Consider the following 110,719-nt stretch of genomic DNA (forward strand, 5'->3'; position numbering starts at 1 on the left):
ACAATGGAAGGGTCGGGATCAAAGGGCCGCAGGCCCGGCTTGAGCTCCCGGGTGAAGCAATCGTGCAGGCTCTTGAAGTGGGTCTTGCGCGCCTCCGACAGATCGAGGTCGGAGAACAGCTTCCACAGCGCGATCGAGAAGTCCCTGACGAGCGGGTTCTCGATCTTGGAGAACCAGCCCATGAAGCGGGTCAGGGCCGCCCGGGGGATGCGGTTGGTCAACAGGAAGTTGAGGTCTTCCTGCTGGGTGAAAGAGGCGATGAAGGCTTTGACTGTCATGAATCTGTCAGCTCACAGTATTAGCGCTTGTTGTCATGGAAACGACACTCCCGATTCTCTCATTTTCCGTGGCCGCCGCAGCGTCCGCTGCCGCCGTCTTCCCGAAGCTCAAGGCGCGGGTCGAACTCTCCCGCGCCAAGCACCGCTCGCTCGCCGGGCACTCCAAGATGTCGCGCCGGGTGGCAAAGCTGCTCCCGTTCTACGAGTTCGAAGGCGACACATATTTCGGCTGCGACGGCGCACCTGATAACGTGGTGAAGCAGCGCAAGGACGCCTTCTTCCGCCTCGCCAGCCTTTACGCCGAGCGCTACCCCAAGGGCCGCGCGATGACGAAGGAAGCGGCGGAAAAGATCTCCGACCTGCACTTCACCGAAACCTACCGCGTGCCGTTCCAGTTCTCGCGTCTCGTCCGCGAGCACCTGGGCACCTCGACCTTCATGGAATCGTCCAGCGGCGTCACCGTCACGGATGTCGACGGCAACACGTCCTACGACCTCACCGGGTCCTACGGCGTCAACATCTTCGGCAACGACTTCTACAAGGAGTGCATCGAGGGCTCGGAGAAGCGCGCGCACGCGCTTGGCCCCGTGCTCGGCCCCTACCATCCCGTTATTCTCGAGAACGTACAACGGCTCTGCCAGATCTCGGGCCTCGACGAGGTCTCGTTCCACATGTCCGGCACCGAAGCCGTCATGCAGGCGGTGCGGCTGGCGCGCTACCACACCAAGCGCACGCATCTGGTTCGTTTCGCCGGCGCTTATCACGGCTGGTGGGGCGACGTGCAGCCCGGCGTCGGCAATCCGATTCCCGCGCATGAGACCTACACCCTCGCCGAGATGTCCGAGAAGACGCTGCACGTGCTGCGCACGCGCAAGGACATCGCCTGCGTGCTGGTCAATCCGTTGCAGGGCCTGCATCCGAACGGCAACGCGCCCGGCGATTCCTCGCTGGTCGATTCCTCCCGCGGCGGCAACTTTGACCGCGCGGCGTACACCGAGTGGCTCAAGAAGCTGCGCGAAGTCTGCACCGAGCGCGGCATCGCGCTGATCTTCGACGAGGTCTTCGTCGGCTTCCGTCTCGCCGCCGGTGGCGCCCAAGAGTACTTTGGCGTCAAGGCCGACATGGTGACCTACGGCAAGAGCCTCGCCGGCGGCCTGCCGGTCGGCGTGGTCTGCGGCAAGAAGGAATTGATGCGCCGCTTCCGGGACGATCGTCCCGCCGACATCTGCTTCGCCCGCGGCACCTTCAACTCGCATCCCTACGTCATGACGGCGATGGACGAGTTCTTGAGCCGGCTCGCCAGCCCGAACTTCCGCGCCATCTATGACGGACTGGACGCGACCTGGAACGGCCGCGCGCAAAAGCTCAACCAGATGATGACCGATGCCGGCCTGCCGGTGCGGTTCGCCAACTTCTCGTCGATCTGGACGGTGAAGTACACCACCCCGTCCCGCTACAACTGGATGCTGCAATATTACCTGCGCGCCGAAGGCCTGTCGCTGAGCTGGGTCGGCACCGGACGGCTGATCTTCAGCCTGAACTACACCGACGCCGATTTCACCGAAGTCGCCGACCGCTTCGTCCGCGCGGCCGAGAAGATGAAAGCCGACGGCTTCTGGTGGCACGACGGTGTGCTCACCAACAAGAATATCAAGCGGCAGATCTTGAAAGAGATGCTGGCCAAGCGTTTCGGGCGCTGAGGCGTTTCGACCCTTCACCACGAACAGCGCCCGCGCCTCCCCCTCTCCCCGCCCTTGTCCGTCGAAGCCTTGGCGAAGGCGGATGCGGGGCCGCGACGAGCTACGCTCGCGCTGAGAGGGTTGGGGTGAGGGGGACTCTCCGCGTGCGCGGAGAGCGTTGGCGGACGACCATCCAGCAGCCTCCCCGCGGAGAGCCCCCCTCACCCGGCTTTGCGCTACGCGCAAATCCGACCTCTCCCCGCAAGCGGGGCGAGGTGAAGAGAGCGCTGGGCTCGCCTGAGTCACTTTAAAGGTATCCCCAACACGTGGATGCCCGGCACGAGGCCGGGCATGACGTAGCAAACTGACATCGGAGTGCTTTGTGTGCGCTGCGCGCTCAGGCGTGCTGCTCTTCGAGCGTGGGCTCGGAGATGAGGCCCAGCGTGTGCTCGGGGTTGAGATGCAGGCCGGGGTCCATCAGCTCGCCGCGCATCAAGGCGAGCGGCGCGCTGCGATAGAGCATCAGGTCGTGGAAAGGGTCGGTCAGGATCTTGGTCATCCAGACGAGGCCGGTCTCGACGTCGCGGATGAAGAACAGATGCACCGTGCGGAACAGAAGACCGCCACCGCCGATCACCAGCCAGATTTTCGCAACCTGCCGCATGAAATCGGTCGCGCTCGCCCAGGGCGTGAACAGGCCGAACAACGTCGGATCGACGACCAGCACCAGCGGCGACAGCGCCCAGATCGCCATCAGCACCACCTTGCGCTGAAGGTTGTAGCCGACCTTGATGTCTTCCTTGTACTCATGCGTCGCCTGGTTGATGTGGTCGTAATCGTGCGGCTCGAAGAAGAAGTGACCGGCCTGGCGCGAGGTCATCGAGACCAGCCAGCCAACCAGCGCGGAGATCATAGGATCGACGAACAGCCAGACATAGGCGAAGAGAAAGCTCAGCGCGCTGACGAAGTGCAGGCTCTGATTGATGCGGCTGTGGTGATAGTAGCGATGGTCGTCCCAGCGCTGGATCCGCAGCTGCTCGAGATAATTCTTGATCATGCTCTCCCCCAAAATGCTTTCGGGTTCAGGATTTACAGGGATTCGATGTACGCCATGTGACATCATCATTTTGTCATGTGACGATGTGCAGCGGCGCGATGACGCACGTGAACGCGTGAGCGGCGGATTGCGCCGCCGCTCTTACGCAGCCTTGCTCAGGCCGCCTTGGCGACGTCGACCTTGCGGAAGCGCACCAGCGAGAAATGGCCAAGCGGCGGAATCAGGCGGCGCTCGGCGAGTTCGATGCCGTGGGCGCCGGCGAGCCACTTCGTATAACGCGACCAGGCGAACTCGGCGGTGCGGAAGCCGAGCGGGCGCACCACCGGCTGGAGCCTCTGCTCGATGAAGCGGCGCATGCCGGTGTCGGCGCTGACGCGGGTCAGGATGATCAGCTCGCCGCCGGGGCGCAGCACGCGGGCGAATTCGTCCAGCGCCTTCTCCGGGTTCGGCACGGCGGTGACGACATATTGCGCCATCACCACGTCGAAGGAATTGTCGGGGAATTCGAGCTTCTCGGCGTCCATCACCGCGAGGCCCTCGACGTTCTTCAGATTGCCTTCGCTGACGCGCTGGCGCGCCTTGTCGAGCATCGCTTCCGAAATGTCGGTGCCGAAGATGCGCAGATGCGGCGCGTAGAGCGGCAGCGAGATGCCGGTGCCGACGCCGACTTCGAGCACACGGCCGCCGATCTTGTTGGTGGCCGCGATCGCGGCCTGCCGGCCCTTGGCGAATACGCCGCCGAACACGAGATCGTAGACGGGCGCCCAGCGGTCATAGGCCTGCTCGACCGTGCCACGCGTGAGGTCGAGCTGCTGGGTGCCGTCAAGGTTCATGATCTTAGCCATCGATGAGGTTCTCGCTGTGGGTCAAACGTTGCAGATCAGCCGCGCACCGGCCGCCGCGCCATGACCGGCGAGGCGCGCAGGATGCGGCTGGGCTGAAGTGAGGTGAGGTTGCCGACGAATTGGCGCGCGCTGTTCTCCCAGGAACGCTCCAGCGCGAAGTTGCGGCAGGTCTCGCGCGACATGGTGAGTGCGCGCAGGCACGCGGTACGCAGATCATGGTCGATCGCGCCGATCGGATGATCGGCGATGACGTCCTTGGGACCCGTCACCGGAAACGCCGCCACCGGCGTGCCGCAGGCGAGCGCCTCGAGTTGCACCACACCGAACGTGTCGGTCAGGCTGGGGAATACGAAGACATCGGCCGCGGCGAGATGGGCGGTCAGATCCGCGCCCTTCTTCTCGCCGAGGAAGACGGCATTCGGATATTTCTTTTCGAGCGCCGCCTTCTGCGGGCCGTCGCCGACGACGACCTTGGTGCCGGGCAGGTCGAGCGAGAGGAACGCTTCGAGGTTCTTCTCCACCGCGACGCGGCCCATGGTCATGAAGATCGGGCCCGGCAAATCGAGCTTCGCAGGAGCGTCGGGATGAAACAGCTCGGTGTTGACGCCGCGCGTCCAGAAGCCGAGTCGCTTGAAGCCGCGCTCGGAGAGCTCCTGCCGCAGCGAAGGCGTCGCGACCATGGTCATCGCGGCGGCATCGTGGAAGTGGCGCAGCACGGCATAGCCGACGGCATCAGGGATGCCGGTCCGCACCGAGACGTATTCGGGAAAGCGCGTCGTGTAGGAGGTGGTGAAGGCAAGGCGGTTGCGGCGGCAATAGGCGCGCGCGGCCCAGCCGATCGGCCCCTCGGTCGCGATGTGCAACGCTTCCGGCGCCGCCTTCTCGATCCGCCGCGCGATCTCCTTTCCGCTCGGCAGCGCGATGCGCAGGCCCGGATAGGTCGGCAGCGGCCAGGACCGAAAGCCGTCCGGGGTGAGGAAGTCGATCTCGACGTCGAGCGCCTTGGCCGCGTTCGCCAGCGAGGTCAGCGTCCGGACCACACCGTTAACCTGCGGATGCCAGGCGTCAGTCGCGATTAATACCCGCATGGGGAAATCCCGAGAGTTTGATGATTCTCGGCTTAGGACCATCAACCACGGATATTTCAGGCGTGTGACGTCACAGAAGTGTCGGCCCGCTGTTTTGTTGGTTAACGGGTCCGCGCCGCCACGAAACCGTCATGAAACAAATCCTTTCCGCCATGAAACCGTTTTCGGTTTTCCGCGCAAAGCTCCCGAAACGTTTTGTCGTTAGTCATTTGGGCAACGGAGCACCGAAACGGTGCCGCGGTGGTCAAGAAACACCGATCAAACAGGGGCGATCAATGATCAATCTGGACACGTTCAAGACGTATTCGCGCGCCGTTGCGCTCAGCGCCGTCGCGATTTCCGCAATCGCATTTGCCGGTCCGGCCAAGGCTGCGCCGGTGCAGTTCTTCTCGTTCTTCCAGCCGCTGCCGCCGGTGGCCGCGCCGCAGCCTTACCAGCCCTATCAGGCGACGCCTTACCAGGCCGCGCCGTCCCAGGATCAGGACGCGGTCGAGATGCCGGCCCGCTTCCGCCGCCAGACCGTTTCCTACACGACGCGTGAGGCGCCCGGCACCATCATCGTCGATACGCCCAACACCTATCTCTATTACGTGCTCGGCAACGGCCAGGCGGTTCGCTACGGCATCGGCGTCGGCCGCGACGGCTTCACCTGGTCCGGCGTGCAGTCGGTGACCAAGAAGGCCGAGTGGCCGGATTGGACCCCGCCGCCGGAAATGATCGCCCGCCAGCCCTATCTGCCGCGCCACATGGCCGGCGGCCCCGGCAATCCGCTCGGCGCGCGTGCCATGTATCTCGGCGGCACCATCTACCGCATCCACGGCACCAACGCCCCCGACACGATCGGCAAGCACGTCTCGTCCGGCTGCATCCGCCTGACCAACGGCGACGTCACCGACCTCTACTCCCGCGTCAACGTCGGCACCAAGGTGATCGTGCTGCCGATGACGGAACGCCGCGCGGATCTCGGCGCCGCGACGCGCTGAGCGACAGGACATTGTGACGCAAACGGCCCCGGAACCCACCGGGGCCGTTTTCGTTTGCATCATGCTCTCCGGGCGGCCGCGCTTGGAAAAGCACTCTTCGGAGGCGCAGATGCGATCACGCCTGCAGATGTCGCCAGATACATGGCTGCGCTCGATCGCAGCTGCCGGCGCATTGACGCTGCTTCTGTCTGCGCCCTCCTCGCTCGCCCAGCAGCCGGCGAGCGACGAGGCGGCTCAGCAGGCCTTCAACAATTCCTGTCGCACCTGCCACTCCGTGAAGGGCGGCGACAATCGCCTCGGTCCCAATCTCAACAAGATCGTGGGACGCAAGGCCGGCTCGCTGCCGGACTACAACTACTCTCCGTCGATGAAGGACGCCGGCTTCGTCTGGGACCAGGACAAGCTAACCCGTTTCATGGTCAAGCCGGATGAAGTCGTGTCCGGCAACAAGATGCAGCCATATGGCGGCGTCTCCGCGGATGAGGCGGGCAAGATCGTTGCTTATCTTCAGGCGGTAGGCGGGCAGTAGCAGGACAGAGATTTAACGTAAGCCTCATCCTGAGGAGCGCGCCCTTGCGCGCGTCTCGAAGGACGAGGCGTTCCCACCGGCGGAAACCGTTTACCGCCGCCGCTCCGCGATCAGCCTCAGCCACGCCGCTGAATGAATAGCGCTCATCAGCAAATACATCGGCACCATCCCACTCAGCACAGAGCCGTACCCGGCGGCACACAGCGTGTCCGCCGGGCCGCTACCGATCACGGCCGTCAACACGGCCATGATCGCGAAGGTCGGCGTCGCCGCCAGAGCCAGCCATCTGGCGAGGTGGCGTGCGGCCACCACGCCATCGCGGCTCGCGCCGGTGGCCACGTTGGCGGGACTAGTCACGGCCTTCCGCGGCCTCCTCGCGAAAAGCCTTCTCGCCGGCCGTCGAGATCTCGACCCATTTCTTGTCGGGCGCAGCGCCTTCCGTGTAGCTGTCGTGCCAGTTCCACCATTTGTAGGTCGGCGTCTGCGGATAGCCCTTTGGCGAGTCCTCCCAGACCTCCTGCCGGCCGAGCGGGGTGATATCGAGATAGTTCCAGGTGCCGCCCATCTGCTCGTCGCCCCGGCTCTTGACGAAATAGGTGCGGAAGATGCGGTCGCCGTCGCGGTAGAACACGTTGGTGCCGTGCCATTCGTCGACGCCGAAATCGGCGTCGAAACTGTCGGTGACGGTGACCCAGGGCATGGTCCAGCCCATCCGCTGCTTCAGCCTGATGATGTCGGCCTGCGGCGCGCGCGAGGCGAACACGAGCGTGGTGTCCCGGGCGTTGAGGTGCGAGACATGGGCGACCTGGTCGGCGACCATCGAGCACCCACGGCAGGCATGATCGGGCCAGCCGAACACGCCCGGCTCGAAGAAGGCCCGGTAGACGATCAGCTGCCGCCGGCCCTGGAACAGATCGACCAGACTGATCTTGCCGCCGGGCCCCTCGAACGCATAGGTTTTGGTGACTTCCATCCACGGCATGCGCCGGCGCTCGGCGGCAAGGGCGTCGCGGGCACGGGTATGCGTCTTTTCCTTCACGAGCAGTTGCTGACGGGCGACCTCCCAGTCCTGCGGCGACACCACCGGCGGTGTTTGCATGGCGGCCTGTCCGTTAGTTCCTGCGTTGTCTGCTGATGTCATCATGGCTCTCCATTCCTCTTGTCCGGGCGGTCATTCCGCGTCGCGCTACGACGGACGCGGAACCGCTCGCCCCTCACCGCACATTGTCGGTCGTCAACGATTTCTGGCACCAAGCAGTTGCGCGGTGGGAGTAACAAGTGTGGCGGGATTTGAATGGAGTCGCTGATCACGGCCGCCGCGCGCGCGTTAGAGGCCGGCGATCCGCTCGGCGCGCTGAACCGCGTTGCGCTGCGCAACGATGCGCCGTCGCTGGCCCTACGCGGCATCGCGATGGCGCAGCTCGGCGATCTCGCGAAAGCGAAGACGCTGCTGCGGAGCGCCGCACGCGCGTTCGGCCCAAGAGAGGCGGTGGCGCGCGCAAGATGCGTGGTGGCCGAAGCCGAGATCGCGCTCGTCTCGCGCGACCTGAGCTGGCCGGTGAAAACGCTCGCGGCGGCCCGCGCGACACTCGAACAGCACGGCGATCTCGCCAATGCTGCCCATGCGGGCCACATCGAGGCGCGCCGCCTCCTCCTCGTCGGGCAGCTCGACGAAGCCGAGCGCACGCTGGCCGAGCTCAGCCCCTCCCCGCTCCCGCCTGCATCGCAAGTCGTCCGCGAGCTCGTGGTCGCCGGCATCGCCATCAGACGATTGAGAGCGAAAGATGCGCGCGCGGCGCTCAACCGCGCGGCTCACGCAGCGCGGCAGGCGAAGATCCCGGCGCTCGTGGCCGAGGTCGACAGCGCGAACCTGATCCTCGACACGCCGGCGGCGCGCCTGATCGCACGCGGCAGCGAACACCCATTGTTGCTCGGGGAGGTCGAAAGACTGGCGACCTCGACGGCGCTCGTCGTGGACACCTTTCATCATGCCCTGCGCAGGCAAGGCCGTGTCGTATCGCTCGGAACGCGGCCGGTGCTGTTCGCGCTCGCCCGCCTCCTGGCGCAGGCATGGCCGGCGGATGTCTCGCGAGAGACGCTGATATCAGGCGCGTTCCTGGCGAAGCACGCCGATGAATCGCATCGCGCCCGGTTGCGCGTGGAGATCGGGCGGCTCCGCACCCAGCTCAAGCCGCTGGCAGACATCAGTGCGACGAAGCAGGGCTTTGTGCTGGCGCCGCGCAAGACGCGCGACGTCCTCGTGCTGGCACGTCCCGTCGAGGAGAAGCACGCCGCGGTGCTCGCCGTCCTCTCCGATGGCGAGCCCTGGTCGAGCTCGGCGCTCGCGCTGGCGCTGGGAACGAGCGCGCGCACGGTGCAGCGGGCCCTCGAAGAGCTGGCGCGGTCGAACAAGGTGCAATCGTTCGGACACGGCCGGGCACGGCGCTGGATGACCCCGCCCGTCCCGGGTTTCCCGACAGGCTTGTTACTCCCCGGACCGCTCCTGAAGGCCTAAGTTGGGTCACATCACAGGGATCAAGCACATGAAGCGTTCAGCCGCCGAGATCGTCAGGGAGTATGGACCTTTTGCGGGAGTCGAGGCCGTGCATGGCGTCACCTACGACGGCACCCATGTCTGGTTCGCGTCCGGCGACAAGCTGAATGCGGTCGATCCGGCCAACGGCAAGGTCGCACGCTCCATCGATGTCGCCGCGCATGCGGGGACGGCATTCGACGGCCGGCACCTGTTCCAGATCGCCGAGGATCGCATCCAGAAAATCGACGCCGCCACCGGCAAGGTGATCAGCACGATTCCGGCTCCGGGCGGCGGCGGCGATTCCGGATTGGCCTGGGCGGAGGGCTCGCTGTGGGTCGGTCAGTATCGCGAGCGCAAGATCCATCAGGTCGATCCGGAAACGGGAAAGATCCTCCGCACCATCGAAAGCAAGCGCTTCGTGACCGGCGTCACCTGGGTCGACGGCGAGCTCTGGCATGGCACCTGGGAGGGCGAGGAAAGCGATTTGCGCCGGATCGATCCTGAGACCGGCAAGGTGCTGGAGCAGCTCGACCTGCCCGCCGGGACGATGGTTTCAGGATTGGAGTCCGACGGCGGTGAGCGCTTCTTCTGCGGCGGTGGCGATCGCGGCAATGTGAGGGCGGTTCGCCGCCCGAGGCGCAGCTAGGTGCGCGATGACGGATACGCGGCACCGATGCTGCCGCAACCGTTAATCTGTTCGCCCCAATTCCACCCTATCGGTGCGCTCTAGCGCCCCCCTCGCCTGCCCTGTAGACTTCCGGCCCTGGGCGGCTTGGGGGATTGATGCGACTGACGCTGAACTTGAAGACTGTCCTGATCGCCGTGGCGGTGCTCGCGGCGTCGTTTTTCGTCAGCCTGAAGGCGATGGACTGGCTGTCGCCGCGCGCGGCGACGACTGCGCCGCCGGTCGCGCAATTGCCACCGCTGCCGCCGGTCGCGAAGAGCTCGATCGTGGTGGCGCCGGTTGCGATCGCGATATCGGCGATCCGCGAACAGGCCGAGAAAGCCGCGCCGCGCAATTTCGCCGGCAAGGCCGACAATCCAATCTCGCAGATCCTGGAGAATGCCGACATCGGCTGGTCCGCGGCGCGCGGGCCGATGGCGGCTGCCGGCGACAAGGACGTGCTGACGATCTCGACGCCGCTCAACGGCAAGCTGAACGTGACGGGCTCGCTGTCGTCGAAAGCCACCGGCGCGCTCGGCGACGCGCTTGGCAGCGTGCTCGGCGGTGACGCAGCGAAACGGATCGGCGCGGTCAACATCAAGAATTTGAACGCCAGTGCCGAGATCAAGGGCAACGTGGTCGTCACCTCGCGCCCGAAGCTCGCGGCCAATTGGCATCTTGAGCCAAATCTCGGCGCCCAGGTCAATCTCGGCGACACCAACCTCAACGTCTCCGGCGCCAAGGTCAATGTACCGGCGCAGGTGAAGCCGCTGATCGACAAGAATGTCGGCGAGCAGATCAACATCGTCTCCGAGCGCATCCGCAACGATCCGTCGCTGCGCGAGAATGCGAAGCAGCAATGGACCAAGGCCTGCCGCTCGATCCCGCTGCAGGGCTCGGGCTCCTCGGCCGCGCTGCCGCCGCTCTGGCTCGAGATGAAACCGACCCGTGCCATCGCGGCGCAGCCGCGCGTCGACGCGCAGAACGTGACGCTGCTGCTCGGCCTCGAGCTGGAGACGCGCGTGACCTCGACGTCGACCAAGCCGGACTGTCCCTTCCCCGACAAGATCTCGATCGTGCCGCCGACCGGCACCGGCGTGAACATCGGCGTGCCGATCGACGTGCCCTTCACCGAGATCAACAAGCTGATCGCGGCACAGATGGTCGGCCACACCTATCCCGAGGACGGCTCCGGCCCGGTTGACGTCACCGTGAAAAGCGTCAACGTGGTGCCGTCGGGCGATCGTCTCCTGATCTCTCTGCTGGTGCGTGCCAAGGAGAAGAAGAGCTGGCTCGGTCTCGGCGCCGAAGCGACCGTGCACATCTGGGGCCGGCCGATGCTCGACCAGGCGCAGCAGACGCTGCGGCTCGCCGACATCCAGCTCGCGGTGGAGTCCGAGGCCGCCTTCGGCCTGCTCGGCGCGGCCGCACGCGCGGTGGTGCCGCAGATGCAGCAGGCATTGGTGCAGAAAGCGACGCTCGACCTGAAGCCGATCGCCGCCAATGCGCGCGAGAAGATCGCGGCCGCGATCGCCGACTACCAGAAGAGCGAGGACGGCCTCAAGGTCGACGCCAAGATCGACAGCCTGACCCTCGCCGACATCGCCTTCGATTCCAAGACGCTGCGCATCGTCGCCGAAGCCGGCGGCTCGCTGAACGTCTACGTGACGAAGCTGTCGGGGATGTAGCGCGTCTTCATTCGCCGGACCCGCTTGCGCCGCTGGCGTTCTCGTCGGAGGATGCTAAGCTGTTTCCCGCAACCTCGAACGAGGTGCTGACAGCACTGCAGGGGACAACGCGAGGACAACATGGAAGCCGGCATGGTCACGCCTGCGCCGGCGCTGGTGCGCTTTTCCGGCATTCAGAAGACCTACGATGGCGAGCACCTCGTGGTGAAGAACCTCGATCTCGAAATCAGGAAGGGCGAGTTCATCACCCTGCTCGGCCCGTCCGGCTCGGGCAAGACGACCACGCTGATGATGCTGGCCGGCTTCGAGGTTCCGACCCATGGCGAAATCTACCTCGCGGAACGGCCGATCAAGAACGTGCCGCCGCACAAGCGCGACATCGGAATGGTGTTCCAGAACTATGCCTTGTTCCCGCACCTGACGATCGCGGAGAATATTGCCTTCCCGCTATCCGTTCGCAACACGGCCAAGGCCGAGGCGCAGGAGCGCGTCAACGCGGCGTTGCGCATGATCAAGATGGAAACCCTGGCGCACCGGCGGCCCGGGCAGCTGTCCGGCGGTCAGCAGCAGCGCGTGGCGCTGGCCCGCGCGCTGGTTTTCAATCCGCAGCTCGTGCTGATGGACGAGCCCCTGGGCGCCCTCGACAAGCGCCTGCGGGAGCAGATGCAACTGGAGATCAAGCAGCTGCACGAGACGATGGGCATCACCGTCGTCTACGTCACCCACGATCAGAGCGAAGCGCTCACCATGTCGGATCGCATCGCCGTGTTCAACGACGGCATCGTGCAGCAGATCGACAGGCCCGACGCGCTGTATGAGCATCCGGTAAACAGCTTCGTCGCTCACTTCATCGGTGAGAACAACGTGCTGGCCGGCACCGTCGAGACGGTCGAGAAGGACTATTGCCGCGTCACGCTGGCTGGCGGCGGCGCCGTGACCGCGCGGGCGGTCAATGTATCCGGCGCGGGCGCATCGACCTCCCTGTCGGTGCGGCCGGAGCGGATCGCCATCATCCCGGACGGCCCCTCCAGCGAGGGACCGAACCGGCTGGCGGCCAAGGTGCAGAACACCATCTATCTCGGCGACCACGCACTGGCCGTGCTCGATGTCGCCGGCAACGGGGAGTTCATGGTCAAGCTTCAGCCGGAGACGCATGACGGAATCAGACATGGCAGCCCAAGACCTGGCAACCTCAAACCTGGTGAAAGCGTATTCATCACCTTCCGTCCCGAGGACTGCCTGGCCCTCGATCCCGTCTGATCCGGACCGGCATCGATCAAACTCAACGCAACGCACATGAAGAAGGAACAAGGACCATGATGAAGCGCAAGACTGGCAAGATTGCTCTGGGGTTCGCCGTGGCGTTCAGCGCCAGCGCCGCGCTGGCCACGGTCGCGCAGGCGCGTGACCTCACCGTCGTGTCGTGGGGCGGCGCCTATCAGGATGCCCAGAAGAAGGTCTATTTCGAGCCGTTCAAGAAAGCAGCCGGCGTTGCGATGAACGACGAGTCCTGGGACGGCGGCGTCGGCGTGTTGCGCGCCAAGGTGCAGGGTGGTGCCGCCACCTGGGACCTCGTCCAGGTCGAGAGCGACGAGCTCGCGGTCGGCTGCGAGGAAGGCCTGTTCGAGAAGATGGATTATTCCAAAATCGGCGGCGAGGCCGCCTATATACCGCCCTCGGTCAACCCTTGCGGCGTCGGTGCCATCCTCTACGATTTCGTTCTCGGCTACGACAAGGACAAGCTGAAGCAGGCCCCCAACGGCTGGGCCGACTTCTTCGATACCAGGAAGATTCCGGGCAAGCGCGCCTTGCGTCAGGGCCCGAAGACCACGCTGGAGATCGCCCTCATGGCCGACGGGGTCGCACCGAAGGACGTCTACAAGGTGCTGGCGACCGACGAGGGCGTCGAGCGCGCGTTCAAGAAGCTGGACACCATCAAGGGCGACATCGTCTGGTGGAAGGCCGGCGCCCAGCCGCCGCAATTGCTCGCCTCCGGCGAAGTGGCGATGACCTCGGTCTACAATGGCCGCATCGACACCGCGAACAAGAACGACAAGAAGAATTTTGGCATCGTATGGGACGGCGCACTCTTCACCCTCGACAGTTGGGTCATCCTGAAGGGTAGCCCGAACAAGGACGCCGCCTACAAGTTCCTGGACTTCGCAGGTAAAGCGGAGAACCAGTCAAAGCTGTCGCAGAACATTGCCTATGGCACCTCGAACAAGGACGCAGCCGGCCTGCTCGCGCCCGCCGTTCTGAAGGACCTGCCGACAGCGCCTGACAACATCAAGAACGCGGTCGAGATCAACGTTGGCTTCTGGCTCGAGAACATCGACCGCCTGACCGAACGCTTCAACAAATGGGCCGCGAAATAGCGCGGCCCGCAAGGCTCGATCCAAGGCTCGACCAATGACGGATGCGCTCTTGACCGGCGCCAATGCGTCGACCGAGGTGCCGCTCAAGCGCCGATTGAGGCGTGCGGAGCGGACACGTCAGGTCAAGGCATTGGCGCTGGTGCTGCCGCTTCTCGTCTTCCTGCTCTTCACTTTCGCGGGCCCGATCGCCGGCATGCTGTGGCGCGCGGTCGATGACCGCGAGGTGCGTCAGGTCCTGCCGCAAACGATCGCTGCTCTCGCCGACTGGGACGGCAAGGACCTGCCCGATGAAAAGGCCTTTGCAGCGCTGGCAAGCGACATCCTGGCGGCGCGCGCCTCCGGCACCATCGCCATCGCGGCCAAGCGGCTCAATTACGCCCTGAACGGTTTTCGTACGATCCTGACCAGCACTTCACGCAATCTGAAGGCACAGCCAGAGCCCGGCACCGCCAGGGAGACACTGGGCAAGATCAATCCGGCCTGGCGCGAACGGACCACCTGGACGACGATCAAGGATGCCAGTGGCCCGGTGACCGGCTTCTATCTGCTGGCGGCGCTCGACCTGACGCGGAACGTCGATGGTGCGATCGTCGCGGCCGCACCAGATCAGGCGATCTACCGCAACGTATTTACCCGAACCTTCCTCATCAGCTTCAGCGTCACGGTACTCTGCCTGATCCTCGGCTTCCCGGTCGCGTACCTGCTGGCGACACTGCCGCCGGGCCGGTCGAACCTGCTGATGATCTTCGTCCTGCTGCCGTTCTGGACGTCGCTTCTGGTCCGCACCTGCGCCTGGATCGTCTTGTTGCAGAGCAAGGGCGTCGTGAACGACAGCCTGCACTGGCTTGGCATCATCGACGAGCCGTTGCGCCTGATCTACAACCGTTTCGGGGTCTGCGTGGCCATGACCCACGTCCTCCTGCCGTTCATGATCCTGCCGCTGTACAGCAGCATGAAGGCGATCTCGCCTGCTTACATGCGTGCCGCCGCCTCGCTCGGCGCGCCACCGGCCACTGCCTTCCTGCGGATCTACCTGCCTCAGACCCTGCCCGGCATCGGCGCGGGAAGCCTGCTCGTCTTCATCCTGGCGCTCGGTTACTACATCACGCCGGCCCTCGTCGGGGGCGCCGCCGATCAGATGATCAGCTACTTCATCGCGCTCTACACGACCGAGACGGCCAATTGGGGCCTTGCTTCGGCGTTGGGTGCGGTGCTGCTGCTGGCCACTGTTCTGCTCGCGCTCGTCTACGGCAAGCTGGTGCAGGGACAGCAAGTCACGGGAGGGATGAAGAATTGAGCGATCATTCTTCCCTCCGCACGCCCAGCCAGCGCATCGCGTGGACCGCGACCATCGTCATCTCCACGCTGGTGTTCATCTTCCTGATTGCGCCGATCCTTGCGATCATGCCGCTGTCCTTCAGCTCGGGCTCGTACCTCACCTATCCGCTGCCGGGCCTCTCCTTGCGCTGGTACGACGACTTCATCAATTCACCGCGCTGGATGAATTCACTGAAGAACAGCATGATCATCGGCGTCGCCTCGACCCTGCTGTCGATGGTGCTTGGCACGTTGGCCGCGCTCGGGCTGGCGCAGTGGAGGAGCCGGTTCAAACCGCTCGTGTTGGCTTTCGTACTGTCGCCGGTCGTCGTGCCCGGCGTCATCACCGCGGTCGGCCTGTATTTCTTCTTCGCGCCGATCGGGCTGACCGGCAGTTATCTCGGCTTGATCCTGGCCCACACCGCGCTGGCGACGCCTTTTGTGGTGATCACCGTCGGCGCGACGCTGCAAAGCTTCGACACCAATCTGGCACGCGCCGCCGCCTCACTCGGTGCCTCACCGCTTTATGCGTTCCGCCGCGTGATCCTGCCGCTGATCCTGCCCGGCCTGGCGTCGGGTGCGCTCTTCGCCTTCGCGACCAGCTTCGATGAGGTGGTGATCGTGCTGTTCATGGCGGGTCCGGAGCAGCGCACCCTGCCGCGCGAGATGTTCAGCGGCATCCGCGAGAACATCAGCCCGACCATCACGGCAGCGGCGGTGATCTTGACGACGGTATCGGTCATCCTCCTCGCCACCCTGGAAGGCTTGCGCCGACGCAACGAACGGCTCAAGGGCAACAGCGCCTGACCCGCCCCCACTGTCATTCCGGGGCGCGCGCAGCGCGAACCGGGAATCCATCATGCCGCAGCGATGGTGGATGAATGGATTCTCTGATGCGCAACTGCTGATGCGCAACCGCGCATCAAAGCTCGCGCCCAAGAGGGCGAGCCCCGGAATGACGACAGACCCCCCTACTTATTTCTCACTCCACCTCACACATCCCCGGCTTTGCCCCCGCGACCGATTGTCGCTACAACCGTCCCTGCAACAAAACCCAAACAACAAGACAGGGAGAAACATATGCAAAAACTCATCGCCGCCGTCGCGGCCGGATTTGCTCTCGCGGCCACATCCGGCGTCGCGCAGGCGCAGATCTCCGACGATGTCGTCAAGATCGGCGTGCTCACGGACATGTCGAGCCTCTATGCGGACGCGACCGGCAAGGGCTCGCTCGCCGCCGTCGAGATGGCGGTTGCCGATTACGGCGCCAAGGTCGCCGGCAAGCCGGTGCAGGTGGTCGCCGCCGATCACCAGAACAAGCCCGACGTCGGCGTCAACATCGCCCGCAACTGGTACGACAACGACAAGGTCGACGCTATCTTCGACGTGCCGACATCCTCGGTGGCGCTGCCGATCTCGGCGCTGACGCGCGAGAAGAACAAGATCAACATCAACTCCGGCGGCGGCTCGTCCGACATCACCGGCGTCGCCTGCTCGCCCAACACGGTGCACTGGACCTACGACACCTATGCGTTGTCGAACGTTGCCGGCAAGGCGATGGTGAAGCGCGGCGAAGACACCTGGTTCTTCGTCACCGCCGACTACGCCTTCGGCATGGCGCTGCAGCGCGACGCCGCCAACGTGGTCAAGGAGAGCGGCGGCAAGGTGCTCGGCGAGGTCCGCCATCCGCTCAACTCCTCGGACTTCTCGTCCTTCCTGCTGCAGGCCCAGGCCTCCAAGGCCAAGGTGGTCGCGCTGGCGAATGCCGGCGGCGACACCACCAACGCGCTGAAGCAGGCGGCCGAATTCGGACTCGTTCAGGGCGGCCAGAAGATGATCGCGCTGCTCCAGGAGATCACCGACACCCATTCGCTCGGCATCAAGGCAACGCAAGGCCTGATCGTCACCGACGCGTTCTACTGGGACATGAACGAGGAGACGCGCGCCTTCTCGAAGCGGTTCAACGAGAAGGTCGGTCATATGCCGACCATGATCCAGGCCGGTCTCTACTCGGCAACCATGCACTATCTGAAGGCGATCGAGGTCATCAAGACCGACGAGGCGCCGAAGGTGATGGAGCAGATGCGCAAAACGCCGGTCAACGATTTCTTCGCCAGGAACGGCAAGATCCGCATCGACGGCCGCATGGTGCACGACATGTATCTGTTCGAGGTGAAGAAGCCGGAGGAGTCCAAGGGCGAGTGGGACCTCTACAAGCTGATCGCCACCGTCCCCGGCGACGAAGCCTTCCGCCCCCTCGACAAGGGCGGCTGCCCACTGGTGACGCACTGAACGCTGCACGCTTCCCGTGAAGCGACCAGGCCGTCGATCCCTCATCCTGAGGGGCTTGCGAAGCAAGCGTCTCGAGGGACGGAGGCCCGGCTGGTGGCCTCGCCCTTCGAGACGCTCCAAGTGCGGCCCCTCAGGGTAAGGGGCAATCGCTCACGATGACGAAAAGAAAGACACGACAGCGCGCCCGGTCAAAACCGGGCGCGCTTCGTTTCGGCCGTCACGTGAGCAGCATTACTCCGAGTACTTGAACTCGGGCATGTTCTTCAGCTCGTCCTTGCTGGCATTGAACACGGCGTGGTCCGGATACCATTTCGACGTGGACGAGGCGGTCGTAGCCGTCGTCGTCGTGGTCTTCTCGGTGCCGGTCGCAGCGCCAGTGGTCGTGGTCGCCGCAGGCTTCGCGCCGGTGCCGGTATAGGCGACGGCCTCGTTGACGAACTTCAGCTTCTCGTAGGGGACGGCAACCAGATGCTCGCCCATGCCGAGGAAGCCGCCGACGCCGATCACGGCAATCTTGATGTTGCCGCTCTTGTCCATCAGCAGGTCGTTGATCGATCCAATGTTCTCGTTGGCGTCGTTGTAGATCTTCAGGCCCGACATCTTCGAGGCACGCCACTCGCCCGACGCGGTCATCGTCGTCGTGGTGGTGGCTGCGGGCGCTGCCTTGTCGCCGGTGGCGGTCGGTGATTGCGCGAACGAAACGGTCGCAAGCAGTGCGGTGCCGGCAAGGCCGGCGGCGATCGATTTCATCAACATTGTTGTCCTCTCCTTCAGCAGAAAACCTATGCGGAGAGAACAGCGGCGATCATCCGCAGTTCCTTTTCTGCGGCAATTTCGTTGCGCGATGATGGCGCTGCGCTGCGATGAAAGTTCCTGCGTCACTCAGGAACGTTCGACGGAACGTTCCTGATGCACAGTTCCCCGCCGCCAATCATGCGCCCTGGGTGAAGCACGATCGCGGCGAGGAACGCGCCGACCTGCGTCGCTCAGGTCAGCTCTTGAAGTCGATCAGAAGTGCGGAGAAATCCGAACCGCCGAATGAGCTGCCGTTGGCGCCGTAGGACGCGCTCGATGATTGCGACTGCTGGAGCGCCTGGAGGAATTGCTGGAGAATGTCCGCCGTGGTCGAGTCGGTCGACGTGCTGCTGGTCGAGCCCGTCGAGGACGAATCCGACGAGCTGTCATCCGGCGGCGGACCGGGCGGCGGTCCGCCCGCACCACCGGGACCGCCGGGACCACCGGCGCCGCCGGGCCCCTTGGCGAAAGCGGACTGAAACACGTTCTTCAGTTCGTCGGCCTGGTCCGAGGTCAGCGTCCCGTTCGACACTTCGTTGGCGATGAGATCGTCGATCTTCGACTTCATCTCGTCCTTGGAGGGACGCGTGCCGCTCGACTGGTCGCTGGATCGGCTCGACTGCAAGGCGGTGTCGATGTCGGTCAGCGCGGTCGAGAGCGCCGACTGGTCCGACGACGAGATCGTGCCGTCGGAAACGTCCGATTGCAATTGCTGCTGAAGCCGCTGCAGGGGCGACTGGTAGTTACCGGCGGAGGCCGCCGAAATCGAGGTCATAATGGCTCCGTGGCTTTTGCGGGGTTTCGTAAGCGACACCGCCACGGTATGGTTAGCGGCCTTAACGAGACCTTGCCGCTTCCCTGCCCGGGTATTGCCTGCTGTTGCGCCCGGACAGGCAGAAACAATCCGAAACAAAAATCTTCGCCATTTGGCCCGAATCTTGGACAAACAAAGCGCATGGCCAATCCCAACATCCTGGTCGTCGAGGACGACCGCGAAACCCGGACGTTGATTGCAAAGTACCTGCGCAACAACGCCTGCAACGTCACCACCGTGAGCGATGGCCGGGAGATGTCGCGTGCCTTGGCCGATCACAGGGTCGACCTCATCATCCTCGACGTCATGCTGCCCGGCGAGGACGGCCTAAGCCTGTGCCGCAAGGTACGCTCGGAGGCGCAGACGCCGATCATCATGCTGACCGCGCGCGGCGAGGACGTCGATCGCATCGTCGGCCTCGAGATGGGCGCGGACGACTATCTGCCAAAACCGTTCAACCCGCGCGAGCTGCTCGCGCGCATCAACGCGGTGCTGCGCCGCCAGGCCGCAGCCCAGGCGGCAAGCTCGATCGAGGGCGCCTCCACGCTCGTCTTCGAGGGCTGGCGCATCGATCTGCGCCTGCGCGAATTGCGCAATCCGGAAGGCGCGCGCGTGGCGGTGACCAGCGCCGAGTTCGATCTCCTGCGGACGTTCTGCGAACGGCCCGGCCGCGTGCTGTCGCGCGACAGCCTGCTCGACCTCACGCAAGGGCGCAACACCGGCTCGTTCGAGCGCTCAATCGACGTGCTGGTCAGCCGCATCCGCCGCAAGATCGAGCCCAATCCGGCCGATCCCACCATCATCAAGACCGTGCGCTCCGGCGGTTATCTGTTCACGCCCCGGACTGAAGCGGCTGGGACTGAAGCAGCTGGCAATGAAGCGGTCGCGGCGACGCTGAGCAGTTAGTGGAGCGGTCGTCATGACGCCGTTCCGCTTCTTCCACCTCAAAAGCATCGGCGGACAGATCGCCGCGCTGGTGGTGGCGTCGATCGTCGCGCTGCATCTGATCCTCACCGCCAGCTTCCTGATCAGCCGGCCGGACCGAGCCGAGCCGCCGCCCGACGCCGCCCATCAGCTCGCGGACGCGGCCCTGCTGCTCAACGGCACGGATGCGAGCGAGCGGCCGCGCATCCTCGCCAATATCGTGCGTGCGTTTCCGAAGGCCGGCATCGAGCTCCTCGCGCCAGGGACCTTCTCCGTCGCCGACGACAGGGACGGCCCGCATCTGCGCAACGTGCGCCGGCATCTCGGCCATCAGTACAAGGTGGTCGCGCTGGCCCCGAACTTCGGCGTGCACCGCGTCGCGGTCGAGCTTCCCGACGGCAGTGTGATCGCAGGTCGCGTCGAGCAGGGCCCGCATCCGCCGCGGTTCTGGGGCGGCCCCTGGATGATGACGCTGCTGTTCGCGCTGATCAGCGTCACGATGCTCGGCCTGTGGGCGGCCTACGCGCTGGCCGCGCCGCTGTCCTCGTTTGCCAGGGCAGCCGAGAATTTCAGCCTGGACGGGACGGCCGATCCGCTGCCCGAGCGCGGCCCGGAGGAGATCCGCTCGGTCGCGCGCGCGCTCAACCGCATGCATGAGCGGATCGCGCGGCTGATGTCGGATCGCACCCGGATGCTGGCGGCGATCAGCCACGACCTGCGAACGCCGATCACCCGGCTGCGCCTGCGCGCCGAGTTCATCGAGGACGAGGGCAACCGCAGGCGCATGCTGATCGATCTCGACCAGATGCGCTCGATGCTGGAGTCCGTGTTGTCGCTGCTGCGCAACGACCGCAAGATCGAGGCGATGACGCTGGTCGACATCGCGAGCACGCTCCAGGTCATCGCCGACCAGTTCGGCGACATGGGTCATGTCGTGCACTATGACGGCCCCGCTTCCGCGACGGCCGCCGCGCGGCCCGACGATCTGCACCGCGGCATCACCAACCTCGTCGAGAACGCGGTGCGCTTCGGCGCCGAAGTGTCGATCCGCCTCGACGTATCAGGCACAAGGCTCGTCATCGACGTCGAGGACGACGGCCCCGGCATCTCGGATGCGCGCAAGCAGGAGATGCTGGAGCCGTTCGCGCGCGGCGACGACGCACGCACCATGGACGAGCACACCGGCTTCGGGCTCGGCCTGTCGATCGCGCGCGCGATCGCGATCGCTCATGGCGGCGAATTGTCGTTGCACGACCGCGCGCCGCACGGGCTGATCGTGCGGATGCAATTGCCGGTGTGGCAACAGCCGCGGCAGGCGGCGTAAGGCATGATCCAGACCCGAAGGGCCGCGTTAGCGCAAACCGTACAGCGGTTTTCCCTCGCGACAAACGCGGAACGCGTGTGCGCGGAGATCATGCCCTAACGGCACGCCTCAGGCGGCGAGCGGCGGATGCTCGATCGGGTGCTCATCGAAGATCGCCACCGCCTCGAAGCGGTAGCCGCAGGCGTGGCATTTCCAGAGATAGGAAACGCGGCCTTCGCCCGGCTCGATCCAGTCCGGAGACGGGATCGGTGCCCCACATTGCGCGCAGGGGTTCTGCTTGGGGATGTCGCCGATGTTTGCTCGGGTCATGGACGTCCTCCCGAATGCTGGTTTTGAATAGCGATTTTTTGGGCGAACGCACGAATGGACAGACCTGCTGTCGCGTAACGCACACCGCCAATCGCAATCCTAACCTGGGTTTGAGTCGTAAAAACGACGGCCCCGCGAAAATCGCCGCTGGCGGCGTTTCGCCACATCATCGCCGTGTTCCCACGGCCTAACGCGCACGGTGCAGGTTCGTTCTGCCGAGGAATAATTCAATGAAAATTTTGCGTATTGCCGTGCTCGCTGCGTCCGGGCTGATGTTGCCGCAGGCCGCATTCGCGGGCGAAGCCGAGTATGCCGAGATGGTCGCGGCCCATGCCCGCGCCAACGGCGTGCCCGAAGCGCTGGTGCATCGCGTCATCATACGCGAGAGCCGCTATCAGCCCGGCCTTATCGGCCGCGGCGGCACCATCGGCCTGATGCAGATCAAGCTCGCGACCGCCCGCGGGGTCGGCTACACCGGCGACGCCGCCGGCCTGCGCGATCCCAACACCAACCTCACCTACGCCGTCAAATACCTCGCCGGCGCCTATCGCGCGGCCAATGGCGACCACGCCCGAGCCGTGCGTTATTTCGCGGGCGGCTATTACTACGTTGCAAAGCGGCAGCGGCAGGAGGCCGTGCAGGTCGCCAATATGGGCGGCACCAATATGGGCGACACCTGGCTCGAGCCGAACGGCAATCCGCAGCCGATGTTCGGGACGGCGCCGCATAAGAAGCTGGCCCAGCGCGTCCGCAATGCGCGGGCGCAGGTTCCCAACCACTAGCCACCGTCATTCCGGGGCGATGCGTCAGCATCGAGCCCGGAATGACAGCCCTGTGGCCAAGCGCGTTGACCACCCCGTCCCGCTGGCATACATTAGAGGCGTTCCGAGGGGTGCTCCGAGGAGGAGCTGAGATACCGCTAAATGGGTCAGAAGGCCCAGGACCGCGGTGACCCTTTGAACCTGATCCGGGTCATGCCGGCGAAGGGACAGGGATGTTGCAGACCACCAAGCGACCGGATTCCCCGGTATCCATCATCGGCGCAGGCATTGCAGGTGCGTGGCAGGCGCTGTTGTTCGCGCAGGCCGGCCATGCCGTCACCCTACACGAGCGCGGTGACGCCGCGATGACCGATTCCACCAGCCATTGGGCCGGCGGGATGCTCGCGCCCTGGTGCGAGGCGGAGGTCGCCGAACCCATCATCTCCAGGCTCGGCCAGCGCTCCCTGGACATCTGGCGGCGCGAGCTGCCGGACACCCCCTTCAACGGCTCGCTGGTCGTCGCCCACCCGCGCGAGCGCAACGATTTCGAGCGCTTTGCGCGGATGACCGAAGGCCACCGCCGGCTCGATGCGACCGGCCTTGCCGAGCTCGAGCCGTCGCTGGAGGGCCGCTTCCGCGACGCGCTGTTCTTCCCGACCGAGGGCCATGTCGAGCCGCGCCGCGTGCTGCCGAAGCTGCACGAGCGCATCCGGGCCGCCGGTGGCACCATCAAGTTTGATAGCGACGTCTCCGCCAAAGACCTCGACGGCATCGTGATCGACTGCCGCGGCCTTGGCGCGCGCGACGAGCAGGGCGAGCTGCGCGGCGTCAAGGGCGAGATGATCCTGATCGAGACCGGCGAGGTGCGGCTGGCGCGCCCGGTGCGGCTGATCCATCCGCGCTGGCCGCTCTACGTGATCCCGCGCGAGGACAATCTGTTCATGCTCGGCGCGACCTCGATCGAGGCCGAGGACACCGGCGTCAGCGTGCGCTCGGCGCTGGAGCTGCTGGGTGCGGCCTATGCCGTGCATCCGGCTTTCGGCGAGGCGCGGATCGTCGAATTCGGCTCGGGCTTGCGCCCTGCTTTCCCCGACAATCTGCCGCGCATCGGCATTCGTGGCGAGAGGATCGCCGTCAACGGCCTCTACCGCCACGGCTTCCTGATCGCGCCGGCGCTCGCCGAGCTGACGCTGCAATACGTCCAGCGCGGCCAGATCGACAATGAGGTGATGCAATGCGCGTGATCGTGAATGGCGAGCAGCGCGAGATCAATGCGGCCAGCGTCGACGCGCTGCTCACCGAGCTAGACTACGAGGGCACCCATTTCGCCATCGCGCTCAATTACGACGTCGTGCCGAAGAGCCGCTGGGCCGAGACCCACCTCAAGGCCGGCGACGAGATCGAGATCATCACGCCGCGGCAGGGAGGGTGAGGTGATGCTTGCCACCACGAACTCCGCCGTCATCCTGAGGTGCGAGCCGCCTCCGGCTCGCCTCGAAGGATGGCCGCAAGCGGCGCAGTCATCCTTCGAGGCGCGCAAGTGCGCGCACCTTCAGCGACGAGCGCTTCGCGCTCGCGCGGAGATGACGGTCTGTGCAAGTCGCCTGCAAGGAAATTAAAACCATGGTGACCTTCTACGGCAAAACCTTCGCCTCCCGCCTGCTGATCGGCAGCGCGCTGTATCCCTCGCCCGCGATCATGCAGGCGGCGATCCGTGCCTCCGGCTCGAACATCGTCACGGTGTCGCTGCGCCGTGAAGCCGCCGGCGGCAAGACCGGCGATGCGTTCTGGAATCTGATCCGTGAGCTCGACGTCAGCGTGCTGCCGAACACCGCCGGCTGCCGCAGCGTGCGCGAAGCCGTGACCACCGCAAAACTCGCGCGCGAGCTGTTCGGCACGTCCTGGATCAAGCTGGAAGTGATCGCCGACAACGACACGCTGCAGCCCGATGTCGTCGGACTGGTCGAAGCCGCCACCATCCTGATCAAGGACGGCTTTGAGGTGTTCCCCTATTGCACCGAGGATCTCTCGGTCGCGAACCGCCTGGTCGATGCCGGCTGCAAGGTCGTCATGCCCTGGGCCGCGCCGATCGGCTCGGCCCGCGGTATCACCAACCGCGACGCGCTGAAACTGCTGCGCGAGCGGCTGCCTGATATCACGCTGGTGGTCGATGCCGGCATCGGCGCGCCGTCGCATGCGGCCGAGGCGCTCGAGCTCGGCTACGACGCTGTGCTGCTCAACACGGCCATCGCAAAGGCCGCCGATCCCGTCGCGATGGCCAATGCCTTCCGTCTCGGCTGTGATGCCGGCCGGACCGCCTACGAAGCCGGGCTGATGAACGCCCGCGACTTCGCCTCCCCCTCCACCCCTGTCGTTGGGACCCCGTTCTGGCATGCCGTATCCTGATCGCTTCTATCCCGTCGTCGACAGCCTCAAATGGGTCGAACGCCTGACCAAGCTCGGCGTCGGCACCATCCAGCTGCGCGCGAAAGACCTCAACGACGCCGACGCGCTCCAGATCGTCACCGACGCGCTGGCGATCACGAAGGACACGCAGGCCAAGCTGGTCGTGAACGACTATTGGCGCGCGGCCGTCGTCGCCGGCGCAAAATATCTGCATCTCGGCCAGGAGGACCTGGCGGACGCGGACCTCAACGCCATCCGCGAGGCCGGCCTGTCGCTCGGCATCTCCACCCATGACGATTCGGAGCTCGAGACCGCGCTTGCCGCAGAGCCCGACTACGTCGCGCTCGGTCCGATCTTCTTCACCACGCTGAAGTCGATGCGCTTCGAACCGCAGGGCATTCCGAAGATCACAGAATGGAAGAAACGGATCGGCAGCATCCCGCTGGTCGCGATCGGCGGCATCAAGTTCGAGCACGCCGCGGAGATCTTTGCCGCCGGCGCCGATTCCATCGCCGTCGTCAGCGACGTCACCCAAAACGCCGACCCGGACGCGCGGGTGCGCCAGTGGCTCGGCCAGTCCGCGGAGGCTGCGTGATGCACGCTCCGCTCTCACCCCACACTCCACTGTCATCGCCCGGCTCGACCGGGCGATCCAGTACGCCGCAGCCTCTCGGCTCCAGCCGCACCGCCTCGGAGTACTGGATCCCCGCTTTCGCGGGGATGACAGCGGTAATTGTCTCTCGCACAGCGACACACACGAATTAACCGGAGGATCCCATGAACATCCGCTCCAATCCCGACAAGACCGTTCCCGCCGTCACCACCGGCCCGCTGCCCTCGTCGCGAAAAATCTTCGCGTCTCCGGACGCTGCGCCCGACATCCGCGTGCCCTTGCGTGAGATCATCCTCTCCGAGGGCGCCGGCGAGCCGAACCTGCCGGTCTATGACACCTCGGGCCCCTACACCGACCCGACCGTCACCATCGACGTCAACGCCGGCCTGTCGCGCAACCGTCTCGCCTGGGTCAAGGAGCGAGGCGGCGTCGAGGAGTATCAGGGCCGCGATATCAAGCCGGAGGACAATGGCAACGTCGGCGCCTCGCATGCCGCAAAGGCCTTCACCGCGCACCACAAGCCGCTACGCGGCCTCGACGGCCACAAGATCACCCAGCTCGAATTCGCCCGCGCCGGCATCATCACGAAGGAGATGATCTACGTCGCTGAGCGCGAAAATCTCGGCCGCAAGAAACAGCTCGAACGCGCGGAGGCAGCGCTCGCCGATGGCGAAAGCTTTGGTGCCGCGGTGCCCGCCTTCATCACGCCGGAGTTCGTCCGCAGCGAGATTGCGCGCGGCCGCGCCATCATCCCCTGCAACATCAACCACGCTGAGTTGGAGCCGATGATCATCGGCCGCAACTTCCTCACCAAGATCAACGCCAATATTGGCAACTCCGCCGTGACGTCGTCGGTGGAAGAGGAAGTCGACAAGATGGTGTGGGCGATCCGCTGGGGCGCCGACACCGTGATGGACCTCTCCACCGGCCGCAACATCCACACCACCCGGGAATGGATTCTGCGCAACGCGCCGATCCCGATCGGCACCGTGCCGATTTACCAGGCGCTGGAGAAGTGCGAAGGCGATCCCGTCAAACTGACCTGGGAGCTCTACAAGGACACGCTGATCGAGCAGTGCGAGCAGGGCGTCGACTATTTCACGATCCACGCCGGCGTGCGCCTGTCCTACATCCACCTCACCGCCAACCGTGTCACCGGCATCGTGTCGCGCGGCGGCTCGATCATGGCGAAGTGGTGCCTCGCGCATCACAAGGAGAGCTTCCTCTATACGCATTTCGACGAGATCTGCGACCTCATGCGCAAGTATGACGTCTCGTTCTCGCTCGGCGACGGCCTGCGTCCCGGCTCGATCGCAGACGCCAACGACCGCGCGCAGTTCGCGGAGCTGGAGACGCTCGGCGAGCTGACCAAGATCGCGTGGGACAAGGGCTGCCAGGTCATGATCGAGGGCCCCGGCCACGTGCCGATGCACAAGATCAAGATCAACATGGACAAGCAGCTCAAGGAGTGTGGCGAAGCGCCGTTCTACACGCTTGGACCGCTGACCACCGACATCGCGCCGGGCTACGACCACATCACCTCGGGCATCGGCGCCGCCATGATCGGCTGGTTCGGCTGCGCCATGCTCTGCTACGTCACGCCGAAAGAGCATCTCGGCCTGCCCGATCGTAACGACGTCAAGGTGGGCGTCATCACCTACAAGATCGCCGCTCACGCGTCCGATCTCGCCAAGGGTCACCCCGCCGCGCAACTGCGCGACGACGCCCTCTCCCGCGCCCGCTTCGACTTCCGCTGGAGCGACCAGTTCAACCTCGGCCTCGACCCCGACACTGCCAAGAACTTCCACGACGAGACCCTGCCGAAGGAAGCCCACAAGGTCGCGCACTTCTGCTCGATGTGCGGCCCGAAATTCTGCTCGATGAAGATCACGCAGGACGTGCGGGATTATGCGGCGACGCTCAATGATCCGAACAGCGTCGGCATGTCGCTGAGCGGGACCGCCGAGGACGGCATGAAGCAGATGAGCGCGAAGTTCAAGGAGATGGGGAGCAGCGTGTATCTGGATGCGGAGAAGGTGAAGGAGAGCAATCGGGTGCTGTGAGAGACCTCAGGATGCCTCCAAGGTTATCTTGATACCTAATGAGGGTGAAAAGCCGGGCAACTGCCCGGCTTTTTTTGCGTTTTGGTTTTTGACCAACTTACCCTTGGTAGATAAGATACCCATCGGCAACTCAGCAATTTTCGAAGACCCATTCTCCCCGAAGAGTACTAGACGTTTGAGGCCGAGTTATTCCAGGTGCAAAAATTAAAAGCTCCATAGAGCTGTAGTTGGAGTGTTAGAATGATGAAAAGTATTTTGCTCAGTGTTTCATTACTGGATGGGCCACAACTCGACCTGAAGACCACCGACCAATACGATAGGATGGCGAGGTTTTTTCTCCGCCAGCGATTGGTGGACCAAACGGCTCGCGCGCTAGCTCTATTTGATATTCCAACGTTGGTTCGACCTGCAACGTCAGAAACCGGACCGATCTATCCTTATGTAATTTCCCAGGACGACGCTTCGCTAGACGACCTCTTATCGAAGCAGGACAGCTATTTTAGGGAAGTCGGGATAACTTCTGGCGACAACTTTCTAGCCATTCCGTTTCTGGGCGGAAAGATTCAGTTCAATATCGAGAATCTGGACCAAGCCGTCACCGGGTCCTATTTTTCAAAGTTTCGGGCGTCGATAACAATTGAGAGCGCAAAACATTTCAGCAGGGATCTCTTCATAGCGGTAGTTGCTCATCTGTTGGTCTCAACAGCGTTTGGTCATGTCCCACGCCACGTTGAACTACCACCGCCTCCACCCGTGCATTACGTCTGTACGGTTGATGGCAGCATTCCAGGAGATCCTGAAAGCCTAATCAGTGAGGCCACGAATGATCTGGGCTTGAGCCAGCAGTCGGCACCAACTCGAATTAAAGAGGTGTGGAAGTCTCGCCAGCTGTGCCTGAAGGCAGCCGGCTTTGATCCTGGAGCCATTGACGGCGTTAGAGGCGTTGCCACGATAAGGGCAGAACAACGCTTTGAGCATTTTTATAGCGTCAAGGTGAACTGGAACTCGAAGGTATTCCAGAGATACATCGTCAAATTGGCGCAGGATCATTCCGCTGATGTCTGCCGCGGTCATCAAGAAAACCACGGATTGCGATAGCATTTGCTCACCTCTTCACCCCACCGCCTCCCCGACCAGATCCGCCCCGACCTCCGCCTCGTCTTCGTCGGCACCGCGGCCAGCACGCGCTCGGCCGAGCTCGGGCACTACTACGCCCATCCCGGCAACCGCTTCTGGCGCGCGATCCATGAGGCCGGCATCGTGCCGCGGCGCTATCAGCCGAGCGAATTCGCCATGCTGCTCGATCTCGGGATCGGCTTCACCGATCTCTCCAAGTCGGGCGCCGGGATGGATCACCAGATCGCGGCCGCATCGATCGACGTGCCGGGGTTCAGGGCGAAGATCGAGAAATATCGGCCGCGGACGATTGCGTTCACGAGCAAGAAGGCGGCGAGCTTGTTTTATGGGAAGCCGTCGAGCGGGATCGCGCTGGGGCGGCAAAAGCGCGATGCGCGCCTGCCGGAGATTTTCGTGCTGCCGTCGCCATCAGGGGCTGCGTCGGGGCATTGGACGCTGGAGCCTTGGCGGGAGCTCGCGGCGTGGATCGCTTCGTAGGGTGGGTTAGCGTAGCGTAACCCACCAAGGTCTGCCCCCGCAGAAACCGAAGCGGTGGATTACGCTTCGCTAATCCACCCTACGAACTGCGGCGCCGCTAAAGATCGAAATTGGTCGGCAGCATGACCACGTCGCGAATGGTCATGCCGCGCGGCCGTGTCAGCATGAACATCACCACGGAAGCCACCTCGCTCGCCTCCAGCAGGCTGCCCGTTTCCCTGGCTTCCTGCAGCTTCTCGGGCGGCCAGTCCGCGAGCAGCGAGGTGACGACCGGGCCGGGCGAGATCGAACCCACGCGAATGCCGTGCTTGAAGACCTGGCGCCGCACCGTCTGGACGAAGCAGTTGATCGCCCATTTGGACGACGCATAGACCGGCTCCCAGGGCGTCGGAAAATGCGCCGCCAGCGAACTCGTGACGATGATGTCGCCGCTCCGGCGCGCGATCATGTGCGGCAGCACATCGTGCACGTTCTTCATCACGACGTTGATGTTCAGGTTCAGCATCCGGTCGATCGCCATAGTGTCGGCATCGACCAGATCGCCACCGACATAGGTGCCCGCATTGGCATGCAGGATGTCGAGCTGGCCTGCCTGCTCCAGGACGCGCGGCAGCAACGATGCGCAATCCCCGGGATCCAGGAGGTCGACGACCAGCGGGATCACGGCGTCGCCATGCTTGTTGCCGAGCGCCTCCAGCGCAGCCTCGTCGCGGTCGACCATCACCACGCGCGCGCCCGCGGCCAGCATGGCCTCGGCACTCGCCAACCCGATGCCCGACGCGGCCCCGGTCACGGCAGCAACCTTGCCTTCCAATTCGTTTCCCATGGGGTCACCATCCTGCTGATGGTCGGCAGTATAGCGATGCAAGGCGAATTGGCGATTCGGATCACTGGCTTCGCAGGGTGGGCAAAGACGCTCTTGCGCCGTGCACGGCGCGCGAAGAGCGCGCCTTTACCCACCCAACGACACCGTCAGCCCCTCACCCCGCGTACGCCCTGTCGAGGTCCGCGATGACGATCTTCCGCATCTCCATCATCGCCTGCATGACGCGGTTCGCCTTGGTGCGGTCGGGATCGCCGAGGTAGCGGCCGAGCGCTGACGGGATCACCTGCCAGGACAGTCCGAATTTGTCCTTGAGCCAGCCGCAACGTGATTCCTCGCCGCCGTCGGCAGTGAGGCGGCTCCAGAAGTAGTCGACCTCGGCTTGCGTCTCCACGCTGATGAAGAACGAGACCGCCTCGGTGAAGCGGTATTGCGGCCCGCCGTTGAGCGCGTGGAAGCGCTGGCCTTCGAGTTCGAACACCGCCATGAAGTCGCTGACGGTCTCGACTTTTGCGTTGGGGAACACCTCCTTGTAGAAGGCGACGGCTTCCGGGACGTTGTTGGCGAACCAGAGGAACGGCGTGATTGACGTCATGAAATTGTATCCTTTCGTCTTGGACCGGACGCGCGACCATCGTTCCAAGGACGAGCGGCGGAACACTGTACCGACATGGGCGCAGGACTTTTTGCGGCACCCTGTCGGAACCCGAGCCGACCATTCGTCCTTTGAATGCAACGCCGATCACCCCGGAGCCGCCAGATGCCCACCATCACAGCCTTTGAAAACTCGCCCGACCGTGGCAAGGGGCAGGCGCGCGACATGCGGGTCCGCTGGGCGCTGGAGGAAGTGGGCCAGCCCTACGACGTCCGCCTCGTGTCGTTCGCGGCGATGAAGACCCCCGCGCATCTTGCGCTGCATCCGTTCGGGCAGATTCCGACCTATGAGGACGGCGATCTCGCTCTGTTCGAGTCCGGCGCGATCGTGCTCCGTATCGCTGAACGCCATGATGGATTGTTGCCAAAGGATGCGAATGCGCGGAGCCGCGCGATCGCGTGGATGTTTGCTGCGCTCAACACGCTGGAGCCGCCGATCGTCGAGTTCGGGATGGCGATGTTGTTCGAGCGCGACAAGAGCTGGTACGAGGAGCGGCTGCCTCTCCTGAAGGATCGCGTCCGTGTCAGGCTCGGCGAATTGTCCCGTCGCCTCGGCGGGACCGAGTGGCTCGACGGCGCGTTCAGCGCCGGCGATCTCATGATGGTGACGGTGCTGCGCCGGTTGAATGCATCTCGCCTGCTGGAGGAATATCCAGACCTCTCCGCCTATGTCGCCCGCGGCGAAGCGCGGCCTGCGTTCCGGCGGGCGTTCGATGCGCAGCTGGCGGTGTTCACCGCTGCATCGACCGGCAGATAGAGGCCGCGCCTCTCACCGAAGCCGGTACATCGGTCCGAATTCATACGTCGTACGGGTGACGCCAGGCGTCCTCCGATCGAATGACGCTGCGCACAATGCGCAAGGACTGTTGCCAGCCCGGCGCTCCGGCGATACGACTTGAGGTGGAAGAGCCTGATATCAACCGGCCCGCATCATCTCAGGAAGGCACCGCCATGAGCGACGATCTCTCCGGCGTCTGGGATGGCAGCTACATTCAACCGGGCACCGGAATGGTCACCTTCACCGCAACTCTGGTCGAAGGCGGTGGCGCGCTCAACGGAAGCGTGACCGAGCCCTGCTCGAACCCGCGATGCCCGCTGCGAACCCACAACGCCTCGATCGCGGGCCACCGCGCCGGCAACGCGGTCTCGTTCGTCAAACACTACGAGCCGCCCGGCCACGGCTACGACACGGTCCATTACGAAGGCACGGTGAATGCCGAGGCGACCGAGATCGACGGGCGCTGGCGGCTTCCTGGCTCTTCCGGCGCATTCCTGATGATCCGCGCCAGCAAGGCCGCGCAAGCGGCCACGACGGAGCAACACGCCAAGGTGCCATCGCGCTGAAGGGAGCAACCATGCTGACGCTCTATTCTTATCCGGAACTGTTCGGCGTCGCCGACAACAACGGCTACGGCCTCAAGGTCTACGCGTTCCTGAAGCTCGCAGGCGTGCCGTTCGTGCACGAGCATGTCTTCGATGCCTCTGCCGCACCGCGCGGGCAGCTGCCTTACATCGTCGACGACGGCGAGACCATCGGCGACAGCGAGACCATCATTGCGCATGCGATCGCCAAATATCGCCTGACCATCGATGCCGCGCTGTCGCAGGACGCACGGCGGACCAATCATTTCGTCACCCGCATGCTGGACGATCTCTACTGGGTGATGTCGTATTCGCGCTGGAAGGACGATCGCTTCTATCCGGCATTCCGCGACGCCTTCATCGCGCAGCATCCGCAACTCAATGCCGAGGGATTGGAGAAGGCGAAGGCGTATAATTCGCAGCGCTATCATTTCCAGGGCATCGGCCGCTACACGCCCGAGCAGGCCTACGCGCGGGGCCTGGCCGATCTGGAAGTGCTGGCGGAGATCGTTCCCGCCGCGGGCTTCGTCCTTGGCGCGGCGCCGACCAGCTGTGATGCCGGCATCTACGGCTTCATCGCCAACATCTATTATTTTCCGATCCCGACGCCGCTGAAGGCCTTCGTCGATGCGCACGCCAATCTCGTCGCGCATTGCGAGCGGATTCACGCGACGGTGAATTCGTAGGGTGGGTTAGCCCTGCGGCTGCGCGGAGCGCAGTCCGCTGGCGTAACCCACCTCGTTGGTCTCCGCGGTGACAGAAGTGGTGGGTTACGCTTCGCTAACCCACCCTACGTACTGCACACCGCGCCCTACCGCATCGTGATCGCGAGCCCGCTCAGATCCGCATTCGCCATCAGGCCGGTCTGGTAGCCCGACAGCTCCAGCACCGCGCCCTTCTGGTTGGTCAGCACGATGGCGCGGGCGCCACGGCCGACGGCGAGGCCGGCACCGGCCGCGCCATAGACGCCGGCGACGTCGGAGGGGCGGTTGATGTTGGAGACGCGGCCACGCAGCACGGTCTTGGAGCCGCCGAAGACGAGGCCGTAATCGAGCCCGCCGGTCGAGAGCCCATAGGAGCGGCCGCGGAAGTTCAGCACGCCACTCCCGCCCGAACCGCCGATGATCCAGCCCGCCTTGTAGATCGTCAGCACCACGGTGCCGCCGTCGGCCATCGCCGAGGTCGAGAGGCCGGCCAGAGCGGCAATGGCGACCAGCGCGGCGCGGAAGGTGGTAGCGAGCTTCATGGGGCGTCTCCGGGGGCTATTTCTCAAGGGAGGATTCGAATCAGATGCAGCGAATGTATCCGATGGATCGCGGCGGCAACATGATGGGGTGGACGTGTGGCGTGAGATGCAGCCGCACACTCAACTGTCATCGCCCGGCTCGACCGGGCGATCCAGTATTCCAGAGGCGCCGGAGATCGAACCGAGAGGCCGCGGCGTACTGGATGCCCCGGTCAAGCCGGGGCATGACAGCGGAGTTTGGCTCAACAAGACACAATCACCATCATGCCATTCTGCCCCTGTTTTGCCCGACGCAGCAATCGATTATTTCGCCATTACCGAATTCGAAAAAGATCAATGATTTCCACACGGTTTCTACTGTGCATGGGGTTGTTTTCGCATTTTTTGTTTTGCCCCCTCTTCCAACGCGGATTGCAACTCCCCCGCATCCCGCTACGCTCGTGCGTCTCAGCCCATCCGAGGTGACCCCATGTCGATCCAGCATTTCGCACCCCCGCCGCACGTCAAGGCGCCGCCGCTGTCCTTTGCCACGCGTGTCGGCGATCTCCTGTTCGTCTCCGGCATTCCCGGCTTCGACGGCAATGGCGCGCTGCCGGACGGTTTCGAGGCGCAGTTCGCCAACGTCGCCGTCAACATCAAGCGCGTGCTGGACGAAGCCGGCGCGACGGTCCGCGATCTCGTCAAGGTCAACGTGCTGCTCACGCGCGCCTCGGACGTCGCCGCGATGAACGCACTCTATGCCGGTGCGTTCGGCCCGCCGCCCTACCCCGCGCGCACCACCTGCGTGGTGCACGCCCTGCCCGACCCGAAAATGCTGATCGAGATCGAGGCCGTTGCATCGCTGGCGAAGTGAGCCACGCTTAGCGTATGTGTCTTGGCGCATGTGTCTTGCCGGGCACTCGGCCGAACCAAGTGCACGGCTCCCTCTGACATATCCGTGAAACGGCCGCCCCTCGGCTTGCCAAGGACCTGCTTTTACCGCACGAATTTTCGGGTCACACTTCCCCACAAGGAGATTTTTCATGCGTCGCGTTCTCGCCCTCTGTGCCGTTGCCGGCATCGCCACCTCCGTGTTTGCCGTGCCGGCCTCGGCGGCGGTCGGCTATTACGTGATCCGCTGGGACAATACCGGCATCTGCCAGGTCTGGAACGAGGACCTGAAGTACAAGCCGTTCCAGTGGGGCGCGTCGACCTACAAGGTCGTCAGCAAGCCGCTCCCGACCTTCACCGCGGCGTCAGATCTCCAGATCAAGCTGCGCTCTGAGCGCCGCTGCACGCTCTGAGCGTCACGCGACGAATTTGATTTTGAGGGCGGGCCGCGCGAGCGACCCGCCCTTTTCCTTTGCGGGCGCGCGCTGGTTTTCCGGCTCAAATGACGCATTTCCTGCGCGCATGCTTTGAACCTGATCAGCCGACGGACCTACTCACATCTTGTCCGGGGCGCATCCCCAAAAGCGCTCCACACCATCCCTCCCGTCATTGTCGGGAGGCGCATCACATCTTTCATTTGAGGAGCTGATCATGCGTCGTATTTCCGTGCTGTGCGCTGCTGCCGGTCTTGCCGTCACTGCCTTCGTCGCCGCGAGCCCTGCCGAAGCCAGCTATCACCTGATCCGCTGGCAGGACACCGGCTTCTGCCAGATCTGGGACGACAGCATCCCGACCACGCCGTGGTTCTCCGACTACACTCGCGTCAGCGCGACGGTGCCGACCTTCGTCGACGCACTCGTGCTGAAGGATCACGCGTTGAAGAGCGGTCACTGCACCTGGTAAGATTTCGATCGGCGGATCGACGAGCGGGCAAGGGCGCGATGCGTCCTTGCCCGCTCTTTTTTTGGCCTGCACATGGCGGACCGCCGAGCCGCAGCGACAGCGCGCGCTCACGCGTCCTTGTGCGCGCCGGGATGGATCAGGATGTCGCGCGCGGCAGCGAGGTCGATGAAGGCTTGCGCGCTGCCGCCCTGATCGGGATGCTTGCCCTTGGCGGCGCGGCGGTAGGCCTGGTTGATGTCGTCGCAGGTGAGCTGCACGGCAAGCGGCAGGCCGAGCATCCTGCGGGCACGATCTTCGCTGGAGAGCTGCTTCGGCATGGCGTTGCGGCGCCCGAAGCGCGGCGCCGTGAGATCATGGACGACCTCGAGGATCACGCCGACGCGGCGCTGGGCCGCCAGCGTGATGCCGTGATCGTCATTGTCCACGGCCTGGCGCAGCACCGGAAGCGCCTGCTCGGCCGCCTGGCGCAGCGTGGCATCCGTGCTCATGCGCACGATCTCGGCCACGAGCCGGCCCGCCTCGGCCCAGTCGGCCGGCTGCGCCGACCGCAGGCGTTCGAGAGCGAGTTTCCAGGATTCAAGCCGTCCCATCATGCGCGCAACGTTTAACAATGAAGATCAGTATGCCAAGGCGGCCGTTTCCGACCCCTTAATTTCGAGTTAGCCTTTCATGAAACTTCGAAATGAATCCGGGAGGAAATTGTCATGGCATTGCTCACAAACCACGTCGCCGTCGTCACGGGCGCCGGATCCGGCATCGGCCGGGCGATCGCGGCCGGCTACGCCCGCGAGGGCGCGCAAGTGGTGCTGCTCGACGTCAACGCCGACACGGTCGCGGAGGGCGCGCAGGAGATCCGCAAAGCCGGCGGCAAGGCCGAGAGCTTTGCGCTCGATGTGACGAAGCGTGACGACTGCTTTGCGCTCGCCAGGCAGGTCGCCGACAAGATCGGGCAGGTCTCGATCCTCGTCAACAATGCCGGCATCACCCGCCGCAACGCCTTCACCGCGGACACCGAGACGGTGGCGAAGGACTGGAACGACATCATCTCGCTCAACCTCAACGGCGTCTTCAACGTGACGCAGGCGTTCCTCGCGCCATTGCGGGCCGCCAAGGGCCGCATCGTCAATATCGGCTCGATCCAGTCCTTCGTGCATCTGCGCACGCCGAGCTCGGCGGCGTATACGACCTCGAAGCACGGCGTGCTCGGCTTCACCAAGGCGCTCGCCGCCGAGCTCGGCAAGGAAGGCGTGCGCGTCAACGCGATCGGGCCCGGCTTCATCGAGACCAACATCAACGCCAACGTGCGCGCGACCAATCCGGCCCTGGTGCAGGCCTTCGTCGATCACACCCCGCTGGCGCGCACCGGCAAGCCCGAGGACATCGTCGGCCCCGCGATCTTCCTGGCGTCGGATCTGTCGGCCTATGTCACGGGGACGATCGTGATGGTGGACGGCGGGTACCGGACGGTGTGAGCGGGCGCGCAAGATCGGCCCGCATCGCTATGCATCCCGTGCCAATCGCGGCACCTTCGCGGCAATCCCAAGGTCAATTGGTGCGATCGCCCGCGATTAACCTTTGGTTAACCAAACCCGCCCACCGTAGATCTACGGCTAGGGGGCCGTTGGTTCTCGATCGCTTCCAAAGATGGAAGCGGGCGTTGATCGGGAGGTGTTTTGATGACCACTGTTCATGTCGCTGCGTCCGATCCGGGCGCGCAATTTCTTGCCCCTAACGAAATCGTTCCGCTGTTGATCGGCGCGACCGTCGACGAGGTCGAGCGTGAGCTCGTGCTCCAGACGCTCGCACGCTGCGACGGCAACCGCACGCGCGCATCGCGCGTGCTCGGCCTGTCGGTGCGCACGCTGCGCAACAAGATCAGGATCTATGCGGCGTCCGGCATCGACGTGCCCGCGTATCACGACTAGCACGCGACGTGGGCACGATTGGTGTTGATCAAGCCCGGCACAAGGCGCCGGCGGAATTGCTGCTGTCGTCAAACGCCGCTAAGTAGCTTGCTTCCGGTCAAGGGAGCAGTGGCGTGGCAGACGAACAGAAACGGCAGGGACCGCAAGGTCCGCGCGGACGGCAGGGCGAACCGGGACGGCCGGGGCCGCAGGGGCATCCCGGCAAGCGGGGGCCGGACGGCGCGCGCGGCAAGCCGGGACCGCAAGGCAAGCCCGGGGCGGCCGGAAAGGCCGGAGCGCAGGGCAAGGCCGGCCTGCCGGGCAAGCCCGGCGAAGCCGGTGCTCGGGGCGCGGCCGGGCCGCAGGGGCCGGCAGGGCCGCAAGGCCCACGCGGCGAGCCCGGACCGCCCGGCCAGCTGCCGTCGATCGAGCAGGTGCTGCCGTGGCTCGATCAACTCTTCGACGCCTGGGACGAGCGCCGCCGCCAGCGCGAGCGTGAAGCCGCCGAGCGCGAGGCGCTGGAAGCCGCCGTGCATGAGGTTGAAGAGGCGATCGTCGATGACGAGGCCGACGACGGCGAAGGCGACGATCACAGGAAGAAGAAGAAAAAGAAGAAGCACGGTCACAAGGACGACTAGGCGCGTCTACTTCGTCTGATCCTCGCGTCGCGGCAACATGCCCATGCGCTCGAACTGCCAGCGCATGGCGCGGTACCAGAGATAGCCGACCGCTGCGCCGCACAGCGCCAAGATCACGACATTCGCGCTACTGAACGAGCCGCTCCACCACATCATCCATGCAGTCCACAGCACGGTGAAGGTGACGGCACCTGCTCTGAGAGGAATAAGGGGGCGGCTCATGGTCGTGCTCCGGGCTGTCAAAACCCCGGCGGACATCATTGCAATTTGAGGCCGCCCTCACCGTGAGCCAGGTCACGGAATGGACGCAGGTGACCGGCTAACCGAACCGCAGCCGCGAACGCTCCTTGGCCTTCTCCGCCTCGATCTCACGGTCCCGCGCCGGCGCATGGGTGTGCAGCGAAGTCAGGAGCTTTCGCGCGGCCTCCGAGACCTCCGCCACTGCGCGGTCGAACGCCTCTTCATTGGCCTGAGACGGCTTGTTGAAACCGGAAAGCTTGCGCACGAACTGGAGCGCGCTGGCGTGGATCTCGTCCTCCGTCGCGGGCGGCTCGAAGTTGAACAGCGTCTTGATGTTGCGGCACATGCAGGCTCTCCCGTAGCTATTTCCTGGCGGTGTTCCCCTGAGGACGATCGGCGGGGCCGAAATCCTACATCCCGGGAGCAGCCGCGTCATAGGCAGGACCAGCCATATCTGATCCGCAATTATTCCCCTTGCGCGCCGCACCATCGGGGAATGTTTTTCGGGGGCGATGATAGGTCCGGTCTCGATCCTCCGTGACCAGCTGATAAGATCGCGTCCAACGCGGCCGCCGACCATGAGCCGCATGGGGAGAGAAACATGAAAATGTCTTGCGCGGCGCTAGCGGCCATCCTGCTGTCCATTGCAACGCCGGCTATGGCCGCCGATTATCCAGCGCCGAAGCAAGGCGATTGGATCGCCAAGGACTTCAAGTTCCACACCGGCGAGACCATGCCGGAGCTGAAGCTGCATTACACCACCGTCGGTGAGCCCTCAGGCCAGCCCGTGCTGGTACTGCACGGCACCGGCGGCTCGGGCGCGAGCATGCTGTCGCTCGCCTTCGCCGGCGAGCTGTTCGGCGCGGGACAGCCGCTCGACGCGTCCAAACATTACATCATCATTCCCGACGCGATCGGTCACGGCAAATCGTCAAAGCCGTCCGACGGCATGAAGACGGTCTTCCCGAAATACAATTACGACGACATGGTCGAGGCGCAGCATCGCCTCGTGAAGGAAGGCCTCGGCGTCAAGCATCTGCGGCTCGTGATCGGCAATTCGATGGGCGGCATGCAAACCTGGCTGTGGGGCGAGAAATATCCGCAGGAGATGGACGCGCTGGTGCCGATGGCCTCGCAGCCGACCGAGATGGCCTCGCGCAACTGGATGATGCGGCGGATCATGCTCGACACCATCAGCAACGATCCCGACTACAACGGCGGCAACTACACCAGCCAGCCGCGCATGATGAAATACGCCATCACCGCCTACGGCATCGCCAGCATCGGCGGTACGCTCGCCTATCAGCAACAGGCGCCGACGGCGGCCAAGGCCGACAAGATCGTCGACGAGCGGCTGGCGACACCGATCACTTCCGATGCCAACGACTTCCTCTACCAGTGGGGCTCCTCGCAAGACTACAATGCCGGCGACAAGCTCGAGCAGATCGAGGCGACGCTGCTGCTGATCAACTCCGCCGACGACGAGCGCAACCCGCCGGAGACCGGCATCACGGACGCCGCGATGAAGCGGGTCAAGAACGGCAAGCTGTATCTGATCCCCGCGAGCACCGAGACGCGCGGCCACGGCACCACCGGCAACGCGAAATTCTACGTCGAGCAGATCAGGCAATTGCTGCAAACCGCACCGCAGCGGACGATGTGAGCCGAGCAGCGAGACAGCATGTCGAATGCTCGCTTTCGCAAGGCTGCGCTGGCGCTCCCCGGCGTCATCGAGGGCGCACATCACGGCCATGCCGACTTTCGTGTCGGCAAGCGCGTGTTCGCGACGCTGGGCTATCCCGATGAAAAATGGGGCATGGTGAAGCTCACTCCCGACCAGCAGGCCGTGCTCATCGACGCGGAACCGGAGATGTTTCGTCCGGTCCCCGGCGCCTGGGGCAGGAGCGGCAGCACGAATGTGAAGCTGGCGAACATCGATCAGGTAACGTTGCGGAGCGCACTCGAGATGGCATGGCGCAATGTCGCGCCGAAATCGCTGCTTGCATCGCCCGAGACGCAATAGGAAGGATCGTACGCGCAGGTTCGCGCTGTACGTTTGGCTGGCCGCTCATACCGCAACGCATCATATGCGGCATCTCTCGCGCCGCATATTATTTGAGCATGCATTGCGCTGACAGCTCGGGCTTAATCGCGTCAACGATACGAATCGAACGCGACGGAGGATCGCATGCACAGGCTCGCGCTGTGCGTTTGGCTAGCCGCGACGATGGCGCAGACGAGCGCCGCGTTCGCGTTCGACAACGGCCAATACGACCATGTGCCGCCCGACATCCGCGCCTGGTTCAAGAGCGTGATCGCACCGAACGGCGTGCCCTGCTGCGACATCTCCGACGGCCATCGCACCGACTACGATGTGCGAGGCGGCACCTACTGGGTACCGATCGAGGGACAGTGGATGGAGGTGCCCGAGCGCGCGATCATCCGCGATCGCGGCAATCCGGTCGGCCAAGCCGTTGTGTGGTACGTCCACCATCGCGGCGCGATCATCATCAGTTGCTTCGTGCCGGCCGATGCGGTGTAGGCCACTCAGGCCTTGAGGTCTCGCCTGGGTGCGGCCTCGACATATTCGATGTCATCGCCGAAATCGTCGAGCGCGGCACGAACGGATTTGGCGTCGGCCTCGGCGACGGTGAAGATCGCGGCCAGGCTTTGCCGCTTCTGTCCCGGAAACAGGCTCTCGGCGGCATAGCCGGCATCGCCGAGCGTCTTGATGATCTTGCGCCGTCGGCGCTGATCGACATGGTCGTGGAATTTGAATTGCACGGACATGCTGAGAAGCTAGCCGCTCGCGGCGCCCGATCAAGGTCGCAGAATCTATTTTTGACTCTTTCGCGCCGGCTTCGCCTCTGCAGTTTTCTTGGCAGTCTTCTTGGCAGTTTTCCTGCCCGATTTCTTGGCCGCTTTCGCGCGGCCGAGCGCAGCGGCAACGTCCAGGAGGCCGGCACCGTATTCCGGCGTAAAATCCCGTCCCCGCATCGCCGGCAGTTTGGTCGCAGTCGCGATCAGGCGCCTGGCGACCGCAAGCCCGGCCGCCCTGGATTTCAGCTTGTTGATGTAGACGAGCGCGGCGGCGCCCGTCACATGCGGTGTTGCCATCGACGTCCCGGGCCAGGAATCGTAGCTGGCATGGTCGGCGAAGCTTGCCTTCACCCGAGGCACCGTCGACAGGATGTTGACACCCGGCGCGACCAGCTTGATGTGCTTCCCGGTATTGGAGAACGAGGCGCGGCGATGGGACTCGTCGACGGCGCCAACTCCGATCGTGTCGACGTAGCCCGCCGGGTATTCCTTCGGATTGCCGTCCTCGAACTCGTTGCCCATCGCGGTGGAGATGACGACGCCGGCATCGATCAGTTCGGCGAAGGCCGTCGCTTCCGTCTTTGAATGGTCCTCGCCGCCGATGCTGAGGTTGATGACCTTGATGTTGGAATCGAGCGCGGCCGCGAGCGCCTTGCTGTAGAAATCGAAGTTGAAATTCTCGTCGTCGCCTGCACCCTTGGGATCGTCGAACACCTTCCAGCAGTGCAACCGGCAATTGGCCAGGCCTGCGATACCGACCGAATTATTGACCACGGCCGCGATCGTGCCGCTGACATGGGTGCCATGACCGAGAAAATCGCGCGCTCCGTTGCCGTCGTGCCGATAGTCCTCGATCGCGTCTACGAGATCGGGATGTCCGGCATCGACACCGCTATCGAGCACGGCGACATGAACCCGCCCCGCACCTGGCCGCGGTCGATCGAACCATCTGATGGCGCGAAGGCCCCACTGCCGGATCTTCATGGGATCGGCGGCGGCACTGAGCCACCGGTTGGGAACGGGTTCGACCAGATCCACCGCCCTGGAAGCACGCAGGCGCTTCAGAACTCCCGCATCTACCTTCCCGTCCTTCAACTGCACGATCTGAAATCCGGCCAGCGCCTCCCGCGGCGGCGCCGTTGCGGAGCGTGCTATCGAGCGATGGACCGCGGCCAAAGCCATCGCCTGGGGCTGCGCGGGTGCCTCATCGTCGCCGACCACGAACAGCGGCTTCATCGACTGAAGCCCGAAATTGTCGCGCAGGAAATCGATCGGACCTCTGACGTCGTCGGGCATCGCAGCCATCAGCGCGCGTGACGTTGTCGCCTGAAGCGAGGCTGCCGCGATCTGCCGGACAGCGGCCGGCTTCAACCGAACGATCAATTGTCCCGGGACATGCTTGCGACGGCGCGGCCGATCGCCCGCCACCCGCATTGCCTGCGTTGGGGCCATGACGAATTCCTTCCGTGAAAAGCAACAAAATACGACACCCGTTATAAGCGAAATTTCTGGTCTACGCCACCTGCGCCATGCCGTGGCTACGCCGGGCCGCACATGCTATTTCGGGGATAGCGGTCGAGCCGAGGAATGCTATCCTGTGCCCCTCAATCAGGGAGACCTTCGTGACCGATCTTTGCGCCGAAGACCTCGCCACCATCTATGCCAAGCCGAGCCCACGCGTGATCGCAAAGGCGCGTCCCGCGATCGATGCGCATGCGAAGAAATTCATCGAGATGTCGCCGTTCTGCGTGCTCGCTACGTCAGGCGTCGACGGCAGCGTCGATGCATCGCCGCGCGGCGGAGGGGTTGGCTTCGTCCATGTCGCCGGCCCCAACCAGGTGCTGATGCCCGACCGTGCCGGCAACAACCGGATCGACAGCTTTCGCAACGTCGTCGAAGGCTCGGGCTTCGTGCATCTGTTGTTCTTCGTCCCCGGCATCGACGAGACGCTGCGCGTCGGCGGACGCGGCACGCTCTCGGCCGATCCGGATCTGCTCGCATCGATGGTGGAATTCGGCAAGCCTCCTCGCGCGGTGCTGAACGTCGCGGTCAGCGAAGTCTATTTCCACTGCGGCAAGGCGCTGATGCGCTCGAAGCTGTGGTCACCGGAGAAGGTGCAGCGCTCGGTGATGCCCAGCATCGGCCAGGTCATTCACGACCAGACGGGCCTGGGGGAGCCGGAGAGCCAGGAGATCGTGGAGGAGCGCTACAAGGCGCAGTTGTAGCTGTTCGCGTTCGCTGCTCGAACGGACCGTCATGCCCGGGCTTGACCCGGGCATCTACGTCTTCATCGTGCGGCAACGCGTGGATGGCCGGGTCAAGCCCGGCCATGACGAAGGGAAGGCGAAGCCTAGTGCCCCTCGCCCTCGAGCCCGCCGACGTGCTTCTGCGTGTACAGTTCGAGGCCGATGCGGCCGATCAGGTCGAGCTGGGTTTCGAGGAAGTCGATGTGGTGCTCCTCGTCGCTCATCAGCTTCTCGAACAGGTCACGGGTGACGTAGTCCTTGGCGCCGTTGCAATAGCCGGCGGCCTCCTGGTAGAGCGCCCGCGCGCTCATCTCGGCGGCGAGATCGCACTCGATGATCTCCTTGACGTTCTGGCCGATGCGCAAGGGGTCGAGCACCTGCATGTTCGGGAAGCCGTCGAAGAACAGGATCCGCTCGGTGAGCTTGTCGGCGTGCTCCATCTCCTCGATGGACTCCTTGCGCCAGACCTTGGCCATGTCCCGCAGGCCCCAATTGTCGAGGAAGCGGTAGTGCAGCCAATATTGGTTGATTGCAGTCAGCTCGTGGCGCAGCGCCTTGTTGAGATAGTCGATGACTTTTGCGTCGCCCTGCATGATGCACTCCAAATCTTGCGTCCAAATCGGCCCTAACCGACTTTAGAACGCTTCTAAATCAGTTTAAGGACGAGAGCAACCGGCCACGGGGACGCAGCCGGGGAAAAGCTCAGTCGAAATTGCGGAAGTTTTCAGCAGGCCGCGAGGGCGAACCGGGTGAGCTCGGCCGTCTCGTCATTGGCGGCCACGGTGTGGCTGTGCGGGCAGCCCGAGCAGCAGGACTTGGCGCAGGGGCCAAGCGTTTCGTCGATGATGGTCTTGATGGTACGGGCGCAACGGCCGCATTCGGCGCTACAGCCGAGGCATCCATAGACCTGCTTGGCATGACGTACGGCGTCGTCGGACTCGGCGACCGCGGCTCGGATGTCGTCATCGCTCAGCACGTTACAGGAACAAACGATCATGGAAGCGGCAGGCCCTTCGGTGATGCGTCATCATCGATATTTAAGGGGCCGTCCGGATGCAAAGGGAAAAACCGGTATTTGAAGCTATTCCAAACTGGCCCCGGAAACAGCCTAGAACGGCTCTAAAATAGGGAGTTGCGCTGGATCAAGATCTTGGCGGACCTAGTCACCGCCACCGCCTCCACCACCATCGCCGCCACCTCCGCAATCCCCGCCACTGCTACCGCTATCGCTGCTGGAACAGCTGTCGCTCGAGCTCCCAGAGCTGTCGCTGGAAAACCAACTCCCCAGCGAGAAACCGTCGCTGGCCCCTGAATAGCCGTCGCCGCCGCTCCCTCCGTCATTGCCGGCACCCGCGCGCGAGCGCCGGCCGCGGTTCTGGAGATGGGTGAACCAGCCATAGCCAATCGCGAAAATGACCCCGGCAGCGATCAAAGTATCCATCATCGCGTTGCCCATCGTCGTCTCCCTCGCAGACCTGCGGTCCATTAATTGGTCGCCCCCGGCGAAGGTGCCGTTCATTGATCATTCAAACGAAGTATGGAACTTTACCCCCCAAAGAGTTCCCGCCTGTTCGTGCGAAAGGTCAAGCCAATGAAGAAGTTCTTACTGACGGTCGCCACCCTGGCCCTCACGGCCGGAACACCGGCCCACGCTCAGCGCGGTGTCGCCGCCGGCGTGGCCGCCGGGATCATCGGTGGCGCCATTGTCGGCGGCGCGCTCGCTTCTCCGTATTATTACGGACCTGGTCCGGGCTACTCCTATGGCCCCGGCTATTACCCGCCCCGCTACTACGCGCCGGGTCCCGGCTATGTCGCCGACGACTATTACGGTGACGGCTGCGTCTGGCAGCGGCAGCGCTTCTGGGATGGCTACGCCTGGCGCACCCGCCGCGTCAGAGTCTGTGGCTGAGGCGCGTTGAACCGATTCACTTCGGACGCGCCGTTCATCTCCGGGCCCGAAAAAGACCGCTTTTTCTCGTCACAGCTCCGTGCGCGTTTACCGTGGATTGACCAATTGCGCGCTTCCTAGCTGCACGGTCGATTTCATCAGAGTGTGCGTGAACCTTTGAAACCCGGATGCTCCTAACAAGGGACGTCCATCTCCCAGGAGAGCCAAGAGCATGAAGAAGACTTTTGTTGCCGCCCTCACGGTTGCGACGATCGCCGGTTCGCTGGTGACCGCCACTCCGTCCGCGAAGGCCCATGACGGCGTCGGCGCCGGCATCGCAGCCGGCCTGATCGGTGGCGCCATCGTCGGCGGCGCCATCGCGTCGAGCCGTCCCGCCTATGGCGGACCGGTCTACGTGGCCGAGCCCCCGCCGCCCGCGCCCTGCTACTGGCAGCGCCAGCGTTATTGGGACGGTTACGGCTGGGTCGTCCGCCCGGTTCGCGTTTGCTACTGAGCTGATCGCAAGATCCGATCGCATGGCGCATCCGCGCCGCGATCGAAGCCCGGCCGAGCACCTCGGCCGGGCTTTTTTCTTTGACGAAGAGTTGAGTCCGCTACCGCGCGGCCTGGATCGAGCGCAGCACCTCTTCGCTCGGCCAGCAATCGACCTTGAGGCCTGCTGACTTCTGGTAGGCGCCGAGCGCCGCGCGCGTCTGCATCCCGGCCTTGCCGTCGATCTTGTCCTTGTAGAGCCCGACGCGCGTGAGCCCGCGCTGCATGGTCTCGACGTCCTTGGTGCGCAACTGCTTGGAGGCCGCCCATTGTGTCGCGAATGGCAGCGGGCTCGTCATGCGGTCGGCGAGATGGCCCACGAACAGCACGTAGAGGTCGGAGAAATTGTACTCCTTGATGACGAAGTAGTTCTTCGTCGTCAGGAACGACGGGCCGTAAATGCCTTCCGGCTGCAACAGCGAGGCCGGCTGCGCCTGCTCGGCAGCGCTCAGCTTCTCGCCACGCACCGGCACAAAACCTTCGCGCAGCCACTGGCCGATCGGCTTCGTCACCTCGGGCACGCCGCTGGTGCAATCGACCTTGGCCGGCGCCTGCACCTCGTAAGCCCAGCGCACGCCGCTCTGCCAGCCCTTGTTGACGAGCTGCTGCGCGGCCGAGGCCAGCGCATCCGGCACCGAATGCCAGATGTCGATGCGGCCGTCGCCGTCGAAGTCGACACCGTGCTTGTAATATTCGGACGGCAGGAACTGCGTGAGCCCGGTGGCGCCCGCCCAGGACGAGCGCATGTCCTTGCGCGTCACCACGCCCTCGCCGAGGATCTTCAGCGAGAGGATGAACTCGTTGCGATAGGTGTCCTTGCGGCGCCCCACATAGGCCTGCGTCGCCAGCACGCGCACGAGATCGTAAGGCAGCGTGTAGCGGCCGTAATCGGTCTCGCGGCCCCAGATCGCCAGCATCACAGTGGCCGGCACACCGGATTTCTTCTCGATCTCGCTCAGCGCCGGACGATATTTTTGCAGCAGCCGCTGCCCCTCGCCCGCAAGCCGCGCGATCGAGGCTTCCTTGACGTAGTCGGCAGGCACCTGCACGAACTCGGCCTGCGACGGCGCACCGGTGGCCGGCCGCCCGGGCAAGATGAGATCGGGGAGCTTGTAATCAGGCTCGAGCCCGCGCGTCTGCTCATCGAATGTCGCGCGCGACACACCGGCGGCCTGCGCCTCCGGCCAGAGCGAGGCGATGAACTGCGTGAAGGCGGCGTCGGCAGCGCGGGCGGAGGACAGGCCGCAGATGATAGCGATCACCGCAGCTATGAGCGCCCGCCGCATCATGCCGAAATCACCGCGTCAGCTTCTTGTACTTCACGCGGTGCGGAATGATGCTGTCCTGGCCGAGGCGGCGCATCTTGTCCTTCTCGTAGTCCTGGAAGTTGCCTTCGAACCATTCGACGTGGCTGTCTCCTTCGAAGGCCAGAATGTGGGTCGCGATGCGGTCGAGGAACCAGCGGTCATGGCTGATGATGACGGCGCAGCCGGCAAAATCTTCCAGCGCCTCTTCGAGCGCGCGCAGCGTATCGACATCGAGATCGTTGGTCGGTTCGTCGAGCAGCAGCACGTTGGCGCCGGACTTCAGCATCTTTGCAAGATGCACGCGGTTGCGCTCACCGCCGGAGAGCGCACCGACCTTCTTCTGCTGGTCGGCGCCCTTGAAGTTGAACGACGAGCAATAGCCGCGCGAGTTCACTTCCTTCTTGCCGAGCAGGATCAGCTCGTTGCCGCCGGAAATCTCCTCCCACACGTTCTTGTTGCCGTCGAGCGCGTCGCGCGACTGGTCGACATAACCGAGATGCACGGTCTCGCCGACCGTGATGGTGCCCTTGTCCGGTGTTTCCTGCTTGGTGATCATCTTGAACAGCGTGGTCTTGCCGGCGCCGTTGGCACCGATCACGCCGACGATGCCGCCGGGCGGCAGCTTGAAGGTGAGATCGTCGATCAGCAGGCGATCGCCATAGCCTTTGCTGAGCGTTTCGAAATCGACGACGTTGGCGCCGAGCCGCTCCGCGACGGGAATGATGATCTGCGCGGTCTGGGTCTGCTTCTCGCTCGCCTGCTTGAGCAGCTCCTCGTAGCGCTGATAGCGCGCCTTGGATTTGGCTTGGCGCGCCTTCGGCGAGGACGCGACCCATTCCTGCTCGCGGGCGATCGTCTTCTGATGCGCGGCGTCTTCACGGCCTTCCTGCTCGAGCCGCTTCTGCTTCTGCACCAGCCATGACGAGTAGTTGCCCTCGTACGGAATGCCCTTGCCGCGATCGAGCTCGAGAATCCAGCTCGTGACGTTGTCGAGGAAGTAGCGGTCGTGGGTGACGATCAGGATCGCGCCGGGATAGTTGCGCAGATGGCCTTCGAGCCACGACACGGACTCGGCGTCGAGGTGGTTGGTCGGTTCGTCGAGCAGCAACAGTTCGGGCTGGTCGAGCAGCAGCTTGCACAGCGCGACGCGGCGGCGCTCACCGCCCGAGAGTTTCGTCACATCGGCATCGTCGGGCGGGCAGCGTAGCGCGTCCATCGCCTGGTCGACCTTGCTGTCGAGATCCCAGAGGCCCTGGGCCTCGATCTCGTCCTGCAGCTTGGTCATCTCGTCGGCGGTTTCTTCCGAATAGTTCATCGCCAGCTCGTTGTAGCGATCGAGGATGGCCTTCTGCTTGGCGACACCCAGCATGACGTTCTCGCGCACGGAGAGCGCCGGATCGAGATGCGGTTCCTGCTCGAGATAGCCGACGCGGGCGCCCTGGGCGACCCAGGCCTCGCCGTTATACTCCTTGTCGAGGCCGGCCATGATCTTGAGCAGCGTCGACTTGCCCGAGCCGTTGACGCCGAGCACGCCGATCTTGGCGTCCGGGTAGAACGACAGATGAATGTTATCGAGCACCTTCCGGGTCGGGTAGCTCTTGGTCAGGCCCTGCATGAAATAGATGAACTGGCGCGCCATCGGTCCCGTGAAACCTTCGATTTGAGGAAATTTGCTTGCCGCCGATGTAACGATCCCGCCCCCAAAGGGCAATGTTTTCCCTCCGTTCACCACGGATCAATACGGAATGGACACCATCCGGCCGCCGATCCGGACAATTGAAACCATTTTTTAATAAAGTGGGCCAAAGCTCGTCATGGCGCCGAAAAAGACGCCACCTGCGGCAGAAGCGGCGGGGAGAACAGCGAGGCCGCATCATGGCTCTGATCGAGACCACTTCCATAGCCGTTCCGGCACGAGCCGGTAGCGCTTCCGGACTCGTCACGGAGATCAAGGGCTTCTGGAAGCGCTTCTTCGCCACCGCTTTCAACCCTTACCGCCCCGAGCTGCACTACATGCGTGGTCCCGGCCCCGCCTGGCGCGCCAAGCACGGCATGGACACGCCGTTCCGCCTCAAGCCCCGCGACCTCTGACCCCTTCTCTCCTATCGAATTTTTGAACACGTCAGCTGCTTGCGCGCGGGCGTGATTGCGCGCAACCATGGCCGGATTCCGACGATGGCGCCGCTCGCCTGGCGCCGCTACCTCTCGCCATGGATGAACGCTGATGACGCGGCTGCGCTGTGCAATTCTCGACGACTATTTCAATCTCGCCCTCGACGTCGCCGACTGGCAAAAACTGTCCGACCGCGTCGACGTCACCGTGTTCAGCCATCCCTTTGCCTCGGAGCAGGCCGCGGCGAGCGCGCTGGCCAATTTCGAGATCATCTGCGCGATGCGCGAGCGCACGGCGTTCCCCAAGAGCCTGTTCGCGTCGCTGCCGAAGCTGAAGCTGCTTTTGACCTCCGGCATGCGCAACGCCTCGATCGACATGGAGGCCGCGAAGGCGCAAGGCGTTGCCATCGGCGGCACGCAATACTCCCGCGATCCGACCGCGCCGCTGACCATGGGCCTGATCCTCGAACTGACCCGCGGCATCGGCCGCGAGAATGCGCGCATGCATGCCGGCGAGCCCTGGCAGACCTTTGCCGGTGTCGAGATCGAAGGCCTGACGCTCGGCGTCGTCGGGCTCGGCAAGCTCGGCAGCAAGATGGCGGGCATCGCGAAAGCATTCGGCATGAACGTGATCGCCTGGAGCCCGAACCTCACGCCGGAGAAGTGCGCGGCGGCCGGCGTCGGCTACGCCACCAAGGAGGAGCTGTTCGCCAAGGCCGACATCATCACCATCCATGTGGTGCTGAGCGATCGTTCGCGCGGACTGGTCGGAGCTGCAGATCTCGCGCGGATGAAGCCGACGGCCTTCCTCGTCAACACCGCGCGCGGTCCGATCGTGGACGAGCAGGCGCTGCTGGAGGCCTTGCAGCAGCGGAAGATCGCGGGCGCCGGCATCGACGTGTTCTCGGTCGAGCCGCTGCCGGTCGACCATCCCTTCCGCAAGCTCGACAATCTCGTGCTGACGCCGCATCTCGGCTACGCCACCGAGGACGGCTTGCGCATCCATTACGGGCAGATGGTCGAGGCGATCGACGCCTTCACCGGGGGTCGCGAGCTGCCGCGCAAGCTGGCCTGAAACGAAAAGGGCGTGCCGACGGCACGCCCTCGCGATTTGAGCTGTTTCGAAGCGCCTAGCGCACGGTGACCGGCGCGGGCAACGGCGGCACCACCGTCGGCTGGGTGCCCGGGACGGGGCCAGCCTGGGCAGCCATCGGAGCCGGACCCGCAGCGCCCGGCGTCGGCGCAGCGGAGGCGGTCGCCGTTCCCGGCGGCGGGCCACCCGGCATCACCACCACGCGGGTGCCGACCTTGACGCGGTCGAACAGGTCGGAGACGTCCTCGTTCAGCATGCCGATGCAGCCCGACGAGACGAACTTGCCGATCGTCGAAGGCTGGTTGGTGCCGTGGATGCGGTAGACGGTCGAGCCGAGATACATCGCGCGCGCGCCGAGCGGATTGCCGGGGCCGCCGGCCATGAAGCGCGGCAGATAGGGCTGGCGCTCGATCATTTCGGTCGGCGGATGCCAATCCGGCCACTCGGCCTTGCGGGTGATCTTCTGCACGCCGGTCCAGGTGAAGCCGTCGCGGCCGACGCGGACGCCGTAGCGGATCGCACGGCCGCCTCCGAGCACGTAATAGAGATAGGTGTTCGGGGTATCGACGATGAGCGTTCCGGCCGGCTCCTTGGTCGCCAGCGAGACTTCCTGGCGGCGCAGGTTCGGCGACAACTGCGCCGGGGCAGCGTCGGGCTGCTCCTCAGGCGGCAGCGAAGCGATCGCCATCGGCCGGCCATCGTTGCCCACGGGCGGCTGGCCGGACTGAACCGTTCCGGTCGCGGCGGGACCACCGACGGCCTCCGGCGGACGCAGGCCGTCCCTGCCGGGTGCCTGACCCGGACGATCGGCATAGATCACCGCGGGCGGGCCGGCGGGGCGGCCGTAGCGGGGATCGTCGGGCGACATCACGGGACCCTGCGGCGGCGCCGCCGAATAGACCGGCGGAGCGCCAGCCGGACGGCCATAGCGCGGATCATCGGGCGACATCACCGGCCCCTGCGGCGGGGCGGCGGAATAGACCGGCGGAGGGCCAGCCGGGCGGCCGTAGCGCGGATCGTCGGCCGGACCGGGCGGCGGCAGCGACGCCTGCGGCATCGCGTCGTCTTCATCGTCCAGCGAGTCGAAATTCGGCGTGCGGTCGCCGGGGCGATATTCGGCCGGAGCGCCATAGCTCGGCGCCTGCTGGACCGGATAGCTCTGAGCCTGTGCGAGCGAGGTTCCCGCCGCAGCGACTGTTGCGGCAGCGCATATCGTCAGAAAATGTTTGATCATCATCGCTCTTGTATAGTCCCCGAGCCCATCCGGACCGTTAACGGCCAGATGACCGAAGATAGCGGCACATTCAAGACATTACAGGCCGATTTGTGCCTGAGTTAGCGATTTGTGATGCAGGTACACACAGTTGCCCCGTTGCATCACGGGGCGGAAATCGCATCCGGCCGTAGATTGCCGGAGTCTCCGGCCCCGAATTTAGGGGAACGGCGCGGAGGCGTTGCGATATGTTCGAATCAGCCTGATTCGCCTCCGCTTTGAGCTTCCATCCCGGCGTGGCGAACGCGGCAATCAGTACCGTCACCGCGTTCAGATGGCTCTTGGGTCCCGGCCGCCACCCGCCGGGGCGGAAATTCGTAACCCGTCCGATGCTTCCCGGCTTTCGCTTCCTGTTTGCCGCGATCCTGCTGTCAACCTCCATCCTGGTGTTCGGCCTAGGTGCCGCCGCGCTGCTGCGGGCCACCCACGAGCAGTATGTCAGCAACCCCTCCTGGCGGAATGGCCCGCAGGAGAAGGTGTTTGCGCCGACTTCCGAGCCGGCCCAGCCGGTGCTCGCGGTGCTCCGCGCCGAGCCGGAGGCGGCCGCCGAGCCCACGCCATCGCTGCGCGACCGGGTGCCGACCATTGGCTTGCCGGCGAACGAGCCCGAACAGGTTGCCGCCCTGACGACCGAGGCCGACGTGCCGCCGCAGGTCACCGAGGCCACGCCTCCCGCTGCAGAACCGGTGCAGGCCGAGGCCACGACGGAAGCCACCGCGCCGGCTCCTGCCGACACACTCACCCCGGCCGACACCACGGCATCGATCCCCGAGGCCACGCCTGCCGTGACCGCCAGCGAACCGGCGCCGGCTGATCCCGGTGCGGGCCTCGCCTCTCCGGCGCCCGACATTGCCTCTGCCAAGGTGGCCGCGCTGAACGATCCGGCGGCAACGGCCTTGAAGGATGCGCCGGCGAAGGCCAAGGGGGACGCGAAGGCGGACAGCAGCGCCCCGGACAGCAAGGCGGCCAAGCGCCAGGCGAAGGCGAAGAAGCGGCACCGCGTGGTGCGGCGTCCTCCGCCTCAGCAGTTGCGGCAGAGCTATGATCCGTTCGGCCAGCAGCAGATGCTGGCGACAACGGCCACGCGCACGCGCCAGTAAGGTTACGCCGGCCCGGTCGCGATCGGCGGGCCTTTTTCCTGGCCCCATTCCGACCACGAGCCATCGTAGAGCGCGGTGTCGGTGATGCCGAGGCGATAGAGTGCGAGCGTCAACACGCCGGCGGACACGCCCGAGCCGCAGCTCGTCACGATCGGCGCATCGAGCTTGACGCCGGCGTTCGCGAAGGCGGCGCGCAGATCCTCGAGCGGCTTCATGGTGCCGGTCGCGGCATCGAACAGCAGATTGTAGGGCACGTTGCGCGCGCCCGGGATGTGGCCGGAGCGAATACCCGCGCGCGGCTCGGGCGCGCGGCCCTCGAAGCGGTCGGCAGCGCGTGCGTCGATCACCTGCTCTGCGCGGCTTTCGACGTTGGCGATCAGCTGCTGCATGCTGCGCACGCGTTTTGAATCGTAGCTCGCGCTAAACGTCGCGGGCTTCGGCTTCACCTCGCCACTGTCGACCGGACGCCCCTCGGCGCGCCACTTCTTCAGCCCGCCATTGAGAATGCGCACATTGCTGTGGCCGAAGGCCAGGAACATCCACCACGCGCGCGGTGCTGCGACCCAGCCGCCGGCATCGTAGAGCACGACGGTGTCAGCATTGGAGATGCCGAGCTGGCCTGCGTCACGGCCGAACTGCTCGGCGCTCGGATACATGTGCGGCAGCGGGTTGGAATGATCCGACACCGCATCGACGTCGAAGAACACCGCGCCCGGCAGATGCGCGGCGAGATAATCGTCCTTCGGCAGCGGCAGTACGCCCGGCAGCTTGAAGCTGGCGTCGAGGATCTCGACGTTGGCGTCGTTGATATGGGCGGCGAGCCATTCGGTGGAGACGAGGGGGTCGGTGGGGGCGGTCATTGGCGTGCTTTCTGATCGTCATTCCGGGGCGTGCGCAGCACGAACCCGGAATCCATCGTGCGGCAGAGTCGGTGGATGAATGGATTCCGGGTTCACGCTTCGCGTGCCCCGGAATGACGGCTGAGAGACGTTAGCCCTTCTTCTTCGGCTCCCACTGCTCCGTCGGGCCGCCGGCATCGCGCCAGGCGGCGTAGCCGCCGGCGATGTGGGCGACGGGCTTCAAGCCCATGTCCTTGGCGGTCTTCGCCGCGAGCGCGGAGCGCAAGCCGCCGGCGCAATGGAACACGAATTTCTTGTCTTCCTGGAAGATCGGTTTTGCGTAGGGGCTCTGCGGATCGATCCAGAATTCGAGCATGCCGCGGGTGCAGGCGAACGCGCCGGGGATGCGGCCGTCGCGCTCGATCTCGCGGGGATCGCGGATGTCGACGATGACGACATCGCCGTTCTTGGAGATCTCGATGGCCTCCTTGGCGTTGAGCGTCTCGATCTCGGCATTGGCCTCGTCGATCAGCGCCTTGATGCCGCGGGTGATGGTCTGGGGCATGTGTCTTCCCTTCTCTTTCGTCATTCCGGGGCGATGCGCAGCATCGAGCCCGGAATCCATTTCTCCACCGACATTGCCGCCCGATGGATTCCGGGCTCGCCCTTCGGGCGCCCCGGAATGACAACAGCTAGTGCGTCAATTCCTTCATCGCACCCTCAAGCCCCTCGATCGTGATCGGGTACATGCGGTTGGCGAAGATGCGTTTGATGATGGTGGTCGATTCCGAATAGTCCCAGTGCTTCTGCTGCACCGGATTGAGCCACACCGTATGCGGATAGGTGCGGATGATGCGATCGAGCCAGACCGAGCCGGGCTCCTCGTTGACATGCTCGACCGAGCCGCCGGGCACCATGATCTCGTAAGGCGACATCGAGGCGTCGCCGACGAACACGACCTTGTAGTCGTGCGGGTATTTGTGCAGCACGTCCCAGGTCGGCGTGCGGTCGGTGAAGCGGCGCTTGTTCTGCTTCCACACGCCTTCATAGAGGCAGTTGTGGAAGTAGAAATACTCCATGTGCTTGAACTCGCTCTTCGCCGCCGAGAACAGCTCCTCGACCTGCTCGATATGCGAATCCATCGAGCCGCCGATGTCGAAGAACACCAGCAGCTTCACCGCGTTGCGCCGCTCGGGGCGCATGTGGACATCGAGATAGCCGTGATTGGCGGTCTCGCGGATCGTGGTGTCGAGATCGAGCTCGTCCGGCGCGCCGGTGCGCGCGAATTTGCGCAGGCGCCGCAGCGCCACCTTGATGTTGCGGATGCCGAGCTCGACATTGCCGTCGAGATCCTTGAACTCGCGCTTGTCCCACACCTTCACGGCACGGTTGTTGCGGTTCTTCTCTTGGCCGATGCGCACGCCTTCGGGATTGTAGCCGTGGGCGCCGAACGGCGAGGTGCCGGCGGTGCCGATCCACTTCGAGCCGCCCTGGTGCCGGCCCTTCTGCTCCTCGAGGCGCTTCTTCAGCGTCTCCATGAGCTTGTCCCAGCCCATGGCCTCGATCTGCTTCTTCTCTTCCTCGCTGAGGTATTTCTCGGCGAGCTTCTTCAGCCATTCCTCGGGGATCTCCGCCTTCTCCATGGCGTCGAGCAGGCTTTCCAGCCCCTTGAAAACCGTGCCGAAGACGCGGTCGAACTTGTCGAGGTTGCGCTCGTCCTTCACCAGCGAGGTGCGCGACAGATAGTAGAAATTCTCGACCGAGTAGTCCGACAGATCAGCGTCGAGCGCCTCCATCAGCGTGAGGTATTCGCGCAGCGTCACGGGGACCTGCGCATCGCGCAGAGAAGTGAAGAATTGCAGGAACATGGGTGACAGATTGCCCGTCGGGGGGCGAACGTCAAGGGGCCGAGCCCGCCGCGGGACGCTGGACCGGTCGGCTTTTTGCTCTAGAATTGACCGTCTCACGGGGTTGTTTTGGGGACGTTTGCAATGGGAATTCTCGCAGCGCTCATCATTGGCGCGATCGCCGGCTGGCTTGCCGGCAAGATTGTCCATGGGGCGGGATTTGGGCTGATCGGCAACATGGTCGTCGGCATCATCGGCGCGCTGGTGGCGAGCTGGGTGCTGCCGCAACTGCATATTGCGCTGGCCACCGGCACGGTCGGCGCCATCGTGGATGCCACCATCGGCGCGGTGATTGTGCTCGTCATCCTTTCGCTGATAAAACGGGTCTGAAAGCCTGACCGAACCAGGAACGGCCGCCACGTGCGGCCGTTCCCATGTCGCGACAGGGGCTAGCTAGCGCCCCGCGCCGACGATTACCTAAGGACACGCAATGAAATTTACCGGCACCAAGGACTATGTTGCGACCGACGATCTCAAGGTTGCCGTCAATGCCTCGATCGTGCTTGAGCGCCCGCTGCTCATCAAGGGCGAGCCCGGCACCGGCAAGACCGTGCTGGCGGAGGAAGTGGCGAAGGCGCTGAACGCGCCGCTTTTGACCTGGCACATCAAGTCCACCACCAAGGCGCAGCAGGGCCTCTACGAATACGACGCGGTGTCGCGCCTGCGCGACAGCCAGCTCGGCGATGCCCGCGTGTCCGACATCAGGAACTACATCAAGCGCGGCAAGCTGTGGGACGCCTTCACCGCCGAGCAGCGCCCGGTGCTCTTGATCGACGAGATCGACAAGGCCGACATCGAGTTTCCGAACGACCTCTTGCTCGAGCTCGACCGCATGGAATTCCATGTCTACGAGACCGGCGAGACGATCAAGGCCAAGCAGCGCCCGATCATGATGATCACCTCCAACAACGAGAAGGAGCTGCCGGACGCCTTCCTGCGCCGCTGCTTCTTCCACTACATCAAGTTCCCCGACGCCGACACGATGGGCCGCATCGTCGACGTCCACTTCCCCGGCATCAAGAAGCGCCTGGTGGAAGAGGCATTGCGCATCTTCTTCGAAGTGCGCGAAGTCCCCGGCCTGAAGAAGAAGCCCTCGACCTCCGAGCTACTCGACTGGCTCAAGCTGCTGCTCAACGAGGACATGAGCGTCGAGCAACTGCGCGAGCGCGACCCGCGCAAACTGATCCCGCCGCTGCACGGCGCGCTGCTCAAGAACGAGCAGGACGTGCACCTGTTCGAGCGGCTGGCGTTCTTGAGCAGAAGGGAAGTGTGAGGCACGCAGTCGCGCGATAGCGCTCCGCTGCAGCCCCACCACTGGTGTCATGCCCCGGCTTGACCGGGGCATCCAGTACGCCGCAGCCTCTCAGTTCAATCACAATTGCCTCTGGAATACTGGATCGCCCGGTCAAGCCGGGCGATGACAGAGAGGGTGTAGCGCGAGCCTGCCTTCCCACCGTCATTGCGAGAGCAGCGAAGCAGCTCGTAGGGTGGGTTAGCGTCAGCGTAACCCACCTCTTTTGTTTCCGCGTCAAGAGAAGCGGTGGGTTACGCTTCGCTAACCCACCCTACGCGGCCGTGTGCTCTCACGCCACCGCCGCATCCGGAATACGCGCGGCTTCGATCGGCGCCTTGCCGCGGATGAGGTCCGAGGCGCGGTCGGCGATCATCATGGTGGATGCGTTCAGGTTCGCCGAGATCATGCGCGGCATCACCGACGCATCGATCACGCGGAGGCCCTCCAGGCCGTGGACGCGGAGCTGGTCGTCGACCACCGCCCAGGTGGAATCCGCCGGGCCCATGCGGCAGGTGCAGCCGGGGTGGAAGGTGGTGGTGCCACGCTCCGTGGCGGCGGCCAAAAACTCGTCGTCGGTGTTGATATTCGGGCCCGGGAAATCCTCGTAGGCGTAATAGGGCGACAGCGGCGCGCTCTTCAAAAGCCTGCGTGCGAGCTTCATGCCGCCGACGATGACGCGGCGGTCGAGCTCGGCGTCGAGATAGTTGGTCTGGATGATCGGCGGCGCGAACGGATCGCTGGAGCGGATGCGGACGTAGCCGCGGCTCTCCGGGCGTTGCTGCCAGGAGGCCACCGTCATGCCGGGCTCGTCCTCGAGCTGGCCCTGCACGCCTTCCTTGTAGCTCGCCGGCGTGAAGGTGAGTTGCAAGTCGGACGAGTCCGCGCTCTCGCCGGAATGCCAGAAGCAATAGACCATGGTCGGCGACAGCGAGAGCAGGCCGCGGCGCGCGGTCGCCCATTTCAGCGCTTCGATCCACAGCGAGAAGCCGCGGCGAAGCTCGTTGATGGTCTTGATGTCCTTCACGCGCGCCACGGTGCGCGGGGCATAGTGGTCCTGCAGGCCCTCGCCGACGGGCAGCGCGTGGCGCACTGCGATGCCGTGCGCGCCGAGCAGATCGGGTGAGCCGATGCCCGAGAGCTGGAGCAGCTGCGGCGAATTATAGGTGCCGCCGGAGAGGATCACTTCCTTGTTGGCGCGCACCTCGACCGGCGTGCCGCCGCGGCCGCCCTTGGTGTAGCGCACGCCGACGGCACGCTTGCCCTCGAAAATGATCTCGGTCGCATGCGCATGGGTGTGCACATGCACGTTGGGTCGCTTCATCGCGGGCTTGAGGAACGCGGTCGAGCCGGACACGCGCAGGCCCTTGTCGATGGTGCGCTGGCAGTAGGAAACGCCCTCCTGCTTAGCGCCGTTGTAATCGGGGTTGCGGGGAATGCCGAGCGAGACCGCGCCTTCCATGAAGGCTTCGCAGAGCGGATCGCGCCAGTCCATGGTGGTGACGGTGAGGTTGCCGTCGCGGCCGCGATAGGTGTCCTCGCCCTCGCCGACCCGCTTCTCCAGCCGCTTGAAGTAAGGCAGCACGTCGGCATAGCCCCAGCCGCGATTGCCCATCTGCGCCCAGGTGTCGAAATCCATCCGCTGGCCGCGATTGTAGATGTGGCCGTTGATCGAGGACGAACCGCCGAGCGTCTTGCCGCGCGGCGCATAGATGCTGCGCCCGCCGGTGTAGGGCCCCGGCTCCTGCTGGTAAGCCCAGTTGATGCTCTTCATGTGGAAGGTCTTGATGAAGCCCGCCGGCAGATGGATGTAGGGATGCCAGTCGCTCGGGCCCGCCTCGAGCACGCAGACGCTCACGTTCGGATCTTCGCTGAGCCGGCTGGTGAGCACACAACCCGCCGATCCCGCGCCGACGATCACATAATCAAATCTATCCATGGTGCCTCGGCCGCTCCTAGCGCGGCTTGTCGTTGAGCTGAAATTCGAGATGCGTCTGCACCGTCGGCCATTCGGCGGCGGTGATGCTGTAAACCACGGTGTCGCGCAGCGTGCCGTTCGGCGTGACCTGGTGGCTGCGCAGAATGCCGTCCTGCTTGGCCCCGAGGCGCTCGATGGCGCGGCGGCTCTGATGGTTGAAGAAATGCGTGCGGAATTCGACCGCGATGCAGTTCAGCGTCTCGAAGGCGTGCCGGAGCAGCAACAGCTTGCACTGCGTGTTGAGCGGCCCGCGCTGCGCTCCCTTGCCGTACCAGGTCGAACCAATCTCGACGCGGCGATTCGTGGCGTCGATGTTCATGTAGGTCGTCATGCCCACGATGTTGCCGCCGGCATCGAATACGGTGAACGGCAGCATCGAGCCCGCAGTCTGCAAGGCCAGCCGGCGGTCGATCTCCTTGCCCATGTTCTCCGGCAGCGGGATCGCCGTGTACCAGAGTTTTGACAGCTCGCCGTCCTTGACGGCCTCCGTCAGCCCCTCGCGGTGCTGATGCGAGAGCGGCTCGATACGGGCGTGCTGTCCACGCAGGGTGACGGGATCAGGCCAGGGCATTTGGGACTCTCTCCTTTGTCATTGCGAGGAGCCACCCGGTCCCGCCTTCGGCGGGCCGGATGACAGGCTCCTCGACGAACCGATCCAGACTGGCACCGCGGACGCATTCCTGGATTGCTTCGCTTCGCTCGCAATGACGGTCACTAGCACCGTTTACTTGTTTAGGAAATTGAGCGGCAAACCGCCGCGCGGCCAGTCCATGGCGATCAGTTCGCCCTTGCCCGACAGCGTGATGTAGGCGGTCTTAAGCTCGGGGCCGCCGAAAGCGATGTTGGTGGTGACGCGATCGCCGGTCGGGACCTGCTCGACCAAGGTACCGTCAGGCGCGATCACCGAGATGCAGCCGGAGACGAGGGTGGCGACGCAGACATTGCCGTTCGCCTCCACCGCGAGCGAGTCGAACATCTGGTAGCCGCCGAGGCCGCAGATCGGCTTGCCGCGCTCGCCGCGGTAGATCACCTCGCGCGGCTTGAGCGTGCCGGGCGCGGAGAGCTCATAGGCCCAGAGCCGCCCCGTCGGCGTCTCCGCGATGTAGACGGTGTTCTCGTCCGGCGATAGGCCGATGCCGTTGGCCGGCAGCACGCCGTGCACGACCTCGACGATCTCGGTCATGCCGGGCTTGAGATAATACATGCCGCCGACATCCATCTCGCGGGCGCGGCGCTTGCCGAGATCGGAGAACCAGAGGCCGCCGTGCTTGTCGAAGACGAGGTCGTTCGGCCCGCGCAGATCGTGCTCGCCGCATTTGGTCACGACGGTCTCGACCTTGCCCGATTGCAGATCGACGCGCTGGATCGAGCCGCCGAAATAGCCGTCCGGCTGCGGGCCGGGCATGATCATCTTGCCGGTCGGAATCCAGGAGAAGCCGCCATTGTTGCAGATGTAGATCTTGCCATCGGGGCCGAGGGCTGCGCCATTCGGGCCGCCTGTCACCTTGGCGACGACCTCCTTGCGGCCGTCGGGATAGATTCGGGTCAGGCGCTGGCCGCGAATTTCCACCAGCACGACCGAGCCGTCCGGCATCACCACCGGCCCTTCGGGAAATTCGAGGTCGGTGGCGAGAACGCGAACGTTGGGCGTTGCAGTGGACATTTGGGGACCCTCCCGGCTGCTTGTTATGGCTTGCACGGGATGTCCGGCACGGGCCCCACACGCAAGATTTGCCTGCGGTTATGACAAAGTCGCCGGGGCTTGCCAAGCAAGCGGGATGGTATGCCAGCGTTGCAACGTAAAGCGCGATGACATATCGCGCCTTAGGTCTTGTTTGAGCATGATCTCTTCGGAAAACCGCTGCGCACTTTGCGCGAACGCGGCCCTTCGGGTCCCGATCGTGCTTACTCCCGCACTGGTATCCAAATCTCGAAGCCGCCATTGCCGGTCGCGGGATCGAATTTCTCGTCATAGCGCTCGAAGTTCGGCGCATCCGCGGCCTTCAGGCCGGACGCCGGCAGCCACTGATTCCAGATCGTGTTGACGGTGCGGCGGATCGAGGCGACGTGCTCGGTGTGGATGAACACCGCGTAGCGCTGCTCGGGAATGCGGATGCGACCGAAGCCGCGCGGCAGGTCGGAGAAATCAGCGACCTCGACGCCGGCGATGTAGTCGAAATTGCCGGAATCATCGCCGTTGCAGCAGACGCCATAGGCGACTTGAGATTTTCCCTGGCCGATGCGCGCGGGAATGTCGGCGACTTCCTGATGGAAGCGGTGCCACAGTCCCGGAATGGCAGCACCGTTGTCGCAGGAGATGCGCTCGGCGGGGCCGGCGACGAGGAAGGCCTTCGCGGTTTCGAAACGCGGCGGGACGAGATGGTCGAGCATGGTGGAGTCCATGAGGATCGGCTCCTGAAGCTTGAGTTTGTCGAGGCACGTTGCCGCCCGCACCGCTTCGGGTGTGGTGTCAAACTGGTCGCGGAACGCGCGGGTGAACGCTTCGTGCGAGCTGTAATCCGCCTCCAGCGCCAGCGACAGGATGTCCGGCGCGCCGTTCGCAAGACTGCGCGCCGCTTCCGTCAACCGCCGCGCGCGCACGTAGCGCATCACCGGGAGTCCAGTGGCTGCGGCAAACGCGCGCACGATGTGGAACCGCGACACGCCAGATATCGCAGCAATCTCGTCGAGCGTCATCGGCTCGGCCAGATGGCTCTCGATATACCAGAGCGCGCGCTGGGCTGGGTTCATGCGTCAAAGGCCCTCGTTCGAAGCCTGGCGATGATGCGCTGACGACCACCGCCTTGCTTGATCGGCATTGCTGTCCTCGCATGAGAATAGTCCCGGAATAGCCACTGGCAACGCCCTGGCATTCGCAGCTACACTCGTTGCAACCGCTCACCAGAAAGAGGAACCGCGTCATGGAAATCACCGATGTGCGGGCGCACCATATCCGCATCCCCTATGACGCCGGTGTCGCGAGCTTTCGCCAGGGCGCGTCCGCAATCTCCGCGCTCGACATGGTGCTGGTCGAGGTCACGACCGACGCCGAACTGACCGGCTGGGGCGATGCCTTTGCCTATGTCTCCCCGCGCACCACGCGAAGCGCCGTCGAGGAGATGATCGCGCCGCAGGCCCGCGGGCTGAAGGTTCCCGATGCCGCCGGCATTCCCGCGGTGATGGAACAGATCCAGCGCAACCTGCATCTGTTCGGCCGCTACGGCATCACCATGTTCGCGATCTCCGGGCTCGACATCGCGCTGTGGGACCTGGCCGCGAAGATCGAGGGCGCGCCGCTGCATCGCCTGCTCGGAGCAAGCAAGCGCTCGAACATCCCCGCTTACGCAAGCCTGCTGCGGATCGGCTCGCCTGAGAACATCATCGGCGAATGCAAGAAGGCGCTCGCGCTCGGCTATGGCGCCATCAAGCTGCACGAGACCACGACGCCGGCGGTGTTTGCCGCGCGCGAGGCGATCGGGCCCGGCATCCCGCTGATGGTCGACATGAACTGCCCGCTCACAGGCGAGCAGGCGATCGCATTCGCGAAGGCGTGCGAGGACGCGCAGCCGATGTTTCTGGAAGAGCCGGTCTGGCCCCCGGAGGATTTTGCCGCGCTCGCCGACGTCCGCCGCAAGGGCGGGCTCGGCGTCGCCGCCGGCGAGAACGCCTGCACGGAGTATCAATTCCGCCAGATGATGAATGCAGGCGCGGTGAGCCATGCCCAGCCGTCGGTGACCAAGGTCGGCGGCATCACGGAATTCCTGAAGGTCGCCGCACTCGCCGATCAGCTCGGCGTCAAGATCGTCCCGCACTCCCCGTATTTCGGTCCGGGCCTGCTGGCGACATTGCACCTGCTGGCGACGCGCGATGACGGGTTGGTCGAGATGTTCTATCTGAAGCGCGAAGCGTGTCTGTGGGGCGGCCGCGCCGATGTCGATGCCACCGGCCACGTCGCGGTGCCCTCGGGGCCCGGGCTCGGCTATGAGCCCGATCGCGGCGTGATGGAGCGCTACCGCGTGGCGTGACCGCGCCGGCTATTTCGCCGCGTCCTTCGGTGGCGGCGCGTCCTGCTTCTTCTTCAGATCTTCGGCGATCTTCACCTGCACAGCCTGGAGATCGCCCAGCGTCTTCTGCAGGCCGGCCACAGTCGTCTTCAGCGCGTCGATCTGGCGGTTGGCGGCATCGAGCTTCTGCTGATGATCGAGCGTCAGCTTGGTGATCGTCTTCTGCAGGAAGTCGATGTTGCTCTGGAGGCAGCTCGTGCGCCGCTCCATGGTCTTCTCGACGGTGCAGATCTCGATGCCGGGCACGTCTTGCGCGCGGACCGGCGCAATCGCCAGCGTGGCGAGCAACAACATCGCGAAACAAACGCCGGCGCCTCGAAGCAGCATACAGGTTCCTCGTCCAAATCAATCACGGCAATGTGCGCTTTTTGCGCGCCGACGCCGGAGGCTACCACACTCGTACCGCATTCTCGCGTTGAGCTTGGCTTGTTCCCTTGGACGGGGAGCGGTGAACCGTGCGCGGAAGAAGTGGGCGCTCTTTCCGCGACTTTGATTAGGGGAGATTTTTGGAATGGCAACGCGCGATAGACGTCTGGCGGAATTCGATGGCGCCGGAGAACCGCCCCCGGGCCTGCCGGTCGAAGTGCTGTGCGAGGACCATAGCGGAACGTATCAGCTGCCGTTCGCCTGCCGCTATGTCGAGGGCCGCTGGCAGAACGACGCGGCTGGCGTCCCGGTGGAAGCCACCGTCATCGGCTGGCGCGTGCCGCGCGCCAAGCACTCGGGCTTCGCCTGACGAGCGGCGTCTGTCTCAAAATGCAACGGGGCCGCGCTCTGCCTTAACTAACGGAACGCGGCCCGAACGAATCACGTCCGAATCAGCCGAAACGCCGTGTACGCGGCTGTTCACGGCTAGATGTCGCAACAAGCCCGCACGCGTATACAATATCTGCGCAGCATGTGGGCCGGCCCGAGCCGGCCGCGGGTGCTAAAAGTTAACGGCTTCAATGACATGGCGGTCGGATGCAGCGACCTGGGCCTCGCTCCCAAAACAGGCAGGCGGGCGCCAGGCCTGCCTAATATTCGACCTCGAGCTCCTCGATCTCGGCCGGCTCATCCTTGGCCGCCGCGATCCATTCCTTCATCTCGGGCATGGCCATGATGGTATCGGCATAGGCCTTCAGCAGCGGCTCGAGCTTGACATCATAGGTCACGAAGCGCGTCACCACGGGGGCATACATCGCATCCGCCATGGTGCGCCTCGCGCCGAACAGAAAGGGACCGCCGGACTTCTCCAGGCAGTCGCGCCAGATGGACCAGACGCGGTCGATATCGGCCTGCGCGCGCGACCAGATCTTGAAGCCGGGGAAGTGCCCCTTCAGATTGACCGGCAGCGAAGCGCGTAGCGTTGTGAAGCCGGAATGGATTTCGCCGCAGATCGAGCGGCAATGCGCCCGCTGGACGCGGTCATCGGGCAACAGACCGGCATCCGGCATCGCCTCGTTGAGATATTCGGCGATCGCCAGCGTATCCCAGACCACGGCGCCCTCGTGGCGCAGGCAAGGCACCAGGATCGACGACGACAGCAGCAGGATTTCAGCGCGCGCCGACGCGTCGTCCGGCGCGGTGACGATCTCCTCGAAATCGAGCCCGGAAAATTTCGTCAGCAGCCAGCCGCGCAGCGACCAGGACGAATAGTTCTTGCTGCTGATGGTCAGTGTCGCCTTCGCCATATGGCCCATTCCCTACGCCTGTGACTTGCACCCCGCCCGGCCCACGGGAGTGCTCATGACCTGTGCTTCCCGCCAAAAGAGGAGCAAGCGATGTGCCAGTTTCGAGGGCGGTGTGGCTCCCGTTTGGCTTCGATATTGCATGACAGCCCAGGAAGGTGGGCGTTTCAGTATGATGTCGATGTATTATCAGGCCTTTCAGAACCATATGGACCTCACCGCGCCGTGGCGGGCGGGAGCTTCGTCCGCGCTCAGATTCCTCAATCTGGTGCCGCAGGGCCTATCGGATCAGGTCGTCGGCCGGCTCTCGGCCGCGCTGGAGCTGATCTCGCGCTCCACCCTCACCTATCACCGTCCGGCCTACGGCATCGACAGCGTGATGGTGGGCAACCGTGAGGTCGGCGTCACCGAGGAGGTCGCCTACGCGACGCCGTTCGGCTCGCTGCTGCACTTCAGGAAGGACGGCGCGCCGGAGCAGCCGCGCATGCTGCTGGTGGCGCCGATGTCGGGCCATTTCGCCACGCTGCTGCGCGGCACCGTGAAAACGCTGCTGCAGGATCACGACGTCTACATCACCGACTGGCACAATCCGCGCGACATTCCCCGCCGCGAAGGCCGCTTCGGGCTCGACGATTACACCGATCATCTCATCGACTTCCTCGGCCAATTGGGCCCGCGTCCGCATATGGTCGCAATCTGCCAGCCCTCGGTCTCGGCCCTCGCGGCCGCCGCGGTCATGTGCGAGGGCAACCACCCCTCGCGGCCTGCGACGCTGACGCTGATGGCAGGCCCGATCGACACGCGCATCCAGCCGACCAGGGTCAACGAGTTCGCCAAGAGCAGGCCGATCGACTGGTTCGAGCAGAACCTGATCAACTACGTGCCGGTGCAATGCCGCGGCGCGCTCCGCAAGGTCTATCCCGGCTTCGTGCAGCTCACGGCGTTCGTCTCGATGAATCTCGAGCGCCACATCAAGCAGCACATGGATCTCGCCAACCATATCGCCAAGGGCGAGAAGGAGAAGGCCGCGAGCATCAAGACCTTCTACGACGAATATTTCGCCGTGATGGACCTGCCGGCCGAGTTCTACATCGAGACCGTACGTGACGTGTTCCAGGAGCACCTGTTGCCGCAAGGCAAGTTGATGCACCGTGGCCGCCCCGTGAACACCAAGGCCGTCAGCCGCATGGGACTGATGACGGTTGAGGGCGAGAAGGACGACATCTGCTCGATCGGCCAGACGCTCGCCGCGCAAGATCTCTGCACCGGTGTGCGCGCCTATCGCCGCGTCCACCACATGCAGGCCGGCGTCGGCCATTACGGCGTGTTCTCGGGCAAGCGGTGGAACAACGAGATCTATCCGCTGCTGCGGGATTTCGTGCACGTGAATTCGTGACTGTCATTCCCTGCCCCCGGACTGGGGGAAAGCGGCACGTGCCTAATGCACTTGCTCGAGCAGCTCTTTCGCTTCCACGACTTCAGAAAGATTTAGCTCCACATCGAATTCGGCCAGCACGGGAGCGAGCACTTCGGATACCCCGCCTGCTCGGCCATTTCTCTTGTGCAGGCGTGCAAGTCCAAGGGCGCTGCGCAGCTCGAAAGTCTTCGTCTGCTGGTGTCGTGCGATCTCAAGCGCTCGCTTGAGGGAAGCTTCGGCACCGGATTCGTCCGAAGGATCACGACGCGACAAAAGCTCGCCGCGGGCGCGATGCAGCTCGGCATCAAGCCAATGCTGGCCGGATTGCCCGGACCATGCGATCAATTCGCTCAAGATTTCCAGCCCGGTTTCGAGTTGGCCCGACTCTGCGTTCGCCACGGCGACATGCATCCCCCAAAACGGCTCACAGAGATAGCAGTCATTCTCGTGCAGCAAGGTCCAGCCGCGACGCATTTCCGTCAGTCCGGTCATTTGGTCGCCGGCACGCCACTTGGCGAGGCCATTCAGGTAGGTGCCGGCGGCCACATACAACGGCATCGTGTGGTCGCGCGCGAGACCGAGCGCCAGGATCGTCTCCGTTTGCTGCAACATGCCTCCGCATAGTCCGTCGAACACGGCGCGATGAACCAGCGCGTTGGCCTGGGACAGCGCCCGTTTTTCTCCCGAAGCACCCACCGCTTCGGCGGCGAGGCGGCGTGCGCGCGCGATCTTGCCAAGCGGCCAAAGCACCAGGGCAAGAAACCTCATGATCACGAACGGGAGATCCAGTGCCGAAGCCCTGAACGTCGCGGGATCCGGCTCGGCAGCATAGATCTCGAGTGCCTGCTCGAGACGCATCCTCGCGTTCAAGTAGTCACCGCCGAACCAGCAGGTAACCCCGCCCGTCCAATGTGCAACGACGGCGGCCACCGGTGAGTCCGGTCGTCGGTCAGCGGCGCTCCTGATGGCATCCGCCAGCTCCCGCATCGGAGCGAGTTCGCCGTGGGTCAGGCAAGCATTGAAGAGACCCGAATGGACCGGCGCGAGTTCAACGGGATCATCGGTGTCGGCAGCGAACTGTCGAGCACGCGTCCATGCGGCAACCGTTTCGGGAGCGCTGTGGCCGAGGCTGCCTCGCAATGCACGGCCGTATGCGATTTGAAGATGTAGCCTGCTCATCATCCGGCGGGGATCATCCGGCACCTCATCGGCGGACGCAATCGCCTTGCCGAGATGCGCGATCGCCTCGGAATAGGCCGAGCGCTTCAGCGCTTGCTGGCCCGCCTTGCGCCACCATTCGAGGGCGATCTCGCTCAGCCCCGCCTCAGTGAAGTGGTGTGCCAGAACTTCCGGCTCAGTCTCGGCGACGACTGGAAACTTCTCGCGCAGCACATCGCCGATGCGCTTGTGAAGCACCTGCCGTTTGCTCTTGAGCAGGCCTTCATAGGCCGCTTCCTGAACGAGAGCGTGCCTGAAGCTATAGTTTGCGTCGGGCGGTGTCCCGCGACGCACCAGCAGTTCCGCCTCTTCGAGTTGCCCCAGCGCAGCGCTCAGCGTCAGATCATCGCGTCCTGTCACATATCTTAGCAGCGCGTATGAAAAGTCGCGGCCGATGGCGGCGCCTATCTGCGCCACCTCCTTGACGGGAGCCAGCCGGTCGAGCCGCGCCATCAGCGAATCCTGCAGCGTCGCGGGAATAGCGAGCGGCGGGAGCGGACTATCGAGGCGGTAGCGTCCGGAATCTTCGACGAGCAGTCCGGACTCCAGCACCATCTTGGTCAGCTCCTCGACGAATAGCGGGATGCCGTCCGTCTTGTCGATGATCTGCTCCATCATCTCGCGCGGCAGCTGGCGGCCAACGGTCACCTGCTCGACCAGCGCACGCGTGTCCTGCCGGTCGAGCCGGTCGAGCCGCAACAGGCTGACGTTAGCGAGGCCCGACCAGGAGGGCTCGAACTCTGGCCGGGATGTCATGAGCATGAGTATCGGCAGTCCCCTGATCCGGTCGACCCCGAGATCGAACAGTTCAAGTGTCGTGGCATCGGCCCAATGCATATCCTCGCAGATCACCAGCAGGGGTTGCTCTCGCGCCAACCCCTCGAGCTGATCGAGAAGCGAGGCAAATGTCTGTCGCCGCTGCTGCGCCGGGCTCAAACCAAGCGGCGGGTAATGGTCGCCGGTTGGAATCGAAAGGAGAGCCGCAATGAGCGGTGTCGCCCGGGCGACCTGGTGCGTTCCAAGCGCCAGCATTGCCTCAAGCTTGTCGAGCTTTTGCTCCGGCGTCTCGTGCGAGCGGATACCGGCTGCGCGCTCCAACTGCGCGACAAAGGGATGAAGCGCGCTGTTGGTGTGGTAGGGCGAACACTGATATCGCACCCGGCGGTGCGTCCCCAACGCGGGGTTTTCGGACAGCGTTGCGACGATGCGCGACTTGCCGATGCCTGCTTCGCCGGAGATCAACACCATCTGGCCCTGCCCCTGCCATGCCAACCGCTGGCGCGAGAGCGTGAATTCGATCTCCTCCTTGCGACCGACAAAGCCGATCGAACGCGCCGCGCGGACCGCCTCGAAGCGGCTTTCCGATGCGGCCGCCCCCTCGACCGCCCAGACAGCGATGGGTTCGGCTATCCCCTTGACCTCGCGGCGGCCGAGATTGCGAAAAGTGAAGAGATCGCCAAGCAGCCGGCGCGTCGAGGAGGCGACGACGACCACTCCCGGTTCCGCCAGGCTCTGAAGCCTGGCAGCAAGGTTTGGTGTATCGCCGACCGTTGCGTGCTCCTCCGACGCATCGCCGCTGATGAGGTCGCCGACCACCACAAGCCCGGTCGCGATAGCGATCCGCAGTTCAACCCGTTCGGTGGCGCCCGTTTTGAGCCGCCCGACCGCAGCGATGGTGTCGAGGCCCGCTCGCACGGCGCGCTCCGCATCGTCCTCGTGGGCGCGAGGATAGCCGAAATAGACCAGTATTCCGTCACCGACAAACCTGGCGATCCTGCCGTCATAAGCAGCGATGACGCTCGCACAAGCGGCGCGGTAGGCCCGGATCACTTCCCACATATCCTCGGGATCGAGACGCGCGGAGAGCGCAGTCGAGCCGACCAGATCGCAAAACATAACGGTGAGGTGACGCCGCTCGGCGTCGTGATGAGGAGCCGGCGATGCGATCAACGCGGCTGGATCGAGGTCGGCAATCGCACGCAGCATTTTACGGCGATGGCCGAGCAGGACTCCGAGCTTGTCGAAGTCTTCGTCCATCAGTTCGGGAAGGACGCCCATGTCGATGCCATTTTGGGCAAAACGCTCTGCGTATTGTCCAAGCCCCAGCTTCTCGAGCCACTCCGCGATCTGCATTGGCTCCACCGATCGTGTGGTTGGCAATTAGCAGAATTTTGGACCACGGCGCGGGGACAATATCCCAACGCTACCATGATGGCACGTCTTGTTTGTTGCGCGATAACTTAGGTTGCTCGGTACCGATGCCGCTTCCAAGCAAGGACATTGCTCGATGCAAACGGCGGCGCTACTAAAAATCGTCTGCACGCAGCGTTGAACGACAGAAGTTGCGATGAGCCGTCAACCACTCGCCTTCAGATCTGACGTCAGCACTGGCACTGGTGCCCACATCACGACGCCAAGCAGACGTTTTTCCGTGAGCACACTTCATTCCTCGTTCTTGGGCACTTCGTAGTTGCGCGCCATCGTTCCCGCCGCAACTTGAAGCGAAGACCCAACGACCCAACAGCCGGCGAGAAAGGCTATCAGCCCATTGGGCAGGCTTTGATCAAGGACAAGGATACTGACGGACAGAGTTGCTGCAATCGCCGCGCCGAACGTCCCGGTCGCACTCATGATCTCAGCAACCTCAGAGCCGTTGTATTCTTCCGAGGTGCTCGAAATCGACTTCCGAGCGACAGACCGGGACAAATCAATTCCAACATAATAGCTGAGAGCTCCGTAGAGCATCGTGAGCAGCACGATCCAGCCGCTTTCAAAAAGCCCGCCTTTCTGACGCAACAGGGTCGCACCCACATAGAGGCCGCAAGAGGCCCCAACGGCTGCGAGCCCAATTCTTTCGAGGAGATGGGCCGACTTGATAAGACTGGAACGGGCGATCCCAAGATTACCGGCGTACCTCGTTAGGGAAAATGCGCTGGAAACTGCGTTGCCTATCTTCATTGGGGGCTCCTTAGTAAGTAGCAGCCTACCGGCCGACCCCGATTAGAGGCTGCGTGGACGCATTTCGCGATGCCCTTGATTCCAATTTCCAAAAGATTTGGCTGAGTGATGGGGCTGGCTTGCTCGTAACCGAGACGAGAGCCAATCCAAAGCTGCGAGCACGCGGCTTCGCAGGCATTGCATCTCACCCGTGTCTGTCAGTCAGCGCCGGGTGCGGCAATTTCTTGGGGGAGAGTTAGCTCGAAAAGAGAGTGATGGACTATGAGACTGTTCACATACTCCTGTGCCCTTTCGCTCCATCCAGTCACGATTTCAGGAGGACTAAGTTTGCATCGTTGCATAGTCGGGAGCGCAGAAGCGCGAACTGACTGGCGCCGTGAGTTCGCAAGCAGTCCCGCGTTTAGCCACGTCAGATCCATTCGCGTCGGGTAGGCCGCGGCGCGCCGCAAAAATCTCGTCAGGCGGATAGCAGATGCCGCCGCGCGAAATCCTCGTGCAGGAAATCGGCGGACTTCGCCCTGGCTTCGTCCTCCCTCAGCGTGATGTCGCCGCCTGCTGAAGGAATGGCCGGGATGCTTGCCTTGAAGCGCAGCGCCTCACGAATTCACGGGCACGAAGCAGGCGATCTCACCGGCGAAGCGGCCCTGATTTGGATTCTGATTTTGACGTGAAAACGCTCTACGCGTCCTGCCCGCCATGGGTTTCGCGGCGCCATGCGCCCGGACTGACGCCGACCATCTGCGTGAACACCCGCGTGAAATGGCTTTGATTGGCAAATCCGGCCGAGATCGCAATCTCGGACAACGGCAGGTTGCGGACGGTCATCAGCTGCGTGGCCGCCTTCACGCGCTGGCGCAGCAGCCATTGATGCGGCGGCAGGCCGGTCGAGATCCGGAATGCACGTGAAAAGTGGCTGACCGAAAGGCCGAGCTCGGTCGCGATCTGCTCCAGCGCGACCTTGCCTGAGAGATCGGATTCGAGCCGGTCGCAGGCGCGCTTCATCTGCCATGGCGCGAGGCCGCCGCGGTTAGGCTCGGCGACAGGCTTCAGCCCGCCATAGGTCTGGGCGACGTGGGCGGTGAGCGCGAGCATCATGTGATCAACGAAAAGTTGGTTGGTCTCGTCAGGTCGACGCAGTGCTTCCTGCAAGCTGGCACCGATATGACGGATGACCCCGTCGTCATGGCCCACACCGGGCTCGTAGCTGAGCTCGCCAATGCGCGGCGCGCCGGGTTGCCTCGCCATGTCGTGAAGGGCCGGGCGCGGCAAATAGAAGAAGAGTGAGTGAAACGGCTTGTCGATCACATAGCGCGGATCGCGCTTGAGGTCGTACAGATAGGTCGCGCCCGCACGAATATCCTCCCTGGTGACGTAGCGGCCTTCCTCCCAACATTCGCAGGCGGGATAGTCGCGAAGCTTCAGGCTGACAAGGTAAGCATCCTCCGCCGGCAGCGAGCCCGAAAGCTCGGGCGTCGGCTTGTCATTGCGGACTTCGGTGACCGCGACCTCCGCGCTGCGCAGCGAGCGCGTAATCAGAACCGGAGCTTCCTTCACGTGAAGGCCCCGCCCGAGCCTCTGCCCGTAGACGCCTGCTTGTGTCATTTCAATATTCCATCCGTGAAAGGCACGTCTGCGTCGGCCTTTCCGAGTCGATGCATTATCGGAGATCGACGGCCGACGGTCCAGCTTCGCCGGATTAACATATAGATTGTGGCAGGCGGTCGCACTCCGTCGCAACGAGGTGAATTCATTGTGATTTCAGCACGATTTCACAGGCTTGGCATCGCGAAGGACAACACCGTTAACGTGTGCGGCAGATCATGGCACGATATTATCGTGCGTTCTCGAAAGCATTCGCGGCGCGCCTTCGCGCGCTAGGCCGACCATTCCTCGCCCCAGACCTGGACGACGTGGCCGGGCGAGACTTCGCGATACTGCCGGACCGGCGGCTGATAATCCGGTGCGCGCACCGGGCTTCTGATCTCGTCGTTCGAGGTCTCGCGCTTCGTGCCGCGGCGCGATGGATCGGGCACCGGCACCGCGGCCATCAGCTTCTTCGTATAGGGATGCTGCGGATTGCCGAACAAGGCTGCGCGCGAGCCGGTCTCAACGATCTCGCCGAGATACATCACCGCGACGCGATGGCTCATGCGCTCGACCACCGCGATATCGTGGGAAATGAAGAGATAGGCAAGGCCCATGCTGGCCTGGAGGTCGAGCATCAGGTTGACGACTTGGGCCTTGACCGAGACGTCGAGGGCGGAGACCGCTTCGTCCGCAACGATCAGCTTCGGCCCGAGCGCTAGCGCGCGCGCGATGCAGATGCGCTGGCGCTGGCCGCCGGAGAATTCGTGCGGAAAGCGCGCGGCCATATCCGCGGTCAGGCCGACGCGCACGAGCAGATCGGCGACCTTGTCTCGTGCCTGCGAAGCCGTGGCGAGCCCATTGGCGAGCAGCGGCGCGGCAATCGCCGTCCCCACCGACATGCGCGGATTGAGACTCGCGAACGGATCCTGGAATACGATCTGCATCTGCTTGCGGAAGTCGCGCAAGGTACGGGCGTTCATGGCGAGGACGTCCTGGCCGTCGATCAGCACAGTGCCGATGTCCGGCTCCGTCAGCTTGAGGATGGAGCGGCCTGTCGTGGACTTGCCGCAACCGGACTCGCCGACCAGCGCCAGCGTCTCGCCGGCTCGCAGGGTAAAAGAGATGTTCTCGACCGCGTGGACGCGGCCCGAAACCTTGCCGAACAAGCCGGAGCGGATCGGAAAGCGTGTGGTGAGGTTGGAGACTTCGAGCAGCGGCCGCTCGGCCATCGAGACCGTGTCGGGCGTCTCCGCCGGATCGTCCGAGGTGCCCGTCACCTTGTCGACGATCGGAAAACGCATCGGCCGCGTCCGCCCGCCCATCGAGCCGAGACGCGGCACGGCCGCGAGCAGCGCGCTCGTATAGGGATGCGAGGGTGCTGCGAAGATGCGCGCGGTCGCATCGGTCTCGACCGCCTGCCCGCCGTACATCACCACGGTCCGGTCCGCGATCTCGGCGACCACGCCCATGTCGTGGGTGATGAAGAGGATCGACATCCCCTCCTCCTGCTGGAGCTCCTTCAGGAGCTCCAGGATCTGCGCCTGGATGGTGACGTCGAGTGCCGTCGTCGGCTCGTCGGCGATCAACAGCTTCGGCTTGCAGGCGAGCGCCATCGCGATCATCACGCGCTGGCGCATGCCACCGGAGAAACGATGCGGATGCTCGTGGAAGCGTGAGGCCGCCGCAGGAATGCGGACACGATCGAGCAGACGGATGGTTTCGGCCTCCGCCGCCGCGCGCGACAGGCCGCGATGCTGGATCAGCGCCTCGGCGATCTGGAAGCCGATGGTGAGCACGGGATTGAGGCTCGTCATCGGCTCCTGGAAGATCATGGCGACATCGTTGCCACGAACATCCGTCATGCTCGCTTCGGACAACGTCAACAGATCGCGGCCCGCGAGCGTGACGCGCCCCTCGACCCGGCCGCTCTCCTTCGGAATGAGCCGCATGATGGAAAGCGCGGTGACGCTCTTGCCCGAACCGGACTCGCCGACGATCGCCACGGTTTCTTTGGCCGCGATATCGAACGACACGTCGCGGACGACGGGGATCCATTGCCGCTCGCGCAGAAAGGACGTGGTCAGGCCCGCGACCGAAAGCACGGGCGCCTGCGCTTCGGCAACGATTGGATCAGGCCTGCTTGCGCCGATGCTCATGCGATTGCCCTAATAGCCGCGACTACGATCGACGCGCCCCGGCAGATCTTCGCCGCGGCGGTGGCGTGCGATGACGTCGAGCACGAAATCGACGGCCGTATCAGGCGTCGTCATGCTGGCATTGTGCGGCGTCAGCAGGATGCGCGGATGGCTCCAGAACGGATGGCCCGCCGGCAGCGGCTCGGGCTCGGCGACGTCGAGCACCGCACCGGACAGCGCGCCGCTGTCGAGCGCCGCGAGAAAATCGGTTTCGACGAGATGCGGGCCACGCCCAACATTGACCAGCCCTGCTCCGCGCGGCAGGCGCGCGAACAGATCGGCGTTGAGGATGCCGCGGGTCTCGTCGGTCAGCGGCAGCAGGCAGACGAGAATGTCGACCTGCGCGAGGAAGTCCGGCAAGGCGTCCACGCCGGCGTAACAGGTGACGCCTTCAATCTCGCGCGGCGAACGATTCCAGCCGAGGAGCGGAAAGTCGAACTTCTTGAGCCGGTCGAGCACGGCCTGGCCGAGCTGGCCTAGCCCCATCACGCCGACACGCCGCCGCCTTGCCGGCGTGATCCGGATCTCGCGCCAGACCTGTTCTTTCTGCTGGCCGATGAAATGCAGGAGATCGCGATGCAGGGCGAGCACGGCCATCGTAACGTATTCCACCATGGTCTCGGCAATGCCGGGCTCCAGCATGCGGACGAGCGGAATGTGCGCCGGAACTTTTGTGGCATCGAACTGATCCACGCCCGCGCCGACCGAAAAGACCAGCTCGAGATTGGGAAAGGTCGTCGCGATGCTATCAGGCGGCACCCACGCCACCAGGTAGCGCACTTCGGCGGGATCGCCGATGTCGGGCCAGAGCCGGAACGGCACATCGGGCGCGCGCTCCGCGAAGAAGCGTGCCCATTCCGCGCCGCGAACCATGTTGGCCTTGTAGAGAACCGTCATGCAACCAGCACTCTCAGAACGGGCTGACCGGCGCGAGCCGCCGGCCGTCGATCATGCGCTTGTGGCTGTATGCCGCGGGATCGACCAGCGGCGTCGCGCCGGTCACGATGTCGGCGGCGAGCTTGCCGGCCGCAGGACCGATGCCAAAGCCGTGGCCGGAGAAGCCGGTCGCGAGGAAGAAGCCGGGCAAGGCATCGACCGGCGAGATCACGGGAATGGTGTCCGGCGTGCAGTCGATCGTGCCGCCCCAGGCCTCCGCGATCTCGATGTCCTTCAATTCGGGGTTCGACTTGATCAGCGAAGCCAGCGCCGCGTTGACCAGCGACATGTCAGGTGCCGGATCGCGCACACGCTCGGTTTCGAACGGCGACGGCTTGTCCAAACTCCAGCTCGTGCCGCGCACGATCTGGTCGAAGAACGATTTGCCGAACGACAGTTTCAGCCCGTTCTTGCGATGCAGGTAGGTCGGCCAGAATGTGCGCGCGTAGCGGAACAGGTCTGGCGACAGTTCGACCGTGCCCCGGTTGCGCAGCGCCAGTGTAAAACCGCCGTCGAGACGGCGGCGGATACAGTAGAAGTCGGTGCCGAGCGCGCCGGACGTGATCTCCGGTCCCGGCGTGGTTCGGCATGCGGTGGCGTTGACGAGACCGATCGGCAGCTCGATGCCGTGACGGCGGCAGAACAGCGACGACCACGCCCCGCCCGACAGCAGCACGGACTGGGTGCGAATGGCGCCCTTCTCGGTGACGACGGCGCTGACCCGTCCGCCCTGCGTTTCGAGCCCGCGTGCAGCGCAGCCCTGATGGATGGTCACGCCGTGCTTGCGTGCGGCGGTGGCGAGCGCCGGCACGGCCATCGACGGCTCGGCGCGCCCGTCGCTCGGCGTGTGCAGGCCACCGACCCATTTCTCGGAATTGCCCGGCAGGCGCTCGGCGACTTCCGCCGGTGTCAGGACGGTCGAGTGGACCTGCATCTCGCGCGCCGTTGCGGCCCATCGCTCCCAACTGGCCAGCTCGTCCTTGCTCTTGGTCAGGAACAGCACGCCGGTGCGGCGGAAGCCGGCATCGACACCGGCGTCGTTCTGCATGTCCTCCCAGAGCCGGAGCGCCTCGCGGGCCAGCGGGATCTCCTCACGGGCGCGGCCCTGCTGGCGGCACCAGCCCCAATTGCGGCTCGACTGCTCGCCGCCAACATGGCCTTTCTCGACGAGGGCGACGGAGAGACCCTTCTTCGCCAGATGGTAGGCCGCGGACACGCCGATGACGCCGCCGCCGATGACGACGACGTCCGCCTGCGCCGGCAGGCGTTCGTCGCTGTTTATACGGGTGAGCGGCGGGGACATGGGACACTCCAGCTATTCAGTTCGATCGAAGCAAGTCGGCTCGGGGCAGGCTCGTCATGGGATGTTCATTCGCGGGTCGAGTGCATCGCGCAGGCCATCGCCGAGGAAATTGAAGCTCGTCACCGCCAGCGTGATGGCGACGCCCGGCGCGATCGCGAGCCACGGCGCGCTGGTTAGATAGATCTGCGCGTTGTTGAGCATGTTGCCCCAGCTCGCGGCCGGCGGCTGGATGCCGTAGCCGAGATAGCTGACATAGGATTCGAGCAGGATCGCCTTGGCGACGTTCAGCGTCGCCGCCACCACGATCGGCGCGATCGCGTTGGGCACGAGCTCGCGGAACATGATCCGCAGGTTCGACGAGCCGAAGGCGAGCGCGGCGACCGCGAATTCGCGCTCGCGCAGCGAACGCACCTGGGCCTCGACGACGCGGGCGACGCTCATCCAGGCGGTCGCCGCGATCAGCACCGTCGTGGTGATCAGGCCAGGTTCGGTGAGGGCAGCCAGCGCAAGCAGGAGGAAGATCGTCGGAAAGCACAGCACGGCGTCGACCAGCCGCATCAGGACCGCGCCGACCACGCCGCCATAGAAGCCGGCGAAGGCGCCGACGGCGATTCCGACCGCCATCGCGATCACCATCGCGACGATGCCGATCGAGAGCGAGATCCGCCCGCCCATCATCAACCGCGCCAGCACGTCGCGGCCAAGCTCGTCGGTGCCGAGGATGTGCGCGCCCGACAACGGCGGCGCGAACCGCTTCATGATGTCGATATAGGTGTCGTCGAACGGCAGCAGATAAGGACCCAACACCGAGCCGAGGACGAGCACCAGAATGATGACGGCACCGGCGAGCGCAAGCCGGTGCCGGCGGAAGCGCCGCCATGCGGCCTGGCCGGGCGCGAGCTGAACGGTCGAGAGGGTCGCAGCCGTCATCCCTAGCCCACCCGGATGCGCGGATCGACGACGGCATAGAGAATGTCGGCGAGCAGCGAGCCGATCAGCACCATGGTCGCCGAGAACATCAGGATGCCCATCACCACGGGATAGTCGCGGTAGCCGATGGAATCGAGGAACAGCCGGCCCATGCCGGGCCAGGTGAACACGGTCTCGGCGACCAGCGCACCGCCGAGCAGCGTCGGAAACTGGAGGCCGGCCACCGTGATCATCGGCAGCAGCGCGTTGCGCAGCGCGTGCACGGTGAGGATGCGCCATTCCGGCATGCCCTTGGCGCGCGCGGTGCGGATGTAGTCCTGGTTGATCACCTCGAGCATGGAGGAGCGCATGAAGCGGCCCCACATCGCGGTCTCGACCAGCGCCAGCACCAGCGCCGGCGCAATCAGATGATGCAGCAGGTCGAGGAAGGAGCCATCGCCGACGGTTTGGCGATTGCCGGCCGGCAGCCAGCCGAGCTTCACCGAGAACACATAGATGGTGACGAGGCCGAACCAGAAGGTCGGGATCGACAGCGCGATCATGGCGCCGACGGTCGCCAGCGTATCGAACAGCGAATAGCGGCGCAGCGCGCCCAGCACGCCGATCCAGCAGCCGAGCAAAACCGCGATGATCGTCGCCGTCGCCATCAGCTCCAGCGTGGCGCCGAGATGGGAGGAGATCACCGACAGCACCGCCTCGCCGTCGCGATAGGACTTGCCCCAATCACCTCTCAGCATGCGGCCGAACCAGTCGAGATACTGGATCGGCAACGGGCGATCGAGGCCGAGCTGCTTGGTGACGCGGTCGAGGTCCTCCTGCGTCATCTGCGCGGACGCAGCGAACTGCGACAGCGGACCGCCGGGTGCCAGATGCAGGATGGCAAACCCGATCGCGGAGACGATCACCAGCAGCATGATCGCCTGCGCCAGGCGGTTGACGACGTAACGGGCCATCTCAGGCGATCCCGCGAGCCTGAGACATCAGGCCCAGTACCATTCGCGGATGTTCCAGCAATTGATCGAGGTGTTGATGTTGGGACGGAAGCCTTGCAGCCCCTCCTTCACGCCTTCGGCGATAAAACCCTGGAACAGCGGCAGGATGGCGAGGTCGTTGCGGATCAGCTTTTGCAGATCGCCATAGGTCGTCTTGCGCTGGGCGAGATCGAACTGTCTGGCGCCCTCGGCGAGCAGACGATCGGCCTCGGCGCTGTTGTACTGATAGGTGTTGAAGCCGCGGCCACCCTTCGCGGGAATGGCGCCGGAGCCGAAGCGCGGCGTCACGTCGGGGTCGCTGCCGAGCATGAAGTTCACGGACACCAGCACCGAATTGAACTTCGACTGCTGCCAGAAATCGCCCCAGATCACGGCGGCGGGCATGTTGTTGACGCGCATCGCAGCACCGATCGCGCGCCAGTCCTGCATCAGGAGCTGCTGGGTCTGCTCGCGCACCGCATTGCCTGACGTGGTCGAGTTAGTGAATTCGAGCTTGACCCCACCCTTCTCGCGAATGCCACCGGAGCCGCGAGTCCATCCGGCCGCGTCGAGCAGCGCGTTGGCCTTGGCCGGATCGTATTTGTGCTGCGGCAGGCCCTGCTGGAACGACCAGGCCTGTTGCGGCACGAAGCTCTCGGTCTGCGTCGGCAGGCCGTAGTTCAGCGCATCGATGATCGCCTGCTTGTTGATGGCAAGGTAAAGCGCCTCGCGCACCGCGCGATCGGCGAAGGGGCCGAATTCGAGGTTGGGCGCGACGTGCTCCACCGACGACGTCGCGGAGACGAAGATCTTGCGGCCCTTCAGCGTCTTCGCCTCCTGCACGAAGTTCGGCAAGATGCCTTGCAGGCCGGTGTAGTCGACCTGCCCCGTGCGGAATTGGGTGTAGAGGACGGTGAGATCGGGAATGTATTTGAAGACCACGCGTTCGACGTAAGGTCCTTTGCCGTGATAGCCGGCGTGGGCATTCAATTGAATGTGGTCGCCGGGCACGCGCTCGCCCCAGCGGAACGGCCCGGTGCCGACGGGCGCATTGTGGAACGGCGAGGCGTTCGGATCCGACAGCTTCTCCAGGATGTGCTTTGGCACGATGAAGGTGAGCGACAGGATCGACATGTAGGGCGAATAGGGAGCCTCCATCCGCCAGTGGATCTCGTCGGGCGCGACGACCTTGATGTCCTTGACGAGGTTGTGCCCGACGCGATTGCGGACGCGGAAGTCGGGATTGTTGATCAGCTCGAGCGAGAACTTCACGTCCTCGGCCGTGAACGGCGTGCCGTCGTGCCACTTCACGTCGCTGCGCAGCTTGATCTTCCAGGTCAGGCCGTCGGCCGACAGGCCGCCATTCTCGACGGTCGGGACTTCGCGCGCGAGGTCGGGAACGAACTTGCCGTCGGGTTCGATGAACCAGAGCGGCGAGAACACCTGCCACCAGATGCCCTGATCGACCTCGATGCCCGGCATCAGGGGATGGAAGACGGTCGGCTCCTGCGACAGCGCCGCGATCACCTGCCCGCGCGGCTTGTCCGGCGGATTGGTCGGGCGTTCCGTTTGCGCGAACGCGTTGCCTGCAAGCGTCCACCCCGCCGCGGCGCCCGCGCCGAGCTGGAAGAATTGTCGGCGATTCGGAATGCCAACATGCAGTCCGCCCACGCCGAACTTGCCGGTGTCATCTGCCATGACCAGTCTCCGTTCCCGCACGCGGCACCTCTCCCGCGCCCCGAGACCCCGGCAAAGGGACAGGAGTGGGCTTTAGTGCTTCTAAATTTTTCAGTCAAAAGTTCATCATGACTAAATACAGCTGTCAATCACATTGCTAGGATGCGCGACCTTTTCACTCCGACTGAAGCCCAGGTCCGATGCGGTCCGGGGCTGAGATGATGCATAGGAGAGCGACATGGATGGTCGCGGCGATACCAACGGTCCGAAGGACGCCCCGGCGATCGAGGCCGACGATGCGGTCGACCAGCGACTCGGCGAAACCGTGCGGCTGCTGCGGCAGCGCGCCGGCCTCTCGATCCAGGACGTCGCCACCAAGACCGGGCTCTCCAACGGTATGATCAGCCAGCTCGAACGCGCACGCGCCATGCCGTCGATCCGGACGCTGCGCCTGCTCAGCATCGCACTCGACGTTCCCATCTCCTACTTCTTCGAGACCACCGATCCCGCCGACGTGCAGCGCTACATCGTGCGTAAGAACAGCCGGCGCCTGCTGCGGCTCACCGCCAGCGGCGTCGTCAAGGAAGCGCTGACGCCGGCAGACAAGGGCCAGCTCGAACTCTACGAGCTCACGCTCAACCCCGGCGCCTCGTCCGGCACCGACTTCTTGCAGCACACCGGCGAGAAGGCCGGCTACATTCTGTCCGGCAGCCTGCGGCTGTGGCTCGACAACCAGGCTCATCTGCTCGAGGCCGGCGACAGTTTCCGCTTTCCGAGCATCGTGCCGCACATGTTCGACAACCCGACCCAGCAGGCCGCGCGTGTGATCTGGGTCACGACGCTGCGCCAGACCGATTCGCCGGCAGGTTGAGCGCGAGGAACGCCGGGGCCCCACCGGAAATTGCCCCTCGACGCAGGCTCGCGGAGCCTGTAGCTGACGTGAAGCCGGAGCAATCTACAGCGCGAACGCGAGGGTCCCGCGATTGACGTCGTTGGTGTGAGACCATGAAACTCAGACCGCTTCTGACACTCGCGATGGCCGCGCAGGTCGCCGTGACCGCCGCGGCCCTCCTCGCCTCCTATGCCGCGACCGGGACCTGGTTCGGCTTTGCCCAGGCCGTCGCTTTGCTGGCGAGCGGCGCCGTTGCGGTCCTGCTCGCACGGCTGTGCACGCGCGCGATCGAAACGGCACAGGACAAACGCGCCGCCGCGCAACTGGCCGAGCAGGCCCAAGCCAGCGCACAGATGACCCAGGCCGTCATCAAGACCGCGCTCGACGCCTTCGTTCAGACCGACGCGAACGGCATCGTCCTGGAGTGGAGTGTCCAGGCCGAGGCCCTGACCGGATGGACGCGCAAGGAGGCGCTCGGGGCCGACGTCGTCAACCTCCTCATCGCCGAGCCGCTCCGCGACGGCTTCAGGCAACGCATGATGCGGCTTTTGCCGGAACTGTCGGATACGCCGATCGGCATCCGGTTCGAAGCGACGCTGCTGCACCGGAACGGCGACCAGATCCTGATCGAGGCGTCGAGCACGGCACTCCAGCTCGGCGGGCGCACAATCATCAACAATTTCGTCAAGGACGTCACCCAGAAGCGCGCGGCCGAGGAGCAACTGATCCAGGCCCAGAAGATGGAGGCGGTCGGCCAGCTCACCGGCGGGATCGCGCACGAATTCAACAACATGCTCACCGTGATCACGGGCACGATCGAGATCCTCGCCGACGCCGTAAAGGACAACCCGCCGCTTGCGACCATCACCAAGCTGATCAGCGAGGCGGCCGATCGCGGCGCCGCTCTGACGTCGAGCCTGTTGTCCTTTGCCCGCAAGCAGGCGCTCCAGCCGGCCGAGATCGACGTCAACGAATTGCTCGAAGAGGTCGCCAAGCTGCTGCTGGCGACCTTCGACAAGAAGATCGAGATCATATCCAGGCCTGACCGCAACGTCTGGCTGGCTTTCGCCGACCGCGGCCAACTGAGCGCGGCGCTGCTCAACCTCGCGATCAACGCCCGCGACGCGATGCTGGATGGCGGCAAGCTCACGCTGACGACGCGCAGGGTGGTCTTCGGCGTGCGCGAGGCCGTCGCGGTGGGCGCCGGCTACGCCGGCGACTATGTCGAGATCGAGATCGCCGATACCGGCACGGGTATTCCGCAAGCCATTCTCGAACGCATCTTCGATCCGTTCTTCTCGACCAAGGATGTCGGCAAGGGCACCGGGCTCGGTCTCAGCATGGTGTTCGGTTTCGTCAAGCAGTCCGGCGGCGGCATCAAGGTCACGTCCGAAGAAGGCCGCGGCACGATTTTCACGATCTACCTGCCGAAGGCCGAGACCAGCACGCTCCGTCCAGCCGGCTATGACGAGCGCAAGGTGGTGGGCGGCACGGAAACCATCCTTTGCGTCGAGGATGATCGCGACGTCCGCCAATATGTCACCGTCCAGCTCGAAAGCCTCGGCTACAAGGTCATCTCCGCCGCCAACGCGACCGAAGCGCTCGCCATCGTGGCCGAAGGCACGCCGTTCGATCTGCTCTTCACCGACATCGTGATGGCCGGCGGCGTCAACGGACGCGAGCTTGCCGAGCAGATGGTGGCTGCGCGGCCCTCGCTGCGGGTGCTGTTCACGTCGGGATATGCCTACGATTCGCTGCACGCGCAGGGACGCGCCACCATGGGCGCGCCGCTGCTGGCAAAGCCGTACCGAAAAGCCGAGCTCGCGCGCATGCTGCGCCGCTCCCTCGATACCGCCGTCGACGCCGCGGGCGATCCGATCCCGACGCCCTACTCGGTGCAGGCGGATGTCGAGGGCTTCTTGCGCAGGCAGGCGGCTGAAGACAACGGCACGACGCGATCGAGAAAATAGATGTCCGCCGCCTAGCTCATCCTTCGCCGCAACGTTGCCGACGGCGTCTCGCCGAATTTTTCACGGTAGGCGCCCGCCATGCGGCCGAGATGGGTGAAGCCGAGATCGAAGGCGATCTCGGTGATGGAGACATCCGGCGAAGCCTGCGCGAGCCGGACGTGCAGACCAGCGAGGCGCATGTCGAGGAGCATCTCCGAGATCGACACGCCGAAGTGGCGGCGGAAGCCGAGCTGGAGCGCACGGACGCCGATCCCGGACGCGCAGGCGAGCTGCGCGAGGTCGAGCGGCTCACTGGCATTTTCCGCAAGATGGTCCCGCGCGGCGCGGAGTGCACGCGGCAGACGCTCGGCTTGCCCCGAGAATCTCCTGATGGCATCCGACAGGTCATGGCGCTGGCCATTGAGGAGATGATCGAGCAGCACCTCGCGCCAATCGGCCATTGCGACCGGTGAAAGCCTGCCGCGCGGTCCGAGACGCTCGGCGAGCCGCATCAGCTCGGCAAGGCTGGTCCGCAAGGCCCGCCCCGCCGGTGCGTCCAGATCGATCGCCGCATCAAACTCGACTGGGCCGGCCGCCCTGCCCGACAGCGACGCAGCGCGTTGCTCGACCATGCGACGGTCGAGCAGCAGGATCGCCTGGGCACAGTCGCTCCACATCATCCGGGTCGGAATGGTCGGCGACAGCAGCGACGCCGTCCGGCCCGGCGCGGCATCGATTTCGCTGACGCCGGCACGAATGCGGGCGGTGCCGGTGAGCGGGACCTGCACCAGGAAGAAGCGCTCGAGGCAGCCGGGATCGATGCTCACCGACCCGCCATAGGCGACATAGTTGATGGAGAAGCCGTCGAACGCCGCGCAATTGTGCCGGGCGGAGAAGCCGGGCCCGCGCGGCCGTACCGGCTCGAGATCATGGGGGCAGAAGATGCGTCCGATCTGCTCCGCCGCTTCGTCGACATCGTCCGTGGTGACGCGGGCGAAGTCCGCAAGCCGTTCGGCTTCGGACCGCCACGTGCTCATTTCCAGCTCGGCTGCGGACATCGTCGACCACGCTTCGGGTCACGGAGTTGCTTTAAGCCTATAATAGTTCCCGGGACGCGAAAAGAGCCGCGTCGCAAAATCGTCGTGCTGCATGGCAACAGCCGCATCCGGATTCGTTTAGCGGATAGACAGCGACCGTCGACGGGCCGAAGCTCCATCCTCGCCGGAATCCATGAGGAGCGAGCCATGACTGCACTCGAAAAGGGCATTACCACAAACGGCACAGGCTATGGCGGCAAGAGCTGGAACATCCTTGGCCAGGTCTATTTCCCCAAGGCCGTCACCGATTCCACCTTCGCGTTCGAGACCAACAGCGAGCCCGGCCAGTTCGTGCCCGTGCACATCCATCCGACCCAGGAGGAGTTCATCCTGGTGCAGGAAGGCACGCTCGATCTCAAGCTCGATGGCCAATGGGTCAAGGCCCATGCCGGGGATCTCGTGCGCATGCCGCGCGGCATCCCGCACGGCTATTTCAACAAGTCCGACAAGCCGTGCCGCGCGCTGTTCTGGGTCTCGCCGATGCAGAAGCTGGAGGCGCTGTTCAACCAGCTCCACAATCTGACGGACCCGGCCGAAGTCGTGCGCATCTCAGCACTGCACGAGGTCGACTTCCTGCCGCCCGAGGCCAACGACTAAGCCTTCTCGTCCAGCTTCATCTGCTTGCGGGTCCGCCGGTCGCGCATCGCGGCCGAGCGTGGTCGCTTGCGCCCGAAACACATTGATTGCGAGGAATCCCATGGTCAGCCCCAAGCATGTCTGCGTGATCGGCGCCGGCGTCTCCGGCCTCGCCGCCGCAAAGGCGTTTTCCAGCCACGGCCACCGCGTCACCATCGTCGAGCGCAGTGTCGATCTCGGCGGCGTCTGGGAGCCGGCGCGCTCCTATCCTGACGTGCAGACCCAGAGCCCGAAGGAGCTCTACCGCTACACCGACCGCGCCATGCCGGACACCTATCCGGAATGGCCGACCGGGCCGCAGGTCCATGCCTATCTCGCCGATTATGCGAAGAGCTTCGGCCTCGACCGCATGCTGCGCCTCAACACCGCCGTCGCGGGCATGGCGCGGCGCGCCGACGGCAAACCGGGCTGGACGCTGGCGTTGTCGAACAAGGACGGCACGACGAACGAAGATGTCGATTTTGTCGCGATCTGCACCGGGCAGTTCAACGAGCCGCGCGAGCTGCATTGCCCGGGCGAGGACGGCTTTCTGGCGCAGGGCGGCCAGATTCTGCATTCCTCGACATACAGCGATCCGGCGCTAGCAAAAGGGCGGCGCGTCGTCGTGCTCGGCGGCTCGAAGTCCGCGACCGACATCGCCGTGAACGCGGTGAAATCAGGCGCGCGCGAAGTCACCATCGTGATGCGCGAGCCGGTGTGGCGCATTCCCTATTTCATCGGCGGGCTCGTGAACTTCAAGCGCATCCTCTACATCCGCGCGCAGGAGGAGATGTTTCCGGGCTGGGGCGCGAGCTCCATGGCGCGGCTCGCGCACCGCATCGCCGCGCCGCTGATCTGGGCGAACTGGCGCGGACTGGAGAGCCTGTTGAAGGCGCAGCTCAAGCTGAACCGCTGCAAGATGGTGCCGAAGGAGCGGATCGAGGACGGCGTCAACTGCTCGGTGCCGATCGCAACGCCGGACTTCTACCCGATGGTCGCCGACGGCCGCATCAAGGCAGTGTTCGGCAGCTTCGATCACTATGAAGGCGACAGCATCGTGATGAGCGGCGGCGAGCGCGTCGCGGCCGACGTCGCCGTGCTCGCGATCGGCTACAAGCTCGGCGTGCCGTTCCTGCCCGAGGCCTATCGGCAGAAACTTGTCGATGCGGACGGGCAGTACCGGCTCTACCGCCTGATCGCCAACCCTGATCTGCCAGAGATCGGCTTCGTCGGCTTCAACTCGTCGTTCTGCACCGTGCTATGTGCCGATCTCGCGGCGAACTGGCTGGTGCGCTATGCCGACGGCCAGCTCGCGAACCAGCCGACGGCGCAAGCGATGCGCGACAATGTCGAGATGATGCTGCACTTCAAGCGCGTCGAACGGCCCGCTGCCGGCGTCTATGGCGGCCTCTGCGTCGCACCCTATCACTATCGCCACTTCGACGAGCTCATGGCCGATATCGGCGCCAAGAACCAGAAGCGCGGCGGGCTCGCCGGACACTTCCAGCCGCCGGATGCGGATGCCTATGCGAAATTCCTGGCCTCGGCGCCGGAGTACCGGGCCACAGCGTAAGGTCGGAGAACGCGGGCTGAGCGTGATTTGCAACTCGCCAGTCCGCGCGTTTGATGTTTACGATCCCGTGACCGACGAATCTCCGGCACATGGGAACCCGCCATGGGACGACGATGTCACGCCGCCACGGCCCTGGCGGTGCTTGGGCTGATCCTCACGACGTTCACAGTCAGCCAGGCACAAACGCTTAACGCAAAGCAATCGGAGGCGCTCGCCACCTACGATCGCGCGCTCGGCGATTTCAAATCCATCCTTGCCGAGCGGCGCCGACAGATCGAGGCGAAGGAGCCGCTGCCGAACCTGCCGGGACAGGCGCTCTATCTGGCGCGCGTCGCTGTCATCAGTGCTTACAAGGATCTCACCGACGCGATGCCGTCGCGGATCGGCAAGCCCAACAAGTTCGAGATACCACCGGCCTATTTCGACGCCGACATCGAGCCACTGATCGACGAATATTCAAAGCTGTTCGACGTCATGGAGGCGCCGCCCGCCGGCGCGCAGAACTCGGCGACGCCGTTCAAGGACGTCGTCGATCTCGCCGTCGCGATCGCGCGCGCCAAGGGGCTTCCACCGGCTCACGCCGAGGCTGCGGGCCGGATCAGCCTCGGGCTGTTCTTCGCCGAGACCAACGGCAAGCAGAATGTCCGCAACGGGCGCTCGAACACCTATATGGGCAGCTTCCAGACCGGCCCGTCCGAGGACCGCAACGGCCGCCGGAAATGGGAGGCCATCAAGGGAGACATCGCGGCGGCCAACCCCGAGCTGAACGCGCGCGACGACAGGGAAGAGGCACGCGCCCGCGGCACGGACTATCGCTTCAACCACTGGACCAACGTGCGCGACGGCCTGATGAACGCGCATTCGGAGGTCTTCCGGGAGATTCCAGGAATCGTGAAGATACTGCCCGACCCGATCGACCAGATGAAGCTGTTCGAACTGATCCAGATCGTCCCGACCCCGACGCGGTCCGCGCTCAAGTCCGGCGATGTCCTTAACTACAGGGTGTCCAGTCCAACGATCATGAAGCATTTGCGCAACAACAGCATCTTCGCGTCCGGACAAGCCGACCGGGCGCGGACCTCGGCCAGCTTCCGCGAGATTCTCGGCGCGATGTGGCTGTTCAACCGGAAGTTCGAGCGCGCGATGGCGAAATACACGGAGATCGAGGGGCGCTGAGGATATGCAGAAGGGCGACGGTCCTCCGAGGGACCGACACAATTCTAGATAGTGTGAGCTAGTTCATATCAACGCCCCCATACTGGGCGTAGTTTCGCAAGGAGATGTCTCGCTTCCCGGCGCCAAAGCGTTGCGGGTTTCCGGACGTCAAGCCGAGCGAACATCTGTCAATCCATAGGAGGACAGGCCATGAAGTTCGCAGCACTATTTTTTGTCTTCACTCTCGCCGCACTCACGACGACTGTTCCCACAGATTCGGCCAACGCATGCGCGCGCCCCTGCGGACACTATTGTTGCGGATAATCGGCGGAGAATTCCAATGCGCCCATTGGTCAAGTGGGGAGCATTAGTCGCGATCGTGAGCATCGCACCACTGGCATCCGTGGCCGCGATACATCTACGCACGCCCCCAAATAAACTCAACGAAGCAATCACCGCTATCGGCTTTCACCCGATAACGCCACCGGTCCTCCTGCGCGCTCCAGGGTCCATCTATCATGTCTCTCCGAACGGCCAGGATTACGACATGCTGTGCGAAGTCTCGCCGGATCGGCTGGTCGGGGTCACTCGTACTTCATCTTCAGCGACCCAGGTCACTTCGGAGCTACGAAAGACACAATATTCACTCGACTCAAAAGTCGTGCGTTCGATTCAGTCGCATACCGATGCAAAATTGGCAGAAGCTGTAAAGCTCGAGCTTGATGACGTTCAAGTGCTGGAAATCTCGCTTGAAGATCTATCAATCATCGCGGAGGAGCTGTTCCAACGCGAATCCTGCGATCGAGAAGTCAAACGGTATCTGGAAAACGGGGAATACGTTTGCCAGGGTCAACGGGTTCTCAAGGCATCGACGAAATACGTCGCGGCCTATGACAACTCAGCGGCAGGCTCCGTGGAACAAACGACAGACTTGATAAAGAACAATTTCGATCCGACTGTCAGCATACAGGGCGGTCAGAGCCTCTCCGGAGCGAACCTCTATTATGGAATGAGACTGGCACCGCGGTGCCTGTCCCTCAGGGATGCCAAAAGGCAGCCGCGGCCGCCGTCCTCGCTCTGGGACAGACTGGTCAATCACTTTCCTTCGCTTGAGTTCTTTTGAATACAGCCACGCGATCCGACGCGGCGGCGGCAAGAGTGTTCATGCAGGCGACGACTGACTTTTGCGCCGCATGCGCATCCCGAAATCATGCGTCGACACTTTGATTCGTCACTACTCTAATTCTCCGGCTTGTAGCCGTCCGTCAGCGTCTTCAGGAACGCGATGATGTCGGCTTCGTCCTGCTCCGTCATCGCCGGCTTGTCGCCGGGGTGGCGATCGAAGGGCGGATCGGTGACGTCGACATTGGCATGATATTTTTGCGGCAGGTCGTCGTATTTCCGCACCGCGCCGTCGGCGCCGCGCGGAAAAACCTTTTCCGGATTGGTGTCGCGAAAATTGTAGAAATCCAGGACCTGCTCGAGGGTGCTGAAGACGCCGTTGTGGAAGAAGGCGTGGCGCGTCGCCGTGTTGCGCAGCGTCGGCGTCAGGAACATGCCGCAATATTGCGTCTGCTCGGGAATGTCGGTGCGCTGCGGGCCGCAGACGCCGAGATCGAAATGGCTGGGATCGCGATTGCCGGCGAGCGCGGCATTGCGCGGCGCGCCGAGCGCCTCGTACTGGTGATCGGTGAACAGCGGCGGCAGGCCGTCGCGGGTCGGCGCCGAGGTGTGACAGCCGGCGCAATTGGCCTTGTCGGGGTCGTTGAACGCTTGCAGGCCGCGCAGCTCGCTCTCGGACAGTCGCGCCTTGCTCTCGAGCCAGTAGTCGTACTTGCTGGTGTAGGGATGGAAGCTCGGCTCCTCCACCTGGTAGCGCGCCACCGCGAACATCGCCTCCGCGATCAGGAGCCGCTGATTTCTGAGCACGCCGGCGCCGAACAGCTCGACGAAGCGATTGGCGTAAGGCGCATTGCGCAGCTTGTCCGCGACGATCTCGGCACTGCCGCCGTCCATCTCGTTGGGGTCGAGCAGCGGGAACAGCGCCTGGTCCTGGAGCGTGTCGGCGCGGCCATCCCAGAACAGGCCGCCTTGCGGCACGATGTTCGCCGAGGCGCCGCTGCCGCCGGCCGTCTTCGTCGTGCGCGCGGCCTGCTGGCCGATCGCAGCCATCTGCGCGAGGTCGATGATATTGTCGTCGTCGCCCTTGTCGGGGCCGATGCTGAAATTCGGATGGCGATCGAGATAGGTCAGCGACGGCACCGCGCGTGCGCCTTGCCGCGACAAGGCGGCGCCGCCGAGCATCACCGGTCCGTCGTTGGGCGGACCGTAGGCATGATCCGGGCTGTGGCAGGATGCGCAGGACAGCGCGCCGGACGACGACAGAGAGGCGTCGTAGAAGATCTCCTTGCCGAGCTGCGCCATCGCGGACAATGGCGCGACGGGCGGGCGCATGAGGCGAACCGGATTCGGGTTCGCGCCGAGCTGGCTCGTCTCCGCAAGTCCTTGCGTCCCGGCCGCAAAGACGGCGCCGGCCAGACAAAGCAGGCCGGCGCCGAGAAGCCACATGGTGCGGCTGTTCATCAATCGTCCCGTTGGACTAGTGGTGGTGATGCTCGTCCGACGGGCTGGTGATCACCGTGCCGGAGGTCGGATCGAGGAACAGCGCGTCGGTCCGGTAGTCATGGCTGTGATCCTGATCGAAGTCGAACAGGTCCATGATCGAGCCGGAGTTGGCATCGAACGAGCCGCCACCGATACGCTGGCCGCGCAGCCAGTTGTCCTCGATGAACCGCACCACGGACGCCTGCGAGATGTAGGTGCTGCTCACGTGGTTGGTCCTGGCGTAGGGCGAGACCACGATGAAGGGAATGCGCGTGCCGGGACCGCAGCGGCCGTTCACCGGCTTGCCGACGAGACCTTTCGGCGCAGGCTGCTTGTTGGGGCCGAGGCCGCACAGGCCCGGACCGTTGACCTGATCGGCGGTCGGATCGTAGGAGGCGGTCTTCGGTACAACGTACTGGTGGTCGTACCAGCCGTCGGAGTCGTCATAGGTGATGATGACCGCGGTTTCGCGCCACTCCGGCTGCTTCTGGAGGAAGTTGATCAGCTCGACATTGCCGGCCTGCTCGTCGAGCGGATCGGAGTTGCCGGCGTGACCGTCCTGGTAGGCCGACATCTTGATGTAGGAGACGGCCGGGAAATTGCCGGCCTTCACGGCGGCGTAGAAGTCCTCGAGGTCGTAGGCGTGGTTGGCCGGATCGACGGTCTTGCCGCCCTTCTCGTAGGTGTGGCCGATCGCATCGACCGAACTCGGCCGCGCATGGGTCGGGTTGGCGGTCGACTTGTAGTACTGGAACCAGGCGTGGTGCGGGCTGTAGTCCACGATCGTGCCGTTCACGTTGCTGGAGAACGTGGTGCGCGCGCAGCCGGTGGTGCCGTTGGCATTCTTGAGCGTCAGGTCAAAGCCGCCCATGAAGCTGCCCCAGCTGATGCGCTCGTCGTTGAGCAGGTCGCCGATGTTCTTGCCTGTCATCAGCACGGTGCTGCTCGTGCTCGAGCAGGAATCGTAGGCCGGGTCGGTGTCGCCGATCAGCGTCAGGCCGCCCTGGCCGTCGGCGATCGACGCCGAGGTGCCGACGATGTTCTGCGCGCCATTGGTCTGGCCGGAAATCACCGCGAGCGCGCCCTGCGTCGACGGACCGAAAGTGTCGGTCCAGGCATTGTCGCTCATGGCAAAGTGCTGGGCGTAATTCCAGAAGGCGGTGGTGGTGTTGCCGTCGAAATAGCCCATGACCTGACCGTTGGTGCCGAACGCGCCGGCGCCGCCGGCGGTGCCGCGGCCGGTGAATTTCGGAAACAGGTCTTCCTTGCCGTTGTCCACGGCCTGCTGCTCGGGCGTGTAGGAGTGGTTCTGCGAGCGCGTGTTGGCCTGGGTACGGTCGAGGCGGAACGGGTCCGTCGCGCCGGTGCCGTTGGCCGCGCTGTTGTTCGGATTGTTCACCAGCAAATGCGCGTTGGCGAGATTGTTGACCTTCGGCGTATGCGGCTTCGGCACGAAGGGGATCGAGCCCGACGGATTGGCCGCGTTCGGATAGGTCGCAAAGTAATGATCGAACGAGCGGTTCTCGTTGAAGATGATCACGAGATGCTTGATCGGCGTCTCGGTGTGGATGTCATGCGGATGACGGTGATGATCACGGTCGTGATCGTGATCGTTGTCGCGACCTTGATCATGCCCGTGATCCCGGTCACGGCCGAAATCGTCCGCGAGGACGGGAAGCGTGCAGGCGAGTGCCGTCGCGGCCGCGAAAAACGCGACCGTCGTCAGAAGTCTGGATTTCATTGTTATGCCCCGAAGGATTGAAGCCGACCTTCGGGACATTAGCGTCACGCAATGACAGAGCTGTGTCAGTTTGACGCACGAGACACTTTGCGTAGTGGCCGGGACGAGATTTTTCACACCAGCGACCAACGCGAACGCCGCCTCGGCGGCCGGGGTGCGTGAACCGCGGAGCCGTGAGCCAGCCGCAATAGCAGGCGAAGAACTTGGCAGGGATCGTCAGAGCCGCTTGGTGAAATGGTAGCGACGAATGCCGCCGCCCAGTGTCTTGTTGCTGGCGGCATCGGCGATCTCTTCGCGCAATTTCTCGTATCCCGCGTTTCGATACAGCGCCAGCGCATCCTGCTGGAGCTCGGACGTGCTCAGCTGCAATTCCCGCCGGTTGCGGCGGCGGCACTCCTCTTCCGCAAACGCCAGCATCTTGCGCGCGATGCCCCGGCGCCGCGCGCCGGGAGCAACATACATGCGACGCAACTCCATCGCGCGCTCGCCAAAGGCCTCCAGTCCAAACATGCCGACAATTTCGCCGCCATCGACGGCGACCCAGAAACCGCCATTCCGGCTCGCATAGTAATCGGCGAGACGATCGATCTCCTCCGCGAGGGAGCGGGTGATGTATCCCTCAAACGCCTCCGCCAAATGGTCAGGCGCCAACAGACGATTGATCCGGATGAACAGCTCGCGCACAGCGGCTGTATCCGCCGGCAAGAAAGCACGGATCTGAATCTCGCTGGCCATGACGCCGCCTGCCGCTACTCCGTCCGGATCGGCGTATCCTTCAGGCCGTTGTTGTCATAGGCCTTGCGCAAGGTGCCGTTCGCAACAGCGTCCGTCATGAACTTTGTGACGAATGCCAATGACTGGCTGTGGCCGAGCCGGACGGCGACGGCGGTCACCGTCTTCTTGAACGTCTCGTCCAGCACCTTCGTGCCCGGAATCTTCTGCGCCATCTTGTTGAGCTGGTCGCGCGACAGCGCGAAGGCGTCGATCTCGCCGCTCTTGAGCAGGCCGAAGATCTCGTCATAGGTCTGATAGCCCGTGACCTTCGCGTTCTTCAGATGCGCGACGGCGCCGCGCATGGTGGTGGTGGCGTTGACCGCCGCGACCTTGATGCCCGCCTGGTCGAGCGTGGCGAAATTGGTGATGGTCGAGCCCGGCTTGACGATGTAGGTGGCATCCGCGACCTCGTAGATCGGGCCGAACATCATCTTGGTCTCGCGCTCGGGATCCTTGGGCAGCCAAGTGACGTCCCACGTCCCCTTGCCGGCTGCGTCGGTGATCTGCCCGGAATTCTGGTGCACGACATATTCGACGGGGACGCCGAGCTGGCCGGCCATCTCCTTGCCGAGGTCGACCGGCACGCCGGCATAGCCGGCTTCGGTCTTGGTCGACCAGAACGCGCCGCCCGCCGGGCTGATCGCGATCGCGACCCGCAGCTTGCCGGTCGGCGCGATCTCGTCCTTCAGGCCATCGGCTAGCGCGGGCATGGCGACTGCCGCTGCGAAAACGAGGCCGGCAAGGGCCGCCTGGAGGGACGTGGGCATGTCATGTTCTCCTCACCTTTTCTTCTCTGCTTCTCGACCGCTTCGTTTCCGTCACTCGGCCTTTGACACAATTCTGGTCGATCATGCACCCGGTGAAAAGCGGTTTGCCATGACAAACCTGTCAAAGGCCACTGCGCCATTTGCAGTGCAAGGCCGGTGACCGCCATGGCTATGGTGTTCCACGGCCGGGCATTTGTTGGTAGCCTGCCACACCGACAGACAATAATCGGGGGCCACCGAATGACCTGCGCGAATCCCGCTGATCTCGCACAACGGAACGGAGCGTGGAGACATGTCGGGCGGGCACTCGTCGCCACGGCGGCCGTGGTGGCGCTCGCCGGCTGCGAGGACAAGAACACGTTCGTGGCGCCGCCGCCGCCGAAGGTGGACGTCGCGGCGCCCGTGCAGCGCGCGGTGACGCGCTATGTCGAAGCCACCGGCACCACCGCGCCGGTCAAGAGCGTCGATCTGGTGGCGCGCGTGCAGGGCTTCCTGCAATCGATCGACTATCAGGACGGCAGCTTCGTCAAGCAGGGCACCCAGCTTTTCTTAATCGAGCCGGAGACCTACAAGCTCAAACTCGAGCAGGCGCAGGCGGCCGAGGTCGGCGCGCAGGCCACGCTCAAGCAGGCCGAAGCCGATTTCAAGCGGCAGGTCGAGCTTGTGCAGCGCCAGGCGGTCTCGCAGTCCACGCTCGACACCTCGACATCGACCCGCGACAACGCTCAGGCCAGTCTGCAGCAGGCCCAGGTCAATACCAGGCTTGCCGAGGTCAATTACGGCTACACCAAGGTGAGCGCGCCGTTCGACGGCATCGTCAGCGCGCACCTGGTCTCGATCGGCGAACTCGTCGGCGTCTCCTCCCCGACCCAGCTCGCAACCATCGTCGCGCTGGACCCGATCTGGGTGAACTTCACGGTCAATGAGCAGGACGTCCTGCGCATCCGCGCCGAAGCGATCCGCCGCGGGCTGACCGTGGCCGACCTCAAACAATTGCCGGTCCAGGTGGGCCTCCAGACCGAGACCGGCTATCCGCATGAAGGCCACCTCGACTACATCTCGCCGACCCTCAATACATCGACGGGCACGCTCGCGGTGCGCGGCGTCTTGCCCAACGACAAGCGGGCGCTGCTGCCCGGCTATTTCGTCCGGGTCCGGGTGCCCTTCGACCAGGACAAGAGCGCCCTCCTCGTGCCCGACACCGCGCTCGGCAGCGACCAGGGCGGCCGCTATCTCCTGGTGGTCAATAGCGACAACATTGTCGAGCAACGCAAGGTGCAGATCGGTCAGGTCGACAACGGCCTGCGCGTGATCGAAAGCGGCTTGAAGCCGGACGACCGCGTGGTGATAGCTGGGCTGCTGCGCGTGATCCCGGGTCAGAAGATCGATCCGCAACTGACGAAGATCGAGCAGCCGCAGGCGTCTGCCAAGTGAGGGGGCGCCAGCCATGATCTCGAAATTCTTCATCGAGCGGCCGGTCCTCTCGAACGTCATCGCGCTTCTGATGATCCTGATCGGCGGCGTCGCGCTGTTCAACCTCGCGGTCGCGCAATATCCCGACGTGGTGCCGCCGACGGTGCAGGTCACCACGCGCTATCCCGGCGCCAGCGCCAAGACCGTGATCGACACCGTCGCGCTGCCGATCGAGCAGCAGGTCAACGGCGTCGAGGACATGCTCTACATGCAGTCCTACAGCGGCTCCGACGGCACCTATACGCTGACCGTGACCTTCAAGATCGGCACCGACCTCAACTTCGCGCAGGTGCTGGTGCAGAACCGCGTCTCCAGCGCGCTGTCGCAGCTGCCGACCTCCGTGCAGAACCAGGGCGTCACCGTCCAGAAAAAATCGACCTCGATCCTGCTGTTCGTGACGCTGACCTCGCCGGACAAGACGTTCGACAGCCTTTATCTGAGCAACTACGCCACCATCAACATCCGCGACGAGCTTTCGCGCCTGCCCGGCGTCGGCAACGTCACGGTGTTCGGCGCCGGCCAGTATTCGATGCGGGTGTGGCTCGATCCGAACAAGCTCCAGGTCCGCGGACTGATGCCGTCGGACGTCGTCACGGCGATCCAGCAGCAGAGCCAGCAGGTCTCGGCCGGCCAGGTCGGCGCGCCGCCGACGCCGCCGGGCCAGGCGTTCCAGTACACGCTCAACGTCAACGGCCGCCTCGACGACACCACCCAGTTCGAGAACATCATCGTCAAATCAGGCACCAGCGGCGACGTCACGCGCGTGCGCGACGTCGGCTGGGTCGAATTGGGCGCGCAGACCTACAGCCAGATCTTCTCGCTGAACAATCAGCCGGCCACCGGCATCGGCGTGTTCCAGTCGCCGGGCGCCAACGCCCTCCAGGTCGAGCAGGCCGTCGAGAAGAAGATGGCGGAGCTCGCCAAACGATTCCCCGAAGGCATCAAATACGACACGCCGTTCGACACCACCAAATTCGTCGAGGCCTCGGTGCACGAGGTCTACATGACGCTGATCGAGGCCGGCCTGCTTGTGCTGGTCGTGATCCTGGTGTTCTTGCAGGACTGGCGCGCGATGCTGGTGCCGGCGACCACCGTGCCGGTGACGATCATCGGCGCCTTCGCGGCGATGGCGGCGCTCGGCTTTACCATCAACATGTCGACGCTGTTCGCGATCGTGCTCGCGATCGGCATCGTCGTCGACGACGCCATCGTCGTGGTCGAAGGCGCCGCGCACAACATCGAGCAGGGCATGAACGGCCACGACGCCGCGATCAGGGCAATGGACCAGCTGTTCGCGCCGATCGTCGGCATCACCCTGGTGCTGATCTCGGTGTTCCTGCCGGCCTCGTTCCTCGCCGGCCTCACCGGGCGCATCTATTCGCAATTCGCGCTGGTGATCGCGGCGACCGCGCTACTATCCGCCATCAACGCGGCCACGCTGAAGCCGACGCAATGCGCGCTCTGGCTGCGGCCGACGGTGCCGCCGGAGCAGCGCAATTTCTTCTACCGCGGCTTCAACGCCGTCTATAACCGTGTCGAGCGGGGCTACACGCGCCTCATCGGCGTGCTGTGCAGGAACAGCACGATCTCGGTCGCATTCGCACTGGTGCTGATCGGGATCGGCGGCTACGGCCTGTCGCGGGTGCCGACCGGCTTCCTGCCGATCGAGGACCAGGGCTATCTGATCGCGGCCGTGCAACTGCCCGACGGCGCTTCGCTGGAACGAACCCAGACGGTGCTCGACAGGTCCGCCGATATCATCAAGGGCACCCCTGGAGTCCAGCAGGTTATCACCATCGCCGGCATCTCCGCGCTCGACAACAGCGCCAGCCTTGCCAATGCCGGCGTCGCCTACATCATCCTGAAGGACTGGTCGGCGCGCAAAGGACCCGGCGAGGATCTGCGTTCGCTGGTCTACGGGCTGAACGACAAGCTCGCGACCATCATGGAGGCACGCACCCTGGTGTTGCCGCCGCCGCCGATCCAGGGCATCGGCAACGCGGCCGGCTTCTCGATGCAGGTCGAGCTGCGTGACGGCAACAGCGATTTTGCAAAGCTCCAGGCCATCACCGGCGCGATGGTCTCCAACGCCCAGAGCCAGAGCGCGTTGCAGCGCGTATCGTCTTCGTTCCGCTCGTCGGTGCCGCAGTTCAACGTCGAGATCGACCGCATCAAGACCCAGACGCTGCACGTCACCACCGATCAGGTGTTCGCGGCGCTGTCGACCTATCTCGGCTCGTCCTATGTCAATCAGTTCAACAAGTTCGGACGCGTGTTCCAGGTCTATACGCAAGCCGATCCGGCATTCCGCGTCACCGAGCGCGATATCGCCAACATGCAGGTACGCAACTCGAACGGCGACATGATCCCGATCGGCACCGTCGCCACGATCACGCCGGCCACCGGCCCGTCGCTGATCAGCCTCTACAACCTCTACCCTTCCTCGACCATCGTCGGCCTGCCGGCGCAGGGCTATTCGTCAGGACAGGCGCTGAAGCTGATGGAGGAGATCGCGGACAAGACGCTGCCGCCGGGCACGGGCTATGAGTGGACCGCGATGTCCTATCAGGAAAAGGCCGTCTCGAACCAGATCTACTGGGTGTTTGGCCTTGCCATGCTGCTGGTCTATCTCGTGCTCGCCGGCCAGTACGAGAGCTGGTACGCGCCGATATCGGTGATCCTCGCGGTGCCGCTGTCGCTGATCGGGCCCATGCTGGTCCTCAACGCCTTGAAGATCGACAACAACCTCTATTGCCAGATCGGCCTGATCCTGCTGATCGCGCTGTCGGCCAAGAACGCGATCCTGATCGTCGAGGTCGGACTCGAGCTGCACAACCGCGACGGCAAGCCGGTGCTGGAATCCGCGATCGAGGCGGCGCGCGCCCGCTTCCGGCCGATCCTGATGACGTCGTTCGCCTTCATCCTCGGCGTGGTGCCGCTGGTGATCGCGACCGGCGCCGGCGCCAGCGCCCGCAAGTCGATCGGCATCACCGTATTCTCGGGCATGCTGGCCTCGACCTGCCTTGCGGTGCTGTTCGTGCCGGCCTTCTTCATGGTGGTGCAGCGGTTCGAGAACTGGCGTACATCGAAGAAGCCGCCGAAGGCGCAACCGGTGGCCGAGGTGAAACCCTAGGCATTCTTCGCTGGCACCTGCCGCGCCTCGCCGCTCGACAGCAGCAGCACCGAGACTTTCGACTGCCTCAGCACGGCATCGGCGACGCCGCCGAATGAGAGATGGTCGCCCTGGATGCGATCGACGCCCATTACCACGAGATCGATATCGGTGGTGTCGATCTCGCGCAGGATCGCCGCCTCCGGCGCCCGGTTCACGCGCAGTGTCGTGGTGATGTCGACGTCGTAGCGGGCGGCGAGATCGCTGGTATCCTTCAGGATGCCCGTCTCCTGACTCAGGCCGCGCGAGGCGCCGCGTTGCGCGCCCTTGTCGCGCGTCGTCGCGACATAGATCACCCGGAGCGAGCCTGATCCGGCCTGCGCCAGTGCGACCGCGACCTCGGCGCCGCGCTTGGAGACGCCGCTGCCGGAGACCGGAACGAGGATGTTGAGCGCGTCGGGCATCGGCTGCTTCAGATGCTTGCCCTTGGCGGCGACGATCGCGAGCGGCCCCTCAAATTCGGCAACGATGTCCTCGATCCTGCGATCGAAACGGTCCTTGGTCGCAGCAACCTTGTCAACGCCGACGACGAGCAGGTCAAACCCCTTCCGCGCTTCCTCGGCGATCGTCGGGCCGAGCTCGGCGCGCTGCGCCCGAGTGACGACATCGACGCTGCCGGCATCGCCCTCGCCGCGGGCGGACACGGTTTCGGCGGCCTTCTTCACGACGGCTTCGTGGCTCTCCCCCTCGTCGCGGCCCTTCTCCTGCTCCTTCGGCTTGCCGATGTGCAGCACGGTAATCGGCAAGCCGCGGATGCCGGCGATCAGGCCGGCGACATGCGCGGCGAAGGTGGCGTTGACACTCTCGTCCACGGCCAGCAAGGGACGTTCGAGATTGGCGACGAAGCCGCGTTTCTCGAATTGTTCCCGCTCCAGCCGCTCCTTCTCCTCCTTGTTCATCGGCAGCCTTCCCAGCGCCGCGCGCAGCATCGGCGGCATCGCCATCGTGGTCACGATCGCCATGGTCACGATCATCGTGAACAGGTTCTGGCTGAGCACGCCGATGGACAGGCCGATGGTCGCGATGATCACCTCGGTCGAGCCGCGCGCGTTCATCCCGCTCGCGAGCGCAAGCGACTCCCGCGTGTTCAGGCCGCCCAGGGTGCCCCCGACAAAAGCGCCGCCGAACTTGCCGACGCTGGCGATCACGACCAGCAAGCCGGTGAGCATCAGCAGATTGGGATCACGAAGCACCGAGAGATCGGCGCTGAGGCCGGCGAGGCCGAAGAACACGGGCATGAAGAAGCTCGAGATCAGGCCGCGCAGGCGCTCGTCGATCTGCCTGGTCAGGATCGGGGATTCGCCGACCAGGATGCCGGCGACGAAGGCGCCGAGTACGGTGTGGACGCCGATCAGGTGCGTGATCAGCGCCATGACGCACATCAGCAGCAGAATGACCGTAATGACCGCCGCCGCGCTGACGAGATTGTCGTTGGCCCAGCGGATGAGCTGAAACACCAGCCGGCGGCCGATGGTGAAGCTGATGGCGAGGAAGGCCAGCGTGCCGAGCACGGCTTTCGCCACCGAGGCGATATCCAGCGTACCATGCGAGGCAAGGCTGAAGATCACCGCGATGATGATCCAGCCGATCGTGTCGTCGATGACGGCGGTGGCGACGATGATCTGGCCGACATTGCGACGCATGAAATTCATCTCGCGCACGACCACCGCGACGATCTTCACCGACGAGATCGACAGCGCCGTGCCCATGAACAGCGAGGCCACGAGGCGGGCTTGCGGATCGGGCAACAGCGCATCAGGCAGGAACTCGCCGAGCGCAAAACCGCAGGCGAAGGGCACGAGGATGCCGGCGATCGAGATCGCGATTGCGGCCTTGCCGACCTTCCGGACCAGTCTCCATCCCGGTCAGGAGCAACAGCAGCAGGATGCCAAACTGGGCGATGCCGTCGATCATCGCCTTCTGCTCGGGTGTCTTCGGAAAGATCGCGTGCTGCGCCTCCGGCCAGATCCAGCCGAACAGCGACGGTCCCAGCAGGATGCCTGCAAGCAGCTCGCCGATCACCGAGGGCTGGCCGATCCGCTGCATGATCTCGCCGAGGCCCCGGCCGACGGCGATCAGCAGCACGATCTGCGCCACCAGAAGGAATTCCGAGGGACCGGCCGGTTTGCCGCCCTCCGCGAGGGCCGCAATGGTGGTGAGGACAAGCGCCGCGGGGACAAGGCCGACCGGTCGGAGCAGGCTCCACTGCATGCAGGTCTCTTTCCCCCTTCGCTCACCCCGATGTCGGGGCTACGGGGATAGAACCCGCGGGACGTGGAGCGGGTTCCCATCGCTTGCGGCGGGGTTTGAGGGGTCAAAAACAGAAAGTGCGAAAACAACCCCATGCACAGTAGAGATGCCGTTGAAAAAGCTTAAGAAAACTTCGAACTTTCCGAATCGACTTGCTCCGTCGGGCAAAACACTGGCAGAATGGCATCGTCGGCAGTCGTCAGGCGAGGCGCCCGTCCATCCCCCGTCATTGCGAGCGCAGCGAAGCAATCCAGAGTCCCTCCGCGGAAAGATTCTGGATTGCTTCGCTGCGCTCGCAATGACGGGGAGTGAGTGTTGGCCTTACAGCGCACACTCGTGCCCCGGACGCAGCGCAGCGCCCCATCGGCGGTGCGCTGCAGAGCCGGGGCCCATGCAGCACGGGAATTCGCGGCCGCTGGATCCCGGCTCTGCGCAGCAACGCTACGCGTTGCAGCGCGTTCGGCACACGAGACCGTTGCCTCACGCGGCCTGCGGCGTCCTGATCTCGCGCGGCAGGATGATCGCGGCGGCGATCGCGAGCAGGCAGAGCGCGGCGAAGGCGTGCAGCATGGTGACGAAGCCGCCCTGCTCGTAGAGCCAGGCGACCAGGCCGACGGAGGCGCCCGCGGCGGTGAAGCCGATGAAATAGCGCACCGCATAGGCGCGCGAGCGCCATTCCTCGCTGGTGTATTTGCCGACCATGGCATCGTTCACCGTGACCTGCCCGAACGCGCCCATGACGATGCCGATCGAGACCAGGATCAACGGCAGATTGGACAGGCTCGCGGCGAGATAAAGGAACGGCGCCAGCATGAAGGACAGCGGCAGCGCCACCGTCTTCAGCGAATAGCGGTCGAGCAGCCGGCCGATCGTGTACTGCGTCATCGCGCCGAACACGTAGACGCAGGCGGCGATGACACCGAGCAGCGCCGGGCTCTTGGTGAGATCCGCAAGCCGCTCCGCGAACAGCTTTGGCAGCGCGACGGTGACGGCGTTGAAGGTCGTGGAGATCGCGATCACGACGATCAGCAGCGACAGGATCACGCGCCACATGTCTTTCTTCGCCACGCGCGCCTGCGCAGCCGCCTGCTTCGAGCCCTTGCGGTCCTCGTGCACGACCATCATCGCAAAGGCGATGCCGATCATGATGGTGACGACACCGGGCACGATGAAGGCAAAACGCCAGCCGAGATACTGGCCGATCACGCCGGTGACCAGCGCGGACGACGCAACGCCGAGATTGCCCCAGACGCCGTTGATCCCCATCTCGCGGCCGAGCCGGTCGGCATAGGACACGATCATCGCGGTGCCGACGGGGTGATAGATCGAGGCAAAAATGCCGATCGCGAACAGCGCCGCGCCGAGCTGTGCCGGGGTCTGCACGAAGCCGACCGAGATCATGGAAGCACCGATGCCGACGAAGAAGATCAGCATCATGTGGCGGCGGCTCCAGCGGTCGCCGAGCCAGCCGGTGAGCAGCGAGCCCGCGCCGAAGGCGACGAAACCCGGCGTCGCATAGGGCAGAAGTTCCGAATAGGCCATGCCGAGCGCCGGCCCCATGATGATCACGGCGGCGGCGAAAATCAGCATCGCATAATGGTCGATGAAATGGCCTGCGTTGACGAAACTGATCACCCGGCTGGGGCTGTTCATTCCGAATCCTCTCCTGCTCCGAAATGAGTTATATGTCCTGGGCATGACGGGATGCTGCCAATGACTGTCGTCGAAACGCCAATTCTCAGGGAGGTCCGGAGCAACCATCGCTCGCCCGCGGGTGTGCACCTCGTCGCCCGCGACTATCCCAAGGGCATGCGGATCGATCTGCACATGCACCGCGAGGCGCAGCTGATCTATGCCGCCAAGGGCACGATGCAGGTGACGACGCCCGGGGGACGCTGGCTGGTGCCGCCGGACCGCGCCGTCTGGGTGCCGGCCGGGCTTGAGCACGCCATCGACCTGCTCGCCGACATCGAGATGCGCACGCTGTATTTCGACCTGCCCTGGCTCAAGCGCGAGCAACGCTATGAGGGGCTCACCAAGGAATTCGTGGTGCGGGTATCGCCGCTGCTGAACCAGGCGATCCTGGCGCTGTTCGACGCCCGCAACACCGAGGAGCGGACCGAGCTGCTGGTCCGCCTGGTGATGCTGGAATTGCACCAGGCCGAGGATTCCGCGACCTTCGTGCCGCTGCCGCATGAGCCGCGCTGCCGGCGTGCCGCGATGATCGTGCTCGACGATCCCACCGGCCTGCACGACATCGACACGCTGGCGCGCGAGGTCGGAACCTCCGCGCGTACGCTGTCGCGGCTGTTTTCGACCGAGACGCAATTGAGCTTCAAGAGCTGGTGCCAGCGCGCAAGGGTTGCGGCAGCGATCCAGCGGCTGTCGACCGACGCCAATGTGTCGGTGAAGCAGCTCGCCACCCAGCTCGGCTATGCCAGCGTGCCGGCGTTTTCGGCAGCATTCCGTCAGGTGACGGGGCGGACGCCGACGGAGTTCGCGGGGAAGTAGGGTTGCTGCTCCTCCTCGGTGTCGCCGCCGCCTCACACTCGGTGTCATCGCCCGGCCCTTGACCGGGCGATCCAGTACTCCGAGGCCGCGAGGCTAGAACCGAGACGCCGCGGCGTACTGGATGCCCCGGTCAAGCCGGGGCATGACAGCGGTTGTGGAGCGCAACGGCCTTCGCGGGACATGACAGCTTTCCTGGTGGCGCTTGGCACCACGAAAGATACAAAATTCCCCTGCTTGATTGTGATCGGCTTCCGCCTAAATCCCGTGTAAGCTTCCGCAGCGCACAAACCGGAATCGAAAAGACCAGATGGCCAACGCCTTCTTCTCAGACCTGCTCGCCACCATCTCCGATCGCGGCCGCACGCTGTTGCGCCGCGGGGATTCCGCCGACACCAAGCACGATGCCGAAGGCCTGATCGAGCTCTGCGGTGCGCTGCTGTCCGGTCGTGGCGAAGCTTCGGGCACTGCCATGGCGCGTGAGGTGCTCGACATCTACCAGGAGTTGGATGCGGCAGGACGCCGCGCCTTCTTCGAAGCCCTGGTGCGCGATTTCGGCCCCGATCGCGAACGCCTGTCCAAGGCGATCGAAAAATGGCGCGCCAGGCCCAGTGACGAAGACGCAAGCTCGCTGCACTTCGCCTCCGAGCCGCGCCGGCAGGAGTTGATCCGCCGTCTCAACCGCGCGCCGGGCGGCACCGGCGATCTCGTCAACATGCGCGCCGATCTGCTCGGCATGATGAACGGTCACACCGATCTCGCCGCGCTCGATCGCGATGTCTCGCATCTTCTCTCGTCGTGGTTCAACAGGGGGTTTCTCGTGCTGCGCCGGATTGACTGGTCGACCCCGGCCAACATCCTCGAAAAAATCATCCGTTACGAAGCCGTGCACGAGATCAGCGACTGGGACGACCTGCGCCGCCGCATCGATCCGGTCGATCGGCGCTGCTACGCATTCTTCCATCCGGCCATGGTCGACGAACCCTTGATCTTCGTCGAGGTCGCGCTGACCGAGACGATCCCCGGTGCGATCGCGCCGCTGCTGGCGGTGGACCGCCAGCATCTGCCGATCGAGCGCGCGCGCACCGCAGTGTTCTATTCGATCTCCAACACCCAGCGCGGCCTTGGCGGCATCTCCTTCGGCAGCTTCCTGATCAAGCAGGTGGTGGAAGAGCTGCGCCGCGAGACGCCAAAACTCGACACCTTCGTGACGTTGTCGCCGGTGCCTGGCTTCATGCAGTGGGTGAAGCAGGACAAGGACCTGCCGCTCTCGGACGAGGACCGCGAGATCCTGAAGCGCCTCGACGATCCCAAATGGTTCGAGAACCCCGAGACGACCACGCTGCTCCGCACCGTGATCGAGCCGCTCGCGGCCTATTACTTCCTGAAGGCGCGCACGCCGAAGGGCAAGCTGATCGATTCCGTCGCCCGCTTCCACCTCGGCAACGGCGCACGGCTCGAGCGCATCAACTGGCTCGGCGACCTCTCGCCGAAAGGCGCGCGCGAGTCCGCCGGCGTGATGGTCAACTACCTCTACCGCCTCGACGACATCGAGAAGAACCACGAAGCCTACGCCAATGACGGCGAGGTCGTCGCGTCCAGCGCGGTGAAGAAGCTGCTGAAGGGCGAGGGGCGAAGGCTGCTGGATATGCGGTTGTCGTAGGGGCGGCCGCTCGTGCGGCCTCGTCATTGCGAGCGAAGCGAAGCAATCCAGACTGTCTCCGCGGAAAGTTTCTGGATTGCTTCGCTGCGCTCGCAATGACGGAGGTGTGGCCGCGTCAGAGTGAGCTACTCCGCCAGCGCCTTCATTTCCTTGTAGAGGTCCGACTTGCCTTCGAAGCCGATGCCCGGCAGGTCGGGCATGGTGATGTGGCCGTTCTCGACGCGCACACCATCCGGGAAGCCGCCGTAGGGCTGGAACAGGTCGGGATAGCTCTCGTTGCCGCCGAGGCCGAGGCCGGCGGCGATGTTGAGGGACATCTGGTGGCCGCCGTGCGGGATGCAGCGGCTCGGCGACCAGCCGTAGGTTTTCAGGACCTCCAGCGTGCGCTGGTATTCGCAGAGGCCGTAGGACAGCGCGCAGTCGAATTGCAGCCAGTCGCGATCCGGACGCATGCCGCCGTAGCGGATGAGATTGCGCGCGTCCTGGTGGCTGAACAGGTTTTCGCCCGTGGCCATCGGGCCGGGATAGAATTCGGCGAGCGCGGCCTGCAGCGCATAGTCGAGAGGATCCCCGACCTCCTCGTACCAGAACAGCGGATAGTCCCGCAGCATTTTTGCGTAGGCGATGCCGGTCTCGAGATCGAAGCGGCCATTGGCATCGACCGCGAGCTGCGCATCCTTGCCGATCTCCTTCAGCACCGCCTCGATTCGGGTACGGTCGTCTTCGATCGACGCGCCGCCGATCTTCATCTTCACGACGTTGTAGCCGCGATCGAGATAGCCGCGCATCTCGCCGCGCAGCATCGAGAGATCCTTGCCGGGATAATAATAGCCGCCGGCGGCGTAGACGAAGACGCGCGGATTGGCGGTCACGCCGTGCCGTTCGGCGAGCAGGCGGAACAGCGGCTTGCCTGCGATCTTCGCCACCGCGTCCCACACCGCCATGTCGATGGTGCCGACCGCGACCGAGCGCTCGCCATGGCCGCCCGGCTTCTCGTTGGTCATCATCGTGGCCCAGACCTTGTCGGGGTCGAGATTGTCACCGGCCGCATTCAGCAGCGACTTCGGATCAGCCTCCAGGATGCGCGAGGCAAAGCGCTCGCGGATCAGGCCGCCCTGCCCGTAGCGGCCGTTGGAGTTGAAGCCGTAACCGACGACGCGCTTGCCGTCGCGGACGACGTCAGTGACGACGGCAACGAGGCTCGTCGTCATCTTGGTAAAGTCGATATAGGCGTTGCGGATCGGCGAAGAGATCGGCTTCGTGATCTCGCGGACGTCAACGATGCGGACGGACATGGGGTTCAGCCTTCGGTGGTTATTTTCGTCATTGCGAGGAGCGAAGCGACGAAGCAATCCAGACTGTCACTGTGGAAAGATTCTGGATTGCTTCGCTTCCGCCGTCGCTCTTCGAGCTATGGCGGACAAGTCGCTCGCAATGACGAGGAGAGAGCGCGGCGCGCTTACTTCTTGTCTCGAAAGTACGGCTCGACCGGACCATGCACCTTGATGGTCAGCGGATTGCCGTAGCGGTCCTTGGCGTTGCCGGCGGCGACGCGGACCCAGCCTTCGCTGATGCAGTACTCCTCGACATTGGTCTTCTCGACACCCTTGAAGCGGATGCCGACGTCGCGCGAAAGAATATCCGCGTTGTAATAGGGGCTGTTCGGGTCGACCGACAGGCGGTCCGGAAATTCGTCGCTCATGATTGTCTCGCTCATAACAGGATCTCGATTTGCTGCCGCAATCCTTCGGGCCGTGCGGTCGGCGCGTAGCGTGCGGTCACCTTGCCGGCACGGTCCACGAGGAATTTGGTGAAATTCCATTTGATGGAGGCGCCCAGCAGGCCGGATTGCTGGCGTTTCAGGTACTCATACAGAGGGTGCGCGTGGGCGCCGTTGACGTCGATCTTCTCGAACAGGGGAAAGGTGACGTCGTAGTTGGTCGAGCAGAATGCCTGGATCTCGCTCGCCTGCCCAGGCTCCTGCGCGCCGAACTGGTTGCAGGGAAAGCCGAGCACCGAGAAGCCGCGCGGCGAGAGGTCGCGATAGAGATCCTCGAGCCCGCGATATTGCGGCGTGAAGCCGCATTTGCTCGCGGTGTTGACGATCAGCAGCACCTGCCCTTCGAAACGGCGCATGGGCACCTCCTCGCCGAGAAGCGAGTTGGCCTTGAAGTCGTAGATCACAGACATCGCTAACCCACTGGATCGATCGGCGACGGCGGCACGCCGCCCGCCTCGATCGCTTCGCCTGCGAGCAGACACAGATCCTCACGATAGCGGCCGGACACGATGTGCACGCCGACAGGCGCCTTGCCGACCAGACCGGTAGAGACGACGAGGCCCGGCAGTCCCATGAACGGGGTTGCGATTTGCGGCATCTGCGCCTCCCAGACGCGCTCGAAGGATTCGTTGTCCTTGCGGTCGAGATGATCGGGGAACGGCAGCTCGCCGGACACCGGCGTGAGCACCACGGCATATTTTTCGAAGAACAGCATCCAGTCGCGGGTCAGCGTGGCGCGTCGCGTGAGCGCCTTGGCGTAGTCCGCCTGGTCCATCGGCGTGACCTTGGCGCGATTGCCACGCAGGCAGGCCAGCGCACCGGGATCGCCTTCGCGCTCAGCCATCTCCAGCTGCGCCTCATAGCCGTCGCCGAGCCAGAGTTTTCTCTGCCACTCGACCGCCTCACGCATCGGCGGCGTGTTCTCGATGGCCTCGACAGTCCAGCCGGCACGCTCCAGCCGCTTGCCGGCGTCAGTCACGGCGGCCTTCACCTCCGGTGTGGTCGCAAGGCCGTCCGGATTGAGGCAGATTGCGGCGCGCTTCGGCCGCGCGGGGCCTTGCAGTGGGACCGGCACGAACCAGGGATCGCGGATGTCGCGGGCCGACATGGCTTCGAGCGAGATCCTGAGATCGTTGACCGTGCGCGCCAGCGGGCCCGACACGGCCATGATCTGCGGCCCGATCGGACGCTCCGGCAGCGCCGGGTTGAAGGCGGGGATACGGCCCAAGGTCGGGCGCAGCCCGTGCACGCCGCAGGCATAGGCGGGATAGCGGATCGAGCCGGCGATGTCGGTGCCGTGGGCGATATGGCCGATGCCGGCCGCGACCGCCGAGCCGGCGCCGCCGGACGAGCCGCCCGGCGTCAGCGAGGCGTCGCGGGGATTCTTGGTGTCGCCATGGACCAGATTGGTGGTGAACCAGCGATAGGAAAAGGCCGGGCAATTGGTGCGGCCAAGGAGAATGGCGCCGGATTTGCGGAAATTGGCGACCACCGGATTGTCCTCGCGCGCGATCAGGTCGCGCTGGAGTTTCAGGCCGTTGGTGGTGGCAAAGCCTTCCTGGTCGACATTGGCCTTGATGGTGACGGGCACGCCGGCGAGCACACCGGGATCTTCTCCCCGGGCGATGGCGGCATCGACGGCGTCAGCCTGCTTGAGCACGTCCTCCGGCCGGTGGTCGATCACCGCGTTGAGCTGGGGATTGACGGCGTCCAGGCGGGCCAAACCGGCCTTGGCCGCCTCCCTGGCGGAGACCTTTTTGGATTTGACGAGGGTAGCGAGGTCGGCGGCCGACAGGCGCCAGAGATCTTGCATGGCTTGCTCCGTTTAACCGGCGTCTTTTAGCGCCGGGAACGCGGCAAAGCCATGCGGATTTCGCGGGGAGGAAGAGCGGGTTTGGCGTCGGGGTGGCGTCTCATTCTCCGTCATTGCGAGCGCAGCGAAGCAATCCAGAATCCCTCCGCGGAGACAGTCTGGATGGCTTCGTCGCAAGGGCTCCTCGCAATGACGGGGAGAGAGCTGGGGCCTCAATGCCTGGTCGCGGACTCGTCCGGCATGTCCAGCAGGGCCTCGGTGAAGGGGAATTCGAGCACGATCTCCCCGTCGTCGTCGGTCACCTCGATGACGGCCTCCATGAGTGCCGGCTGGGCGCCCTCCGACTTCACCACCTCCAGGATCATCTGGCGGGCGACCTCCCAGGCGCGATCGGGGTTACGCAGGTCCTCTCCGTCGGGATCCACGATCAATTCGTCGCCGATGCGGGTGTTGAAGAAGTATCTGGGCATCACGAGGGTCCAAATTGGGAGGCCTGTACCGGATTGAAAGCTGCACTGCACTCACAACTGCTTTATCAGGACAGGGTTCGCGACCGAATGCGCCATGCGCAAGGCAGCATCACGGGAAGTGATGTTCCACCATCATTTGTCGCGGCGCAACATGACTTTCTCGGGAAGATTTCACTAGCGAACTTTTCCGCTCGCATTACTTTAACCGTTGGGCGGATACGTCCGAATTCGTGAAAATGGAGAGCCAAAATGGCTTGGAAAGCCCCAAAGATCGTCGAAGTGCCCTGTGGCATGGAAATCAACATGTATGTGAGCGCCACCCGCAAGTAAGCGGTTGGTGGTTTCTGCGCAGGTGGATCTTTCGGTCACGATCGGTTTCCGGAAGACATGAGCTTTGTCGGCAGCCGTGTCGGCCTGAGATCCACCTCGCGACGTTCCCTCCAGGAGACGTATTATGCTTCGCGTCGTCGTCCTGGGCGCCGGGGCCGGCGGCGGGGTCCCGCAATGGAATTGCGGGTGCGAGGGCTGCCGGGCGGCCCGTGAAAATGGCCATGAGCTTCAGAGAACCCAGGCCTCGGTCGCGTTCAGTGGCGACGGCGAGCACTGGTTCCTGATCAACGCCTCCCCCGATCTTCGCCAGCAATTGAACGCCACGCCGCGGCTGCATCCCAAGGCCGGCGCGCTGCGCCACACGCCTGTTGCAGGCGTGATCCTGACCAACAGCGAAGTCGATGCCGTGGCGGGTCTGCTGTCGATGCGCGAGGGCTCGCCCTTCACGGTCTATGCACATCAGAAGGTGCTGGCGATCCTGAAGAGCAACAGCATCTTCAACGTCCTGAACGAGAAGAACGTACAGCGCCAGCCGATTTCCCTCCACGAGCCGTTCGAGCCGCGGCTGCCTGATGGCGCGCGCTCAGGGATAGAGGTGCTGCCCTTCGCGGTATCCGGCAAGTCGGCGTGGTATCTGGAAGGCAAGGCGCATCCGGGCGGCGAGACCGGCGACGGCGATACGCTGGGTCTGAAGATCACGGACAAATCAACCGGCAAGTGCTTCTACTTCATCGCCGCCTGCGCCGAGGTGACCGACGCGCTCAAGGCCGAGATCGACGGCGCCGCGCTGGTGTTCTTCGACGGCACCGTCTGGCAGGATGACGAGATGATCAGGGCCGGGCTCGGCCAGAAGACCGGCAAGAGCATGGGCCATGTCGCGATGTCCGGTCACGATGGCGCGATCGCGCGCCTCGCCGACCTCACTCTCGACAGGAAGATGTTTCTGCATATCAATAACTCGAATCCGGCGCTGCTGCCTGATACGCCGGAGCGTAAAGCGCTCGAGGCCGCGGGCTGGCAGATACCCGCCGACGGAACGGAGATCGTGCTGTGAATGCCGCGTCACTGACTGGAATGACCGCACTCTCGATCGGCAAGGACATCAGGCTCAACTCGGCCGAGGAGCTTGAGGCGACGCTGCGCCATATCGGCGCGACGCGCTATCACAGCCTGCATCCGTTTCATAAGCTGCTGCACGGCGGCAAGCTGAACAAGGGCCAGGTGCAGGCCTGGGCGCTGAACCGCTACTATTACCAGAGCACGATCCCGATCAAGGACGCCGTGGTGATCTCGCGCTTCCGCGACCGCGCCACGCGGCTGGAATGGCGCCACCGCATCGAGGACCATGACGGCGACGTCGGATCCGAGGGCGGCATCGAGCGCTGGCTGAAGCTGACCGAAGGCCTCGGCCTCGACACGGCTTATGTGGAATCGACCGAAGGCATCCTGCCGGCGACGCGCTTCGCGGTCGAAGCCTATGTTCATTACTGCCGCGAGAAGAGCCCGCTGGAGGCAATCGCCTCCTCGCTCACCGAATTGTTCGCGCCGAACCTGCACGAGGAGCGCATCTCCGGCATGCTGGAGCACTACGACTTCGTCAACCCCGACATCATGAGCTACTTCAAGCGGCGGCTGGCGCAGGCGCCGCGCGATGCCGGTTTCGCGCTCGACTATGTCAAGGCGCATGCCACGACGCCCGAGCAGCGCGCGCAGGTCTGCAACGCGCTGATCTTCAAGACCAACGTGCTGTGGGTGCAGCTGGACGCACTCCAGCACGCCTATGTCGAGGGCCACATTCCGCCGGGCGCGTTCGTGCCCAAAGATACTAAAAAGGCGAGCTGAGGGACAAGCGCAATGGCCGGGCCGCGGAACATCAGCGTCAGCGAGGCAAGCCGCCCGGTGCTGCCGCGGCATGCCAAGCTGAAATATGACGAGACGCGCAAGGTCTGGGTGATCCTGGCGCCGGAACGGGTGCTGGCGCCCGATGAGATCGCGGTCGAGGTCTTGCAGCTCTGCGATGGCGAGCGCAATGTCGGGGACGTTGCCGACCTGCTGGCCGCGAAATACGCCGCGCCGCGCGAGGCGATCCTGGCGGACGTCATCGTCATGCTCCAGGATCTCGCCGACAAGGGCTTCCTCACCGAGGCCCGGGAGAAGACGTCATGAGCGATGTGCTCGGCCATCCCGCCATCCCGCCCGATGCCAGCGACAGCCTGGCGGTGCTGGAGAAGAGCCGCTCGACGGCGGAGACGTTCGGCATTCCGCTCGCGGTGCTGCTCGAGATCACCCATCGCTGCCCGCTGCAATGCCCCTATTGCTCCAACCCGGTCGAGCTCGACCGCTCCGGCAAGGAACTGACGACCGAGGAGTGGAAGAAGGTCTTGAGTGAGCTCGCCGAGATCGGCGTGCTCCAGGTGCATTTCTCCGGCGGCGAGCCGACGGCGCGGAAAGACCTCGTCGAGCTGGTCAAGCATGCCAGCGACGTCGGGCTCTACACCAATCTGATCACCTCGGCCGTGCTGCTGACGCGCGAGCGGCTGAGCGAGTTGGCCGATGCCGGGCTCTGCCACGTGCAGATCAGTTTCCAGGGCGTCGAGGAAGGCCTCGCCGATCGTGTCGCCGGTTACAAGAACGGCCACCGCAAGAAGCTCGAAGTCGCGAAATGGACCCGCGAGCTCGATCTGCCGCTCACCGTGAACGCGGTGATGCACCGGCAGAACCTGCATCAGCTCCCCGAGATCATCCAGATGTCCATCGACCTCGACGCCGACCGGCTCGAAGTCGCCAATGTGCAATATTACGGCTGGGCGCTGAAGAACCGCGCCGCGCTGATGCCGACCGTCGCGCAGCTCGACGAGTGTACCCGCCTCGTCGAGGAAGCGCGCGAGCGGCTCAAGGGTACGCTCGCCATCGACTACGTCGTGCCCGACTATTACGCGCTGCGGCCGAAGAAGTGCATGGGCGGCTGGGGCCGGCAGTTCTTCAACATCTCGCCGGCCGGCAAGGTGCTGCCCTGCCACGCTGCCGAGAGCATCACCGGGCTCGATTTCGAGTCGGTACGCTCCAACCATTCGATCGCCTGGATCTGGCAGAACTCGGATGCCTTCAACCGCTATCGCGGCACCGGCTGGATGAAGGAGCCGTGCAAATCCTGCGAATTCCGCGAG

At 64.4% G+C, this 110,719-nt stretch carries 112 protein-coding genes, 1 pseudogene and 1 riboswitch (2 of these 114 running past the window's edge); of the genes and pseudogenes, 60 read left to right on the forward strand and 53 right to left on the reverse strand.

Features of this window, described 5'->3' with window-relative positions; translation table 11 throughout:
* On the reverse strand, positions 1-278 hold the 5' end (the start) of the coding sequence (asd, locus tag ACKWRH_RS35425) for an archaetidylserine decarboxylase (RefSeq protein ID WP_445217304.1). Its footprint begins 586 nt before the window's first position; the window shows 278 of its 864 coding nt (coding positions 1-278); it begins with the start codon at positions 276-278; the stop codon falls past the left edge of the window.
* Positions 279-313: 35 nt separating this feature from the next.
* Here asd and ACKWRH_RS35430 point away from each other — a divergent pair, with 35 nt between their 5' ends.
* On the forward strand, positions 314-1,978 hold the full coding sequence (locus ACKWRH_RS35430; protein ID WP_445217305.1) for an aminotransferase class III-fold pyridoxal phosphate-dependent enzyme: 1,665 nt from the start codon (positions 314-316) through the stop codon (positions 1,976-1,978).
* 376 nt (positions 1,979-2,354) lie between these two features.
* Here ACKWRH_RS35430 and ACKWRH_RS35435 read toward each other — a convergent pair whose 3' ends face one another.
* The 3 genes from ACKWRH_RS35435 to ACKWRH_RS35445 form a co-directional block, all read right to left on the reverse strand.
* Positions 2,355-3,014, reverse strand: a complete 660-nt coding sequence (locus ACKWRH_RS35435) for a hypothetical protein (RefSeq protein WP_014492925.1) — start codon at positions 3,012-3,014, stop codon at positions 2,355-2,357.
* Positions 3,015-3,169: 155 nt separating this feature from the next.
* On the reverse strand, positions 3,170-3,859 hold the full coding sequence (locus tag ACKWRH_RS35440) for a class I SAM-dependent methyltransferase (protein WP_445217306.1): 690 nt from the start codon (positions 3,857-3,859) through the stop codon (positions 3,170-3,172).
* Positions 3,860-3,894: 35 nt separating this feature from the next.
* Entirely contained in the window at positions 3,895-4,947 is a 1,053-nt protein-coding gene (locus ACKWRH_RS35445) for a glycosyltransferase family 4 protein (protein WP_445217307.1), read from the reverse strand.
* 275 nt (positions 4,948-5,222) lie between these two features.
* On the opposite strand from ACKWRH_RS35445, the gene ACKWRH_RS35450 reads away from it, so the two are divergent.
* Positions 5,223-5,930, forward strand: a complete 708-nt coding sequence (locus ACKWRH_RS35450) for a L,D-transpeptidase family protein (protein ID WP_445217308.1) — start codon at positions 5,223-5,225, stop codon at positions 5,928-5,930.
* Positions 5,931-6,039: 109 nt separating this feature from the next.
* Positions 6,040-6,459: a c-type cytochrome gene (locus tag ACKWRH_RS35455; RefSeq protein WP_445217309.1), complete on the forward strand. Its 420-nt coding sequence runs from the start codon at positions 6,040-6,042 to the stop codon at positions 6,457-6,459.
* 90 nt (positions 6,460-6,549) lie between these two features.
* Here ACKWRH_RS35455 and ACKWRH_RS35460 read toward each other — a convergent pair whose 3' ends face one another.
* Together ACKWRH_RS35460 and ACKWRH_RS35465 are read right to left on the reverse strand one after the other, a co-directional pair.
* Positions 6,550-6,816 (reverse strand): hypothetical protein, encoded by a 267-nt coding sequence (locus ACKWRH_RS35460; RefSeq protein WP_445217310.1) that lies wholly within the window; start codon positions 6,814-6,816, stop codon positions 6,550-6,552.
* Positions 6,809-7,603: a DUF899 domain-containing protein gene (locus ACKWRH_RS35465; protein WP_445217311.1), complete on the reverse strand. Its 795-nt coding sequence runs from the start codon at positions 7,601-7,603 to the stop codon at positions 6,809-6,811. The genes ACKWRH_RS35460 and ACKWRH_RS35465 overlap by 8 nt, the downstream gene beginning before the upstream one ends.
* 150 nt (positions 7,604-7,753) lie before the next feature.
* Between ACKWRH_RS35465 and ACKWRH_RS35470 the strand changes: the two genes are divergently transcribed.
* The 8 genes from ACKWRH_RS35470 (at position 7,754) to ACKWRH_RS35505 (ending at position 17,331) form a co-directional block, all read left to right on the forward strand.
* On the forward strand, positions 7,754-8,974 hold the full coding sequence (locus ACKWRH_RS35470; protein WP_445217312.1) for a helix-turn-helix domain-containing protein: 1,221 nt from the start codon (positions 7,754-7,756) through the stop codon (positions 8,972-8,974).
* Between the two features lie 28 nt (positions 8,975-9,002).
* Positions 9,003-9,641, forward strand: coding sequence for a Vgb family protein (locus ACKWRH_RS35475; protein WP_445217313.1), 639 nt, complete (start codon positions 9,003-9,005; stop codon positions 9,639-9,641).
* A 137-nt stretch (positions 9,642-9,778) separates the two neighbouring features.
* On the forward strand, positions 9,779-11,347 hold the full coding sequence (locus tag ACKWRH_RS35480) for a DUF4403 family protein (RefSeq protein WP_445217314.1): 1,569 nt from the start codon (positions 9,779-9,781) through the stop codon (positions 11,345-11,347).
* A gap of 120 nt (positions 11,348-11,467) precedes the next feature.
* Positions 11,468-12,607 (forward strand): ABC transporter ATP-binding protein, encoded by a 1,140-nt coding sequence (locus ACKWRH_RS35485; protein WP_445217315.1) that lies wholly within the window; start codon positions 11,468-11,470, stop codon positions 12,605-12,607.
* A 56-nt stretch (positions 12,608-12,663) separates the two neighbouring features.
* On the forward strand, positions 12,664-13,722 hold the full coding sequence (locus ACKWRH_RS35490) for an ABC transporter substrate-binding protein (protein WP_445217316.1): 1,059 nt from the start codon (positions 12,664-12,666) through the stop codon (positions 13,720-13,722).
* A 34-nt stretch (positions 13,723-13,756) separates the two neighbouring features.
* Positions 13,757-15,019 (forward strand): ABC transporter permease, encoded by a 1,263-nt coding sequence (locus ACKWRH_RS35495; protein WP_445217317.1) that lies wholly within the window; start codon positions 13,757-13,759, stop codon positions 15,017-15,019.
* Positions 15,016-15,846 carry an ABC transporter permease gene (locus ACKWRH_RS35500; RefSeq protein WP_445217318.1) on the forward strand — a complete coding sequence of 277 codons (831 nt, stop codon included), beginning with the start codon at positions 15,016-15,018 and terminating at the stop codon, positions 15,844-15,846. Before ACKWRH_RS35495 ends, ACKWRH_RS35500 begins: the two co-directional genes overlap by 4 nt.
* Positions 15,847-16,119: 273 nt before the next feature.
* Entirely contained in the window at positions 16,120-17,331 is a 1,212-nt protein-coding gene (locus ACKWRH_RS35505; RefSeq protein ID WP_445217319.1) for an ABC transporter substrate-binding protein, read from the forward strand.
* A 231-nt stretch (positions 17,332-17,562) separates the two neighbouring features.
* On the opposite strand, the gene ACKWRH_RS35510 is transcribed toward ACKWRH_RS35505, so the two are convergent.
* On the reverse strand, positions 17,563-18,087 hold the full coding sequence (locus ACKWRH_RS35510) for a PRC-barrel domain-containing protein (RefSeq protein ID WP_445217320.1): 525 nt from the start codon (positions 18,085-18,087) through the stop codon (positions 17,563-17,565).
* Between the two features lie 235 nt (positions 18,088-18,322).
* The gene (locus ACKWRH_RS35515) at positions 18,323-18,901 is read right to left on the reverse strand and encodes a hypothetical protein (RefSeq protein WP_445217321.1); all 579 of its coding nucleotides are present in this window, start codon (positions 18,899-18,901) and stop codon (positions 18,323-18,325) included.
* A gap of 180 nt (positions 18,902-19,081) precedes the next feature.
* Here ACKWRH_RS35515 and ACKWRH_RS35520 point away from each other — a divergent pair, with 180 nt between their 5' ends.
* Both ACKWRH_RS35520 and ACKWRH_RS35525 read left to right on the forward strand, forming a co-directional pair.
* Positions 19,082-19,846 (forward strand): response regulator, encoded by a 765-nt coding sequence (locus ACKWRH_RS35520; protein ID WP_039153088.1) that lies wholly within the window; start codon positions 19,082-19,084, stop codon positions 19,844-19,846.
* Positions 19,847-19,859: 13 nt separating this feature from the next.
* Positions 19,860-21,188: an ATP-binding protein gene (locus tag ACKWRH_RS35525; protein ID WP_445217322.1), complete on the forward strand. Its 1,329-nt coding sequence runs from the start codon at positions 19,860-19,862 to the stop codon at positions 21,186-21,188.
* Between the two features lie 108 nt (positions 21,189-21,296).
* On the opposite strand, the gene ACKWRH_RS35530 is transcribed toward ACKWRH_RS35525, so the two are convergent.
* Positions 21,297-21,497 (reverse strand): hypothetical protein, encoded by a 201-nt coding sequence (locus ACKWRH_RS35530; RefSeq protein ID WP_445217323.1) that lies wholly within the window; start codon positions 21,495-21,497, stop codon positions 21,297-21,299.
* A gap of 230 nt (positions 21,498-21,727) precedes the next feature.
* Between ACKWRH_RS35530 and ACKWRH_RS35535 the strand changes: the two genes are divergently transcribed.
* The 8 genes from ACKWRH_RS35535 (at position 21,728) to ACKWRH_RS35570 (ending at position 28,954) form a co-directional block, all read left to right on the forward strand.
* Positions 21,728-22,279 (forward strand): transglycosylase SLT domain-containing protein, encoded by a 552-nt coding sequence (locus ACKWRH_RS35535; RefSeq protein ID WP_445217324.1) that lies wholly within the window; start codon positions 21,728-21,730, stop codon positions 22,277-22,279.
* 96 nt (positions 22,280-22,375) lie between these two features.
* Positions 22,376-22,504, forward strand: a riboswitch (TPP riboswitch).
* The gene (locus ACKWRH_RS35540) at positions 22,492-23,502 is read left to right on the forward strand and encodes an FAD-dependent oxidoreductase (RefSeq protein ID WP_014492904.1); all 1,011 of its coding nucleotides are present in this window, start codon (positions 22,492-22,494) and stop codon (positions 23,500-23,502) included. It overlaps the preceding riboswitch by 13 nt.
* Complete coding sequence (thiS, locus tag ACKWRH_RS35545; protein ID WP_445217325.1) at positions 23,493-23,690, forward strand: sulfur carrier protein ThiS; 198 nt, start codon at positions 23,493-23,495, stop codon at positions 23,688-23,690. Before ACKWRH_RS35540 ends, thiS begins: the two co-directional genes overlap by 10 nt.
* 191 nt (positions 23,691-23,881) lie before the next feature.
* The gene (locus ACKWRH_RS35550; RefSeq protein ID WP_038934984.1) at positions 23,882-24,664 is read left to right on the forward strand and encodes a thiazole synthase; all 783 of its coding nucleotides are present in this window, start codon (positions 23,882-23,884) and stop codon (positions 24,662-24,664) included.
* Positions 24,651-25,259: a thiamine phosphate synthase gene (locus ACKWRH_RS35555; RefSeq protein WP_445217326.1), complete on the forward strand. Its 609-nt coding sequence runs from the start codon at positions 24,651-24,653 to the stop codon at positions 25,257-25,259. Before ACKWRH_RS35550 ends, ACKWRH_RS35555 begins: the two co-directional genes overlap by 14 nt.
* Before the next feature lie 182 nt (positions 25,260-25,441).
* Positions 25,442-27,340 (forward strand): phosphomethylpyrimidine synthase ThiC, encoded by a 1,899-nt coding sequence (gene thiC / locus ACKWRH_RS35560; RefSeq protein ID WP_445217327.1) that lies wholly within the window; start codon positions 25,442-25,444, stop codon positions 27,338-27,340.
* Between the two features lie 240 nt (positions 27,341-27,580).
* The gene (locus ACKWRH_RS35565) at positions 27,581-28,438 is read left to right on the forward strand and encodes a hypothetical protein (protein ID WP_445217328.1); all 858 of its coding nucleotides are present in this window, start codon (positions 27,581-27,583) and stop codon (positions 28,436-28,438) included.
* A gap of 3 nt (positions 28,439-28,441) precedes the next feature.
* A complete protein-coding gene (locus tag ACKWRH_RS35570; protein WP_445217329.1) occupies positions 28,442-28,954 on the forward strand; it encodes a mismatch-specific DNA-glycosylase in 513 nt (170 codons plus the stop codon).
* 97 nt (positions 28,955-29,051) lie between these two features.
* Here ACKWRH_RS35570 and ACKWRH_RS35575 read toward each other — a convergent pair whose 3' ends face one another.
* On the reverse strand, positions 29,052-29,780 hold the full coding sequence (locus ACKWRH_RS35575) for an SDR family oxidoreductase (RefSeq protein WP_445217330.1): 729 nt from the start codon (positions 29,778-29,780) through the stop codon (positions 29,052-29,054).
* 154 nt (positions 29,781-29,934) lie between these two features.
* Entirely contained in the window at positions 29,935-30,372 is a 438-nt protein-coding gene (locus tag ACKWRH_RS35580) for a VOC family protein (protein ID WP_445217331.1), read from the reverse strand.
* 165 nt (positions 30,373-30,537) lie between these two features.
* On the opposite strand from ACKWRH_RS35580, the gene ACKWRH_RS35585 reads away from it, so the two are divergent.
* The 3 genes from ACKWRH_RS35585 to ACKWRH_RS35595 all read left to right on the forward strand — a co-directional run bounded on the left by ACKWRH_RS35585 (position 30,538) and on the right by ACKWRH_RS35595 (position 32,479).
* Positions 30,538-31,188 carry a glutathione S-transferase family protein gene (locus tag ACKWRH_RS35585; RefSeq protein ID WP_445217332.1) on the forward strand — a complete coding sequence of 217 codons (651 nt, stop codon included), beginning with the start codon at positions 30,538-30,540 and terminating at the stop codon, positions 31,186-31,188.
* A 194-nt stretch (positions 31,189-31,382) separates the two neighbouring features.
* Entirely contained in the window at positions 31,383-31,775 is a 393-nt protein-coding gene (locus tag ACKWRH_RS35590) for a hypothetical protein (RefSeq protein ID WP_445217333.1), read from the forward strand.
* Between the two features lie 11 nt (positions 31,776-31,786).
* On the forward strand, positions 31,787-32,479 hold the full coding sequence (locus ACKWRH_RS35595; protein WP_445217334.1) for a glutathione S-transferase family protein: 693 nt from the start codon (positions 31,787-31,789) through the stop codon (positions 32,477-32,479).
* 125 nt (positions 32,480-32,604) lie between these two features.
* Here the strand turns inward: ACKWRH_RS35595 and ACKWRH_RS35600 are convergent, their stop codons facing one another.
* Positions 32,605-33,039, reverse strand: coding sequence for a hypothetical protein (locus tag ACKWRH_RS35600; protein ID WP_028152303.1), 435 nt, complete (start codon positions 33,037-33,039; stop codon positions 32,605-32,607).
* Between ACKWRH_RS35600 and ACKWRH_RS35605 the strand changes: the two genes are divergently transcribed.
* From ACKWRH_RS35605 to ACKWRH_RS35620, 4 genes are all read left to right on the forward strand, one after another.
* Positions 33,038-33,379, forward strand: a complete 342-nt coding sequence (locus tag ACKWRH_RS35605; RefSeq protein WP_445217335.1) for a hypothetical protein — start codon at positions 33,038-33,040, stop codon at positions 33,377-33,379. The genes ACKWRH_RS35600 and ACKWRH_RS35605 overlap by 2 nt on opposite strands.
* A 129-nt stretch (positions 33,380-33,508) precedes the next feature.
* Positions 33,509-33,892 (forward strand): RidA family protein, encoded by a 384-nt coding sequence (locus ACKWRH_RS35610; RefSeq protein WP_445217336.1) that lies wholly within the window; start codon positions 33,509-33,511, stop codon positions 33,890-33,892.
* Between the two features lie 169 nt (positions 33,893-34,061).
* The gene (locus tag ACKWRH_RS35615) at positions 34,062-34,322 is read left to right on the forward strand and encodes a hypothetical protein (RefSeq protein WP_445217337.1); all 261 of its coding nucleotides are present in this window, start codon (positions 34,062-34,064) and stop codon (positions 34,320-34,322) included.
* A 238-nt stretch (positions 34,323-34,560) separates the two neighbouring features.
* Entirely contained in the window at positions 34,561-34,812 is a 252-nt protein-coding gene (locus ACKWRH_RS35620; protein ID WP_445217338.1) for a hypothetical protein, read from the forward strand.
* Positions 34,813-34,919: 107 nt separating this feature from the next.
* Here ACKWRH_RS35620 and ACKWRH_RS35625 read toward each other — a convergent pair whose 3' ends face one another.
* Positions 34,920-35,405 carry a J domain-containing protein gene (locus ACKWRH_RS35625; RefSeq protein WP_445217339.1) on the reverse strand — a complete coding sequence of 162 codons (486 nt, stop codon included), beginning with the start codon at positions 35,403-35,405 and terminating at the stop codon, positions 34,920-34,922.
* A gap of 111 nt (positions 35,406-35,516) precedes the next feature.
* Between ACKWRH_RS35625 and ACKWRH_RS35630 the strand changes: the two genes are divergently transcribed.
* The 3 genes from ACKWRH_RS35630 (at position 35,517) to ACKWRH_RS35640 (ending at position 37,354) form a co-directional block, all read left to right on the forward strand.
* On the forward strand, positions 35,517-36,284 hold the full coding sequence (locus ACKWRH_RS35630) for an SDR family NAD(P)-dependent oxidoreductase (RefSeq protein ID WP_445217340.1): 768 nt from the start codon (positions 35,517-35,519) through the stop codon (positions 36,282-36,284).
* Between the two features lie 204 nt (positions 36,285-36,488).
* On the forward strand, positions 36,489-36,737 hold the full coding sequence (locus tag ACKWRH_RS35635; protein ID WP_014492884.1) for a helix-turn-helix domain-containing protein: 249 nt from the start codon (positions 36,489-36,491) through the stop codon (positions 36,735-36,737).
* A gap of 113 nt (positions 36,738-36,850) precedes the next feature.
* Positions 36,851-37,354: a collagen-like protein gene (locus ACKWRH_RS35640; protein WP_445217341.1), complete on the forward strand. Its 504-nt coding sequence runs from the start codon at positions 36,851-36,853 to the stop codon at positions 37,352-37,354.
* A 6-nt stretch (positions 37,355-37,360) separates the two neighbouring features.
* Here the strand turns inward: ACKWRH_RS35640 and ACKWRH_RS35645 are convergent, their stop codons facing one another.
* Both ACKWRH_RS35645 and ACKWRH_RS35650 read right to left on the reverse strand, forming a co-directional pair.
* Positions 37,361-37,576, reverse strand: a complete 216-nt coding sequence (locus tag ACKWRH_RS35645; protein WP_445217342.1) for a hypothetical protein — start codon at positions 37,574-37,576, stop codon at positions 37,361-37,363.
* Positions 37,577-37,673: 97 nt separating this feature from the next.
* Positions 37,674-37,940 carry a DUF2277 domain-containing protein gene (locus tag ACKWRH_RS35650; protein ID WP_445217343.1) on the reverse strand — a complete coding sequence of 89 codons (267 nt, stop codon included), beginning with the start codon at positions 37,938-37,940 and terminating at the stop codon, positions 37,674-37,676.
* Positions 37,941-38,195: 255 nt separating this feature from the next.
* Between ACKWRH_RS35650 and ACKWRH_RS35655 the strand changes: the two genes are divergently transcribed.
* The 3 genes from ACKWRH_RS35655 to ACKWRH_RS35665 all read left to right on the forward strand — a co-directional run bounded on the left by ACKWRH_RS35655 (position 38,196) and on the right by ACKWRH_RS35665 (position 40,136).
* On the forward strand, positions 38,196-39,257 hold the full coding sequence (locus ACKWRH_RS35655) for an alpha/beta fold hydrolase (protein ID WP_445217344.1): 1,062 nt from the start codon (positions 38,196-38,198) through the stop codon (positions 39,255-39,257).
* A gap of 18 nt (positions 39,258-39,275) precedes the next feature.
* Complete coding sequence (locus ACKWRH_RS35660) at positions 39,276-39,617, forward strand: MmcQ/YjbR family DNA-binding protein (RefSeq protein WP_445217345.1); 342 nt, start codon at positions 39,276-39,278, stop codon at positions 39,615-39,617.
* A gap of 165 nt (positions 39,618-39,782) precedes the next feature.
* A complete protein-coding gene (locus ACKWRH_RS35665) occupies positions 39,783-40,136 on the forward strand; it encodes a hypothetical protein (protein ID WP_028152315.1) in 354 nt (117 codons plus the stop codon).
* Between the two features lie 5 nt (positions 40,137-40,141).
* Here the strand turns inward: ACKWRH_RS35665 and ACKWRH_RS35670 are convergent, their stop codons facing one another.
* Both ACKWRH_RS35670 and ACKWRH_RS35675 read right to left on the reverse strand, forming a co-directional pair.
* The gene (locus ACKWRH_RS35670; protein WP_445217346.1) at positions 40,142-40,384 is read right to left on the reverse strand and encodes a hypothetical protein; all 243 of its coding nucleotides are present in this window, start codon (positions 40,382-40,384) and stop codon (positions 40,142-40,144) included.
* 45 nt (positions 40,385-40,429) lie between these two features.
* The gene (locus tag ACKWRH_RS35675; protein ID WP_445217347.1) at positions 40,430-41,866 is read right to left on the reverse strand and encodes a S8 family peptidase; all 1,437 of its coding nucleotides are present in this window, start codon (positions 41,864-41,866) and stop codon (positions 40,430-40,432) included.
* A gap of 170 nt (positions 41,867-42,036) precedes the next feature.
* Here ACKWRH_RS35675 and ACKWRH_RS35680 point away from each other — a divergent pair, with 170 nt between their 5' ends.
* Entirely contained in the window at positions 42,037-42,639 is a 603-nt protein-coding gene (locus ACKWRH_RS35680; RefSeq protein ID WP_445217348.1) for a pyridoxamine 5'-phosphate oxidase family protein, read from the forward strand.
* Positions 42,640-42,764: 125 nt separating this feature from the next.
* On the opposite strand, the gene bfr is transcribed toward ACKWRH_RS35680, so the two are convergent.
* The 3 genes from bfr to ACKWRH_RS35695 form a co-directional block, all read right to left on the reverse strand.
* On the reverse strand, positions 42,765-43,253 hold the full coding sequence (bfr, locus tag ACKWRH_RS35685) for a bacterioferritin (RefSeq protein ID WP_014492874.1): 489 nt from the start codon (positions 43,251-43,253) through the stop codon (positions 42,765-42,767).
* 131 nt (positions 43,254-43,384) lie between these two features.
* Positions 43,385-43,657 (reverse strand): (2Fe-2S)-binding protein, encoded by a 273-nt coding sequence (locus ACKWRH_RS35690; RefSeq protein ID WP_166102202.1) that lies wholly within the window; start codon positions 43,655-43,657, stop codon positions 43,385-43,387.
* A 162-nt stretch (positions 43,658-43,819) separates the two neighbouring features.
* A complete protein-coding gene (locus ACKWRH_RS35695) occupies positions 43,820-44,116 on the reverse strand; it encodes a hypothetical protein (protein ID WP_445217349.1) in 297 nt (98 codons plus the stop codon).
* A 135-nt stretch (positions 44,117-44,251) separates the two neighbouring features.
* Between ACKWRH_RS35695 and ACKWRH_RS35700 the strand changes: the two genes are divergently transcribed.
* Positions 44,252-44,569, forward strand: a complete 318-nt coding sequence (locus ACKWRH_RS35700; RefSeq protein ID WP_445217350.1) for a hypothetical protein — start codon at positions 44,252-44,254, stop codon at positions 44,567-44,569.
* Between the two features lie 211 nt (positions 44,570-44,780).
* On the forward strand, positions 44,781-45,062 hold the full coding sequence (locus tag ACKWRH_RS35705) for a hypothetical protein (protein WP_014492871.1): 282 nt from the start codon (positions 44,781-44,783) through the stop codon (positions 45,060-45,062).
* Between the two features lie 100 nt (positions 45,063-45,162).
* Here the strand turns inward: ACKWRH_RS35705 and ACKWRH_RS35710 are convergent, their stop codons facing one another.
* Entirely contained in the window at positions 45,163-46,389 is a 1,227-nt protein-coding gene (locus tag ACKWRH_RS35710) for a lytic murein transglycosylase (protein WP_445217351.1), read from the reverse strand.
* 7 nt (positions 46,390-46,396) lie between these two features.
* Positions 46,397-48,046: an energy-dependent translational throttle protein EttA gene (gene ettA, locus ACKWRH_RS35715; RefSeq protein ID WP_445217352.1), complete on the reverse strand. Its 1,650-nt coding sequence runs from the start codon at positions 48,044-48,046 to the stop codon at positions 46,397-46,399.
* Between the two features lie 236 nt (positions 48,047-48,282).
* Between ettA and ACKWRH_RS35720 the strand changes: the two genes are divergently transcribed.
* Both ACKWRH_RS35720 and ACKWRH_RS35725 read left to right on the forward strand, forming a co-directional pair.
* Complete coding sequence (locus tag ACKWRH_RS35720) at positions 48,283-48,498, forward strand: hypothetical protein (protein ID WP_445217353.1); 216 nt, start codon at positions 48,283-48,285, stop codon at positions 48,496-48,498.
* Between the two features lie 133 nt (positions 48,499-48,631).
* Positions 48,632-49,594 (forward strand): D-2-hydroxyacid dehydrogenase family protein, encoded by a 963-nt coding sequence (locus ACKWRH_RS35725; protein ID WP_445217354.1) that lies wholly within the window; start codon positions 48,632-48,634, stop codon positions 49,592-49,594.
* A gap of 55 nt (positions 49,595-49,649) precedes the next feature.
* Here the strand turns inward: ACKWRH_RS35725 and ACKWRH_RS35730 are convergent, their stop codons facing one another.
* Positions 49,650-50,846, reverse strand: coding sequence for a L,D-transpeptidase family protein (locus ACKWRH_RS35730; RefSeq protein WP_445217355.1), 1,197 nt, complete (start codon positions 50,844-50,846; stop codon positions 49,650-49,652).
* Positions 50,847-51,214: 368 nt separating this feature from the next.
* Between ACKWRH_RS35730 and ACKWRH_RS35735 the strand changes: the two genes are divergently transcribed.
* The gene (locus ACKWRH_RS35735; RefSeq protein ID WP_445217356.1) at positions 51,215-51,985 is read left to right on the forward strand and encodes a hypothetical protein; all 771 of its coding nucleotides are present in this window, start codon (positions 51,215-51,217) and stop codon (positions 51,983-51,985) included.
* Between the two features lie 2 nt (positions 51,986-51,987).
* Here ACKWRH_RS35735 and sseA read toward each other — a convergent pair whose 3' ends face one another.
* From sseA to ACKWRH_RS35750, 3 genes are all read right to left on the reverse strand, one after another.
* Positions 51,988-52,845, reverse strand: a complete 858-nt coding sequence (gene sseA, locus ACKWRH_RS35740; RefSeq protein ID WP_445217357.1) for a 3-mercaptopyruvate sulfurtransferase — start codon at positions 52,843-52,845, stop codon at positions 51,988-51,990.
* Positions 52,846-52,975: 130 nt separating this feature from the next.
* Positions 52,976-53,389: a rhodanese-like domain-containing protein gene (locus ACKWRH_RS35745; RefSeq protein ID WP_445217358.1), complete on the reverse strand. Its 414-nt coding sequence runs from the start codon at positions 53,387-53,389 to the stop codon at positions 52,976-52,978.
* 127 nt (positions 53,390-53,516) lie between these two features.
* Entirely contained in the window at positions 53,517-54,692 is a 1,176-nt protein-coding gene (locus ACKWRH_RS35750; protein ID WP_028156289.1) for a vWA domain-containing protein, read from the reverse strand.
* Between the two features lie 123 nt (positions 54,693-54,815).
* Here ACKWRH_RS35750 and ACKWRH_RS35755 point away from each other — a divergent pair, with 123 nt between their 5' ends.
* Together ACKWRH_RS35755 and ACKWRH_RS35760 are read left to right on the forward strand one after the other, a co-directional pair.
* Entirely contained in the window at positions 54,816-55,061 is a 246-nt protein-coding gene (locus ACKWRH_RS35755; RefSeq protein ID WP_063981466.1) for a GlsB/YeaQ/YmgE family stress response membrane protein, read from the forward strand.
* A gap of 100 nt (positions 55,062-55,161) precedes the next feature.
* Positions 55,162-56,004: an AAA family ATPase gene (locus ACKWRH_RS35760; protein WP_063981465.1), complete on the forward strand. Its 843-nt coding sequence runs from the start codon at positions 55,162-55,164 to the stop codon at positions 56,002-56,004.
* A gap of 310 nt (positions 56,005-56,314) precedes the next feature.
* Here the strand turns inward: ACKWRH_RS35760 and ACKWRH_RS35765 are convergent, their stop codons facing one another.
* The 4 genes from ACKWRH_RS35765 to ACKWRH_RS35780 form a co-directional block, all read right to left on the reverse strand.
* Positions 56,315-57,961, reverse strand: coding sequence for a GMC family oxidoreductase (locus tag ACKWRH_RS35765; protein WP_445217359.1), 1,647 nt, complete (start codon positions 57,959-57,961; stop codon positions 56,315-56,317).
* Between the two features lie 16 nt (positions 57,962-57,977).
* Positions 57,978-58,571 (reverse strand): GNAT family N-acetyltransferase, encoded by a 594-nt coding sequence (locus tag ACKWRH_RS35770; RefSeq protein WP_445217360.1) that lies wholly within the window; start codon positions 58,569-58,571, stop codon positions 57,978-57,980.
* Between the two features lie 153 nt (positions 58,572-58,724).
* Entirely contained in the window at positions 58,725-59,663 is a 939-nt protein-coding gene (locus ACKWRH_RS35775; protein ID WP_445217361.1) for an SMP-30/gluconolactonase/LRE family protein, read from the reverse strand.
* Between the two features lie 242 nt (positions 59,664-59,905).
* On the reverse strand, positions 59,906-60,751 hold the full coding sequence (locus ACKWRH_RS35780) for a GyrI-like domain-containing protein (RefSeq protein ID WP_445217362.1): 846 nt from the start codon (positions 60,749-60,751) through the stop codon (positions 59,906-59,908).
* A 170-nt stretch (positions 60,752-60,921) separates the two neighbouring features.
* Between ACKWRH_RS35780 and ACKWRH_RS35785 the strand changes: the two genes are divergently transcribed.
* A complete protein-coding gene (locus ACKWRH_RS35785) occupies positions 60,922-62,025 on the forward strand; it encodes a mandelate racemase/muconate lactonizing enzyme family protein (protein ID WP_445217363.1) in 1,104 nt (367 codons plus the stop codon).
* 9 nt (positions 62,026-62,034) lie between these two features.
* On the opposite strand, the gene ACKWRH_RS35790 is transcribed toward ACKWRH_RS35785, so the two are convergent.
* Positions 62,035-62,391: a hypothetical protein gene (locus tag ACKWRH_RS35790; RefSeq protein ID WP_445217364.1), complete on the reverse strand. Its 357-nt coding sequence runs from the start codon at positions 62,389-62,391 to the stop codon at positions 62,035-62,037.
* 184 nt (positions 62,392-62,575) lie between these two features.
* On the opposite strand from ACKWRH_RS35790, the gene ACKWRH_RS35795 reads away from it, so the two are divergent.
* Positions 62,576-62,800 carry a hypothetical protein gene (locus ACKWRH_RS35795; RefSeq protein ID WP_041953164.1) on the forward strand — a complete coding sequence of 75 codons (225 nt, stop codon included), beginning with the start codon at positions 62,576-62,578 and terminating at the stop codon, positions 62,798-62,800.
* Positions 62,801-63,080: 280 nt separating this feature from the next.
* On the opposite strand, the gene ACKWRH_RS35800 is transcribed toward ACKWRH_RS35795, so the two are convergent.
* Positions 63,081-63,737 carry a glutathione S-transferase family protein gene (locus ACKWRH_RS35800; protein ID WP_445217365.1) on the reverse strand — a complete coding sequence of 219 codons (657 nt, stop codon included), beginning with the start codon at positions 63,735-63,737 and terminating at the stop codon, positions 63,081-63,083.
* Positions 63,738-63,906: 169 nt separating this feature from the next.
* Here ACKWRH_RS35800 and ACKWRH_RS35805 point away from each other — a divergent pair, with 169 nt between their 5' ends.
* Entirely contained in the window at positions 63,907-65,130 is a 1,224-nt protein-coding gene (locus ACKWRH_RS35805; RefSeq protein WP_445222535.1) for a polyhydroxyalkanoate depolymerase, read from the forward strand.
* Positions 65,131-65,172: 42 nt separating this feature from the next.
* On the opposite strand, the gene ACKWRH_RS35810 is transcribed toward ACKWRH_RS35805, so the two are convergent.
* The 9 genes from ACKWRH_RS35810 to ACKWRH_RS35850 all read right to left on the reverse strand — a co-directional run bounded on the left by ACKWRH_RS35810 (position 65,173) and on the right by ACKWRH_RS35850 (position 78,947).
* On the reverse strand, positions 65,173-68,502 hold the full coding sequence (locus ACKWRH_RS35810; protein ID WP_445217366.1) for an adenylate/guanylate cyclase domain-containing protein: 3,330 nt from the start codon (positions 68,500-68,502) through the stop codon (positions 65,173-65,175).
* Between the two features lie 309 nt (positions 68,503-68,811).
* The gene (locus tag ACKWRH_RS35815; protein ID WP_445217367.1) at positions 68,812-69,327 is read right to left on the reverse strand and encodes a hypothetical protein; all 516 of its coding nucleotides are present in this window, start codon (positions 69,325-69,327) and stop codon (positions 68,812-68,814) included.
* A 678-nt stretch (positions 69,328-70,005) separates the two neighbouring features.
* Positions 70,006-70,929 carry a helix-turn-helix domain-containing protein gene (locus ACKWRH_RS35820; RefSeq protein WP_445217368.1) on the reverse strand — a complete coding sequence of 308 codons (924 nt, stop codon included), beginning with the start codon at positions 70,927-70,929 and terminating at the stop codon, positions 70,006-70,008.
* Between the two features lie 272 nt (positions 70,930-71,201).
* Complete coding sequence (locus ACKWRH_RS35825) at positions 71,202-73,070, reverse strand: ABC transporter ATP-binding protein (protein WP_445217369.1); 1,869 nt, start codon at positions 73,068-73,070, stop codon at positions 71,202-71,204.
* 9 nt (positions 73,071-73,079) lie between these two features.
* A complete protein-coding gene (locus ACKWRH_RS35830) occupies positions 73,080-74,006 on the reverse strand; it encodes a 2-hydroxyacid dehydrogenase (RefSeq protein WP_445217370.1) in 927 nt (308 codons plus the stop codon).
* A gap of 13 nt (positions 74,007-74,019) precedes the next feature.
* Complete coding sequence (locus ACKWRH_RS35835; protein ID WP_445217371.1) at positions 74,020-75,348, reverse strand: NAD(P)/FAD-dependent oxidoreductase; 1,329 nt, start codon at positions 75,346-75,348, stop codon at positions 74,020-74,022.
* Positions 75,349-75,402: 54 nt separating this feature from the next.
* Positions 75,403-76,278, reverse strand: a complete 876-nt coding sequence (locus tag ACKWRH_RS35840; RefSeq protein WP_445217372.1) for an ABC transporter permease — start codon at positions 76,276-76,278, stop codon at positions 75,403-75,405.
* Between the two features lie 2 nt (positions 76,279-76,280).
* The gene (locus tag ACKWRH_RS35845; protein ID WP_445217373.1) at positions 76,281-77,231 is read right to left on the reverse strand and encodes an ABC transporter permease; all 951 of its coding nucleotides are present in this window, start codon (positions 77,229-77,231) and stop codon (positions 76,281-76,283) included.
* A gap of 27 nt (positions 77,232-77,258) precedes the next feature.
* A complete protein-coding gene (locus ACKWRH_RS35850; RefSeq protein WP_445217374.1) occupies positions 77,259-78,947 on the reverse strand; it encodes a peptide ABC transporter substrate-binding protein in 1,689 nt (562 codons plus the stop codon).
* Between the two features lie 217 nt (positions 78,948-79,164).
* Between ACKWRH_RS35850 and ACKWRH_RS35855 the strand changes: the two genes are divergently transcribed.
* The gene (locus ACKWRH_RS35855) at positions 79,165-79,797 is read left to right on the forward strand and encodes a cupin domain-containing protein (RefSeq protein ID WP_445217375.1); all 633 of its coding nucleotides are present in this window, start codon (positions 79,165-79,167) and stop codon (positions 79,795-79,797) included.
* A 134-nt stretch (positions 79,798-79,931) separates the two neighbouring features.
* Positions 79,932-81,788, forward strand: coding sequence for an ATP-binding protein (locus tag ACKWRH_RS35860; RefSeq protein WP_445217376.1), 1,857 nt, complete (start codon positions 79,932-79,934; stop codon positions 81,786-81,788).
* Between the two features lie 11 nt (positions 81,789-81,799).
* Here the strand turns inward: ACKWRH_RS35860 and ACKWRH_RS35865 are convergent, their stop codons facing one another.
* On the reverse strand, positions 81,800-82,825 hold the full coding sequence (locus tag ACKWRH_RS35865) for an AraC family transcriptional regulator (protein WP_445217377.1): 1,026 nt from the start codon (positions 82,823-82,825) through the stop codon (positions 81,800-81,802).
* A gap of 186 nt (positions 82,826-83,011) precedes the next feature.
* On the opposite strand from ACKWRH_RS35865, the gene ACKWRH_RS35870 reads away from it, so the two are divergent.
* From ACKWRH_RS35870 to ACKWRH_RS35885, 4 genes are all read left to right on the forward strand, one after another.
* The gene (locus ACKWRH_RS35870) at positions 83,012-83,461 is read left to right on the forward strand and encodes a cupin domain-containing protein (RefSeq protein WP_445217378.1); all 450 of its coding nucleotides are present in this window, start codon (positions 83,012-83,014) and stop codon (positions 83,459-83,461) included.
* Positions 83,462-83,561: 100 nt separating this feature from the next.
* A complete protein-coding gene (locus tag ACKWRH_RS35875) occupies positions 83,562-85,052 on the forward strand; it encodes a flavin-containing monooxygenase (protein ID WP_445217379.1) in 1,491 nt (496 codons plus the stop codon).
* Between the two features lie 102 nt (positions 85,053-85,154).
* Entirely contained in the window at positions 85,155-86,228 is a 1,074-nt protein-coding gene (locus ACKWRH_RS35880) for a hypothetical protein (RefSeq protein WP_445217380.1), read from the forward strand.
* Positions 86,229-86,547: 319 nt separating this feature from the next.
* Positions 86,548-87,330, forward strand: a complete 783-nt coding sequence (locus tag ACKWRH_RS35885; protein ID WP_445217381.1) for a hypothetical protein — start codon at positions 86,548-86,550, stop codon at positions 87,328-87,330.
* A gap of 116 nt (positions 87,331-87,446) precedes the next feature.
* On the opposite strand, the gene ACKWRH_RS35890 is transcribed toward ACKWRH_RS35885, so the two are convergent.
* From ACKWRH_RS35890 to ACKWRH_RS35905, 4 genes are all read right to left on the reverse strand, one after another.
* Entirely contained in the window at positions 87,447-88,790 is a 1,344-nt protein-coding gene (locus tag ACKWRH_RS35890; protein ID WP_445217382.1) for a cytochrome-c peroxidase, read from the reverse strand.
* Between the two features lie 16 nt (positions 88,791-88,806).
* On the reverse strand, positions 88,807-90,552 hold the full coding sequence (locus tag ACKWRH_RS35895; protein WP_445217383.1) for a phospholipase C: 1,746 nt from the start codon (positions 90,550-90,552) through the stop codon (positions 88,807-88,809).
* A 216-nt stretch (positions 90,553-90,768) separates the two neighbouring features.
* Positions 90,769-91,287, reverse strand: coding sequence for a GNAT family N-acetyltransferase (locus ACKWRH_RS35900; RefSeq protein ID WP_445217384.1), 519 nt, complete (start codon positions 91,285-91,287; stop codon positions 90,769-90,771).
* A gap of 14 nt (positions 91,288-91,301) precedes the next feature.
* On the reverse strand, positions 91,302-92,093 hold the full coding sequence (locus ACKWRH_RS35905) for an ABC transporter substrate-binding protein (protein ID WP_445217385.1): 792 nt from the start codon (positions 92,091-92,093) through the stop codon (positions 91,302-91,304).
* A gap of 240 nt (positions 92,094-92,333) precedes the next feature.
* Here ACKWRH_RS35905 and ACKWRH_RS35910 point away from each other — a divergent pair, with 240 nt between their 5' ends.
* Together ACKWRH_RS35910 and ACKWRH_RS35915 are read left to right on the forward strand one after the other, a co-directional pair.
* A complete protein-coding gene (locus ACKWRH_RS35910) occupies positions 92,334-93,527 on the forward strand; it encodes an efflux RND transporter periplasmic adaptor subunit (RefSeq protein ID WP_445217386.1) in 1,194 nt (397 codons plus the stop codon).
* 13 nt (positions 93,528-93,540) lie between these two features.
* A complete protein-coding gene (locus ACKWRH_RS35915; RefSeq protein ID WP_445217387.1) occupies positions 93,541-96,699 on the forward strand; it encodes an efflux RND transporter permease subunit in 3,159 nt (1,052 codons plus the stop codon).
* On the opposite strand, the pseudogene ACKWRH_RS35920 reads toward ACKWRH_RS35915, so the two are convergent.
* Both ACKWRH_RS35920 and ACKWRH_RS35925 read right to left on the reverse strand, forming a co-directional pair.
* A pseudogene (locus ACKWRH_RS35920) lies at positions 96,696-98,949 on the reverse strand (cation:proton antiporter domain-containing protein). The gene ACKWRH_RS35915 and the pseudogene ACKWRH_RS35920 sit on opposite strands and share 4 nt — an antisense overlap.
* A gap of 519 nt (positions 98,950-99,468) precedes the next feature.
* The gene (locus tag ACKWRH_RS35925) at positions 99,469-100,641 is read right to left on the reverse strand and encodes an MFS transporter (RefSeq protein ID WP_445217388.1); all 1,173 of its coding nucleotides are present in this window, start codon (positions 100,639-100,641) and stop codon (positions 99,469-99,471) included.
* Positions 100,642-100,692: 51 nt separating this feature from the next.
* Between ACKWRH_RS35925 and ACKWRH_RS35930 the strand changes: the two genes are divergently transcribed.
* The gene (locus ACKWRH_RS35930) at positions 100,693-101,499 is read left to right on the forward strand and encodes an AraC family transcriptional regulator (RefSeq protein WP_445217389.1); all 807 of its coding nucleotides are present in this window, start codon (positions 100,693-100,695) and stop codon (positions 101,497-101,499) included.
* 307 nt (positions 101,500-101,806) lie between these two features.
* Positions 101,807-103,159, forward strand: a complete 1,353-nt coding sequence (locus ACKWRH_RS35935) for a malonyl-CoA decarboxylase (RefSeq protein WP_445217390.1) — start codon at positions 101,807-101,809, stop codon at positions 103,157-103,159.
* Between the two features lie 125 nt (positions 103,160-103,284).
* Here the strand turns inward: ACKWRH_RS35935 and tarD are convergent, their stop codons facing one another.
* The 5 genes from tarD to ACKWRH_RS35960 all read right to left on the reverse strand — a co-directional run bounded on the left by tarD (position 103,285) and on the right by ACKWRH_RS35960 (position 107,222).
* The gene (tarD, locus tag ACKWRH_RS35940) at positions 103,285-104,454 is read right to left on the reverse strand and encodes a D(-)-tartrate dehydratase (protein WP_445217391.1); all 1,170 of its coding nucleotides are present in this window, start codon (positions 104,452-104,454) and stop codon (positions 103,285-103,287) included.
* A gap of 164 nt (positions 104,455-104,618) precedes the next feature.
* Positions 104,619-104,876: a DUF3297 family protein gene (locus ACKWRH_RS35945; protein ID WP_282522899.1), complete on the reverse strand. Its 258-nt coding sequence runs from the start codon at positions 104,874-104,876 to the stop codon at positions 104,619-104,621.
* The gene (locus ACKWRH_RS35950) at positions 104,873-105,349 is read right to left on the reverse strand and encodes a glutathione peroxidase (RefSeq protein WP_445217392.1); all 477 of its coding nucleotides are present in this window, start codon (positions 105,347-105,349) and stop codon (positions 104,873-104,875) included. The genes ACKWRH_RS35945 and ACKWRH_RS35950 overlap by 4 nt, the downstream gene beginning before the upstream one ends.
* Positions 105,350-105,351: 2 nt before the next feature.
* Complete coding sequence (locus ACKWRH_RS35955) at positions 105,352-106,752, reverse strand: amidase family protein (protein ID WP_445217393.1); 1,401 nt, start codon at positions 106,750-106,752, stop codon at positions 105,352-105,354.
* A gap of 212 nt (positions 106,753-106,964) precedes the next feature.
* Positions 106,965-107,222: a DUF6894 family protein gene (locus ACKWRH_RS35960; RefSeq protein ID WP_028147036.1), complete on the reverse strand. Its 258-nt coding sequence runs from the start codon at positions 107,220-107,222 to the stop codon at positions 106,965-106,967.
* 249 nt (positions 107,223-107,471) lie between these two features.
* Here ACKWRH_RS35960 and pqqA point away from each other — a divergent pair, with 249 nt between their 5' ends.
* The 5 genes from pqqA to pqqE form a co-directional block, all read left to right on the forward strand.
* Positions 107,472-107,552: a pyrroloquinoline quinone precursor peptide PqqA gene (gene pqqA / locus ACKWRH_RS35965; RefSeq protein ID WP_007595659.1), complete on the forward strand. Its 81-nt coding sequence runs from the start codon at positions 107,472-107,474 to the stop codon at positions 107,550-107,552.
* 124 nt (positions 107,553-107,676) lie between these two features.
* Entirely contained in the window at positions 107,677-108,606 is a 930-nt protein-coding gene (gene pqqB, locus ACKWRH_RS35970; protein ID WP_445217394.1) for a pyrroloquinoline quinone biosynthesis protein PqqB, read from the forward strand.
* A 20-nt stretch (positions 108,607-108,626) separates the two neighbouring features.
* Positions 108,627-109,394, forward strand: a complete 768-nt coding sequence (gene pqqC / locus ACKWRH_RS35975) for a pyrroloquinoline-quinone synthase PqqC (protein WP_445222536.1) — start codon at positions 108,627-108,629, stop codon at positions 109,392-109,394.
* Positions 109,395-109,406: 12 nt separating this feature from the next.
* On the forward strand, positions 109,407-109,718 hold the full coding sequence (gene pqqD, locus ACKWRH_RS35980; protein WP_231143265.1) for a pyrroloquinoline quinone biosynthesis peptide chaperone PqqD: 312 nt from the start codon (positions 109,407-109,409) through the stop codon (positions 109,716-109,718).
* Positions 109,715-110,719: the 5' portion of a pyrroloquinoline quinone biosynthesis protein PqqE gene (gene pqqE, locus ACKWRH_RS35985; RefSeq protein WP_445217395.1), read on the forward strand. Its footprint extends 195 nt past the window's final position; only the first 1,005 of its 1,200 coding nucleotides appear in the window; its start codon is at positions 109,715-109,717; its stop codon lies beyond the right edge, outside the window. The genes pqqD and pqqE overlap by 4 nt, the downstream gene beginning before the upstream one ends.

The sequence above is a fragment of the Bradyrhizobium sp. Pa8 genome (assembly GCF_052588265.1).

Bases quoted from the DNA above. Each gene is read 5' to 3' on its own strand.
- ACKWRH_RS35650 (WP_445217343.1), bottom strand. From the start codon at position 37,940: ATGTGCCGCAACATCAAGACGCTGTTCAACTTCGAGCCGCCCGCGACG.
- ACKWRH_RS35700 (WP_445217350.1), top strand. From the start codon at position 44,252: ATGAAGAAGTTCTTACTGACGGTCGCCACCCTGGCCCTCACGGCCGGA.
- ACKWRH_RS35655 (WP_445217344.1), top strand. From the start codon at position 38,196: ATGAAAATGTCTTGCGCGGCGCTAGCGGCCATCCTGCTGTCCATTGCA.
- ACKWRH_RS35675 (WP_445217347.1), bottom strand. From the start codon at position 41,866: ATGGCCCCAACGCAGGCAATGCGGGTGGCGGGCGATCGGCCGCGCCGT.
- ACKWRH_RS35635 (WP_014492884.1), top strand. From the start codon at position 36,489: ATGACCACTGTTCATGTCGCTGCGTCCGATCCGGGCGCGCAATTTCTT.
- ACKWRH_RS35910 (WP_445217386.1), top strand. From the start codon at position 92,334: ATGACCTGCGCGAATCCCGCTGATCTCGCACAACGGAACGGAGCGTGG.
- ACKWRH_RS35580 (WP_445217331.1), bottom strand. From the start codon at position 30,372: ATGACGTCAATCACGCCGTTCCTCTGGTTCGCCAACAACGTCCCGGAA.
- ACKWRH_RS35720 (WP_445217353.1), top strand. From the start codon at position 48,283: ATGGCTCTGATCGAGACCACTTCCATAGCCGTTCCGGCACGAGCCGGT.
- ACKWRH_RS35510 (WP_445217320.1), bottom strand. From the start codon at position 18,087: ATGTTGATGAAATCGATCGCCGCCGGCCTTGCCGGCACCGCACTGCTT.
- ACKWRH_RS35790 (WP_445217364.1), bottom strand. From the start codon at position 62,391: ATGCTGCTTCGAGGCGCCGGCGTTTGTTTCGCGATGTTGTTGCTCGCC.
- ACKWRH_RS35775 (WP_445217361.1), bottom strand. From the start codon at position 59,663: ATGTCCACTGCAACGCCCAACGTTCGCGTTCTCGCCACCGACCTCGAA.
- ACKWRH_RS35555 (WP_445217326.1), top strand. From the start codon at position 24,651: ATGCCGTATCCTGATCGCTTCTATCCCGTCGTCGACAGCCTCAAATGG.
- ACKWRH_RS35730 (WP_445217355.1), bottom strand. From the start codon at position 50,846: ATGATCAAACATTTTCTGACGATATGCGCTGCCGCAACAGTCGCTGCG.
- ACKWRH_RS35450 (WP_445217308.1), top strand. From the start codon at position 5,223: ATGATCAATCTGGACACGTTCAAGACGTATTCGCGCGCCGTTGCGCTC.
- ettA (WP_445217352.1), bottom strand. From the start codon at position 48,046: ATGGCGCGCCAGTTCATCTATTTCATGCAGGGCCTGACCAAGAGCTAC.
- ACKWRH_RS35665 (WP_028152315.1), top strand. From the start codon at position 39,783: ATGCACAGGCTCGCGCTGTGCGTTTGGCTAGCCGCGACGATGGCGCAG.
- ACKWRH_RS35605 (WP_445217335.1), top strand. From the start codon at position 33,038: ATGGGGCGTCTCCGGGGGCTATTTCTCAAGGGAGGATTCGAATCAGAT.
- ACKWRH_RS35810 (WP_445217366.1), bottom strand. From the start codon at position 68,502: ATGCAGATCGCGGAGTGGCTCGAGAAGCTGGGGCTTGGACAATACGCA.
- ACKWRH_RS35885 (WP_445217381.1), top strand. From the start codon at position 86,548: ATGCGCCCATTGGTCAAGTGGGGAGCATTAGTCGCGATCGTGAGCATC.
- tarD (WP_445217391.1), bottom strand. From the start codon at position 104,454: ATGTCCGTCCGCATCGTTGACGTCCGCGAGATCACGAAGCCGATCTCT.
- ACKWRH_RS35840 (WP_445217372.1), bottom strand. From the start codon at position 76,278: ATGACGGCTGCGACCCTCTCGACCGTTCAGCTCGCGCCCGGCCAGGCC.
- ACKWRH_RS35725 (WP_445217354.1), top strand. From the start codon at position 48,632: ATGACGCGGCTGCGCTGTGCAATTCTCGACGACTATTTCAATCTCGCC.
- ACKWRH_RS35470 (WP_445217312.1), top strand. From the start codon at position 7,754: ATGGAGTCGCTGATCACGGCCGCCGCGCGCGCGTTAGAGGCCGGCGAT.
- ACKWRH_RS35930 (WP_445217389.1), top strand. From the start codon at position 100,693: ATGCTGCCAATGACTGTCGTCGAAACGCCAATTCTCAGGGAGGTCCGG.
- sseA (WP_445217357.1), bottom strand. From the start codon at position 52,845: ATGACCGCCCCCACCGACCCCCTCGTCTCCACCGAATGGCTCGCCGCC.
- ACKWRH_RS35735 (WP_445217356.1), top strand. From the start codon at position 51,215: ATGCTTCCCGGCTTTCGCTTCCTGTTTGCCGCGATCCTGCTGTCAACC.
- ACKWRH_RS35595 (WP_445217334.1), top strand. From the start codon at position 31,787: ATGCTGACGCTCTATTCTTATCCGGAACTGTTCGGCGTCGCCGACAAC.
- ACKWRH_RS35690 (WP_166102202.1), bottom strand. From the start codon at position 43,657: ATGATCGTTTGTTCCTGTAACGTGCTGAGCGATGACGACATCCGAGCC.
- ACKWRH_RS35710 (WP_445217351.1), bottom strand. From the start codon at position 46,389: ATGATGCGGCGGGCGCTCATAGCTGCGGTGATCGCTATCATCTGCGGC.
- ACKWRH_RS35770 (WP_445217360.1), bottom strand. From the start codon at position 58,571: ATGCCCTGGCCTGATCCCGTCACCCTGCGTGGACAGCACGCCCGTATC.
- ACKWRH_RS35600 (WP_028152303.1), bottom strand. From the start codon at position 33,039: ATGAAGCTCGCTACCACCTTCCGCGCCGCGCTGGTCGCCATTGCCGCT.
- ACKWRH_RS35955 (WP_445217393.1), bottom strand. From the start codon at position 106,752: ATGCAAGATCTCTGGCGCCTGTCGGCCGCCGACCTCGCTACCCTCGTC.
- ACKWRH_RS35820 (WP_445217368.1), bottom strand. From the start codon at position 70,929: ATGACACAAGCAGGCGTCTACGGGCAGAGGCTCGGGCGGGGCCTTCAC.
- ACKWRH_RS35440 (WP_445217306.1), bottom strand. From the start codon at position 3,859: ATGGCTAAGATCATGAACCTTGACGGCACCCAGCAGCTCGACCTCACG.
- ACKWRH_RS35865 (WP_445217377.1), bottom strand. From the start codon at position 82,825: ATGTCCGCAGCCGAGCTGGAAATGAGCACGTGGCGGTCCGAAGCCGAA.
- ACKWRH_RS35525 (WP_445217322.1), top strand. From the start codon at position 19,860: ATGACGCCGTTCCGCTTCTTCCACCTCAAAAGCATCGGCGGACAGATC.
- ACKWRH_RS35540 (WP_014492904.1), top strand. From the start codon at position 22,492: ATGTTGCAGACCACCAAGCGACCGGATTCCCCGGTATCCATCATCGGC.
- ACKWRH_RS35830 (WP_445217370.1), bottom strand. From the start codon at position 74,006: ATGACGGTTCTCTACAAGGCCAACATGGTTCGCGGCGCGGAATGGGCA.
- ACKWRH_RS35465 (WP_445217311.1), bottom strand. From the start codon at position 7,603: ATGATGACATCAGCAGACAACGCAGGAACTAACGGACAGGCCGCCATG.
- ACKWRH_RS35860 (WP_445217376.1), top strand. From the start codon at position 79,932: ATGAAACTCAGACCGCTTCTGACACTCGCGATGGCCGCGCAGGTCGCC.
- ACKWRH_RS35505 (WP_445217319.1), top strand. From the start codon at position 16,120: ATGCAAAAACTCATCGCCGCCGTCGCGGCCGGATTTGCTCTCGCGGCC.
- ACKWRH_RS35530 (WP_445217323.1), bottom strand. From the start codon at position 21,497: ATGACCCGAGCAAACATCGGCGACATCCCCAAGCAGAACCCCTGCGCG.
- ACKWRH_RS35750 (WP_028156289.1), bottom strand. From the start codon at position 54,692: ATGTTCCTGCAATTCTTCACTTCTCTGCGCGATGCGCAGGTCCCCGTG.
- ACKWRH_RS35950 (WP_445217392.1), bottom strand. From the start codon at position 105,349: ATGTCTGTGATCTACGACTTCAAGGCCAACTCGCTTCTCGGCGAGGAG.
- ACKWRH_RS35645 (WP_445217342.1), bottom strand. From the start codon at position 37,576: ATGAGCCGCCCCCTTATTCCTCTCAGAGCAGGTGCCGTCACCTTCACC.
- ACKWRH_RS35765 (WP_445217359.1), bottom strand. From the start codon at position 57,961: ATGGATAGATTTGATTATGTGATCGTCGGCGCGGGATCGGCGGGTTGT.
- ACKWRH_RS35915 (WP_445217387.1), top strand. From the start codon at position 93,541: ATGATCTCGAAATTCTTCATCGAGCGGCCGGTCCTCTCGAACGTCATC.
- ACKWRH_RS35445 (WP_445217307.1), bottom strand. From the start codon at position 4,947: ATGCGGGTATTAATCGCGACTGACGCCTGGCATCCGCAGGTTAACGGT.
- ACKWRH_RS35615 (WP_445217337.1), top strand. From the start codon at position 34,062: ATGCGTCGCGTTCTCGCCCTCTGTGCCGTTGCCGGCATCGCCACCTCC.
- ACKWRH_RS35815 (WP_445217367.1), bottom strand. From the start codon at position 69,327: ATGAAGATAGGCAACGCAGTTTCCAGCGCATTTTCCCTAACGAGGTAC.
- ACKWRH_RS35625 (WP_445217339.1), bottom strand. From the start codon at position 35,405: ATGATGGGACGGCTTGAATCCTGGAAACTCGCTCTCGAACGCCTGCGG.
- ACKWRH_RS35495 (WP_445217317.1), top strand. From the start codon at position 13,757: ATGACGGATGCGCTCTTGACCGGCGCCAATGCGTCGACCGAGGTGCCG.
- ACKWRH_RS35755 (WP_063981466.1), top strand. From the start codon at position 54,816: ATGGGAATTCTCGCAGCGCTCATCATTGGCGCGATCGCCGGCTGGCTT.
- ACKWRH_RS35890 (WP_445217382.1), bottom strand. From the start codon at position 88,790: ATGAACAGCCGCACCATGTGGCTTCTCGGCGCCGGCCTGCTTTGTCTG.
- ACKWRH_RS35430 (WP_445217305.1), top strand. From the start codon at position 314: ATGGAAACGACACTCCCGATTCTCTCATTTTCCGTGGCCGCCGCAGCG.
- ACKWRH_RS35670 (WP_445217346.1), bottom strand. From the start codon at position 40,384: ATGTCCGTGCAATTCAAATTCCACGACCATGTCGATCAGCGCCGACGG.
- ACKWRH_RS35795 (WP_041953164.1), top strand. From the start codon at position 62,576: ATGGCAACGCGCGATAGACGTCTGGCGGAATTCGATGGCGCCGGAGAA.
- ACKWRH_RS35785 (WP_445217363.1), top strand. From the start codon at position 60,922: ATGGAAATCACCGATGTGCGGGCGCACCATATCCGCATCCCCTATGAC.
- ACKWRH_RS35825 (WP_445217369.1), bottom strand. From the start codon at position 73,070: ATGAGCATCGGCGCAAGCAGGCCTGATCCAATCGTTGCCGAAGCGCAG.
- ACKWRH_RS35835 (WP_445217371.1), bottom strand. From the start codon at position 75,348: ATGTCCCCGCCGCTCACCCGTATAAACAGCGACGAACGCCTGCCGGCG.
- ACKWRH_RS35845 (WP_445217373.1), bottom strand. From the start codon at position 77,231: ATGGCCCGTTACGTCGTCAACCGCCTGGCGCAGGCGATCATGCTGCTG.
- ACKWRH_RS35850 (WP_445217374.1), bottom strand. From the start codon at position 78,947: ATGGCAGATGACACCGGCAAGTTCGGCGTGGGCGGACTGCATGTTGGC.
- ACKWRH_RS35575 (WP_445217330.1), bottom strand. From the start codon at position 29,780: ATGGGAAACGAATTGGAAGGCAAGGTTGCTGCCGTGACCGGGGCCGCG.
- ACKWRH_RS35780 (WP_445217362.1), bottom strand. From the start codon at position 60,751: ATGAACCCAGCCCAGCGCGCGCTCTGGTATATCGAGAGCCATCTGGCC.
- bfr (WP_014492874.1), bottom strand. From the start codon at position 43,253: ATGCAGGGCGACGCAAAAGTCATCGACTATCTCAACAAGGCGCTGCGC.
- ACKWRH_RS35630 (WP_445217340.1), top strand. From the start codon at position 35,517: ATGGCATTGCTCACAAACCACGTCGCCGTCGTCACGGGCGCCGGATCC.
- ACKWRH_RS35905 (WP_445217385.1), bottom strand. From the start codon at position 92,093: ATGCCCACGTCCCTCCAGGCGGCCCTTGCCGGCCTCGTTTTCGCAGCG.
- ACKWRH_RS35895 (WP_445217383.1), bottom strand. From the start codon at position 90,552: ATGAAATCCAGACTTCTGACGACGGTCGCGTTTTTCGCGGCCGCGACG.
- ACKWRH_RS35610 (WP_445217336.1), top strand. From the start codon at position 33,509: ATGTCGATCCAGCATTTCGCACCCCCGCCGCACGTCAAGGCGCCGCCG.
- ACKWRH_RS35705 (WP_014492871.1), top strand. From the start codon at position 44,781: ATGAAGAAGACTTTTGTTGCCGCCCTCACGGTTGCGACGATCGCCGGT.
- ACKWRH_RS35435 (WP_014492925.1), bottom strand. From the start codon at position 3,014: ATGATCAAGAATTATCTCGAGCAGCTGCGGATCCAGCGCTGGGACGAC.
- ACKWRH_RS35960 (WP_028147036.1), bottom strand. From the start codon at position 107,222: ATGCCCAGATACTTCTTCAACACCCGCATCGGCGACGAATTGATCGTG.
- ACKWRH_RS35660 (WP_445217345.1), top strand. From the start codon at position 39,276: ATGTCGAATGCTCGCTTTCGCAAGGCTGCGCTGGCGCTCCCCGGCGTC.
- ACKWRH_RS35805 (WP_445222535.1), top strand. From the start codon at position 63,907: ATGATGTCGATGTATTATCAGGCCTTTCAGAACCATATGGACCTCACC.
- ACKWRH_RS35490 (WP_445217316.1), top strand. From the start codon at position 12,664: ATGATGAAGCGCAAGACTGGCAAGATTGCTCTGGGGTTCGCCGTGGCG.
- ACKWRH_RS35550 (WP_038934984.1), top strand. From the start codon at position 23,882: ATGGTGACCTTCTACGGCAAAACCTTCGCCTCCCGCCTGCTGATCGGC.
- ACKWRH_RS35900 (WP_445217384.1), bottom strand. From the start codon at position 91,287: ATGGCCAGCGAGATTCAGATCCGTGCTTTCTTGCCGGCGGATACAGCC.
- ACKWRH_RS35870 (WP_445217378.1), top strand. From the start codon at position 83,012: ATGACTGCACTCGAAAAGGGCATTACCACAAACGGCACAGGCTATGGC.
- ACKWRH_RS35585 (WP_445217332.1), top strand. From the start codon at position 30,538: ATGCCCACCATCACAGCCTTTGAAAACTCGCCCGACCGTGGCAAGGGG.
- ACKWRH_RS35800 (WP_445217365.1), bottom strand. From the start codon at position 63,737: ATGGCGAAGGCGACACTGACCATCAGCAGCAAGAACTATTCGTCCTGG.
- ACKWRH_RS35945 (WP_282522899.1), bottom strand. From the start codon at position 104,876: ATGAGCGAGACAATCATGAGCGACGAATTTCCGGACCGCCTGTCGGTC.
- ACKWRH_RS35760 (WP_063981465.1), top strand. From the start codon at position 55,162: ATGAAATTTACCGGCACCAAGGACTATGTTGCGACCGACGATCTCAAG.
- ACKWRH_RS35935 (WP_445217390.1), top strand. From the start codon at position 101,807: ATGGCCAACGCCTTCTTCTCAGACCTGCTCGCCACCATCTCCGATCGC.
- thiC (WP_445217327.1), top strand. From the start codon at position 25,442: ATGAACATCCGCTCCAATCCCGACAAGACCGTTCCCGCCGTCACCACC.
- ACKWRH_RS35745 (WP_445217358.1), bottom strand. From the start codon at position 53,389: ATGCCCCAGACCATCACCCGCGGCATCAAGGCGCTGATCGACGAGGCC.
- ACKWRH_RS35520 (WP_039153088.1), top strand. From the start codon at position 19,082: ATGGCCAATCCCAACATCCTGGTCGTCGAGGACGACCGCGAAACCCGG.
- pqqC (WP_445222536.1), top strand. From the start codon at position 108,627: ATGACCGCACTCTCGATCGGCAAGGACATCAGGCTCAACTCGGCCGAG.
- ACKWRH_RS35480 (WP_445217314.1), top strand. From the start codon at position 9,779: ATGCGACTGACGCTGAACTTGAAGACTGTCCTGATCGCCGTGGCGGTG.
- ACKWRH_RS35535 (WP_445217324.1), top strand. From the start codon at position 21,728: ATGAAAATTTTGCGTATTGCCGTGCTCGCTGCGTCCGGGCTGATGTTG.
- pqqD (WP_231143265.1), top strand. From the start codon at position 109,407: ATGGCCGGGCCGCGGAACATCAGCGTCAGCGAGGCAAGCCGCCCGGTG.
- ACKWRH_RS35590 (WP_445217333.1), top strand. From the start codon at position 31,383: ATGAGCGACGATCTCTCCGGCGTCTGGGATGGCAGCTACATTCAACCG.
- ACKWRH_RS35455 (WP_445217309.1), top strand. From the start codon at position 6,040: ATGCGATCACGCCTGCAGATGTCGCCAGATACATGGCTGCGCTCGATC.
- ACKWRH_RS35925 (WP_445217388.1), bottom strand. From the start codon at position 100,641: ATGAACAGCCCCAGCCGGGTGATCAGTTTCGTCAACGCAGGCCATTTC.
- ACKWRH_RS35875 (WP_445217379.1), top strand. From the start codon at position 83,562: ATGGTCAGCCCCAAGCATGTCTGCGTGATCGGCGCCGGCGTCTCCGGC.
- ACKWRH_RS35855 (WP_445217375.1), top strand. From the start codon at position 79,165: ATGGATGGTCGCGGCGATACCAACGGTCCGAAGGACGCCCCGGCGATC.
- ACKWRH_RS35880 (WP_445217380.1), top strand. From the start codon at position 85,155: ATGGGACGACGATGTCACGCCGCCACGGCCCTGGCGGTGCTTGGGCTG.
- pqqB (WP_445217394.1), top strand. From the start codon at position 107,677: ATGCTTCGCGTCGTCGTCCTGGGCGCCGGGGCCGGCGGCGGGGTCCCG.
- ACKWRH_RS35620 (WP_445217338.1), top strand. From the start codon at position 34,561: ATGCGTCGTATTTCCGTGCTGTGCGCTGCTGCCGGTCTTGCCGTCACT.
- thiS (WP_445217325.1), top strand. From the start codon at position 23,493: ATGCGCGTGATCGTGAATGGCGAGCAGCGCGAGATCAATGCGGCCAGC.
- pqqA (WP_007595659.1), top strand. From the start codon at position 107,472: ATGGCTTGGAAAGCCCCAAAGATCGTCGAAGTGCCCTGTGGCATGGAA.
- ACKWRH_RS35515 (WP_445217321.1), bottom strand. From the start codon at position 18,901: ATGACCTCGATTTCGGCGGCCTCCGCCGGTAACTACCAGTCGCCCCTG.
- ACKWRH_RS35695 (WP_445217349.1), bottom strand. From the start codon at position 44,116: ATGGGCAACGCGATGATGGATACTTTGATCGCTGCCGGGGTCATTTTC.
- ACKWRH_RS35485 (WP_445217315.1), top strand. From the start codon at position 11,468: ATGGAAGCCGGCATGGTCACGCCTGCGCCGGCGCTGGTGCGCTTTTCC.
- ACKWRH_RS35475 (WP_445217313.1), top strand. From the start codon at position 9,003: ATGAAGCGTTCAGCCGCCGAGATCGTCAGGGAGTATGGACCTTTTGCG.
- ACKWRH_RS35565 (WP_445217328.1), top strand. From the start codon at position 27,581: ATGATGAAAAGTATTTTGCTCAGTGTTTCATTACTGGATGGGCCACAA.